The sequence below is a fragment of the Streptomyces montanus genome, from assembly GCF_005786655.1.
GTDB classification, from domain to species: Bacteria; Actinomycetota; Actinomycetes; order Streptomycetales; family Streptomycetaceae; genus Streptomyces; species Streptomyces sporangiiformans.
Genome location: NZ_VBZC01000010.1, coordinates 114,147 through 218,708 on the forward strand (window position 1 = coordinate 114,147; position 104,562 = coordinate 218,708).

Here is a 104,562-nt window from a genome sequence, read left to right on the forward strand (position 1 = left end):
GATGCGTATGGGTTAGACGCCGAACTCTGACGCGAACTGAGCGAAGGCGCCGAACTCGGCTCGGGTAAAGGTCAGCGCAGGGCCGTCAGCGTTCTTGGAGTCCCGAACGTGGACGGCGCTGCTCGTCTCGGCGACCTCTACGCACTGCCCTTGCTCCCCACCGCTGTAGGACGACTTTCGCCAGGTCAGGCCAGTCTTCTCATCGATGCGGGTGTAGCGGGTCATCAAAAGTTCTCCTCAAGGTGAGCATTGATGCGATCCCGCGACTCGTCCGCGGGAAGTGCGAGTTCGGCGATCTTCTCGAACACGACCACGAGGGCGCTCACTTCGGCTGGTTTGTCCAGGAAGTTGCCACCCAGGGAGCTGTCGATGGAGACGGCCGTGGGCCAGGGGTGGCGGAAGTCCAAGATGGTCATGGCTTGGTTCGCAGCCGCGTAGGCGGGGACATCTGACGGGACAATCTGGATGGTGATGTTGGATTGTCCGGCGTCGTCCGCCAGCTTGCGTAGCTGCTCCTTCATCACCCCCGGTGCGTTGGGGAATCGGTGCAGGAGGGCGGCTTCGGAGATCAGTGCGTGAAGTTGGACCGGGTTCCCGGGGCGGTGGAGCACTTCCTGGCGCGCCATCCGGATGGCGCTCAGCATGTCTGACAGCCCGCGGTTGTCCGGGTGGAGTGGGTTGTTGAAGATTTCCCTGACGTATCCAGGAGCCTGGAGCAGGCCGGGGATGATCGCAGGATGCTGAACCCGGATCTTCTTCGCCTTCGACTCAAGGGTGACGAAGTCGAGGAGCGCGTCGGAGACTTGGCCGATGTATGAGCCCCACCAGCCGGCCTTCGGCGACTCGTTGGAGGCTGCGGCCATCTCGCGAACGGCCTCCTCGTCCCCGTGGATGCCGTACGCCTCCAGCATCTTGCGGATGTCTTCTTCGGTGACTCGGTAGATGCCCCGCTCGATGCGACCTTGTCGCGTCGAGTCCCAACCGAGTTGCTTGGCGGCTGCGCCGGGGCCCAGGTCGGCCCGCTCGCGAAAATCGCGCAGCAAGCTACCTACGCGACGCCTCATGACAGGCGGAGGGAGCTTCGTCTGAGTCATGGGGAGCATTCTGTCAGTCGCGAGGAGCGTTGGCGATAAAACAAGTGTTCTGTCGATTCTGCATTTTCGTGCTCGATATTGCGCGTCGATACTCGATGGGAGCAAGCTAGTCCGCGGCGGACGTGACTGTCCATCAAGTCATGATCATTTGTGATGCACGGTCACGGCTGCCGTCGTACGGGCCGGGCGCTGGCCCGAACCCCTCCGACGAAGCCGAGGCCGCTGATGACGAGCCAGAGCACCACCCGCGCATCCAGCGCCTCCACCGACTGGATGGACCGCGAGAACGAATTCGACCGCCAGTTCCGTCCCGACATCGTTCGCGTTGCACCGGACCGGAACGTCCAGCTCATGAAGCTCCGCAGAGAGCAGATGGAGCGGCGGCTCGAAGCGCTGAGGGTCCGCGGTCGCGTTCCTCGGGTTGTCCTGTACGCCCGCACGGTGAACGGACAGAGCGCGGACCGATCCCTGGCCGCGGCCCGCGAGTTCGCGGAGCGGTTGGGGTGGCAGGTCGGCCGCGATCAGACCTTCACCGACTGCCTGAGCCTGACCGTCCCCGAGGACCGCTACGGCTGGTTGCAGATACGGCAGCACGTCAAGAGCGGATTCGCCGACGGAGTCGTGGCGCTGACCCGGGCCGCCCAGCCCACATTTCGACGAGTACGAGACCGAACTGAACTGGTTCGCCATGCACAGCGGTTTCATCGCCCTGGTGCACGCCGAGAACGTGGTGCCGCAGTGAGCCCGCCGACCAGCCGACGCGGGCCGGCTCCTTGGGAGGCATCACGATGATCGTCGGAACAGTCGAGGATCTGGGGCTTGCCTCCGAGGCCGTACGAGACGACCTGACCCTCAGCATCCTGCGTGACCCCAGGCCCGAGGGCCACCCCATCCCCGAGCACGAGGGCCGGTGGGTCGGCTACCTCCGCCGGATCGGCACGGCCAAACTGCGCCACTGGGGGATTCCCGGGCTGGTCGATGACGCCGGAGTCGCGATCAGTGAGCTCGTCACCAACGCGCTGTTACACGGGAGGGGTGACAAGGTCGCCTTCCGCTTCCTCCTCGCCGCCGACGTGCTCGCGCTCGAAGTGGACGACGGCTCCCCCGAACGAGCGCTCGTCAGCGAAGCGGACCCGTTCGACGAGAACGGTCGCGGCATGTTCATCGTCAGCGAGCTCTCCACTCTGTGCGGCGTGAGTCCTGACGGAACCAAGACCTGGTGCACCTTCGAGATTCCCACCGCCGCGCGGAGGAACCGATGACTGCTGTAATCGGCCTTGCGCGGCGGACGCCCTTGCGAGACGACGCTGTGGAAAAGGCCGCGCTGGTGGGCGACCGGGCCTTCATAGAGCGGTTTGTGGCCGGGTTGAGGGAATCCCTGGCCATCGACATGGTCGCCCTTTCCCATGTCCAGGACGACATCGATGCAACGCTTGGTGAACGCGCGCCGGCCGCCAACTCGCGGGTTCCGCAAGGGCCACCGTCCCGCTGACCAAGCAGCCTTCTAGCGCAGCAATCTTTTCAGGGCTGTTGTCCCCGATATGTTCTGCCTCCTCGCCGCGGCAACCGAGCCGGGGTGTCCTCGGGGGTCGCGATCGTCTCGGCGGCCAGGTGGAGTTCCGCCCGCACTGTCGTGGACGACAGGTCGAGGGACAGTGCCCTGCCGCACTTACTCAGCCAGTCGGTGAGCGTACTCCGGCTCAGGCCTAGCTCGGAGGCAGCTGGTGCCGTGCGGCCACGGTGTTGGAGCCAACATCGAAGGGCGATACGCAGCGGCCTGTCCAGAGGTCTGAGGAGGGTGGAGGCCCAGTGATGGGCGTCGCCGGGGTCGAGTAGATCGGTGGGCAGCGGCGGGTCGGGAACAAGACGTGCGGATGTGCTGACTCGTTGGGACGGAGCCGGGGCTCGCAAAGCCAGCAGGAGTTGGGCCTGCACGGTGGGGTTGCCCAGTTCGGCGGCCAGGACAGTGCCGACCCAGCTCAGGCGTGCACGAACCGTGCCTTCGGACACGTCGAGCACTGCTGCGGCGGCCTGAGCGGACCCCGACCGCAGGTATGCCTCCAGCGTCCGGTGCTGCTCGCGGTTGAGGGTCTTGAGGATTGCAGCGGACCAAAGGGCGAGTCGATCGGCGGGCACGACGCGGAGCAGCCCGTGCGAACCCAGGAAGGTCGCGGACGCCAGGCAGCCGGACGTTGCGCCGCGCCGTGCGTTCCCTGCCTCGGCCCACGCCGTGGCGACCATGTCCAGCGGCAACGGGTCTGAGACGCCGCCGGCCAGTTGATGTCGGTCTGCGATGCGCGCGACGAATGGGCGTGCCCTGTGGCGGTCATGGTCGAGGCCGTGGAGCGCGACGACCACCAACTCGTTTCCCTCCATACACACCAGCATGTGGCGGGCTTTGGGAGACACGCTGGGCTCCGCTGCTCGCCAATGAGCCTGATAGGCGGCAGGCACCAACTGACCGGCCAGCCGGAACACTGTGGCGTGTGTGGCGGCGGTGCCCAGCACGTCGGTCGCCAGGTGAGACTGGCCGCTCAGCAGGAGGTGCAAAACGGCGGTGTGCAGTCTCTGCTCAGCGTGACGGGTGTCCTCCTCCCGACGGACCCGCGCCCGCATTCTGAGCAGATCGACGCTGGTCCGCGCGATCAGGTCGATGCGGGATGCGGGCGGTGCCGTGCCGGGACCGACCACGAGGACGGCACCCGCCATCTTGCGGATCGTCAGGTGCGGGTAGAGCTGGGGGTGCGCGGCGGCACGCACCCCCTCAGGTCCGGCGGTGTCAGGGGTGCTGCAGACGACGCCGCCCATGAGGTCCGCCAGGACTGCCCAGCCCTCGGCCAGGGCTGCGGCTTCGGCAATCAGCTGGGCGTCCGAGTGGGCCGCTGCATGGGTGAGTCGTCGCACCACCTGGTACCGGGTCACCGGCACAGGAAGGGAGGGCGCGGGCCCCGCACTGCCCGTCGTCATAGGATCCGCGCCACCCCGCCCCAGCCCGCACGGTCGGTCAGACCACCGGTGTTCGCGTCGGGGCGCCAGCGCGGCCAGCTCGTAAACCCGGGTTCGACCAGTTCGGTGCCCTCGAAGAGCTCGACGGCCACCGACGGCTCACGGAAGATGTAAGGAATCGCACCGGAGCTGTTGTACTCGTCCTGCACCGCTTGGTGTTCCTTGTCCGCGGCTGTGGAATGGCTCAGTGACAGGTAGCTGCCCGAGGGAAGGTGCTCGACCAGCCGGCGCACAAGACCCCGGGCTTCGTCCCAGTCCACGATATGGCCCAGCACATCGTTGATGACCAGAGCGATCGGCTTGGTCATGTCCAGCGTCTTGGCCGCGCCCGCTAAGACGGCGTCCGTGTCCCGCATGTCCGCCTGCACATAGTCGGTGGCGCCCTCGGGGGTGCTGGTGAGCAGCGCATGGACGTGCAGCAGCACGATCGGGTCGTGGTCTATGTAGACCACTCGGCAGTCGGGCGAGACCCGCTGTGCGACTTCATGGGTGTTGTTGCTGGTCGGCAGCCCGGCACCCAGGTCGATGAACTGCCGGACCCCTGCCTTGGCGAGGAAGGCGGTGGTGCGCCGGAGAAAGTCTCGCGATTCCTTGGCGAACGGGACAATGTGGGGGTACTTGCTGCTGTAGGCGTCGCCGGCGGCTTGGTCGGCGGGGTAATGGTCTTTTCCGCCCAGCCAGTAGTTCCAGACGCGCGCACTGTGCGCGACGGACGTGTCGATCGGCTGATGCGGGCGGGTCGGTTCGGTCATGTCAGTGCTTCCTTCGATTCGTCGGGATGGAGTGCAATGACGCAGGTGTGGTCCATCAACAAGTGATACGCGGACACTGCGTGCAGGCTGTTCAAGACTTCAGCTGATCCGCGCAGATCTCCTTCACGGACTACGGTGTCGGGGATCTCCTCCACGTCGACCCGGTACAGGGTCACGGTCGGCATGCCGGTCATGGGGTGGCAACGACCGTCCAGAGGGTGAATCTGCAAGGTCACATCGGGGCGCTCGACGGCTGCCCTCAGTGCCTGCCGCTGCTCGGCCATCACATCCTCGTCGCCTACGGACGTACGCAGGGCCGCGGCGGACATAATGGCCCAGATGCTCGTGTTCTGGTGACGCAACCGCTTCTGGCGTTCCATGAGCAGCTCAGTCCGCCGGTCCTTGTCCTCAGGGGGCAGGTCAGGCCTGCGGACGTTGTCGACGGCGCGAGCATAGGACGGTGTACGCAGCAGGGCAGGAACAAGTGCCGGCTCCCACACGCGGATGATCCGGGCCGCGGATTCCACGCTCATGAGGTCCAGCTGCCATGAGTCCATGACAGACCGCCACGGATGCCACCACCCCGGCAGGTTGGCAGCCGCGAGCTGCCCGAGGAATGCTTCGATTTCGGCAGTGCCCGCACCGTACGCCGTGAGCAGGGCATGGACCTGACCCTCATCCAGGGATGTCTCGGCCTGCTCGATGCGGCGGACAGTTGCGGTGTGGGCCCCCAGTGCAGTGGCGGCCTCGCCTCGGGACATCCCTGCCGCCTCACGCAACGTTTTGAGCCGGGTGGCCAGAACCATGTGCGCGACAGTCCTGCCAGACCTCACGCGAGCCACAGAACCCCCTTCCGGCACTTTCTACATCCTGCTGGTAGTGCAAACTCTGTACCTTGCAATCTTCGCTCGCAACCCTTTGAGTATGTCTAACCCGCTTCAGCCAGCGCGCAGTTGCGGGTGACGGGAAGCCGCGAGATCGCGGCCGGCCGCCGAAGGGGGCTCCGTTCACGTACGCGCCGTCGCCATCGGGATCAGGAGGACGAATGGACAGGCGTGATCTGAGAAAAGACGCCGCCGGATCAGCTTCGGCGGCTATGCGCGCCACGCGGCTCAGCAGCCACAGCCCTGTCCGCATGCACGCCCGACGACGTAACACGCACAGAGGTGGCCGCTCCCAGAGGGAACGGCCACCTGGCGACTCATCTGAGTCAGGCACACCAGGCACGGACCCATCCATCACTGGGGTGCTCCGGTCGGCGTGTTCGCGGCACGCCGCCGGGCTCAGGATAGACCGGCTCGCGCACAGGTTCGAGACGTCCTGTGCCATCCGGCCGGATCCCGATTCTGAGCCCCGGAGTGCCCTGCCCTCACAGAAGGCATCTGACATGCACCCGGCATCCTTATGTGCTGCGGGCAATCCCCCGCACGCCGCTCCCGGCCCTGCACGCCGGACCCCGGCCCAGCTCTCCGGCCGCCGCAGCAGCCCCCCGAAGAGGCCGCCGACCGGCACCGACCGGTGGCTGCTGGGCGCTCATTGGTCTTTGATCCGTGAATCGCTCACAGACGCGCCGACGACCTCCGGCGACGCAGCGAATCGGCAAACGGGGAGACATATGCAGACCACCGGTCTTCACCACCCGCTGGCGCCAGCCGGCCAAAAGCGCGCCAACTGCACGTCCGGACGCGTCCGGTGCCGGACGGACCCGTCGGCGGGCTGGGCCGCGGAGGCGATCGGCTACACCGTGGTTGCTGGCAGCACAAGGCCGGGCAGCGGCAAGGAGACGCCATGCTGACGCTTGGCTCGCTGGCGGACGGCGAACACGGACTCGAGCTGGCCTTCGTACGATCGCAGGACGCGACGGCTCATCGCGAAACGACGGTGACAGGGCTGACCACTCTTACGCCTGCAGAGGTGCTGGGGGGCCATGCGGACCGTACGCGGTCCGGGCACATGGTGTTCCTCGCAGGCCTGCTCCCTTACGGGAACCGGGGCCGGACCGCCACCGCGGTGCAGGAGCTCCTGCACCAGATGCGGTCGGATGGATGCGCGGCGCTCGTGATTTCAGCCCGGCACGACGACCTGCCCCCGTACCCCCGGCACCTGTACGACCTCTCCCGCCAACTCGCCATCCCCTTGCTGGTGACCACCGCCGCGCAGGAGCACTGGATCCGCGTGAGCGAGACCATGCAGCAGGAACTCGTGACACGTGCCGAACGCCGGGCCTCGCAACTCAACATGCTGATACAGCAGTTGCCGGCACACCTGGCGGACGCTCAGGCAATGGGCCGCATCACAGACTGGCTGGCACGAACCCTGGACGCCCAGGTCCTCGTCAGCGAGCGGGAGCGCGTCCTGGCAGCCTCCCCGGCTTCCGCGGCAGAACGCGTCGCCCACGCCATCATCCACCAGTCCGCGGAGGCGGGCCACGCCGATGCCTCCGTCGCCCACACCCAGCTCATCTCCCTCGGCCCGGCCGCCGGGGCCGAAGCGGTCCTCGCCGTCGCCAGGCACAGCTCGTTCGACGCATCCGACCAGCGGTTGCTACGTCATGCAGCCAAGGTCATCGGGTTGATGGCCCAGGCCAGGCACGAGTTCCGCGCGAATCACGGAGCCTCGCACGCCGCCCGCACCGCAGCCGCCGAACTGCTGCTGACCGGCGAACTGGACAAGGCCCGCAGGGTGATGGCCATGCTCGCCCCAGGACTCCTCGCGCCCGACACCGCCCGCGTCTACGTCATCCAGACCACGGCCGAGCTCAGGGACTCTGTGGTGCACCAGTGCGAGGCCGCCATGGCGGACCGCGCACTGACCATCGCGGACCCACGCGACCCGAGCCGGGTCCTGATCATCAACCCGTTGCTCCCCGGTGGCGTCGGCGACACCAGCGTGGCCGGCGACCTCATGCGCGTCATGACCACGGGCGGCCGCGGCCGAGTGCTGTCCCTGGGCGGCAGCGGCGTCTACTCAATGACACTGATGGCGCAGGCATTGAACGAAGCGCTCACCGCCCAGCGATTTGCCACGGCTCAGCCCGACTCGGTCGTACTCTCCTCACAGGACGACGCCTTGATCAGTCTGCTGCCCCAGCACGACGCGCAGGCGTGGGCACGCGATCTACTGCGCCCGTTGACATCCTCACCCGCCGACTGGGAACAGTTTCGCCACACGCTGCCGACGGCGCTGGCCTACCCGAACACGGTTGCCGCGCAGCGGTTGCTACTGCATCGCAACACGGTGACACGGCGCGTCACCAAGGCAGCGGCGTTGCTGGCGATGGATCTGAACAAGGTCGCTCACCGCATCGCCGTTGGCCTGGCACTCGAGCTCGTGACCCAGCGCGACACGACAGATGACGAGGATGCGAGCCGCTCCGACCCGGACGTGCGGACGCTCGATGGGCTGCTGGCGACCCCTGGGCTGGAGACCTGGGCCGACACCCTCCTGCACCCGGCCCGCGAAGACCGGCGCCCACTGCTCACTACCGCGGCACACTGGCTTGCGCACGACCTACGCATCGAATCCACTGCGGCTGCGCTGGGACTCTCGGATGCGACGGTCCGTTCTCATCTCCGGGCCCTCGAAAGGCACCTGTCACGCGACCTGACGTCACTGTCAGGTCTGCGCGACCTGATGTTCGCACTCCACATCACCATGACGATCCCCGAAGCCACGGCGCCCAACGCAGTTCCGCACGCCGCCTGATCACACCGGACATCGGTGACACGCATCGCTATCCGCGTCCTCGGCACCATTCCATGGAGCGTGGCGAACCGGAGCACGCTCTCACGGACAGGGAGCGGCACGGGATTCGGCACGGTGCATTGACTACGTTCTGTTACGTCTGAAGTTTTGTCCCCGAAGGACTGACCAGCGAGCACGTCCCGGCCGTGTCCGGCCCGGCAGCACACCGCCGGGCCGGACACGGCTCCCCTTCGCCGTACCCATACCGCGCCACCGGAGGCCCTGGTGACAGACCCGCTCGAGATGCAGTGCACCCACTGGGACCACTGGGCACCCCACTACAACGCCGAGCACCACCAGCGCGACCCCGAACCGGCCGCTGCCTTCCTCGCCGACCTCGCCGGCGACGGTCCCGTCCTCGAATTCGCCGTCGGCTCCGGCCGCCACCGATACCAGCCCGAAACCGATCGGCACCGTGGTGGCCGAGTACACCAAACGCGGCATGCCCGCCTGAAACCGCACCAGGCCGAAGTCCGGCCCTTCTTCGGTGGTCTGCAGCTGGTCGAGCCGGGAGTGACGCTCGTGCACAAATGGCGGCCGACCCCCGGCACCGAGAAGGACGTCAAGGACTCAGACGTCGCCATGTACGGGGCCGTGGCGCTGAAGCCGTGAAGCGACGGGACGACGGCCGGCCCCGAGCTTACTGGTCAGGATTCTCCAGGTGCGGATGCGGCTTGCGTGGTTGTGCCAGGGGAAGCCGTCGGCGAGTGCGTCCAAGTCCCAGAGGGCGACATTGCGGCCGCTCACCACAGCTCCACGGTTGGGCTCGGAATCTCGCCGCGATCGGAGATGACGCAGAGGCTGTTGTGCGTGTGGTTCGGCTCGGTCAACGGCACCGAGGAGATCACCATCCACGGCCGCGACTCCCGTGCTACCTCGACAATCACAGCCAACTCTGCTTGCAGAACTGGCCACTGGTACCGATCTCAGGCCGCCAGGCTGACCGCGTCAGGACCGTCGACGGACATAACGGGCTTGTTGGGAAATCAGATCGCGAGTTCAGGGAAGGGCACGATCCTCGCGTCCCGAGCACTCGACTCGAGCGATCAGGATGACTCGGTGGCGCAGGAGCGGGACGCTGGCGCGTCCCTCCCATCGGCTCGGCGTGATCCGATCGCGCGGGGACATCGGAGCGAGCGCGGACGGTTACAAGACGACGGGCAAGGTCTGCAGACCGCGCTTGTGAAAGGAGGGCCACCAGCCCAGGTCATCAGCGGGTAGTGCCAGTCTGATGTTGGGGAAGCGGTCGATAAGGTTGGAAATGGCGATCTCGGCTTCGAGCCGGGCGAGCGGGGCCCCGAGGCAGTAGTGAATTCCGTGCCCGAATGCCAAGTGTGCCTGTGTGCGGACCGGGTCGAAGTCGTCGGGAGCGTCGAACTCCTGCTCGTCGCGGTTCGCGGAGATGAGGGAGACCCACACGCGGCCGCCAGCAGGTATGCCGACTCCACCAAGCGTGAGGTCCTGGAGGGCAAAGCGCCTCACGCCCAGAGGGAAGGGCGGATTCCAGCGCAGCGTCTCCTCGACGACGGCACGGATGGGGGTGCTGCCGTCGCGCACCGTGCTCATCTGTTCCGGGTGCAGCAGCAGTCCGAGGATTGCGTTGCCGATGAGATGTACGGCGTTGTCGTAGCCGGCGAAGAGGATGAGGAAGGCCATGGAGACGAGTTCGGACTCGGTGAGGCTGTCGTGCTCGTCGCGTGCCTCGATCATGGCGGAGAGTAGGTCGTCCGTTGGCCGGCTGCGCTTGTCCGCGATGACCTTGACGAGGAATCGATACATGCTCCGCATCGCCTGACGCGACTCCGTCGCGGCCCCGGCCGCGGGCGAGAGCAGGGTGTTGGTCCACGCGCGGAAGTCGTGCCGGGTGTCGGTGGGGATCCCGAGGAGTTCGCAGATGACGCCCATCGGCAGCGGGTTGGCCAGGGCCTCCATGAGGTCTACGTGTGGCCCGGACACGGCGTCGAGTAGGTCCTCCGTCATTGCCTCGATACGGTCGTGGAGGCTTGCTATGCGGCGGGCTGTGAAGGCTTTGGAGATGAGACGGCGCAGACGTGCATGGTCGGGCGGGTCCATGTTGAGCAGGTGCCCGTCGAGTTCGGGTGGCATGGACGACTGGTATGCGCCGCTGGTGCGAGCGTTGGCCTTGTTCAGTGACAGGCGGGGGTCGGCCAGGGCGGTACGGACGTCCGTGTAGCGGGTGACCAGCCACACCGGCTCACCGTCGGGGGTAGTGGTGCGGTGGACGGGCGCGGTCCGGCGGAGCCGGGCGTAGCCGATGTGGGGATTGGCGAGCAGATCACCGTCGAACAGAGAGGGGACATCAGCACCGCGAGGTTCGTTGCTGCTCATGTGTCGGTCGAAGCCGCTTCCAAGCGCTCCAGCACGGCTGGAATGACGGGAGATGTGCGGAAGGCGTCGGCGACTTGGGTCAACCAGATCCCTTCTTTGCGGAGGTCGCCTTCGGCGGGGTCGTGGAGCAGGGTGTTCTGGCTGGGCGGAACTTCCTGACCGGTAGCCCGGGCGTGCAGAACGGCGGCTATCTGCGCCGCCTCAGTCACCGCCTCGCGCATGTCTCCCGTGATGCCTCGTGCTGCCGCGAGATCGCGAGCGATGCGGGTGACCTCGGGGTCGTAGTGAGGGCGCAACTGCATCTCTCCGTCCCGGATCTCGATGAACTGCCGATAGTGGAGGAGCCGGAGATCCCTGGCCAACTGCTTTCGAGAGGCCGGTGGAGGATAGAGCACGAGTTCCGGGAACGCGTTCGTGATGGCCTCCCACAGCGGATAGCGGCGGTGGAAAGTACGGTATTGGGAGATCCACTCCGTGGTCCTGTCGAGCCCGACTCCCCAGGCGGGCATGGTGAAGCCGACGGCGAACAGGACCGCGGACAAGCTCGCGAACATGGGAGCGATAACGGAGTTGGCGAAATCGAGCGGTGATGTGCCGATCAGATCCCAGGTGAGGGAGACGATTTTGGGCAGGCAGTAGCCCATGCCGGCGACGGCACCGCCCGTAACGACGCGCAGCCCGCGCCGCAGCCATGGCCGGTCGACGACCGTGGAGTAGCGCCAGCACAGGCGGATCAACCCGACCATGCTGATGCCGTACAAAACCTGGTAGACGAGGAGAAACTGCGAGATGTAGGGGGCCCCGGCGTAGTAGACGTCGAAATTGACTGGGTGTTCACCATCGTTGACGGTGCCCAGGAAGAAGAATGTGGTCATCGCAATGATGGTGGCCACGGCGTATCCGACGAGCAGCCGGTGGTGCAGCCGCATCTTCGACTGGGCGGATGCCCAGCTGACGAGCAGGGCGAGAAACGAGGTGAGACAGATTGCCACAGAGGTATAGATGATCAGCGTGGCGACGTTGGGGATGCCGAGCAGGGCGTCGACCCGTACGTACACAGCAGGGGCGGCGAAGAAGAAAGGTATGGCGAAGGTACTGATCGCCAGGCACAGGAGTCGCAGTTCCTTGTTGCCCCAGTCCCGGGCGAGGTCCTTTACCTTGAAGAAGAAGGCTGTCCAGGTGATGACGGAGAGGATGCCGTAGACGACGTTGAACAGCACGCGACTTTATGTCCTTCGTGGGGTACCGCGCTCCAGCGAGCGCTCCAGGTGACTGATGAGGACTGCCATGTCGGGCGGTGGCTGGATCGAAGGCTGCTGCGGCATTGTGGAGGAGGTCTGGAGAGGGATCAGCGATGCGACAAGTTCAGCGGCCTTTTCCTCGGTCCGGTCGTACCCGGTTCGCCCCAGCACCATGCGCACGAGTGACGGGGCGAGGGTGGGCATCAGGAGTTGGGAGATCTCCTCCTGGTGAGCCGGGGTGGACTTGTGCCCGCAGAGCATGTGGCCCAGCTCATGCAGGGCGATGTGTCTCTGGTGCGCTTTGGTGGTGTTCTGCTGGTAGAGGACGTAGTCGACTTCGTCGGTGGCCACCCAGAGGCCGCAGGGGCCGCGTCCGGTAGGCAGCTCCATCGGTAACAGGGAGATCTCCCGCCCGCGCTGTTGCTCCAGCCGGTCAACCAGGACGTTGATGTCGAAGGGGTCGGGGATGTCGAGTTGCTGGATCACCTGGGTGCAGTAGCGGCGCAGGTCCTGGTCGTTCATCCACGCTCCCCCCGGGTGAGTGGCAGACCACTGCCAACGGGCAAAAACCATTCGTCCCACTCCCCCAGAAGCTTCCGGAAGGAGTGGCTCCGGTCGGGAGCGACTCCTTCCGAATAAGCAACAAAGCTCATATCAGCCGGCGTTACTGGCCCAGGGCAAGCCGCCGCCCCTTCGGCAGACGACGAGCTGCTCACATTCGCTGCCGCCTTTCTGTCCTCGCCAGGCGCTCCATCAACGGGACGACCGCCTCGAGCGCCTCAGGGTCGATTTCGTTCACGAGGCGCATGACGATCGTGCGCACACCGAAGGCCTTCAGGGCGCTGAGACGGTTGAGGCCCGCGGCGATCTTGATGGCAGCCTCGCCGTCCGTGAAGTAGGTCACCGGCACCCTGAAGAAGTCGGCGAGCGCCCCGAAGCCCTCGTAGTCCGACGGATCCCAGGTGCCTTCGCGCAGGGCCTTGATCTCCTCCGCAGTGACTTTGCCGCCACGTTCGGCGATCACCTCGGCAACCTCGTTGTTGGTGAAGGCGTCGCGCCCCTTGGGGTGCACCACCTCGAACAAGAGATTCAGCCTCTGGTCGAGCGTGGGGGCCACTGGCTGTGCCATCGTTGCCGGCTCGTCGGTCGGGGAGGCGGCCGGTTGGTCGTCGAGGAAGTAACTCACCTTGACGCCGAAGGCGTTGGCGAGAGCTCGAACGGCGTTGATGCCGGGATTGGTCGACTTCCCCGAGCGGATGTTGGCGACGGTCTGGTGGGTGATGGTGGGCACACCAGGGTGCTTAGCCTCGTACTCCTGGCTGAGCTGGGCGATCTTACGTTCGATATCGCGCTGGCCCGGGTACACCTCGCGGATCAGCCAGTCCAGGCGTTCGGCGATCGACCTCTGGCCTTCGGGCGTGCTCTCACCCATCTACCGAATCACTACTCCTCACCCTTGAATGGCCGCCGCCTACTCTCCTAGGCAACTCCATCATCTTCCCGTGGCATCCGTCTAACATCCTAGACAATATTCCGCCTAACATCCTTGACATCACTGGGATGGCGACGCCTAGGGTCGTTCACGTCACGCTCAGTGGGCGAGATGCTGCTCATCGCAGCAAGCCGCCCTGTCCCCTACCAGCCGGGGGTTAGTACCGAGATGCGGTGGATGCGGCGTCGTCCCCTAGACCAGACAGTGATCAGCCATCGTGCCGTACGGAAGGAAGCCCAGTGCATCGTCATGGGCATGCCCCTTCCCCAACATCGAGGAGGAACGCGGCCGACGCATCAAAATCGTCCCCATCCCTGACCGCCTCATCGGTGCCGGACTGCATGGGCTGCATCTCCGGCACGAGGCACTGCCACTGGACCTGATCCTCCACGTGACCAGCACCACCAACTTCCACCGAGAGAAGATCATCATCCAACAAGCTAGGCCATCTGTGGTGCGGCGACGCGGGCGACGGTTTGGGGGGGGCGAAAACTGGGTCCCGGATCCCCGGTGGCCCGACCATGATGGACTCGACGGTGGTGGATACGGCGTTGCTGATTGCCGGACTGCGGCTCGCGCCCGCCGTTGGGCGCTGCACCGGTAGGGGGAAGAGCTGAGCATGGAGCTGGCATCCAACAGCTCTGGACCGCCGCCGTCGACCCGTCAGGGCATCCTCCGGAGGAGGACTGCCGGATCGTCCTCGTCGTCGGCTGGTCCCCGGCCAGACGTGTGCGGCCCGGGCCCGTGGGGGCCGCCAGGCCGAGATCCTCGCGCGCACCGCGGCACCTCAGGCAGCACGCCGTTTCGAGGGGGCGGCAACTCCGCGCCCTCTCCTTCCCCTTGCCGGAGGACGGGTGTGCCTCCGGAGCTGGCGGCGCGATTCGACGGGAGTGGAGCCATGAGGTCGTGATCACTGCGTGCCCCGTGCCGGCATCAACGGGCACTTCACGGCCTCGTCCCCCACTACCGAGGAGCACACCATGCCAACCCTGGGCTCGCTGCCCTCCGAGAAGCCCCGACTCGAACTGACATTCGCAGCAAACGGTTCCCGTCATGCCCAGGCCGCAGAGATCACCGCCGTCGTGACGGTGACGCCGGAGCAGCTGCTGGAAGACGGAGTCCCGTCGGCACTGCCCGATGGTTCACTCGTCCTGATCACCGGCACATCCCCCTTCCGCCTGCGCGGCCGCATCACGACGGTGCTCGAGCTGCTTCTCCAGCGGATGAGCCGCGACGGCAGCACGGCGCTTGCCGTCAGCGCCGCTCCCGGGGCGCGCCAGCCGTTCCCCGCGGCAATCGCCGACCGGGCCGCCCGCCTGGGCATTGCCCTCCTGATCACGTCCGCGCCCACCGAGTCCTGGGAAGGCGTGCAGGAGGAGATCCAGCAGTCCCGCCTCATGTTCGCTGAGCGCTGTGCCGCCCAACTCAGCTCGCTCGTCCAGGAGTTGCCAGCCCAGCTGGCCGACGCCCAGGCCATGCAGCGCATCGCGGACTGGCTCGCCCGGGTCCTTGCCTGTCAGGTCCTGGTCAGCGAACCAGAGCGCGTCCTCGCCGCCTCACCGGCCACGGACGCCGAGCAGCTGGCCCAGGCCATCATCCGCCAGTCCGTCGACGGCATCCTCCCCGAAACGCTCTCCGGCCCCCACACCCAGCTCATCTCGCTGGCCCCGGCCTCGGCGGACACCGTTCTCGCGGTGGCCCGCAAAACCCCTTTCGACGAGGCGGATCTGCGGTTGCTCCGGCACGCGGCCAAGCTCCTCGGCCTCGTGGACCAGGCGCACCGCGAGTACCGGGCGGCCTCCTACGCTTCCCACGCCGCGCGCAGCGCAGCCTTCGAGCTGCTGCTGGACGGCGAGGTCGCAAAGGCACGGCGCGTCATGGCCAATCTGGCGCCCGGCCTCCTGGAACCCGAAACCGCCCGCGTCTTCGTTGTGGAGACCCAGCAGGCACGCCGGGACCTTGCTGCGCGCCGCTGCAGCACATCCGTCGGCCAGCAGGCCCTCGTCGTGCCGGACCCGAGGGACGAACGGCGGACACTGATCGTGCATCCGGTCCGCTCCGACGACGACACCGGCGCGGACGTCTCTGCCGAACTCACCCGCCTGGTGGGTGCCCTGGGACCCCCCTCCTTGCTGGGGGGCAGCGGCGTCTACTCCATGGCGCTGCTCGCCGACGCACTCAACGAGGCCATCACCGCGCAGAAGTTCGCCGCTCTCCAGCCGAGCTCCGTGGCCCTCTCCGTGCACGGCTCCGACCTCGTCAGTCTCCTGCCGCAGGCCGAAGCGCAGCACTGGGCCCGTCGGCTGCTGCACCCGCTGATGCACGACGAGACGCAGTGGGAATCCATGAGGGAGACGCTTCCGGCCGCCCTCGCCTACCCGTACACGGTGGCTGCCCGCCGGCTGCGCCTGCACCGCAACACCGTCATGCGCCGCGCCTCGCGCGCCGCCGAACTCATGCGCATGGACTTCGCCTCGATCAGCGACCGCATCGCCGTCGCTCTGGCCATGGAACTGGTCACGCAGCCAGAGGCGTCCGTTTCGCCGCGGCCGACCGGTTCAGAACCGCCCTCCCTGGCGCTGCTGTTGGCCGCGCCCCAGGTGAACGCCTGGGCACAGACCCTGCTCCGGCCGGTCCAGGCAGACCGACGCGACCTGCTGTCCACGGCACTCGCCTGGCTCACCTTCGATACCCATGTCGAGCCCGCGGCCCGCGCGCTCGACCTCTCCGAGGCCACGGTCCGTTCCCACCTGCGGGCACTGGAGGGGCACATGCAGCGCGACCTGGCCACCCTCGCCGGTGTACGCGATCTCCAATTCTCGCTGCACGTCGTCACGGGCCAGCCTGACCTTCGCTCAGATCGGCCAGGCCTGTCCGTCGTCGCCCGCTGACCGTCGCTGCAGGCACCCACCGCGGGCCCCAGCGTTCACCTCTCTTCCTGCGGCCTCCGGGCCTCGAACGGCGGCACATCCTCGAGGGCCAAGTCCGCTCGCACCCGTACGAACCGAACAGGGTGACGCAGTCGGCCTCGGGCATCCCGGGAGATGCCCGCGCTGACTTCCACGACCGTATCCGGAACGACCAGCGTCACCTTCAGCCTCTCCCGCGATCCCCGGCCGGCGGACAAAGGGATCAGAGGCGGTGTAGTGGGGCCGTGCTGTCGATCCAGTGCCAATTCACCGGCCGCCACTGCCTCTTAAGGGTGGTGCGCTCTTTGGCGTAGGAGCGCAGCGAGTCTTCCACCACCTGGCCTAGGCCGCCGAGGGAGGCAGGACGCGGGATGCGGAGTATCAGGTGCTGCTTGCGGTGAACGAGGATCAGCTCGCCCGCAGGGGTGCAGTCCAAGAGGGCGAAGTGCTTGAGCAGCTTATACCGCGTGTCTTCCAGGTCGAGGCGTTGGGCTCGAACTCCCGTGGCTGTCCAGGCGAACAATCCGTACCGGTTGAGATGGTAGATCCGCTCACGTACGGGGTCGGCGGCGATCTCGAAGCAGAAGCCGGTGAAGGGGCTGTCGCGGTGCAGGTGCATGCCGCCGAGCTGGCCGACGAATTCGCCCTCGTCGCTGACCAGGACGAAGGCGAACCGTTGGCCGCGGCTGCCGCCCCGGTAGATGTGTCCGTAGACAGGGATGACGAACAGGTCCTCACGTACCACCGTGGGCCGGCCGAGCCGGGCGTTGTGCCAGTCCCACTGCCGCGCCGTCTGTTCGAGTTCGGTGAGGTGCTCGGTCAGCGAGGGCCGCGGACGGTGGTCCATGCCGACGGGCCTGTCGTTGAACAGGACGTCCGGCCGCACGTCGGCCTCGGTGTGCTTGACGGGTTCTGCCTCCATGGACGCCAGGGCCCGCAGTGTCGGCTTCGAGGTGGGGGTGAGGGGCTGGTCGGTGATCGACACGATGTTGTCGAGCAGGTTGGCGTAGTTGTAGAGCCCGTACTCGCCGGTCGTGCACAGCAGGCGGCCGGCCGGGGTCGTGCTGATCCAGGTGGCGAACGGGTCGCGCGGGCCATTGTCGTAGTTTCTGCGGGGCATGCCGTGGTGCGCGGTCACCGCCGTGAGGTCTGCGGTGACCAGATGGGTGTGGTCACCGGGACCGGTTGCGGCGACTGTTCCTTCGGGCAGGATGCACAGTCCCTTTGCCCACCAGAGGTCCTTGCCCAGCCCTGTCGTGGGGCCGCCGAGAGTTGTGTCCTGACGCAGGTACTCGCTCTGCCCGGAGACCGCGGTGGCGAGCAGGGTGCCGTCGGGGGCGTACCTGGTCAACAGCGAGTAGCCGAAGTCCGCCTTCGCCGGGTCGGCTTCGTCGTCCGCCACGCCGTATGTATGGCGGTGGACGCGGTGGAGGGCGTAGATCTCGCCGGAGGGCGCGGTGGCGACGTCGTCGACCGTCACGCCCCAGCCGTCGGTGTATTTGCGTTCCAGATCGACCGCGTGGTGATGGACGAGCGCGGACGGCAGCGGCACGGGTATGGCGTGAGTCATCACGCCATTCTCGCCGGCCCCACTGACAACACTGCTTCTCGCCCTCACTCAATGCGCACCTCGTGGTTCACACCGGCCCAAGGAGGACACGACGGAAAAGGGCTTGCGTGGAGGGGCGAACTCACCCTCCTTCCCTTCACCGAGGCCCGCCGGAAAATGTCGGTTTATTGTCTAACTGGCCGGTCGGGACATGGTGTTGAGAATGAGGCGCGATATCTCTCAAGTGCTCGTTGAGCCATGCACGGATTTGTGAGGTGTGCACCCCCGACACGAACGTCATGTGGAAGGTGCACTTCCGAGCAGGCATTCCGCCGCCTGGTGCAAAGCCGACAGGTGTCAACGTCCAGGTTGTGCACTGGCGAAATGGCATCGCCTCGCGCATATGCCTAGCGTTGCCGATGCAAGCCCGGCCCAACTACCGGACGAGTGAGGCACAAGCCGAACCCGCCCGCAGGAGAGCCGAACAGACCAGCGGCGAGCTGGCCCGGTGAGCGGCGACGAACCCGCCGCCTACACCGGGAGGCGGGCACCAGAGGGTGGTTCCAGCCACCGTCCCGGCACCCGCTCTCGCCAGCGCACAACCAGGCCCCTGCCAGGGCCTGTGCAAAACGACTCTCAGCAGAGTCACCACCAGCAGATCTGAGAAACCCACTGGGGCCTTCCACCAGCGTGTTCGAGCACGTCGGCGGTGATCAGGATAGACCAGTGCGCCGCGCGAAGACAGCGAGGCCGCTGGACTTGCCTGAGACAAGGCCCCCCGAGCCAGACGGGGCGAACTGCATGACCTCCAAGCACGCGACGGACCAGCCGGCACCGCGCACCACAGTGTTGGCTCACCGCCGATGCTCCCGGGCGGAGCTGGAGCGTACGAAGGACCTCGGCGCAGCCGGGCTGAGCGGCTAGCACCCGGCCACGCCCGACGGCGCGTCCGAGCCGGTCGCGGATTTACCAGATCCTTGGCCGGCCTCCCGCCCGGGGAAGATCTGCTTCCCCCGAGCGAGCGGCGCGCGGCAGGAGCAAGGCGGCCTCCCCGCAGCTGCTCCTGCCGCGCTGCACATGGCGCTTCGTCACAGGGCCCTCTGCACAAGACCCTTGCGCCGATCACGCGCCTGCCGGACAACACCCGGCCCACCCGTGTACCCCACAATCCGCCCCCACATAGCGGTGCCCAGGCCGGGCTGCCCGGCCAGGTTTCCCTCCACTCCAAGGAGTCCCTTGTGATAACCCCGCACGTCAAGCGCACCCTCCTGGCCACCACCTTGGGCCTGGCCGTCGCCGTCGGTGGCGTTGCCACCGCCTCGACGGCGCAGGCGGCCGCCACCGGCGACACGAAGATGAGCTGCAGCACGGTCAAGATCACAGGGAAGAAGGTCGCCGTCCGGATGCCGGACCGAGGCGACACCGTAGCTGACTCGAACGACCGCGTCACGCGCTATGTCTACAGGGGCGACAAGCTCAAGACATGCGTCATCGCCCAGGGCTACGGCCGGACGTATAAGAAGTGCGGCAAGGTCGGATACGACTGGTACATCGTACGCGGCGGGCAGGTGCCGATCACCTGCGCCAAGTCGCTCTGAGCCCCGCGCGGGCCGTCGAGCCTGCGGTGAGAGTCCCGGCCGGCTGCCCAACCACCCTACGCCTGCCAGCTGGCCGGGGACACCGCCCTTCCCGCCGACGAGACGCCTCACCCGGTCGCCGACGCGGCGCCGGAGGCCTGCCGACATCACCGGCCGGGGGAGAGCACCCAGCAATTCGACTGCGCCCGGCAACCGGCCCGGGCGCCATTCCACAACAGGTCCTTTTCGAAAGGTCGGTCCTCGATGATCCACCGTCTCGCGCTCCGCTCGGTTGACCCCGCCGCTATGGCGATGGCGGCCGCCGCCACTCTGACCGTGACCAGCGCCCCGGCAGCGCACGCCGTCGGCGAGAGCTCCAAGTGCACCGTGAACTGGGCCGACTTCGGTGCCACGGTGGGCAAGAACGGCTGGAACCTGCGCACCGGGCCGTCCACTGCCTACGCCAGCCGCGGCTACCTGTACCGCGGTGACAAGCTGAAGGTGCTGTGCAGCAAGGGCGCATGGGACTACAGCCAGCTCACCCAGCGCTCCAAGTCCGGCATCCCCAAGAACACCCGGGGCTGGGTTCGCGAAGACGGTCTGGTGAGCCTGGCTGGCTGAATGACCAGCCCGGAACGTCGTGTGTAGGTTCTCAGATCCCGTGTCCTTTTCTCATCGGGGATGTCCACCGCGTGTCCAAAAGGACATGGAGGTGAGAATCCGCAGGTGAAGTGCCCCTGCCGAGCCAGGAGCGGCGCCGCGGCAGAGGAAGCGGACACCGAGCGGGGCGACCACGAAACCCGCTGGTCAGAGCGATTCCAGTGGACAGCCCAACGCGGGACCTGCACCCGCTCGCCACCCCCTATCAACGGCCCGGCCGCGAACGGCCCGCCAACCCCATTCGTTTTCCTGGAGGAGCCACCATGCCCGCGCTCAAGCGCACCGCCGTCACCCTGCTCGCCGCCGCCGCAGTCACCGGCACCACGCTCGCCACCGCCGGAACGGCATCCGCGGCCAGCTACTCCTGCAAGACCAGCAGCAGCAGCTCCTATGACGACCCGTCGTATAACGGACCCGACTCCGACAACTGGGAGTTCGACGTCAAGCTGTGCGCCAAGCGGTCCGGCGGCTACATCTACACCACAGCCACGGTCTACTGGGACGGCCCCTACTCGTCCGGCACGAACAACCACTTCACCTTCGACAAGGCGCGTTTCCACCTGCAGACCAAGAAGAGCGTGCGCGGCACGGACCCGGTTGTGAAGTCCGCCAGCTACACCGGACTGGAGCGCGCGCTCGAAAACAGCAGCGCCGCGGGCAACGGCTCGTACAAGACGGGGACGCTCAAGTTCAGGGCCGGATCGGGCCGTTACCTCGCGGACGGCTACATCCAGCTGGACTGGTCGGGTGACGGCAAGGGCTACCGGGGCCCGATCCTGTTCACCGCCTCCCCGACCGTGTAGACGCCGCCCAGCTCCCGGGCCAGACGGGCTTCTTCCCGTCGGCCCGGCACCAGGCGCAGCCCGACCCCTCGCCTTCATCCCCCTGGGGCGATCCCCCGTGTCCTTCCGGCGCGGGCGTGGGCCGGCTGCTCAATGGGGGCGTCGTCCGCCCACGACGGCGCCCCCACATCCACCGGCGCCCGAACCAGCTGACGCCGGCCGCCCCACCCGGAACGTCCCGCGTCCGCTTTTCCTGGAGCGTCTGTGTCAGCCACCACCCTGCCCGCCGCCGCCAAGGTTCCCGAACAACCCGCCCCACACCCACGGCCGCCCGTCATCTGGGCCCTGCTCGTCACCACGCTCGTGGCACGCAGCTGACCACACGGCATCGACACCCACAGGAGATCCGACCATGGCCCTCGCCGCACCCCTCCCCGCGGCGGCCGCGCCCGCGTACCGCACCGGCACCGCCGCCGTCATCGCTCCCGCTGACGCCGGCGACCGCTACGTGCCCGCGCTGGCCCGGCACGGCTGGAACTCCGTCGCGGTCACCGAACCCGCCCACCACCCGGCCGACCACCCCAGCTACCTCCGGCACATCACCCACCGCACGAGCCTGCGACGCACCGCCGCCCACCTCAACCGCCTCGGCGTCCAAGCCGTCCTCGCCGGCTCACCAGCCGGCACCGAACTCGCCGACCTGCTCGCCGCCCGACTCCACCTGCCAGGCAACGCCCTCGACACCGCGGACATCCGCCGCGACGCCGGTCTCACCAGCGCCGCGCTCCTCGACGCGGGAATCACCGCGCCCCGCACCATCCGCACCGCACGCCTGTCCAACGCCCTGGAATGGGCCACTTACACACAGACGGCCGAACTCGTCCTCCAACACCCCGACCCCACCCACCCCCACCCCTCCTCCGTCTGCCGCACCGAAGACGACATCCGCTCCGCCTGGCACCGCCTCCAGGACTCCAGCACCCGGCCGCTGGTCCTGCGCGAGCACCTTCCCGGCACCCACTACCGCATCCACACCCTCACCGGCCCCGGCCGCGACGGATCCACCGGCCACAGCATCAGCGCGATCTGGGCCGAGACCCGCACCGCCGGCCAACAGGTATGCCGCTCCGACCTCCTGAGCCGCCACGGGCTCCTGGCCCGCGCCCTCGCCCTGTACACGATGCGCACGCTCACGGCCCTCGGCGTCCGCTACGGCCCCGCCCACGCCACGGTCACCTTCATCCCCGACCGCGGACCCGCCCTGCTGTCCCTGCGTACCGACCCCTACGCCGACTTCGCCACCGACACGCTGCGTCAAGCCACCGGACACGACCCCGTCCGTGACACCGCGCTGCTGCTCACCACCGGCCGCCGCCCCGAGACCCGCCGCCACGTGCACGCCCACGTCACGAAGATCGCCCTGCGGTCGCGGCACGACGGCGCCCTGGACCAGGCGCTGCTGCACACCATCACCGCCCTCCCCACCGTCACCGCCACCACCGGGCTCACCGCCGACACCCCGGTGAGAGCCGGCCAGATCACGGGATGGCTCCTCCTCGTCGCGGACGACAGCCGCGCCATCAACCAAGACCACCAGATCATCCGCGCCGCCGAGAACCTCGGCCTGTACGGGAGGCCCGCATGACGCCAACGCCCCTGACGCACCCCCCGGCACCACACACCTCCCGGGTGCAGATCGCCTCCCACGGCCTGGGCCAGACATTCGCGCTGGTGGTCCTCAACCCCCTCCCTGTCTGGAGCCGCCCGCCGCACGGCCAGGACCTGCCCGAACGCACCGACGAGGGGCACAACCTCCTCGCTGTGCGCTGGCACGGCCTCCAGGACATCGACGACGAGGTCCTCACTGCCCTGAACGCAGCCGCCGAACGGGCACCCAACCCGCCCGTGCCCCAGGCCGAACTCGCCCAGTACCAGGACTCACTCCCCGACCACCTGCACCTGGTGGCCCTCCCGGCGACCACCGTCCTCGGCCCCTGGGCACCAAACCCCGACACCCGTGCCCTGCACGCCGCAACCGTCGCTCCGGCACAGCACACCGGAGGCCACCTGTGACCGACACCGCGACGACCAGAACGGCCCCGGACACCGTGCCGGAGAACCCGGAACTGCTCATCGAAGACGCTCCCGCCGACACGGCCGCGGACACCGCCCGGCTGCTGGACCTCACCAGCGCGCTGCGCAGCGAAGCCCCGCGCATCCTCGGCTTCCCCGGAAACCTCGCCTTCGACTTCAGCGACCTCGGCCCCGCGCTGGCCGTCCTGACTAACAACGTCGGCGATCCCACCAGCGGCGACGCAAGCGGCGTCCACACCAAGGCCTACGAACAAGCCGTGGTCCGCTTCCTGACGCAGACCGCCGGCGCCCGGCCCGATGACGTCTACGGCTACGTCACCACCGGCGGCACCGAGGGCATCCTCTTCGGCCTGGCCACCGCGCGCCGGTATCTTCCGCACGCCCATGTATACGCCTCCGACCAGGCGCACTACAGCGTCGCCAAGGCCGCCGGCCTCCTCGGGCTACGGCTCGTCACCCTGCCCAGCAACGACGACGGCACCCTGGACCCCGAGTCGTTGAAGCTCGCCTCCTTCTTCCACCGCCGCGTGAACCCGCACCGCGGCCGCGGCCCGGGCGCCATCGTCGTCGCCACGATCGGTACCACCATGCGCGGCGCCTACGACGACGTCACCGAGCTCCGCAAGTGGGCCACAGCCGCGGGCGACGTCTACGTCCACGCTGACGCCGCCTCCGGCGGACCGATCGCGGCCCACGCCCCCTCCGCCCCGCGCTGGAACTTCACGCATGGCGCCGACTCGATCTCCATCAGCGGCCACAAGATCATCGGCGCCCCGGTGCCCTGCGGCGTCGTCCTCGCCCGCAAGAACCTCATCGACGAGCCGGTCATCGCCAGCGAGTACACGAAGGCCTCCGCACGGACCCTGGGCTGCTCCCGCAGCGGACTGGCCGCGCTCCTGCTCTGGTCCGCGCTGCGCCGTCTGGGCCACTCCGGACTGCGCGCGCACATCCTGCGCTGCCTGGAAACCGCCCAGTACGCCGTCGACCAGCTCACCCGGGCCGGAGTCCGCCCCACCCGCACCACCGACTCCCTCACCGTCTGCTTCGACCGCCCCGCCGCCTGGGTCGTCCGCAAGTGGCACCTCGCGTGCGAGGGCTCCACCGCCCACCTGATCACCGTCGGCCACGTCACGCGCACCACCATCGACGACCTCTGCCGCGACCTGCGCACGCCCTGACCAGCTCACCCACGGCCGCCACAACGGGAGACACGCTCATGCTGCTGACCACACCGACCACCGCCCAGCACGCCTTGATCAACACCTGGTTCGACACCTACATCACGCGCGCGCACCCCTTGCTCGGCCGTGACGGCGCCGTCTGCCCGTACGTCACCGCAGCCCGCCACCAAGGCGTCGTCCACGTCCGATCGGCCACCGCACGCCCGGCCGGCGACCCGCTCTCCCGGGACCGTTTACTCACCACCACAGCCGCAGTCCGGACCTGGCTGCAATCCGTGCTCGGCTCCGCACTCGACGAGTTCGAGCACCACCCCTGGCCTCCCCGCGCCCGACAGCTGCACTCCCTCGTCGTACTGCTCGAGGCCCTCGCTCCAGAGCACTGGGGCGAACTCGACCGCGCCCACGAAGAGATCAAGACCGATGTGATGCGGCGCGGCCTGATGGCCGGCCAGTTCCACCCGAACTGCCCGGCCCCGGCGGCCCACAACCCGTCCTTCGCGGTCAACCGCGCCCCCGCGCCGCTCATCGTGATCCGCCGCATGGCCCGCCACGACCACCTCTTCGCCGAGGACCCGCACCACATCCAGGCCTACGAACGCCACTTCCGCTCGACAGAGAGGTCCTCGCAACCCCCGAGGCGGCCGCCGCCCAGGCACCCCGCCCACCCGTGACCGCAACCGAGTTCGCCCACTACCTGGCCCCTTCACGCCGCCCGGCTGGCGCCGGCCGGCACGGTCACCGAGGCCAGCGCCTTGCTTGTTGCGGCTCTCGACATCGGATGCGCCGTGGGCACCGGGGCCGCAGGACACTCCTTCGCCCGCGCGCTCCTGCCGGCCGGCGGGGCCGCGGCCCTTGTCGTGCTCTGCGCCGCCCGCGGGCTGAGACGCCCTCGGGTCCTTCCCACCACCGTCCCCGAACCCCAGCAGGTGACCACGTGAACACCGCCCCCTCCCACGCCACCTCTCTTGTCCAAAGGACTTCCCCGATGACCGCACCCGCTGTGCCCTCCGCGACCTCGCCGGCGCTTGATCACCTCGATGAACTGCGCGCAGACGTCGTGCAGGGGCTCACCAAGTCCCCGAAACAGCTCTCGCCGAAGTGGCTGTATGACGCGGACGGGAGCCGGCTGTTCGACGAGATCTCCCGGCTGCCGGAGTACTACCCGTTCAGGACGGAGCAGGCGATCATCGCCGACTCCTGCACCATCATCGCATGGCTCACCTGCGCCAAGACCCTGATCGAGCTGGGATCCGGTTCGTGCTCGGCCAAGACGCGTCTGCTGCTCGATGCCCTGGCTGGACCGCTCACCACGTACGTGCCGGTCGACGTGAGCTCCAGCGCCCTGGCCCAGGCCTGCGCCTCCATCGCGGCGGAGTACCCCGCCCTGGCGGTGAAACCCCTCCTGGCCGACTTCACCGCCGCAGTCGACCTTCCGCCCACTGACGGGCCACGCCTGTTCGCCTTCCTCGGCGGGACCTTCGGCAATCTGCTTCCCTCCGAACGGGCGGTATTCCTGGGCGCCCTCACCTCCGGCCTGGCTCCCGGCGACCGCCTGCTCCTCGGCGTGGACCTGGTCAAGGACCCAGCCGTCATCGTCCCCGCGTACAACGACGCGGCAGGCGTGACGGCCCGGTTCAATTTTGGTCTTCTGCGCCGCCTCAACCGGGAGTTGGACGCCGACTTCGACCTGGCCGCGTTCGAGCATGTGGCCGTCTGGGACGCGGACCGAGAGTGGATCGAGATGCGTCTGCGGTCCCGCCGGGACCAGACCGTCACCCTGCGCGGCCTGAACCTGGTCGTGCCCTTCACCGGCGGGGAGGAACTGCGCACCGAGGTCTCCGCGAAATTCCGCCCTAGCGGTCTTGCCGCCGAGCTCAACGCCGCCGGCCTGGAGCTGAGCCACTGGTGGACCGACCCCGCCCGCCTCTACGGGCTGGCCATGATCGCACGCGCCGACGACATCGCCCCGGCTGCCTGATGCCCGTCCCCGCAGATCCCTCGCCCGCCGCGCACGCGCTGCCCGAAGTCCTGCCGCCGGCCTCGGCCAGCCGGCCCGGACACCAACGTCCCTAGGGAGGTACTCGCTCATGGTTCAACCCGTGCCCGCCCTGCCCGCAGCTTTCCCCGCCCTTCACGCACCTCATGCGAGCATCCTGAAGGACGGCACCCGTGTCCTCAGTCGGCCCGCTGTCCGAGCCGACCTCGACGAGGTCAACGGGCTGTATCGCAGGTGCAGTGCGGAAAGCCGACGGGCTCGGCACCTCACGCACCGCAGCGAGATCCGACCGCACGAATGGGAACGGATGGTCGACGTCCGCAAGGCCATCACCCTGCTCACCGCGACGACGACCACACCCGATGAGGTCATCGCGATGACCAACCTGATCGAGACCGACCCACCCGGATGCGCCGAGTTGGCCGTCCTCGTCGCCGATGCATGGCAGCGGCGCCTGGGACTGGGCACCTGCTTGGTGCGCTACGCGGCCAGCCTCGCGGTGCTGCACGGCTACAGCACCCTGACCGCCGAGGTCGGCGCAACCAACACGCGGATGCTCGCGATCCTGCGCCGCCTCGATACCTCGGTACCCCAGAACACCTCGTCCACAGTCTCGATCACCGTGCCCCTGCCCGTTCGTCACGCACACCACGACGAGAAGCAAAGGAGGTAGACCGATGCCAGCGCTATCGAGGTCGAGACCGGCTCCCCGGCACCGTGTGGTGGTGACGGGTATGGGGGCGCTGACCCCCCTGGGCGCAACCGTGAAAGACACCTGGGCCGCCGTGATGAACGGGGAGTCCGGCATCACCAAACTCGACACGGACTGGGCCGCGGACCTGCCCGTCAAGATCGCCGGCATCCTGCCCACAGACCCGGCGGACGTCATCGGCAGAGTGGCCGCACGCCGGCTGGACCGCTCCCAGCAGATCGCAGTAGCCGCATCCCGTGCGGCGTGGGCCGACGCCGGCGCACCCCCGGTCGAGCCGGAGCGGCTGGCCGCGGTGATCGGCAGCGGTGTCGGCGGCGCCCAAACTCTCCTCGATCAGCACGACCTGCTGCACACCGACGGCCGCTCCAAGGTGTCGCCCTACACCGTGCCGCGGCTGATGCCCAACGGCGCGGCCGGTGCCGTGTCGATCCTGATGGGCGCGCGGGCGGGGGCCCACGCCCCCACCAGCGCCTGTGCGTCGGGGGCCGAGGCGCTGGTCTGGGGCAGTCTCCTGATCGCGCAGGGGATGGCGGACGTGGTGATCGCGGGCGGCACCGACGCATGTATCGCACCGATCTCGGTCACCGCATTCGACAGGATCCGCGCCCTGAGCCGCCTCAACGACGAACCTGAGCGTGCCTCGCGGCCCTTCGACCAGGACCGGGACGGGTTTGTCATGGCCGAGGGCGCCGGGGTGGTGGTGCTGGAGCGTGAAGATCACGCCCGGGCCCGCGGCGCACGCATCCACGCTGTGCTCGCCGGATCCGGGGTGACCGCGGACGCCACGTCGCCCACCAACCCGGACATCGACGGACAGGTCCGCGCCATCCACCAGGCCCTGGCGAACGCCGATTTGCGCCCACGGGACATCGAGCACGTCAACGCCCACGCGACCGGGACACCGCTGGGGGACTGCGTGGAGGCCCAGGCCCTGGCCCGGGCCATCGGCACGCACCCGGCCATCACGGCGACGAAAAGCTATACCGGTCACTTGCTGGGGGCCGCGGGAGCCGTCGAAGCGATCATGACGATCTTGGCGATGCAGCAAGGGATCGTCCCGCGGATCCGCAACCTCAACCACGTGGACGACCGGATCGACCTGGACCTGGTCCAGGAAGCGCACCGCGCCACCACCCCGCATGCAGCCCTGTCCTCGTCGTTCGGGTTCGGCGGCCACAACGTGATCCTCGCCCTCACCCGCGAGTGAGAAAAGACCACCGCCCACAACGCTGATCGGAGCTGACCGACGTGCCCACCAACATGCTGACAGAGCTGGAACCGTTCGTAGCAAAAGCCCTCAATGACCACCTGAACACCGTCACCGACTGGGACCCGGTGACGAGCTACGTCCCGTGGGGTGAGGGGATGGACTTCCAGGAAGTCCCCTGGGATCCCGCGCATTCCAAGCTCAGCCCCCCGGTACAGGCCGCTCTGGCCGTCAACCTGGCCACGGAAGACGAACTGCCGGGCTATTTCGCGGAATTGAATAGGAGGTTCGGGAACCACGAGGCCTGGGGCGCATGGCTGGGCCGCTGGAAGGCCGAGGAGGGGCGGCACGCGATCGCGCTGCGCAGCTTTCTGGCCGCCACACGCGGGCTGGACCCGCGCCAGATGGAGTCCGACCGGATGGCCACCATGCAGTCTGGCTACCAGGCGGGTGACAAGAGCCTGCTGGAATCCATCGTCTACGTCACGGCGCAGGAACTCGCCACCCGGGTCTCACATCTCAACACCGGCAAAGCCGCCCAACAGGCCGACCAGATCGCGTGGCTGCTGCTGAAACGCATCAGCCAGGACGAGAACCACCACTACCTGTTCTACCGCAGTCTGGTGACCGCGGCCCTCGACATCGCACCCTCGGAAACCGTCGAGGCAGTCTGCCGCGAGTTCATGCAATTTGCGATGCCGGGCGCCGACATCATTCCGGGTTTCCGGGAACGGGCGTTCATCATCGCCCAGGCCGGGATCTACAACCAATCCGTCCACTACGGAAGCGTCATCGCCCCCCTCCTGAGGCACTGGAAGATCTTCTCCCTGGAGGGACTCACCCCGAGGGCCGAGCAGAAGCGCGAGGAACTCGCCGCGCATCTGGAGAGCCTGCGCCTACGTGGGCGCCGCGAGCCGGAAACCCTCGCCCGGATCGCCGCACGACGCACCACATCGGCGCCAACCGGCAGCGACCGGGCGGGGGCTGCCGCGTGCTGACTCTCATCACGGCCGCCGCCGGAGTGGTCGTCGCACTGGCCGTGCCGCCCATGGCCCTGGCCGCGCAGGCGCGCAGTGCGTTCCGCCGCATCATTCTGATCAACCGTGGACATCCCTCGGGCCTGCTCTGCGCGAGCGGGTCCTACGGCGAGGACCACGACGGCGACGCGATCACGATCGGCATCCTGGGCGATTCGCTGGCGGCCGGTCTCGGAGCGGATGACGTGTCTGGGACGCCGAGTGCGCTGATTGGCACGGCAGTTGCCACCCGTGCACACCGACAAGTCCGCATCGTCAATGTGGCCCGTGCCGGCTCCGGCGCGTCGGACCTGGCCCGGCAGGCCGACAAGGTTCTGGCTCAGGGCCGACTGGACATTGCCGTCCTCATTGTCGGTGCGAACGACGCCGCATTCGCCACGTCCGGGTCCTGGCGGGAGCGGACGCTGAGTCGCTCGGCAGCAAGAATCGGGCAGGCGATCGTCGAGCTCAAACGGGACGCGACAGAGGTGATCTGCTGCACCTGCCCCGACCTCGGCGTGGTGCCGGGGATCCCGGTGCCGCTGCGCTGGTTTCTACGGCTGTCGGGACGGCGGCTCGCGCGGCTCCAGCGCGCCCACATCCTCCGTAGCGGAGGTATCCCCGTCGCGCTTGCCGAGCTGGCCAGCCCCGAATACGCCGCCAACCCGGGCCTGCTGTCGGACGACCGGTTCCACCCTTCCTCCGCCGGCTACGAGGTGAGCAGCGCACCCGTCATTCACGAGATCACCCGCCTGCTCAGTCCCACCCGCGAAGACGTCGCGCGGGGCCGTGGCTCGCAACCCGCCATCGAGCAGCCCTGGCCTGCGTCACCTCACTGAACCCACCGGCCGCCACCGCCGCGGTACCCCACCGCTTGCACGTATTCCAGGCGCCGCTCCCGGCGCACCTCCGATGGCGCTTACGCCTTGACTTCAGCCCACTGCACCGGAGACACGCTCATGTGCACGACAACGCGTCCACGCCCACCGGCTGCCCGATTGGGCATGGCTTTGGCGCGGGCCACTGCCGAGAACGGCCCGCGCCGCGCAGGCCTCAGGCCACGCCGATGCCGTGGTGGCTGGCTCCGCCGTGATCCGCTCCATGTACGCCCGGCCCGCCGCGCCAGCGGAGGCGGCCGCCGCCGGCGTGCTTGTGGGCCCTTGGGTCCTCCCGGTGCCACAGCCACGCTCGCCCCCGTCCTCTCAGTCCCGGTCTGCCAGCGCCTCGCGCTGCGCACAGCAGCCCGTTCCCCTCGCCCGTCGCCCGAGAGGCCGTCATGAGCAACTCCACACAGTCCCGGCCGCCCGCCACCCGCCTCGACCGTGCCCTTGCTGCCAGCCACGCCGAAGCCCGGGCCGCCACGACCAAGGGAGACTGCGGTGCCCCCTGACCAGGACCAGTCACTCACCACCGACATTCACGAGACGATCATCATCCTCCCAGGCGGCGGCATCCACGCCCAGGGCCTCCTGCGCACAGGCCCCGAGCCGCCCGAGACCCTCATCGAGGGCGTGTGCACCCCGCTGCGCGCCGCGGCCGCCCGCCAGGGCCGGTCGATCTGCCTCAGCATCGGCCACCCCGACGGACGCGTCGAGCAGTACCAGATCGCCGCCGACGGCACGCTCCATCCCCACCGGGCGCCGACCGCTGGCACCGCGGCCACCGATCCGATCTGGAGCCAGGGCATCCCGGAGGACACCGGCCTCCTGGACCCGGTGCGCGCGGCACAGCGCGCAGGACACTGGCGCGCCGCGCAGCGGGCCACCCACCGCGCCACCCAACACCTCGTCGCTCAGCACGGCCGCGACCACCCCTACGCGGCGATGGGCATCGAACTGCAGGCCTACTTCGCCCTGATGGCCCAGGACCGCACGACCGGCGCCGCCCTGTCCACTGAGGCCGCCGTCGCGATCCACCGACTGGGCGGCCCTCCGGCACAGTGCCGTCACAACATCGCGAACGCCGTCGCCGCCTGGCTCCACTCCGACCGCGACACCCGCCCCGGCGGTCCTGGCTTCGCCGTAGCCCACGCCCTGGTCCGGATCACCCCCAACGACCAGGCCGCCCTCGCCACCCTGCTGCGCCGACTCACCAAGGACCACCGATGACCACATCGCCCATGCGGCGGCGCCCCGTCGGGCCGCCGCGCTACCGCAACACCACCGGCCGCACCCGCGCTCGCCTCATGCGGATGCGGCGACAGACCTCGCCGCCGCCAGGCACGCTGATGCCGCGCTTCTCCCACGCCCCACCGCCACCTTCCCAGGGGGCCCATCACGCCTCCCGACCCAGCGCGACGCCGTTCACCGACCGCTGTGGCGAGCAGACCCCCGCACCCGTCGCGCCCCGGCTGCCCCACAGGCGCCAATGCCTGGCTCAGCAGTCCGTTCCACCAGCACCCACGAGAACGCGATGGCCCTCTCAGCGAGTTCAAGTGATGTTCGGTTGTGAATCTCGCGCCGTGTGGGCGGACCTGCGACGGCGGCTCGGCCTATCCGCCCAACCGAGCCAAACCTCCGTTGGCGGCAGATGCCGGGGCGACCCGGACGTCGTACTGCCGCACACCCAGTCAAGGGACGACCCCCGGACCCCCGCTGCAGCGGGAAACCCATCGCGAACCCCCGGCCAGCTCACACACAGAGGACGGCCCGGACGACAAGCGCACAGTCCCAACAGAGCCCCAAAGGAAAGGCATCATGACCACACCACCTCACCCCCAGCATGGAACCGGTGCTGCCCAGCACGCGCCGACCCAGCAACCCTACGGACAGGGCTACACACACCAGACGCCCATTGGGACGCCGACCGGCCTTGCCGCCATCGGATCCCGGCTGGGAGCGCGCGTACTGGATCTGATCACCTGGTACGTCGCGTATCTCGTGCCAGTATTCCCGGTGGTGATCTGGATCGACCACGGCGGAGGGGCCCTCGCCAGGACGCTGCTCTTCGTCTGGCTCCTGGCATCGTTCGTGCTCTACTTCCCGTTCGCTATCTGGAAGTTTGGCTCCACCCTGGGCAAACGCATCTTCGAGGTGCGGATCGTGCGCTGTGAAACCGCGCGACGCGTGGGATTCTGGCGCGCCTTCGGCCGCGAGATGTTCTGGATGGGGGCCTTCTTCATCCCGGTCCTCAGCCCGCTCAACGCACTGTGGTGCTGCTGGGACAAGCCTTGGCGGCAATGCCTCCACGACAAGGTCGCCGACACCATGGCCGTCGGACGCAAGGCTAGTGATCCCGCCTATGCGGCCTGACCCGTGGAGAGACGGCGTGCGGCGCGTGAGGTCCCCGGCATCCGGTTTCGAACGCGAAACGGACGACGCGGTCATGCACTGCATCGGGCGCCAGGGCCGTGAGGTCCTGCAGGCCCTCGTGAATGGGATCACTGCCGGGCGAGGACCCACAGCTGCTTCAGGACACGTACCGCTGGCGACCTCGATCGAGTGGCTGCCCTTGGTTCCGACAGTGCGCGAACGCCTTCCCGGCTTCCTCTTACTGGGGAGATCTCTCGAATACACGGCACTGGAGCGCATGTTTCTACTGTGAAGGATCAGTCATGATGGAAAATCCCCTACAAGTGAGTTCGGAAGGGCAGATTCCTCCCGGTGGCAGGGTGGTGGAGCACCCGGACTGGCCCGTGCTCAAGGATGCCGTGGAGCGGATCCGACCATGGCAGTCCAAGGACGGCTCGATCGACTTCGACGCCGAGGACGCTCCTGATCCCGCCGACGCCGATGCCGCCGTACGCCGTGTCGTGGACGCCGTCGAGGCACTCGCCCCACTGCTGCCGCACGACGCCGCGTATCTCGAGGCGGTCGTCTCGGACCTGCGCCGCTGGGCGGACGAGGGCTTCAAGGTGCCCGACTTCCTCGACTCACTGCTGGCCTTCCAGCCCGCCGCGCACCGCGAGGACGGCCTCCAGCACCTGGTCGTCTTCCCGATGTACACGCAGAACGGCAACCCGAACCGCAACTTCGAAGCGGTCGTCCTGCGCATGGTGTGGCCGGACTGGCTCGCCGAGCTGGAGCGCACCCGCTACGACAACCCACTGTTCTGCGGCATCACCTTCGAGGACTTCACCGCCGGCTATGACACCAACTCGGCCGTCCTCTTCCCGGAGACCATCGCCGTCCGTCAAGCCCCCGAGCGGTTCAGCTGGGGCGGCATCTTCTGCGACCGCGAGGCAGCCCGCTTCCGCCGGGTCACCGAGGCCGCCGTCGACATCCTCGGCCTCGAACTGCCCGACGACGTCCGTGACATGGTCGGCGACCAGGACCGCTGCCAGCAGGCGTTCGTGCTCTGGGACATGGTCCACGACCGCACCCACAGCCATGGCGACCTGCCCTTCGACCCGTTCATGATCAAACAGCGCCAGCCCTTCTGGATGTACGGACTGGAGGAGCTGCGCTGCGACCTCACCGCCTTCAAGGAGGCCGTGAAGCTGGCGGACAACAGCGTCGCGCAGGGCCGTGACGTGCAGTACGCGGTGCTGTTCGACCGGATGTTCCGCTTCCCGGTCACCGGTGAGCGGGTCCGCAACTACGACGGTCTCGGCGGCCAGCTGCTCTTCGCGTACCTGCACAAGCACGACGTCGTCCGCTGGAGGGACAACAAGCTGTCCATCGACTGGCAGCGCGTCCCGCGGGTCACCAACCAGCTGTGCGCCGAGATCGAGAAGCTGTACCGCGACGGCATCGACCGTCCGAAGCTGGTCCACTGGCTCGCCGGCTACGAGCTGGTCTCCACCTACCTCGCCCCGCACCCGGGCTCCAAGTGGGCCAAGGGCCCGGACGCCCTGGATCTGAGTCTGCCGCCACGCAAACTCGTCGACGACGTGCTTCCGGACGAGTTTCCGCTGAGCATGTTCTATGAGGCGCTCTCCAAGAAGCTGAAGAACGTGATCGCCTCTACCAAGGGCATCACGGCGGACAGCGCCGAGCGGGTGGCCGCGTGAGCGACCGCACCGACACGACTGCTCAGGAGGCGAGGATCATGGGGAACGGGGCGCTCAACGGCGCGGTGATCGCGGTGGCCGGCGCGGGCGGTCCCGCCGGCCGGGCCACGTTGCTGCGGCTCGCCGAGGCGGGTGCGGTCGTCGTCGGCTCGGACAACGACCCGGAGCGGCTGGCCGAGGCCGTGGACACGGCGCGCTACGCGTACGGCGGCGCCACCGTCGTCGGGGACACGGTCGACCTGCTCGACCGGGAGTCGACCCTGGACTGGGCCACGCGCGTCGAGAAGGACTTCGGGCGCGTCGACGGACTGGTCCATCTCGTCGGAGGCTGGCGCGGCAGCGAGACCTTCGCCAAGACGAATCTCGACGACTGGGACCTGCTGGAGCTGCTGCTCATCCGTACCGTGCAGCACACCTCCCTCGCCTTTCACGAGGCGTTGCAGCGCAGCGACCGCGGCCGGTACGTCCTGATCAGCGCAGCGGGCGCCAGCAAGCCCACCGCGGGCAACGCCGCCTACGCCGCCGCCAAGGCCGCCGCCGAGGCGTGGACGCTGGCCATGGCCGACTACTTCCGCAAGGCCGGGGGAGCGGAGGGCCCGACGTCCGCGGCTGCCATCCTGATTGTGAAGGCGTTGGTGCACGACGCGATGCGCGCCGAGCGTCCCAACGCGAAGTTCGCGGGCTTCACGGACGTCAAGGAGCTGGCCGAGGCCATCGCCGGCGTCTGGGAACGGCCCGCCGCCGAAGTGAATGGGAAGCGCCTGTGGCTGACCGAGAAGCCGTGAACCCTCCGAAGGCCCCCGATACGGCGGCTCGTCGACATCACGATCCGGAAGACCGCGGTTTCGCCAGTGACAACTACGCGGGAGCCCACCCCGAGGTGCTCGCCGCCCTGGCCCTGGCCAACGGCGGCCACCAGACCTCGTACGGCGAGGACGCGTACACCGATCACCTCCAGCAGGTGATCCGCAGCCACTTCGGGGCGACGGCCGAGGCGTTCCCCGTCTTCAACGGGACGGGCGCCAACGTCGTGGCGCTCCAGGCGCTCACCGACCGCTGGGGCGCGGTGATCTGCGCGGAGAGCGCGCACATCAACGTCGACGAGGGCGGCGCCCCCGAGCGCATGGGCGGCCTCAAGCTGCTCACGGTCCCCACGCCCGACGGCAAACTCACGCCCGAACTCATCGACCGGCAGGCGTGGGGCTGGGAGGACGAGCACCGTGCCATGCCGCAGGTCGTCTCGGTCACCCAGAGCACCGAACGCGGCACCGTCTACACGCCCGACGAGATCCGCGCGATCTGCGAGCACGCCCACGCGCACGGTATGAAGGTCCACCTCGACGGTGCCCGGATAGCCAACGCGGCCGCCTCGCTGATGGTTCCTATGCACACGTTCACCAACGCGGCCGGCGTGGACGTCCTGTCCTTCGGCGGCACCAAGAACGGCGCGCTGTTCGGCGAGGCCGTCGTCGTCCTCAACCAGTACGCCGTCAGCCACATGAAGCACCTGCGGAAGCTGTCGATGCAGCTCGCCTCCAAGGTGCGCTTCGTTTCGGTGCAGTTGGAGGCGCTGCTCGCCAAGGACCTCTGGCTGCGCAACGCCCGCCATGCCAACGAGATGGCCCAGCGCCTCGCCGAGGGCGTGCGCGCGGTCCACGGCGTCGAGATCCTGTACCCCGTCCAGGCCAACGCGGTCTTCGCCCGGCTGCCGCACGACGTCAGCGAGCCCCTGCAGAAGCGCCACCGCTTCTACTTCTGGGACGAGGCCGCGGGCGACGTCCGCTGGATGTGCTCCTTCGACACCACCGAGGACGACGTGGACGCCTTCGTGTCGGCACTCAAGGAGGAGATGGCCCGTTAGTACGCCGTCCTCGGAAGGGTGAGTCTGCATAGATGTGCGGCTACTCAGGTTGAACTCGTGGTGTCGCATACGGCTGACCCGGGCCTGCTCTGTGCGGTATCACCGTTGGATGCGGTATCCACAAGGGGGCGGGCTGACCGCCGAGCGCCGGGAGTTTCGGGAACGGTTACGGTTGGAAGCGGCCGAGCGGTTCGAACGTGGTGAGACGAACGCGGTGGTCGCCAAGGAGTTGCGGGTCAGCGTCCGGTCGGTGCAGCGGTGGCGCCGGGCCTGGGCCGAGGGCGGTTGGCGGGCCCTGAACTCCAGTGGCCAGGCGTCGCTGCCGCGGCTGAGTGACGAGCAGTTCGCTCATCTGGAACGGGAGCTTGCCAAGGGCCCGGCCGCGCACGGCTGGGAGGACCAGCGCTGGACCCTGGGCCGGATCAAGACGGTGATCGGCCGGCGCTTCCACATGACCTACACGGTCCAGGGTGTGCGCAAGCTCCTGGTGCGCAACGGCTGGTCGTGTCAGGTCGCCGTCCGCCGGGCCCTGGAGCGGGACGACGAGGCTGTCACCGGCTGGGTGAAGGAGGTGTGGCCGTGCGCGGAAGGCTCGCGGCGGCCCGTGGAGCATGGCTCGTCTTCGAGGACGAAGCTGGCTTCTCCATGACGCCGCCGCACGCCCGAACCTGGTCGCAGCGAGGACGCACCCCGGTGGTGCGGGTTCGCGGCCGCTCCCGCAGACGCATCTCCATCGCCGCTTTGACCTGCTACAAACCCGGCCGCAGGTCACGGCTGATATACCGGCCACGCCGCGACGACGGCAACCGTGACGGACACAAGAGTTTCTCCTGGCGCGACTACCGCGACCTGCTGATCGTCGCCCACACCCAGCTCGGCGGACCGATCGTCCTCGTCTGGGACTGTGAGAATGACGGTGTCCCGTTCGGATCACGGCCTGGCTCGGTCTGGGACTGACCTTGGTGTCCAGAGAATTGATCTGTCGGCCGTGGTGCGAGCGGGACGTGCCGGCACTCGGCGAACGGACGTGTCCCCATAGGGGCTTTCGCTTCAGCATCCTCACAGTCTTGACCGCCCGTCTCCGTCGCAGCCGGTCAGCAGCGAAACCGGTTCGGAGGAGGCACTCATGACTACCGCTACGACAGACCAGCCTTCCTTAAAGGCGCCTCGCACGACCGCCGTTGACGTGGTCCTCGGCGTTGATACCCATAAGGACGTGCACGTCGCCGCTGTGCTCACCGTGCTGGGCGCCCTGTTGGCCACAAGGTCTTTCCCCGCAACTCTGGCCGGGTATCGCGATCTGCTGGCCTGGACTCGCACCTTCGGCGTCGTTCATCGAGCCGGAGTGGAGGGCACAGGATCATACGGAATATCGCTGTGCCGATACCTCCTTGCGGAAGGCGTGCAGGTCATCGAGGTCAACCGGCCAGACCGTGCCGCCCGGCGACAGCGTGGAAAGACCGATGTCATCGACGCAGAAGCGGCAGCCCGGGCGGTGCTGGCAGGCCGGGCCCGCACCTGCCCGAAGTACACCGAAGGCACCGTGGAGGGCCTCTGGGTGGCCAAGATGGTCAAGGACTCCGCGGTCACTGCCCGCACGCAGGCCATCAACCAGCTCAAAGCCATCCTGGTCTGCGCTGATCCAGGCCTGCGTGAATCGCTGGAACCGCTGCGCAATCCGGCGCTGTTCGCCGCCTGCGCCCAGCTCAACCCCGAGCACAGCGCCGTGCACCAAGCCCTGCAGCTCCTGGCCGTGCGCATCCGCCACCTGTCGGAGCAGATCACCACCCTGAAAAAGCAGATCACCCTCATGATCCGTGCCCTCAACCCGAATCTGCTCAAGGTCTTCGGCGTGGGGCCCGACAGCGCGGCAGCCCTGCTCATCGCCGCCGGCGAAAACCATGACCGGCTCACCAGCGAGGCCTCCTTCGCTGCCCTCTGCGGCGTGAGCCCGGTCGAGCACTCTTCCGGAAAGAGCCGACATCGCCGCCTCAATCGCGGCGGCAACCGCCAGGGGAACGCAGCGCTCTACCGCATCGTGCTCACACGCCTACGACGAGAAGAGCGAACCCGGCACTACCTCGAACGACGCACCATGGAAGGCAAGACCAAACGAGAGGTCATCCGGTGCCTCAAACGCTACGTGGCGCGGGAGATCTACCACTGCATCCTTGCCACACCACTACCCCAACCGAGGACCAGGACCGGTTGACACACCATAGGGGCATCAATCTCAACGTCCACAAGGCCGCAGAACTACGGGAGTTCGCCGCCACCCGGGACTGGCTGACCATCTACTACCTGCCGGCCTACGCCCCCGACCTCAACCCAGTCGAGGGCATCTGGTCCCTGTTGCGACGCGGCTGGCTCTCCAACGTCGCCTTCACCACGCCGGAACACCTCATGCAGCGCATCCGAAGCGGGCTGCGGCACATCCAGTACCGCAGCAGCCTCATAGACGGCTGCCTCGCCGAAACGGGACTGACGATCAACCCCTGACCAGCGAAGGCAACATCACGAGTTGAACCTCAGATGGCAGGTACTGTTCCAGCACGGCCACCTCCAGGCGGGGCAGAGCGTCCTAGTGCACGGTGCGGCCGGCTCAGTCGGGTCGACGGTGACTCAGCTCACCCGTGAGTTCGATGCCTACGTCATCGGCACCGGACGCGCTGCCGACCGTCACAAGGCACTCGACTTCGGCGCGACGGAGTTCGTCGACCTCGACAACGACACCCTGGAAGACATCGGCGGCGTCGACCTGGTTTTCGACGTCATCGGCGGAGACATCCAGAAGCGATCCGCAGGACTGATCCGGGCCGGAAGAACACTGGTGACCGTCGTTGGGCCGCCCGAGGCGCAGCCTGCCCACGGCCAGGCGATCGACTTCGTCGTCCTGCCCGATCGCGCCCAACTGGGTGAGATCGTCCAGCGGACGCGAGACGGACGGCTGCGCACGAACATCGGCAACGTCGCGACCCTCGACGATGCTGTCACGGCCTTCAATCCGACCGAGCGGATCAGCGGGCAGACGATCATCCGCGTTCATCCGTGAGCGACACGTAACCATCCCTGCAAACCACCAAAGAGACACATGACCAAGGAGACAATTCCCATGAAGGCGATCGTGGTGACGGACCAGGCAGCAGGAACGGCCGGAATGACGCTGACGGAGCGGCCCAAGCCGGAGCCAGCGATCAACGATGTCGTCGTTCAGGTTCATGCGTCGGGATTCGTCCCGACTGAGCTGGCGTGGCCCTCTACCTGGACCGATCGCCTCGACCGTGACCGAACACCGACGACCCCCGGACATGAGCTGGCCGGAGTGGTCACCGCCCTCGGCTACGGCACGACCGGGCTGTCGGTGGGACAGCGGGTGTTCGGCCTCACCGACTGGCATCGCGACGGTACCCTGGCCGAGTACGCGGCCGTCGAGGCACGCAACCTCGCGCCGCTGCCGGGCGACGTCGACTTCGCCGTGGGCGCGAGCCTTCCGATCTCAGGCCTCACCGCATGGCAGGGACTGTTCCAGCACGGCCACCTCCAGGCGGGGCGGAGCGTCCTCGCGCACGGCGCCGCCGGCGCGGTCGGGACGATGGTGACCCAGCTCGCACGAGAGGCCGGCGCCTACGTCATCGGCACCGGACATGCCGCTGACCGTCAGAAGGCGCTCGACTTCGGTGCAATGGAGTTCGTCGACCTCGACAACGACACCCTCGACGACGTCGGCGAAGTCGACCTGGTTTTCGACGTCATCGGCGGAGACATCCAGAAGCGATCCGCGCGCTTGATCCGGCCCGGAGGAACACTGGTGACCGTCGTTGGGCCGCCCGAGGCGCGGCCTGCCCACGGCCAGGCGATCGACTTCGTCGTCGAGTCCGACCGTGCCCAACTGGGTGAGGTCGTCCAGCGGGTGCGAGACGGACGGCTGCGCACGAACATCGGCAACGTGGCGGCGCTCGACGATGCCGTCGCCGCCTTCAACCCGACCGCGCGGGTCAAGGGGAAGACGATCATCCGCGTTCGTCCGTAAGAACTCAGGGACAGCGACCGGGCCTCGTGGGTCAGCGTCAGCTGCGTGGCCCGGTCGGTCACGCCGTAACGGCGGCTCCCAACATGCGTCGATCTCACAGTCAGCGGTGTACGTTCATTGTTTGAGGCGCGGCGGTGTAGCCGCGCTCTCATGCCAGCTCGATCTGCGTGGTATGACGCCGAGCTTTGGCGGCGCTAATAGCTTGTGGACCGACGTGCCGTGCAGGCATTACGCGGCCTGCTCGCCCGCCGCCGTGTCACCTTCCAGCGCACCAAGACATGGAAGGACTCCCCCGACCCCGACCGTGAGGCGAAGCTGGACCGGATCGAGGAGGTCATTGACCGCTTCCCGGACCGGGTGTTCGCCTTCGACGAGTTCGGCCCGCTCGGGATCCGGCCCACCGCGGGCTCGGGCTGGGCCGAACTGAAGCATCCCGACCGGGTGCCCGCCAGCTACCACCGCACTCACGGGGTGCGCTACTTCCACGGCTGCTACTCGCTCGGCGATGACCGCCTGTGGGGCATCAACCGCCGCAAGAAAGGGGCTGCGAACACGCTGGCCGCGCTGAAGTCGATCCGCGCCGTCAGGCCCGACGGCGCACCGATCTACGTGATCATGGACAACCTGTCCGCCCACAAGGGCGCCGCCCTCCGCCGCTGGGCGAATAAGCACAAGGTCGGGCTGTGCTTCACCCCGACCCACGCCTCGTGGGCGAACCCGACCGAGGCCCACTTTGGACCGCTGCGGCAGTTCACCATCGCCAACTCGAACCACCCCAACCACACCGTGCAGACCCGGGCCCTGCACGCCTACCTGCGCTGGCGCAATGCCAACACCCGCCACCGCGACGTCCTGGCCGCTGAACGACGTGAACGCGCCCGCATTCCCAGCGAGAAAGGCATCCGCTGGGGCGGACGCCCCCTCGCCGCTGTGGCCTGAACAACCTGGCGGACTTATGCGGTCAGAGCCCTAGTTGACACCGTATCCGCCTTATCACCAACGGTGATCGCTGACGCCCTCGACTATGAGGGAGATGCCGATGCCCAGCAGCCAGACATCCTTGGCCAGCGCGGTTCCAGGCTCAGTGGGTCGCAGGCTGCCCTCCTTGCGCATGCCCGGCGCGCGCAGGTATAGCCCGAGCGTGCCGGCAGAGAACGCGGTCAGCGCGGCTCCGGCAACAGCGGCAGGGACCACCGGCAGGAGCAGCGCGGCGGCAACGGCGGTCTCCCTGGCAGAGAGCAACCGGACGAACTGCTGGGCATCGAGCTTGCCCAAGAAGGGGTAGGCGGTGGTGGCGAGCTGCTGCAGTCCCTCAGCGGTGGCCTGGTCCGCGCCGCGTTTCGACAGCGCGGAGTTGAGGAAGAACGTGCCGACGGGGAGCCTGAGCGGCAACTGTCGCGCTGCGGATCGCCAGATGGAATCGGATGCCATGCCGAGCCTCCCAAAGTGGGCAGTTGGCCCCTGGAGAACGACCGAGGGCTACGAAGCACCGGCCGAGTCACGGAACGTCACAGATCAAGGCGGAGCGACACCACTTCTCAGCGCGTCGCGCAGCACGGAGACGGCCTGGGCAACGGCCGCACGGGTGGCATGGGTGTCGCTGAGAGGGTTGAGCATCATGAAGTCGTGGGTGATGCCGTCGTAACGGACGGTGGTGATGTCGACGCCCGCGGCGCGGAGCTTGGCCGCGTACGCCTCGCCCTCGTCGCGTAGGACATCTGCCTCGTCGACGAGGAGGAAGGCCGGTGGCAGACCGGCGAGCTGATCGAGGTTGGCCTTCAGGGGAGAGGCGGTGATCTCGCTGCGCTGCGCGCGGTCGGGAATGTAGGCGTTCCAGAACCACTCCATGGCCTGGGCGGTGAGGAAGTAGCCGGTGGCGAGATCGGCGTAGGACTTGGTGTTCATTTCGGCGTCGGTGACCGGGTAGTACATGGACTGATGCACGAAGCGGACGTCGCCGCGCTCCTTGGCCATCAGGGCGAGAGCAGCCGTCATGTTTCCGCCGACCGAGTCGCCCGCCACCGCCATGCGGTCCGGATCGAGGCCATGGGCAGCGCCTTCTCGGACGATCCACTGAGCGGTGGCGTAGCCCTGCTCGATCGCTATTGGGTAGTGCGCCTCGGGAGAGCGGGTGTACTCGACGAACACGACCGCAGCCTGCGCCCCGTCCGCGAGCTCGCGCACCAGTCGATCATGGGTGTCGGCGTTGCCCAGAATCCAGCCACCGCCATGCATATAGAGAACCACGGGGAGGGGCGGCGCGGCGCCACGCGGCCGGACAATGCGGACACGTACATCGCCGACATCGGCAGGCACGGTGATCCACTCTGAGTCGACATCGAGTTTCTCGATCGGTTCCGCTTGAAGGTCGTCCAGCACCCTGCGGGCCTTCTCGGGCCCCAGTTCGTACAAGAATGGCGGCTGGGACGTGGCATCTGCGAACTGCTGGGCTGCGGGCTCCAGAACGATGGAGCCAGAGGGAGCGGTCATGACGAACTCCGTGAGGTCTGGGCTGAGAGATGCTGAGGACTCCTGCACGGCCTGACCGCGGAGCGTCAATGCGCCCCGCCACTGGGCAGGCAGCGCAGCATTGCCACAAGCAACAGCCTCGTCCCTCCGAGGCATGATCGCATCCGTGCAGTCGCACACCCCGGCCCGTACCACCACTGCGCTGTTGCTGCCCGAGCCGAGGCCGAAGCAGGTGGAGGGCTGGCTGCGAGCGGCCAGGCGCCTCGGTCGCGATCTCGGGCAGATCATCGGATGCGAGTCTTCCGGCCACCATTTGCCAGGCGGCCCCTTCCATCAGATCTGCCTCCGTCACGGGCTCAGCCTGGGTACGCCCCGCTGTCGAAGCGACTGTCTGGGACACCGGTTCAGGTCCACGTCGTGCGGCCCAGGATCGGTTCAGTTTCGCCCTCATCTGCCGGGGACCGAGCAGCACGCACCGTAATGCGACCTTCGCGACACTGGGCGTCCGGTCGTGCCGATGTGCGGACAGCCAGGAAGTCACGGAAGCGATCGCCCACCGGAGGGGCGGCGGTGCAGAGCGTGCGCCGGTGGGCCGCCACTTCATCGCTGCGTTTGTACGACCGCTGTTCGAGGTCGACGATTGTTACAGCCCTGCAATCGGAAGGAGGGCCATGAGCGAGCCAACGACCAATGCCCCGCCGATCGTGCTGATCCACGGGCTTTGGATGACCGCCAGAAGCTGGGATCGCTGGGCGCAGCACTACCGGGCGAATGGCTACGAGGTGGTCGTGCCGACGTACCCAGGGTTCGAGATCGAGGTGGAGGCGCTGCGCGAAAAGCCCGAGATCATCGCCACGGCATCCGTCCCCGACACCCTCGACCATCTCAGCGACGTGGTCGAGAACCTGGACCGTCCGCCGATCATCATGGGCCACTCCTTCGGCGGGACCTTCACCCAGCTCCTGGTCAACCGAGGGTTGGGCGCCGCCGCCGTGACGATCGACTCGGCGCCACCCGAGGGAGTGCGGGTGAACCCACCGTCCCAGATCAAGTCCCTATTCCCTATCCTCGCCAACCCAGCCAACCGGCACCGCGCAGTGGGCTTCACCAAGGAGCAGTTCCACTACGCGTTCGCCAACACGTGCAGCCGGGAGGAGTCCGACGCGGCCTACGACCACCTCCACATCCCGGCGCCCGGCAGCTGGGTGTGGGCCTACGGCCTGATAGCCAACTGGAAGCCGGGCCACCAGGAGACCTGGGTCGACTACGACCTGGACGACCGGGCGCCGCTGCTGTTCATCATGGGCGGCAAGGACCACCTGATGCCGCCCTCGGTGATCCGCTCCAACGCGAAGAAGTACCGCAACTCCGAGGCGCTGACCGAGACCTACGAATTCCCGGACCGCTCACACTTCACCGGTGTCGAGCCCGGCTGGGAACAGGTGGCCGATTACGCGCTCGAATGGGCGACCAGCCACGCCCGAACCCCGACGAGCTGACAAACCGCCAACAACGGCAACCCACGGCGCCTTATCGCCGTCCGGCGACCTGGCGCGAAGCGATCTGACGGGATGGCTGCGCCACCCGCAGTTGATCTCCCATACCTCACTCCCTCCACCGACGACGTGAAGAAGTTCGCCGAGGCCGTCACCCCCACAGGGTTGCCCGGTCTCAGCGGCGGCCGGATACCCGGCGAACGGGAAGGTTTGCCATGAAGATCGTCGTCATCGGCGGCACCGGCAACATCGGTTCGAAACTCGTGCCGCAACTCGCCCAGCACGGCCACGACACGGTGGCGGCAGCACCAACGACAGGGGTCAACACCCTCACCGGCGAAGGACTCACCGACGTGCTGGCCGGCGCATCCGTGGTGATCGATGTATCAAACTCGCCGTCCTTCGAAGACAGCGCGGTGATGAGGTTCTTCGAGACCTCCATGCGCAATCTGCTCGCCGCCGAAGCCGCAGCCGACGTCGCCCACCACGTCGCACTGTCGGTGGTGGGGACCGAGCGATTGCCCGAGAGCGGCTACTTCCAGGCGAAAGTCGCTCAGGAGCAGCTGATCGAGAAATCCTCGATCCCGTACTCGATCGTGCACGCGACACAGTTCTTCGAGTTCGTCGCGAGCATCGCCGACGACGCCACCGCCGGCGGCACGGCCTGGCTGGCCCCGGTGCTCTTCCAACCCATCGCGGGCGACGACGTCGCCCAGGCGGTGGGCCGAATCTCGACCGGGTCGCCGCTGAACGGCAGGGTCGACGTCGCCGGGCCCGAGCGGTTCCGGATGGACGAGTTCTTCCGGCAGGCCCTAGCCGCCCGTAACGACCCGCGTGAGGTCGTCACGGACCCCCACGCCCGCTACTTCGGAGCCGAACTGAGCGAGGGAACTCTGGTGCCGGGTAGCGATGCGATCCTCGGCGAGACCCGCTACAGCGACTGGCCGGGCCGGACAGCGGCCTGACGGTCCCCGACCTACGCCTCCTGGGCCCCGTATCGACGAGGCGGAAGCGGAGCGCGTCGCGGCTATCGAAGCCCGCAACCGCGACCGCGTGGGACGGTTGCGTTCGTCCGCAGACAACGCGCAGGCGCACTGGCCGCCAGCACGCCGACGCCGGGGACCTCGTCACCACCCATCCAACCGCCAACCCGGTGAACCTATGCGGTCACAGCACTAGATACGGGGAGGTGTCCAAATGAAGGCGATTGTGGTGACGGATCAGGCCGCGGGGACGGCCAGGATGAAGCTGGTGGAGCGGCCCGAGCCGGATGCGGAGAGGCTCGCCAGCCTCTCGGGCGCGAACTACGGCGATGTCGTCGTTGAAGTTCATGCGTCGGGATTCACCGGGAATGAGCTGGAGTGGCCCTCGACCTGGACCGATCGCCTCGGCCGCGACCGCACGCCGTCGATCCCCGGCCACGAGCTGGCCGGAGTGGTCACCGCCCTCAGCTATGGCACAACCGGCCTGTCGGTTAGGACAGCGGGTGTTCGGCCTCACGGACTGGACGCGCGACGGCACCCTCGCGGAGTATGTCGTCGTCGAGGCACGCAACCTTGCGCCGCTGCCGGGCCACAGGCACGGTCCCATCAGCGGACGAATCCACCATGCACGCGCGAAGGCCTGCACGCATCCCGTCGCCACGCACATTCGGCGCGGGCGACGGCATCGACGCCGTCGAATGCCTCGTGGCCGGGACTGCCAGTGGCTCACGGCCTTGTGCCCGGGGTGTGCCGGGGCCTGGTCTTTTGCCGTGCTCACGGCGCCTACCTGCCGTTTCCCGCTGATGTGCCCTGCGGCAGACGAAGCGCTCTCGGGCTGCGGGTAGCGCTCTGCCCTGGCGGGCCGGGCCGGTGCCTGCCTGGCCCGCGTCTTTGGGGCGGCCGTGAGCCGGAGCACGGTCCCGCGCCTGGTCGACGTTCTTCCGGAACCGGGGTGCCCGCGCCGCGCGTGGGCGGTCGCGACGAATCAATCCGCCTCCTTCCCGGGACCCGATCTTGCGGATCCCCGTGAACGGTTCAGCAATGGCAAGGCCGTCAGAGGAAACACGACCACTGACAGCAGGCCTGCCGCCACCAGCGCGGCGGCGTTAGCCGGTCGGATCGCCTCCAACTTCAAGCCGATCGTCGTCGCAGCCACGATGACCGGGAGCGAGGTGGCCTGCAAGAGTCCGCTGGCCATGACCTCGGCGCGCGAGAGGCCGGCGCTGCGGTAGACCAATGCGGGCACTCCACGAACGAGGAGGAGCGCGGCAAGGAACATCGGTACCCGCAGCGCCGTTCCGGCGTCCGCGAACAGGGCTCCAAGGTCGAACTGGATGCCGCTCGTCACGAAGAAGACCGGGATGAGAAAGCCATAGCCGAGGCCCTCCAGTTTGACGTGGAACTGCGGGTGCGTCTGTTCGGAGTCGGGGTCGACCAGCCGTAGCACGGCCCCTGCGATGAAGGCACCCAGAACGGCCTCGAATCCGAGATGCAGGGCGACCGCGGATAGACCAACGATCAGAACCATTGTCAAGCGGACCCGGACTTGAGCGCTCGTGTCCGCCAGGTTCATTACCGTCTGGGACAGCCACATGGAGCGTCCTGCGCGTATTGAGGCCACCACGATGAGCACCATCAGGCAAGCAAGGCCGAGCAGGAGAAGCAGCCTGGAAGCCGGGGCCGATGCATGCTCGGAGAAGAACAGCGACAGCAACACCACAGCGCTGATCTCACCTGCCGAGCCTCCACCGATGGTCAGCTGGCCAACTGGCCGGTCGACCGCGCCGGCGTCCTCGAGGATCGGGACCAGAAGTCCCAGAGACGTGGCCACCAGCGCGGTGCCGAGGAGCAGCGGGCTCTCGAACAACCCGGCGATGTGCAGCATCCAGCCGACGGCTGCGGCCAGCGCAAGTGTGCCGGCCAGACCAATACCGATGAGCCTCGCCCGCGGCCCGCGTAGTTGCTTGAAGTCGATCTCGAGCCCGGCAAGGAACAACAGGAAGCTCAGTCCAATGATCGACAAGGCCTGAACGGTGGCGTCCGGCTGCACCACATTCAGCACCGCCGGGCCAAGAACGACGCCAGCCACGATCTCGAGGACCGGGCCCGGGAGAGGGACGCGGGGCACCAGGGCGAGGAGGAAGGGGACGCCGGCGGCTACCGCGAGAACGATGACCAGGTTGTCGTACGACATCGTGACTCCGGCGGCCGGTCGGCGGGGCAAGGTTCTGACCCAGATTGCCCCATCCGCGATGGTGTTATGGCCGGTCGAAGAACGAGTTGGCCGATTCCACCGTGCACGCCACGGTCGGCGGCTTCAGGGCCGCTGATGGTGACGGAGGCGAGAATGCTCACGGTTGGTTACGCTGTCGATACGATGGGTGGTGAGCGACACATGGTCACGCGCGGATTCACGGGACGTCCTCGACGCACGGAAGGCGCGGTCCCGCCGGGGCAGTTCGTCACCAGTGACTTCCCGGTCCTCACGGCGGGCCCGACCCAGCACGTACCGACCCGCGCGTGGGAGCTGGTGGTCACCGACGGGACCACGGAGAGGACCTACTCGTGGGCATCGCTGCGCGATCTGGGCATGGTGGACCTGACCACCGACATTCACTGCGTCACGCACTGGTCCAAGCTGGGGACGACCTGGCAGGGCGTTCCGGTGGCGACCGTGCTGGAGGACGCCGGGGTGGCCGACGAGCCCTACGCGCTGGTGTCCTCGTACGGCGGCTACACCACGAACGTCCCGGTGGAGGACCTGGTGGACCGCGACGCGATGGTCGCGGTGGGCTACGAGGGCGGTCCGATCCCGGCCGAGCACGGCGGGCCGGTCCGGCTGCTGGTGCCGCACCTGTATCTGTGGAAGTCCGCCAAGTGGTTGCGCGGGATCCGGGTGATGCCCGAGGACGAGCTTGGGTTCTGGGAAAACGCCGGCTACCACCACCGCGGTGACCCGTCCCTCGAACAGCGCTACTACGGTGACTGACCGTTCAGCCATGCCACCGCGCGTGCGCCCCGTTCACGGCTGGCGAGCCTCCACTGTGGCCGGTACGGCGCGTGAGAGCGCCTCCGCGCGCAGCATCCGGCTCGCCGTCGCCGGCTGGCCGGGGCATGTCGCCGGCCAGCACATCGACGTCCGGCTCACCGCCGAGGACGGGTACCAGGCCACCCGCAGCTTCTCGCTGTCCTCCGCGCCCGGGGAGGCGCCGCAGATCACCGTGGAACGCGTGGACGACGGCGAGGTGTCTCCGTACCTGGTCGACGTCGCCACCGACGGTGATGCCATGGAGATCATGGGACCGGTGGGAGGCTATTTCGTGTGGCAGCCCGGCGACGACGTACCGCTGCTCCTGGTCGCCGGCGGCTCCGGCATCGCGCCGATGCGCGCCATCTGGCGGGCCGCCCGCGCTCACGGCACTCCGGTGCGACTGGTGTACTCCGCGCGCACCGCGGACCGAGTCATCTTCGCCGACGAGCTGCGCAGTCCCAACGGGCCGGAGAGCACCGTCCACCTGACCCGGGAACGCGCGGCGGGGTTCGAGCACGGCCGGCTGAGAGCCGAGCAGCTGAGCGCGCTGCTTCGTCCCGGTGGTGTTCGCGAGCCGCGGCTGCGGGCTTACGTATGCGGCCCGACCGCCTTCGTCGAGGAAGCCGCCCGCGGACTGATCGGCGCCGGCTTGGACGCCGACTCGTTGAGGACCGAGAGGTTCGGATAGGAGGCCCGCAGTGAACGTAGAGGAAGACCTCCTCTCCGTGCCCCCGGAGGACGGCTATGTGGACGGCAACGCCGTCGCCGGGGCGATGTCCCTGGCTCTGGGCCGGGACGCAACCACGATCGTCCTGGAGTGTGCCGAGTGCGGGGATCGGCACCGCGTCGCCGAGACCAGGGTCTATCTGCGCTGCCCAGGCATGGTGGTGCGCTGTCCGGCGTGCTCGGCGTGCGAGGTGCTGCTCGTCGACCGACCACGCCGGCTCCAGCTCACCCTGATGTCGATCCGTACCTTGGGGCTGCCGTGACCCCCGCCCCGCCGGGCGAAGACCGAGAGGCGGTGGCCGAGCGGCGTGCTCGGGCGGCCCGGTCGCTGGCATGCGCGGACATCGTCGACGCCCTCGGACGAATCCATCGGCACCACGCACACATTCACGACCTCGTCACTCCGACACCAGGCCGGGTCCTGTTCGGGCCGGCGGTCACGATCTCCTTCTTCCCCTCCTGTTCGGTGATGGTGGACCCCGAGACCCACACCTTCGGCGCTCTGTTCCAGCAGGCGGTGGGGGTCAAATCCGACGATGCCCGGGGCAAGGTGCTGGTACTGGCGAGCAACGGCCACCGCGACGTCTCCATCGGCGGCGGCACCAAGCTTTCCCTGCTGGCGCGCTACGGCCTGGCCGGTGTGCTCACCGACGCACGGCTGCGAGACTTCGCCCAGCTGCAGTCCTACCCCTTCGCGGCCTACTGTTCCGCGGAGGCCGTGCGATGGGGCGGCGATGTGATCACGCCGTACCAGGCGAACGTGCCGATCGTGGTCGCGGGGGTGGGCGTGCACCCGGGGCAGTACGTCTTCGCCGACGACTCCGGCGCGGTGGTGATCCCCGAACCCGACATCGACGCCGTGCTCGACGGAGCCGTGACGGTGGGCAAGAAGGAGGCCGCGTTCCGTGCCCAGGTCGAGCAGGAGCACACGACCGGCGGAGCCGGCACCGAAGGACAGCGGGAACGCTGACACACCAGGGCAACGAGGGACGTCACTCCGGCCGAAGCGGGCTCTGCGAGTCAAGCTCGCTCGGGGTGCCATGACCTCACGTCGCCGACATGGTCGGATCGCGCGGTTCCCGGTGTTCCGGCCCGACCCGGCCGGCAGCAATGGGAATGTGGCAGCCGGCCGTCCGATGTGGCTGCAGCGGGCCCCGGCGAATACCGGGGCCCGCTGTTGCGCTGGTCAGGATGGGGGATGTCAGCAGCCGTTGAGGACCGAGGACAGGGCGCTCTTCTCGGTGGATTCGACCGACATGCCGTAGTAGTACTTCACCTGGACCCAGGCGCGGGCGTAGGTGCAGCGGTAGGCGGTGCGGGAGGGCCACCAGGTGCCAGGGTCTTGGTCGCCCTTGGACTGGTTGACGTTATCGGTGACGGCGAGGAACTGGGGAGCGGGTGAGGTCGTTGGCGAAGGACTGCCGCTTGGAGGTGGTCCAGTTGTAGGCCCCAGAGCCTCGACGACACGTGCGGCCTGCTGTGGGAGGCCCTCGCCCACGAGGCCGTCACCGGCCCGCTCGAGCACTCCCAGGCCCTCGCCGTAACCCTCGCGCACGCCGCCCAGGCCGTCACCCGCCCAGTGTTTGACCCCACCGGCGTCGACGACCTCACGGCAGACTGGACGACAGCCCAGCGCACCACCGGTGATACCGCACAGAGCAGGCCCCGGTCAGCCGTATGCGACATCGCGAGTTCAACCTCAGTAACGGAAAAGGAATTGCCTCTCGCCCGGCCGTGTTCACGGGTTCTGCGGGTAAGCGAACGGCGTCCTCGCGGCCCAAGCCTCGGACCTGCACGAGGTGTTGAACCGCTGTCACGCGGAGGCGATGCATCACGTGATCCTGGACGGCATACTCATCGAGAGCAACCGCGTCACCGGCGTCCGGGACAACGGCAACGACCTGTGGTTCAGCCAGAAACACAAGAGCTTCGGCGGCAACGTCCAGTTCCTGTCCGCGCCGGACGGCACCCCGCTGTGGATCCCTGATGTTGCGCCGGGCTCCACTCCAGGCTCCGATCCGCGGTCCGTGTGGATGATGCAGCCGTTCTCCAGGAGGCCCAGGCGGGCGGCCCTGCCGAGGGCGTCGACGACCAGGCCGGCGCGGTGGTGATCGGCCATCGAGTAACCGATCACCTCGCGGGTCGCCAGATCGAGCCAGGTGGCCAGGTACAACCAGCCCTCGATGGTGGGGATATAGGTGATGTCGCCGACCACCCGCAGGCCCGGAGCGGTAGCGGTGAAATCGCGCCCGATCGGGTCCGGGGCCGGGGCGGCCTTGCGGTCGGCACGGGTCAGGCTGCGACGCTGGGTGCGGCGGCTGTGCCCGGCGATGCCGTGTTCGCGCATGAGGCGCTCGACGCGCTTGCGGTTCACCAGACGGCCCTGGCGGCGCAGTTCGGCATGGATGCGCGGAACGCCGTACGTTCTCCTCGACGCGACGTGAATGACGGTGATCTCGTGGACCCGGGCGAGATCCTCGCACCCGCGCACCGAACGGGCCTGCTCTGCGGCCTCCCAGGCGTAGTGCGAGGAGCGGGCCACGCCGAGGACGGCGCACAGCAGCACGACGGTGAAGTGGGCCTTCTCCGCGCGGATGAACCGGTATATCTCGCTCACCGGTCGCTCTCCTGCGCGAAGAAGGCCGTCGCTTCTTTCAGGATCTCGATCGTCTTGGCCTGGTCGGCGGCGAGCTTGCGCAGCCGCTTGAGTTCCTCCCGCTCGGCCGCGTCCAGCCCGCTACCGGCGGCCACAGACGTCCCCGCGCCGGTCTGCCCGGTGCCGTTCGTCTTCTTCACCCAGCCCCACAGGCTCTCCGAGCTGATGCCCAGTTCCCGGGCGACCTCGGTCAACGTCGGGTCGTCGGGGTGCTCGAAGTGGGCATAGTGGAAGTGGCGCATCGTCATGGTGTACTCAGGAGTGACGACGGCGACGCGGGACAGGCTCAGCAGCCGGGCGAGGATCATGAGGAACTCGGTCACCCCTCGGCCGGCGATCATGTGCCGCTCGTCCACGCCCAGCCAGTGTGCGACCGCCTGAACGTAACGGCGCTCGGCTTGGTACGGCGGAGGCATCAGGCGGTCGGCGCCGCTGGCAAGGAAGTTCTGCAGGGCCTCTACCGCAGCGGGCGGCGGGCCGAGACGGTTGGTGCACAGGCTCAAGTTGAGAGTGATCAGACCGTCCGGGAGATGGGTGAGGTCGCCGCCCTGCACCGCGCTGGGATCGACTGTCGGCCGGCGCGGGGCGCTGGTGTGCTGGGCCCCATGGGTGCGCCCTCGTTTCATTCCTTGCGTGGGTTGGTGTTGACCGGGATCAGGGAGCGAAGCTGCGGTGGCCGGCGTAGAAGCCGATCGCGTGGCCGGGTGTCTCGAACTTGACCGTGGTCCCCTTAGGGAAGAACAGCACGTCTCCCTGGGCGGCGTGGACAACCTGGCCGGTCGCCATGTCGGTGAGGACGAACTCGCCCTCGACGACGAACTTGGTCTCGTCGTAGGTGTATTCGTAGATGAGTGGCTCGGAGCGAAAGAGCTCGAAGAAGCCCGAGCAGATCTCCGCCCCGCCGGGATTGACGAACGTGTCTCCGACGAAGGCCTTGGAGCCCGCCACGCTCATGCTGGGGAGATCCTTCGAACCGTTCCCAACCTTAAGGATCGCGCCCTCGGTCATGGCCATCTCGCGCCTCCGATGTCTCCTGAGATGAGACGTAGTGTCGTGCAGGAAAACTTCTCTGGGTTCGACGCTGTGAACGCGTCGGTAATGAACTCGTCAGAACGGTCGACGGCTCGGCTACCTCCGCTTGCTTTGCCGCGCTCCGAGCCGAGGAAGATGACCAGGGAGTCGTTGTGGGTTTCCCTTGTCAGGCTCCTGGCTACGCGAGAAGCCGACGTGTCTCTACGGAGGTCGGGTGGTCCATGCCCAGTACCCGCTCGCACACGGCTAGGTTGTGCTGAGCCAGGGTGCGGGCCTCGGCTTCGGCGCCCGCCCTCGAAAGAGTCGATGCCAGTCCCGTGCGATTGACGAGCACGTACGGATGCTCCGCTCCGAGTACCGACTCCTGGCTCTCCACGACGCGACGCGCGAGGCCGGTGGCTTCCGCCAGCAATCCAAGGTCAAGGAGGATCCAACTCAGAAGGACCGCGGCTGAAAAGAAAAGAGGATGACCGGGGCCATGCAGGTGCTCTCGGTCTTCCATTGCCCTTCGAGCAGCGGGTTGAGCTTCTTCCAGCCGGCCTAAGCGGAACAGCCCATAGGCATAGTTGTGGCGAGCTGTTACGGTGCTCAACTCATCAGCGCCAAGGGTCTCTTCGCATGCCGCAACGGTCGGGAGTGCGATTCTGTCGAACTCTTCCACGTCATCCGTTGCAGCCAGATGCTCAATCAAAAGCGCTCGTGTGTGTAGCGTTTCCGGATGCAGCGCACCGAGCACGCGTGTACGCGTTTCCTCCGTGGTCCGCAGCGCTTGCACGGCTTCACGAGGACGATTCAATTGGGCAAGCGGTTCGTGAATGTCCTGTTGGCTCTCCAGAGTTTCGGGGTGTTCAGGACCTAGGGTCTTGTGCCTCCTGGTGAGTACGCGCCGGTGGAAATCTTCGGACTCTTTGAAGCGTCCGACCCGGAAGAGCGCCAGGGCGGCTCGGTGCTGTGCTCGGAGCGTGACAGGAGCGTCTGGCCCTAGCCAGTGTTCGGCCTGCTCGATTGCCGCTTCAGCCAGGGAGAGAGACTCGTGATAGTCACCGTCCTTGAACAGGTGCTCGGCCACACGTGTCGCCACGTCGACGACGGGTTGCGCTGTGTCGATACTGTAGATCCGCCGAAGGAGAGCTGTGGCGTGAGGAACCAGCAGCCATACCAGACCAGATGGCTTCTCCTGGCCCACCTGCGGAGGCACCTTGCGACCCAGCAGTTCAGCGGCCGACATCACCAGCTGGGCCCGCTGCTGATCCGGCACGGCGGCCGCCACGCCGTCCAGGACAACTTCGTGCGTTACGAGAGACCGCAGCGACCCATGGCTGTCTTCGATGTCCCTCAGCGACACCAGCGAGCGCTCCAGAAGCCCCCGCAAAGCCGCCTCGACATGTTGTCCATCCAAAGGGGGATCCAAGGCGTCCATATTGCTCGCCTGCACCGCCGGCGGATCCAACAGCGAAATCGGGACAGGGGCCGGGCTCCAGCATGACAACAACCGCAAGAGAGTCGTGCATTCCTGCAGCCCACTCTCCGTCAGAGCGCGCAGAGGAACATGCCATCTGCTGCTGGCAACGGCCTGCCGCGCGTACGCTGTCGCGTCTCGCCTGACCGGATCGATGGATTCTAAGGACCCGTGCCGATGATCGTCGTTCACGGATTAACTCCTTGGGTTGTACCGGAAATGGGGCAGGCTGAGTCCCACCGCACACCGGCTCCGTCCTCGGCATCCCCCCTCAGCACACAACGGCATTGAGCTGACACAGTCTCAAGCTCTGCACGTCAGCCCGTACGAGGTCTTCCTCGGCCTGCCCATCGGAACAAGAAGCGTCGACCGGCTCGGCAGACGGAAGCAGGTCCGACTCGCGGATCTTCAGTGTCGATGGAGCCGACATCGGAGACCTCTCGTTCATCGCTGAGATGTCTCGTGCGTCCGCGCCCTGCGCGGCGAGCTCCGATCGAGTCCGTCCCTCGTCCCGTGACCCTTGCGGGTCTAACGGTCTGGCATCTGCCTGGATCGGCAGCACCATCGGGTGCTGCCTTGATCCCCAGACTACTTGATTGCCCTGCGATTGCAACAGGTGGCAATGCGGTTGCTGCGATTTTCGCACCGATTCTGACTCGCTGTGCGCCGTGCGGTCAACGTGGACGGCGCACCGGCCAGTCGAGGGCCCCAGTTCCCCCGGGCCTGGCGGACCACCTCCTGGTCGAGGTCGAGGCCACCGACCTGGAGACGATCCCGGCCGTGCACCTCGGCAAGGCACGGTAAGACATCGCCTGCGGGGCGGGGCCGCGCAGGCGCACTGCCTCGCCCAGGATGCACGGTGATCTTCTTCCCGCGATGGCCCGTGACGAGTACCAAGTCAAGAAGCTCCACAAGGAGCGCAGAACCCCGGAACCTAGCGAAGGTTACGCCCCCGAGCTAGACATTCTTTTATGCCGGAACTCAGTCGAGTTCCGGCACGGAGGAACCTCTGGCTCCGGGAAGAAGTGACCGACGAGCATTGGGATCTGACCGCTCATGTCCGGGGTGCTCTCGCTGAGGCGCTCGTGGCGGAAGCGATCTACCGGAGGCATGCAGATGTGGTGCTGCACGCGCCGAGGCACCCGGGCTATGACGTGTCGAGCGAAGCGGGTGGCTTGCGAGTGGACGCCAAGGTCTCCGTGCTCGTTGAGGCGGACCTCGACGGTAACGGCACGGAACCCGCGGCCGAGTGGGACGCTGGGACTCGCCCCGATGTACTGCATGAGTCGGCCACGCACCTCGGGTTGGTTGTCCTCGACGACTCGTTGACGGCGCTCAGACTGTTCGAGGGCGGCGAGGCCGTGCTCAGTGGTGAAGTCGTCGCCCACGGGCGAGTGTTTCTTGTACCCGGCGATGTGGCGCGGGCGGAGGCGCAGCCGGTCTGGAGTACACGCTACAGACGTCCGAGCGCGGGACGTTTCCGCTACCTCGGGCTGAGCGTGATCGAGCCGTTCAAGGTGGACTTTCAATCTGGTTCGAGCCCTGCAGGGATGAAGTAGCCCCTGTCGTTGCCTGGCTCGAAGGCCTCCGCGATCCCAGTGATCGCGGGGGTTCTGCTTTTCCAGCGCGGTTGAAGCGGCGTGCTGGGCGCGCTCCGCTGTCCCTGTAAAGGCCTGCTCGCATGGCGGGTCAACCCCACCCTTCATGACCCTCACCTCGTGCGAGGAGTCAACGGCGCGATCTCGCGTCCCGGTACGGGAGGAAGAAGTACCTGTCCTCTGCATCTCGGACGAGCTGATCTGCCTGGTTCTCCATCCCTGCGCGACGCAGGGGTACGGCGACGGTGGATGATCTGAGGCGGATCGCTTCCACCGGGATGGGGCGGACGGCGACACGGATCGAGGGACGCAGCTCGGATTCCGTACGAGCAGTACTCCGCGGCCACGCGACAGCACCGCTCTTCGAGCGCCGTTGCTGAGGCCATAGCCAAGTCTCAGCAACGGCACGCGGACGGCTCACATGTCCCGCAGGTACCAGAACACCAGCTCCATCACCAGCCGCAGATACGCCAGAACAGGTGCCGCGCGGTCTCGCGCACCTCCGCCGGCGCGCGCAGCTCGATCGCGTAGAGCGCCGCGTGCAGCTCATCCACTAGCACAGGGATGCCGTCTTCGAGCGCAGAAGCGTCCTCTCCACGCTTGCTGGGATCGCACCGATCACGGCGCAGGCCGTAGAAGCAGAGGCACAGGCTCAAGAAACGGTCGTACACCACGGCCCGGTCTTCTCTGCGGCCGTGCCGCACTGCGACGAGCGGGTAGCCAGTCATCGTCAGTCTTCGCTGCGACCGACGCCGGCGGTTGGATCACCCCCGGCAACGCAGCGGTCAGAGGGAGGCCAGCAGAAGACCCGATAGAGACCCGGACGAGCCCTGCGGGATGCAGGCCCATCCGAGCATGGCTCAGCTGGGGCTGTTGTCCGTCCCGGTCGAGCCCCCGCTGAGACCTTGACGAGCCCCGTGAAAGACCGGGTCATCCCGGGGCCTTTCCTGGGCTGTGTCGGGGCCGATGCTGGTCCGCGGAGAGCCCTTCCCGGCCCCGATGGAGACCTCGATGAGGCCAACGCGAAAGCGGGCCTCGTCGAGGCCCTTTCAAGACCCGGCCGAGACCCGCAAGAGACCCGCAAGAGACCTGGAAAAGGCTTCTACCAGCCCTCGGGGCCTTCGTCCTCCCAGATCGGGATGTCCTTCTCGTTCACGGCGAACTCCTCCTCGAAGATGCCGGCGTGAAGCCGCCCAGGGCCTCGGGACAGGCAGGTGATGCAGCCGGGGCGGCCGAACTCGACGCTCTTGAGCAGGGTGGCGCGGTCGTGGCTGCCGCAGGGCCAAGGCGCGCGCATGGGGAGGCGCGCAAGCTACGAGCTTTGCCCCACATGCCAGCACGCCCGAGGTGATCATGCTCATCTGGAGGCTGAGCGCTTCAACGGCCTTGGGGACCAGTGGAGCAGCCGGTATCGGCTGCTCCACTGGTCCCGGTCACCCCGCCCGGGTCCGGGGCGCCCTCTGCCGATGCGGTCGCCGGGTGCGGCCGCTACCGTGGGCCGGGGCCTGAGCGCGAGAGGGAGGGGTGTCGTGGTTCACCGTCCGACGATGGACGAGGTGCGGCCGGTAGCCGATGCCTTCCTCACTGCGTCCGCCGACGAGGCGTCGCCCGAGGACGCAGTGGCGCTCGCGCTGCGCCTCGGGGGCGGTACCCGCGAGGGGCAGGCGCACGTCAACCTCATGCTCGTCCACCTCTTCGCCGACATCCTCGAACGGGAATGCCCCACTCAGTGGCGCACCCTGTGGGGCGTGCCGGACGTGGCGAAGATCAACGCGCTTGCCGAGGAACCCGACCCCGTCGAGCGGTACGCCCGGCAGAAGGCGAACGCTGGGAGGCCCGTGTCGACAGCCGACGTGAAGGCACGGGTGACGAACGCCGTGAATGCGGACGTTCTGGCGCGGAAGTTCCTCCAGGTTCGCCGGCAGCAGCCCGAACGGCTCGGCGAGTTCAGCGCGGCCGCCGAGGGAGCAACAGGGATCATGGTCGACCTCGTGTGGGGCGCGCTCTGGATAGCGTGCGGCAAGGTCCGGGAACGCGCCGGAAAGCCGACCACGGACTGACCGGCCCGACGGCCCCGCCACAGTGTGGCAGCAACCCGCCCTCCCCGACCCACTCACCGGGCAGCGCGCTCTGCTCACGCTCCCGCATCACGACCGCGTGGGTCAGGACAGCGGCGCTTAGGCGCTGCATGTCCGCCTGGCGCAGCAATACGAGGGGGCGAGGGAGTCGGCGGCCGCAGCAGCGCGGCCGCTTCCGCAGCACCCCCCTTGGTCATCGCGGGCTTCCCTCGTCACGCCGCGCGGCTCGGATGCTCGCCTCCAAGGCCGCCATCAGGTCCTGGGGAGGCTCGCGCGGCGCGGCTGCGGCTTCCAGTTCCCTGCCTGAGCTCACCGCAGCGACCAGCTGGGCCAGAGCTTCGGCGTACTCGTCGCGCACGGCCGTCGGGTCGACGCCCTTCAGGTGGGTAAGCAGCAGCTCGGCGAGCTCCATCTCCCGGTCGGTGACCGGCCGTGTGGGCGCGGGCCCCGGCTCACGGATTTCGTCCGGCCAAAACACCAGGTGAACGGTCAGCACCCCATGCCGGGGCCGGAGCACGGCCAGCCGCTCGCGTGAGGTGATGGCGGCCTTGGCGATCCCCACCAGACCGGCACGCGCCAACGCCGCGACGAGGACCTCGTAGGGCCGCTCGGCCGCGGCGCTGGCGGGACGGGCGTAGTAGGCACGCTGGTAGGAGATGGGATCGATGGTGTCGGCCGGGACGAATCCCAGCACCTCGATCACGTGTTTTGTCGACAGCGGTAGCCCCTCCAGGGCGGCGTCGTCGAGTACGACCGTCGTGCCGTCCGGCCGCTCCACCCCGCGCGCCACGTCCTGGGAGGGGATCTCCTGGCCGTCCAGCTCGCAGACCCGGCGGTGACGAAGACGCCCTCCGCAATCGCCGCGGTGAACTTCGTGCAGCCGGACGGTGTGGTCTTCCGTCGCGGGGCTGACCAGGACTGGCACGGAGACCAGGCCGAAGGATACGGACATCGCGGTCGCCATGTCTCCATGGGACCCCCGGTCTGGCGCTGCCGCACGTCAGCGTCGGCGGCGTGTGCCATCATGCAATCGCGCAGTCAGCGTCTTTCGCAGCACGCAACTTCTTCCAACAGGGTTTGTGCTTGAGCGGGGACAGCCGAGGCTGGGCAGCCTGCCGGAGCGGAGACTGTGGAGGCGCCCCTCCTCTCCGGCGGCAGGCTCAGATGGCTCGCGCCATTCGATCCGCGTGGGTCCGATGCCAGGCATCCAGCCACCGCTTGCGCGCCTCGGGCTTCACCCTGCATGCATCCAGGAACGCCGTGAACGCGCCGATATCGGGTGGCATGTGCCCGGTCAGAATACGCCGGGCCGTTCTCGGGTCCAGCCTGCTCCCCGTGCGCATCTTCATCTCCAGCGAAGGCGGTGAGCCGACCGACTCGTACAGCCTGATCAGGTAGTTCGGTATCTGGCCGGCGGCGAAGATCCAGTTGGGCGACCAGGAGCGCGGGTCCGGCAGCGCGGTCGGGCCGCTGTCGTGTACCCGGTTCCAGGCTTGCACCCAGAGGCCCCGCTGAGCGGGCTTTCGTACCTCGACCGCGTCGAGGTACGCCTCGAACTGGGCCAGGGTGGCCGGCACGGTCTCGCCGTTGGCGATGCGGTGCGCCGTGGAGGGCGGGAGCTTGCCATGACGTCCCCCCGCGCGTTTATGCATCTCCGCCATGGTGGGCGCGCCATCCGACTCGTACAGCTCGACCAGCGCAGCTCTCATGCCGAACTTGTCGTGCACCAGATCGGCCGGGGGCCCTGGTTTGTGTGGCGTATCCACCAAGCGTTGGTGGTACCGGGCCTGCTTCCACAGGTGGATGGCGCGCTCGGTCGGCCCACCGCACGCGGTGATCGCTGCGAGCAGCACCTTCCGGGGAGGTACGCACGTGCCCGAGGCGGCTCTGCGCAGCGTGGTTGGCGACTCGCCGGTGGCCTTGGCGAGTTGGTCATACGACAGCCCTGCCTTGTGTCTCCACTCTCGCTGGAAGTCGGCCAGCGTGCCAACCTCCGCGATGTCCCGCACGACCGGGTTCTCTCTCCGTCCCACGATTTTGCTCACTCGTCCTCGACCAGCTTGCTGACCTTCTTGGCCAGGCTGCGCGCGGTAACCCTTCCGTTGCCCACCGCCACCACGAATGAGGCGATCAGCCCCGTGACGGCCAGCAGTACGAGCTCCTCTTCCAGGGGCATGCCGACCAGGCGCAGAAGTACGGCCGCGGCGAAAACGACCGTGACGATGGCCACGGGCCCCTGGCCGGACACCTTCGGGGCGGACGAAGGCGACGTGGCCCAGGCCGGGGATACGGTGTGGGGTGGCTGCGTGTCGCGCGGGTACGGCAGGGCAGTCTCGCAGTGCTGACTCATAGTCACCTCGATGAGTGCGCGGCCGGCCAGCAAGATGCCGACCGGCCGGTGTTCTGGCTCCAACCAGTTCCGAGCACGGCGCTTGGCGTCGCCCTGGTGTGTCCGGAAGCTGTCGGCATCTTGTCAGCCATCTAGCCCATCGCCCCAGTCGGCGGACACCGCTGACGCCGATTCCGCCATCAGTGTCCAAGGTTCCAGGTTGACAACTTACGCTTGGGCCCGGAGCTGTTGGCCACCTCGGCTGTTGGCCACCTCGGACCGTCACGCCACGAGAGATGACCATGCCGCCCACTCAGTGGCCGTCCCCGATCAGGGAACTGATTCCGCCATGCTTCACCCAGTTTCGCGCGGCCACCCCGGCCTGCCTTGCTACGAACCCGTGCGGGCGGCAATCCTGGGCAAGCATGCGATGAGACGCCTCCACGGTGTCCCTCGGCGTCACTCTGACTGCTGGCTCCAACCACAGGACTGGGACGCACCGCGCAGGCCCGTGTTGGCGCACGGCCTGCGGGACAAGCCGGTGCCGTACTCCGCGGTCACCGGCTTTCCGCATCTCAGTGCCCCCTTCGTCCAACGGGGCGACTGTGAGCGGCAGGACGTCCGTCGGCGAGCCGCTGCGGGCTTACCACGTGGGCCCGGAATGCGGGCGGGTAAACGGACGGGGCAGGAGGCCGTTGGACACCCCACTAGGGTGGCTGGGTGACATCTCTGAGTCGCTCCGCGCTGATCGAGGCGCTGACCGCCGGCCGTCCCGATGACCTCCTCGGCGTGGCTGAGACTTTGTGGTTGGACTTCAAGGGGTCTCCGTACAACCTGGCGTCCGAGAAGGGCAAGTTCGAGCTCTGCAAGGACGTGGCCGCCTTCGCCAACGCGCACGGTGGGCTGCTGGTACTGGGTGTGAAGGCGGAGAAGAAGGGCAATCAGGCGCTGGAGGTCGCCACCGGCTTTCATCCCTTCCCACAGGACCGGGCGGACGTCGTCCAGTACGTCGACACCCTGAACGAGTACCTACGCCCTCGCGTAGAGATCAGCCACCACTGGTACCGCGACCCAGGCCGGAGCGCCGCGGGAACCGATCTGTACTACCTGGTGCTCGAAGTGGAACCGCTCCCGGAGCTCTCGCGGTGCGTTCTGGTCCGAAAGCTGATCAACGACAAGGGCAATCTCACCGAGGGGCTCGCGGTCTCCGTGCGCCACGGCGACCGGACGGTGTACATGCCCTCGGAAGACGTGTATCAGCTCATCAACGAGGGCCTCCGGGCGCGGGATACTGCCCCCACCGGTGCGCTGGTGCCCGCGCACGAACAGTGGCACGAAGAGCCCGACGAGGTCCTGGACGAGCTGGAGCAGCGGCAGGACTGGGAGGAGACGCCGGTGCTGTTCTGGCAAAGCGTCCCGGCCCAGCCACCGTCGCAGATCCTGCCCGGACTCCACAGCCACGACGGAATCAAGGGCGCTCTGCGTAACCAGGACGTCCTGCGGGACTCGGGATTCAACTTCGCCGACAACACCGGACGCCTACAGACCCTCAGCGGCGGCCTATTCATAGGCCGCCCGCGCAGCGCGGTGTGGGTGCGGCCCGACGGCCTGATGACCGCCGGCGCGGTGGCCAACCCCGACATGCTCTGCTGGGGCGCGCAGCAGTCGGCCCCGGTTGTGATGCGCATCAACGCCCACGTCGTGACGGAGATGACGCTGGAGTACTTCCGCCTCGCCGACAGGCTGCTCGTCCCGCGAGTGCCGGGGCCGTGGCGGCACCGCATCGTCGTGCGCCGCTTCGCAGGCGAGAAGCCACGCGTCCTGGCGCCGGGGGGAGGCATGATGCAGAGTTTCCTCAGCGACGCAGTCCCGGCCAGCGACGACACCTGGGACCGGTCCTGGGTGGCAAATGGTGATCCGGAACGGGACGCGTACGAGGCGCTTGAGCGCTTCTACACGCTGTTCGGCGTGGATGTGGCCACCAATCCCGACGTCGAAGGTGACCGGGTGGTCGAGGCGCGGCTGCGGGCGAAGTGATTGCTACCTCGACGGCGTCCTGGGCGACTGACGCGTTCCTGAAGTGTGGCTGCTGCTGGTGCGTCGGTTACAGGCGCTTCGCTGTGCGGTCGCGCAGCAGCAGCCACTGACTCGCGTCGGCGCCGCCTGAGCGCGCAGCCGGTCCATGCAGCAGTACGGCGTAAGCCGTCCTCTCCGCCGTGCCCGGGGCGCCATACTGGCCTGGCGCCTCCGGGGTCGGGAATGACCTCGCAAATCAGCGTGACCTGGGGTGACGTGCCATGGATTCTTGGGTATAAGCGCGGGCATCCCGGCGAGCTGGTGCAGCCCGTCCACGTTTTGCGTGATGACCCGCACCGGTACGCCGGACCTCTCCAGCTCGGCCACGGCGAGATGCCCGGCGTTCGGCTCGGCCTTCAGCGTCCGGTTCTTGCGCCGCATCTGCCACGACCGCCGCCGGATCTCCGGGTTGCCCATGTAGTACTCGTAGGTGACGAGCTTCTCGGCCTCGGGGTCCTTCCGCCACAGGCCGTTGGGGCCGCGGTAGTCGGGGATGCCGGAGTCGGTCGAGATGCCGGCGCCGCTCAGGATGGCGACGAGGGGCTTGGCCATGGTGCCGAGGGTAGGTCGCGGGGGTGGCGCGCGGCGAACGCTTATCGGTCCACGCGATGGCCGTTCTCCAGCTCCGCCGGGCCCGAGCCCTCGGCGAGGACGTCCAGTGCGACCAGGACGCGGGAGCCGAGCGTGCCGAGCAGGTGGTCGGTGAGTTCCGCGCGCTCCACCATGCGCCAGGACAGGAGCTCCTCCTCCTGCAGCCGGATCGCCTTGAGGTCGTCCTCGGCTAGGACGCCGCCGTCGTACAGGTACGCCACCAGCGGTGGCCAGCCCGGCCGGTACACCCAGTCCACGGCGAGCAGCTGTCCCAGCTCGCGGTCGAGCCCGATCTCCTCGAGTGTCTCGCGGCGGGCGCCCTGGCGTGGGGTCTCGCCGTCGTCGGACTCGATCGTGCCGCCGGGAAGGGCCCAGCCCTCACGGTAGTTGGGCTCGACGAGCAGCACCCGGCCCTCCGCGTCACGGAAGAGGGCGGCGGCACCGGAGAGGACGCGGGGGAGCCCCGCGATGTACGCGGCGAATTCTTCAGAGCTGGTCACCCAGGAAGGGTGACCAGCTTCTGTGACCGCGCCGTGAAGCCGCCGGTCACCTCTCCGCCTCCGCCAGCCGCAGTGTCCGCTCCGCCAGTTCGCTGATCCGGGCCCTGTCGAAGCCGAAGACCGCGCTGCGGACCGTGTCGTCGAGAGGGTCCTTCCACTGGGGCGGGATCGCGTCCGCTCCGGTGAGTACGCCGGCCACCGAGCCCGCCGTCGCGCCGTTGGAGTCCGTGTCCAGGCCGCCGCGGACGGTGAGGGTGATGGTGCGGGTGAAGTCGCCGTCGCCGTAGAGGAGGCCGGCTGTGAGGACCGCCGCGTTCGGGATCGTGTGGATCCAGCCGAGGCCCGTGGTCTCCTCGGCCACTGTGGTGAGCGTGTCCTCCCAGGTCATCCGGGTGTCGTGGAGCGAGACGACCCGGCGGACGGTGCGTGCCAGGCGGCTGCTCGCCGGGATGACGGCGAGCGCGGCGTCCACCGCGTGCCGCACCGTCGGCGCCGTGAACGCCGCCGCGATCAGCGCCGCCGCAAACATCGCGCCGTACACGCCGTTGCATGTATGTGACAGCACCGCGTCCCGACGGGCCAGGGAGGCGGCGCGGCGTGGCACGCCCGGGCAGGTCCAGCCGTAGATGTCGGCGCGGATGAGGGCGCCGATCCACTCCTGGTACGGGTTGTCGTAGGTGGCCGTCAGCGGCGGCTTCAGCCCGTTGGCGAGATTGCGGTATGTGGCCCGCTCCGCCGTGAACGTCTGGAGGTACGGCAGCCGCAGCAGCCACAGGTCGCCGACCTGCTCGGTGCTGAAGTCGAAGCCGTGGGTCTCGAGGAGGTCGAGGCCGAGGATCGCGTAGTCGACGTCGTCGTCGCGGCAGCTGCCGTGGATACGGCCGCGCACGCACTGGCGCCACTCGGGGCGCAGTTCGAAGCCCTCGCTCTCGTCGGCCGGCTCGGGAAGATAGTCGGTGAGGGGCAGGGCGGCGGCCTGCCGCAGATAGCGGTCGATGCGGTCCCGCGTCCACAGGTCGCCCTGCTCGACCGGCTTGCCGAGCATGTTGCCCGAGATCCGGCCCAGCCAGCCCCCGAGGATGCGGTCCGCGAGCTCTGGCTCAGTGCCCACAGGGGTCATAGCAGAAGGTTTACCCAATTTGGGCGCGGGCTGCGCGGGTTTCGACAACGGGCGCACAGCAAGCCTGAGCAGGTCGGGCGAAGTCCGCTGCGGTTCGGCAGCGCCCTGAAGGGGCGCGGGGAACGGCGCGACCAGCCGCGACGGGCCTGAACACGGACGACGGCCGATCGCGGCACATTCCGCGGCGCGCGGAGCGTCCAGGCTGAGGTCACGGAATGACGGCGGGGGCCTCCCGGTTACGGTCGCAGCGGCGCGACTGGCCTTGACGTGCGCGAGGGCCGGAGAGCAAGGGGAAACAGGTGACACAGCGCGTGCTCATCGCTGCGGACAAGTTCAAGGGGTCGCTGACCGCCGTGCAGGTCGCCGAGCGGGTGACGGCCGGGCTGCGCCGGGTCGTATCGGAGCTCCAGGTGGAGTCGCTGCCCGTGGCCGACGGCGGCGACGGGACCGTGGACGCGGCGGTCGCGGCCGGGTTCGAGCGGCGCGAGGTGCGCGTCGCGGGGCCGCTGGGCGACGAGGTGACGGCGGCTTTCGCACTGCGCGCGGGCACGGCGGTCGTGGAGATGGCCGAGGCGCCCTGGCCGCAGCTCGCCCTGCCGCCCGGCCTTCGGCCGCCTCGGGCGAGGCGCAGCGGCTCATGGCCGAGTCCGGCGGCTCCAGTCGGCGGAGCGCGCCCCCGAGCGGGCCGATGAGCCGACCGTGGCGCCGCTGGACGGCCTGACCGAGGCGGACCGAGCCGCCGTCGCCTCGTGGCCGCCGGACCTGCGGGCCCGGCTCAGCCGGTCGGCGTGAGGAGGGTGATCGACCGCAGCACGCTGGACGATCCGGACGGCTGGGGCACCAGGAGCGACCAGCGGCACAGCCGCTGAACTGGGCCTTCGACCACTTCCGTCGATCCGAAGGTACTCGGGCCGTGATCATGCCCGATTAGCGAAGGTAAATCGGCGTGACCTGGGGTGACGTGCCATGGATTCTTGGGTGCAAGAGCGGGGTTTCTACACGCCGTTGCCGGTGTGCGACAGGACGGCGTCCCGGCGCGCCAGGGACGCCGCGCGACGGGGCAGGTCAGGGCAGGTCCAGCCATAGATGTCGGCGCGGATGAGGGCGCCGATCCACTCCTGGTAAGGGTTGTCGTACGTCGCGGTCAGTGGCGGCTTCAGCCCGTTGGCGAGGTTGCGGTACGCCGCGCGCTCCGCCGTGAACGTCTGCAGATACGGCAGTCGCAGCAGCCACAGTTCGCCGACCTGCTCCGTGGTGAAGCCGAAGCCGTGTGTCTCCAGCAGATGCAGGCCGAGGATCGCGTAGTCCACGTCGTCGTCCCGGCAGCTGCCGTGGATGTGGCCGCGTACGCACTGGCGCCACTCGGGACGCAGCTCGGACTCCTCGGCGGGGGCGGCGGGCTCGGGGAGGTAGTCGGTGAGCGGCAGGGCGGCGGCCTGCCGCAGGTAGCGGTCGATGCGGTCCCGCGTCCAGTGGTCGCCCTGCTCGACCGGTTTGCCGAGCATGTTGCCCGCGATCCGGCCCAGCCAGCCCCCGAGGACGCGGTCCGCGACGTCAACACCGACAGCAGTCATACGTCCGGTGTACCGAATTCCGGCCGCTCCTGCCTGGTTTATGCGCATACCGGCCCATGTCGCATGAGAGGGTCGCTGTCCGGGTGGGCCGGTCGGGTGGCCGGTTCGGACGATGTCCCTGGTCGGTCCGGGGCGCGGGATCCGCACTGGGCAGCGGCCTCTTCCTCCGGTTAAGGTCGCAGCGGCGCGACTGCCTTGACGAGTGCAAGGCCCGGAGAGCAAGGGGAATGCAAAGGTGGCGGACGCTGCAGTGAATCGGACCCAACGGGTGCTCATCGCCGCGGACAAGTTCAAGGGCTCGCTCACGGCCGTGCAGGTCGCACAGCGGGTGACGGCCGGGCTCCACCGGGTGGCGCCGCGGACCGAGGTCGAGGCGCTGCCGGTGGCCGACGGCGGTGACGGCACGGTCGACGCGGCGGTGGCGGCGGGGTTCGAACGCCGTGAGGTGCGGGTCGCCGGGCCGCTCGGGAGTGAGGTCACCGCCGCGTTCGCGCTGCGCGGCGACATGGCGGTCGTGGAGATGGCCGAGGCCAGTGGGCTGCAGCGGCTGCCCGCCGGTGTCTTCGCGCCGCTCACGTCGTCCACGTACGGATCCGGAGAACTGCTGCGGGCCGCCCTGGACGCCGGGGCGCGCACGATCGTGTTCGGGGTGGGCGGCAGCGCCACGACGGACGGGGGTGCCGGGATGCTGGCCGCGCTCGGGGCGCGTTTCCTCGACGCGGACGGGGAGCCGGTGGCTCCCGGTGGCGAGTCGCTGCGGGACCTCGCCACGGCCGACCTTTCCGGGCTCGACCCCCGGCTGGACTCGGTCGATGTCGTCCTCGCGAGTGATGTGGACAATCCGCTGACCGGGCCGAAGGGGGCGCCGGCGGTGTACGGGCCGCAGAAGGGCGCGTCTCCTGATGACGTGGCCGTCCTCGACGCGGCTCTCGCGCATTTCGTCACGGTGCTGGAGAAGTCGATCGGGGCCAAGGCCGCGGAGTACGCGGTCGCGCCGGGGGCGGGGGCGGCCGGTGGTATCGGTTTCGGGGCACTGGTGGGGCTCGGTGCGAGCTTCCGGCCCGGGATCGAGGTCATGCTCGACGTGCTGGGCTTCGCCTCCGCGCTGGAGCGGGCCACCCTTGTCATCACCGGTGAGGGGTCTCTCGACGAGCAGACCCTCCATGGCAAGGCTCCCGCCGGGGTCGCCGCCGCGGCGCGTGCCGCGGGCAAGGAGGTCATCGCGGTGTGTGGCCGTCTTGCGCTTCCGCCGGAGGCCCTGGGCAGGGCGGGTATCCGTCGGGCGTACTCGCTGACGGGGGTGGAGCCCGATGTGGCGCGGTGCATCGCTGAAGCCGGGCCGATTCTGGAGGACGTGGCGGAGCGGATCGGGCGGGATTTCCTGACCTGAGGGTTTTTCGCCCCGGCCGCCCCTACCCGTCCCATCCCTTACCTGGGGGCTCCGCCCCCAGACCCCCGTATCGGCCTGAACGGCCTCGTCCTCAAGCGCCGGACGGGCTGATTGGGGCCGGTCTCGGCTGAAAAGCGCAGCTCAGGCCGCGAGCAGCATGGGCCGTCGTAGACATAAGCCGTAAACATGAGCAGGCCCCGAACCGTGTGGTTCGGGGCCTGTGACGTCCTGCGACCGCTACGGCAGCTGTGCCGCGCGGGCCTCGCGTCGGTTGTCGCGGAAGTTGTTCACCCTGCGAGCCGTGGCGAAGAGGGGGATCACCGCGCCGAGGACCAGCTGGAGCGCGCAGCCCGTCTGGAGGAGGAGCTGACCGCCGGGGGCGTCGAAGGCCCACGCCGCCAGCAGACCCATCGCGGCGACGATCCAGGAGAGCATCGCCACCGCGAGCGGACCCCGCGGCTTCGGGTACTCGACCCGGCTCACCATGAGCCAGGCGGTGCCGAGGATCGCCATGAGCGTGGCGGCGAACGGCAGCTCCAGGAGCACGATCGAGACGACCGTCAGCGCGCCGAACGGCGAGGGCATGCCCTGGAAGGTCCCGTCCTTCACCGTCACGCACGAGAACCTGGCGAGCCGCAGCACGACCGCCAGCAGGACCACGATGGCTCCCACCGCCGCCACCCGCTGGTGCGCGTCGTCCGCGACCATGCCGTAGACGAGCACGAAGTACGCGGGCGCCAGACCGAAGCTGATCAGGTCGGAGAGGTTGTCCAGCTCCGCGCCCATGGGGGAGGAGCGCAGCTTGCGGGCCACCAGGCCGTCGAAGAGGTCGAAGACCGCCGCGCACAGCATCAGGATCACGGCCGTGGCCGCGCTGTGCCGGGCCATGCCCGTCTCCTGGCTGCCCGTGAGGTGCGGGATCAGGATGCCGGTGGTGGTGAAGTACACCGCCATGAAGCCACACGTGGCGTTACCGAGGGTGAGCGTGTCCGCTATTGAGAGGCGGAGTGAGAGCGGCATCTCCTCCGCCTCGTCCACCTCGTCGGCATCCGGCACCCAGCCGGCCTGAGTATCCGGATCAATCACGGTCAATGCGAGTCACCCCAGCCACCGTCTTCTGACCGACCTCCACCGCGACATCGACGCCTTCGGGGAGGTAGATGTCGACGCGCGAGCCGAAGCGGATCAGGCCGATCCGGTCCCCCTGCTCGACCTTGGTGCCCTGCGGGACGTACGGCACGATGCGTCGCGCGACCGCACCGGCGATCTGGATCATCTCGATGTCGCCGAGCTCGGTGTCGAAGTGCCAGACGACGCGCTCGTTGTTCTCGCTCTCCTTGTTGAACGCCGGAACGAACCCACCGGGGATGTGCTCGACCGACGTCACCGTGCCGGCGAGCGGGGCGCGGTTGACGTGGACGTTCAACGGGCTCATGAAGATCGCGACGCGGGTGCGTCCGTCCCGCCACGGCATGATGCTCTGCACCACACCGTCGGCGGGCGAGATGACCCGGCCCGGGGCGATCTCACGCTCGGGGTCGCGGAAGAACCACAGCATGCCCGCCGCGAGCGCGGTGGCGGGTACGGCCACGGCCTTGGCGGCGCCGGAGCGGCGCGCGCGGGCCAGGCTGAGTGCTGCGGTGGCAACGGTCGGGAGGAGCCACGGCGATGCTCCGCGCGCGATGCGTCCACCGAGGACGCTGACGCGTGGTGCAGAGGTTTGGCTGTGGGGCATGGATGACCTTCGTAGCGGATGATGCCGCGCTGGAACGGGGGACGGCGGCTTTCCCGGGATGGTACCGGTCGCGGGCCACAACTGGGCAAGCCAGGAAGCCGAGTCGGCGTCCGAAGAGTGCTGACGGGGTGTGACGTTCTTCTCCAAGAAAACACCCCGTACTCGGACATCTAGCCCTGGAACCGATACTCTTCGAGCAGCCTGCGCCCGATGATCATTTTCTGGATCTCGGCGGTACCTTCACCGATCAGCAGCATCGGTGCCTCACGGTAGAGGCGCTCGATCTCGTACTCCTTCGAGAAGCCGTAGCCGCCATGGATCCGGAACGCGTCTTCCACGACTTCCTTGCAGTATTCGGAGGCGAGGTACTTCGCCATCCCTGCTTCGAGGTCGTTTCGCTCACCGGAGTCCTTTTTGCGAGCTGCGCTGACCATCATCGCATGAGCGGCCTCCACCTTGGTACCCATCTCCGCCAGCTTGAACTGGATCGCCTGGTGCTGGGCGATCGGTTTGCCGAAAGTGTGGCGCTGCTGGGCATATGAGACACCAAGTTCAAATGCACGCTGCGCGACACCGCAGCCACGGGCCGCCACATTCACCCGGCCGACCTCGACGCCGTCCATCATTTGGTAAAACCCTCGGCCCGTAACGCCACCAAGTACGCGATTGGCTGGAATTCGCAGGTCGTCCATGATGAGCTCGGTGGTGTCTACACCCTTGTAGCCCATCTTATCGATCTTCCCGGGGATCGTCAGGCCGGGGCGTACCTCACCGAAGCCGGGCTCCTTCTCGACCAGGAAGGTCGTCATCGACTTGTGGGGTGCCGTGCCCTCGGCGTGTCCTTCGTCACTCCGGACCAGAACGGCCACCAGCGTCGACGTGCCGCCGTTGGTCAGCCACATTTTCTGGCCGTTCAGGACGTACTCGTCGCCGTCCTTGACCGCCTTCGACGTGATGGCCGACACATCCGAGCCGAGTGCCGGCTCCGACATGGAGAACGCGCCGCGCACCTCGCCCGCCGCCATACGCGGCAGGAAGTGGTCCTTCTGCTCCTGCGTGCCGTGCTGCTTGAGCATGTACGCCACGATGAAGTGGGTGTTGATGATGCCGGAGACCGACATCCAGCCGCGTGCGATCTCCTCCACACACAGTGCGTAGGTGAGGAGCGACTCACCCAGGCCCCCGTACTCCTCGGGGATCATCAGCCCGAAGAGGCCCAGGTCCTTGAGGCCGTCGACGATCTGCTGCGGGTACTCGTCACGGTGCTCCAGCTCTGTCGCGACCGGGATGATCTCCTTGTCCACGAAGTCCCGGACGGTGGACAGGATCTCCTGCTGGATGTCGGTCAGACCTGCGGTCTGGGCGAGTCGCGCCATGGCTACTTCTCCTGTGCCTTGAGTTCCGGGCGGCCCGGCTGCTCGCCGCCGCGCTCCTTGATGTACGTCTCGGTGGGGACCATCACCTTGCGGCGGAACACACAGACCAGCGTGCCGTCCTGCTTGTAGCCCTTGGTCTCGACATGGACGATGCCGCGGTCGCTCTTCGACCTGGAGGGCGTCTTGTCGAGGACCGTCGTCTCGCCGTAGATGGTGTCGCCGTGGAAGGTCGGCGCGACATGACGGAGGGACTCGATCTCGAGGTTCGCGATCGCCTTCCCGGACACGTCCGGTACGGACATGCCGAGCAGCAGTGAGTAGATGTAGTTCCCGACGACGACGTTCTTCCCGAAGTCCGTCGTCTTCTCCGCATAGTTCGTGTCCATGTGGAGCGGGTGGTGATTCATGGTCAGGAGACAGAAGAGGTGGTCGTCGTACTCGGTGACCGTCTTTCCGGGCCAGTGCTTGTAGACCGCGCCGACCTCGAACTCTTCGTAGGTGCGTCCGAACTGCATGGTGCTCAGGCCTCCGGAGCTTCGAACTTGGACGTGCGCTGCATACCGGCGGCCCGGCCCTTGCCCGAGACGACGAGCGCCATCTTGCGGCTGGCCTCGTCGATCATCTCGTCGCCGAGCATCGCGGAACCCTTCTTGCCGCCCGCCTCGGACGTGTAGTACTCATACGCGTCCAGGATCAGCTCGGCGTGGTCGTAGTCCTCCTGGGAGGGTGAGAACACCTCGTTGGCGGCGTCCACCTGACCCGGGTGGAGCACCCACTTGCCGTCGAAGCCGAGCGCGGCGGCGCGGCCCGCGACCTCGCGGAAGCCGTCCACGTTCTTGATCTGGAGGTAGGGGCCGTCGATCGCCTGGAGGTTGTTGGCGCGGGCGGCCATCAGGATCTTCATCAGGATGTAGTGGTAGGCGTCCGCCGGGTAACCGGGCGGCTGCTCGCCGACGACCAGCGACTTCATGTTGATCGACGCCATGAAGTCGGCCGGGCCGAAGATGATCGTCTCGATGCGCGGGGAGGCCTGGGCGATCTCGTTGACGTTGTTCAGGCCCTGGGCGTTCTCGATCTGCGCCTCGATGCCGATCCGGCCGACTTCGAAGCCCATCGTCTTCTCGATCTGGGTGAGGAGGAGGTCCAGCGCCACGACCTGCTGGGCGTCCTGCACCTTCGGCAGCATGATGCAGTCCAGGTTCGGCCCCGCGCCCTCGACCACCGTGACGACATCGCGGTACGTCCACTCCGTCGTCCAGTCGTTGACGCGCACGACCCGAGTCTTGCCCGTCCAGTCGCCCTCGTTGAGGAACTTGACGATGGTGTGCCGCGCCTCGGGCTTGGCGAGCGGCGCGCAGGCGTCCTCCAGGTCCAGGAAGACCTGGTCCGCGGGCAGGCCCTGGGCCTTCTCCAGAAAGCGCGGGTTGCTCCCGGGCACCGCGAGGCACGAGCGCCGCGGACGAAGGCGGTTGGCCTGGGGAACGGGGCTGGTCATGCGGGGACCTCCAGAGGGTCGAGCTTGTTCGCTTTCCGGATCTCGTCGACGATACGGCCGATGATTCCGGTGATGTCGAAGTCCTTCGGGGTGAAGACCGCGGCCACTCCGGCGGCCCGCAGCTGATCGGCGTCGCCGTTCGGGATGATCCCGCCGGCGATCACCGGGATGTCGGCCGCGCCGGCCTCGCGCAGCCGCTCCAGCACATCCGGCACCAGCTGCGCGTGCGAGCCGGACAGGATGGACAGGCCGACCGCGTGCACGTCCTCGGCGAGGGCCGCGTCCACGATCTGCTCGGGGGTGAGCCGGATGCCCTGGTAGACGACCTCGAACCCGGCGTCGCGGGCCCGCACGGCGATCTGCTCGGCGCCGTTGGAGTGGCCGTCCAGGCCCGGCTTGCCCACCAGGAAGCGGAGCTTGCCGACGCCCAGGTCGCGGGCGGTCGCGTCGACCCTGCGGCGCACCTCGGCGAGCGCGGTGCCCTCCTGGCCGGCGATCGCGACGGGCGCGGAGGAGACGCCGGTGGGCGCCCGGTACTCGCCGAACACCTCGCGCAGGGCGCCCGCCCACTCGCCGGTGGTGACCCCCGCACGGGCACACTCCAGCGTGGCCTCCATCAGGTTGCCCGCGCCGGCCGCCGTCTCCTTCAGCCGCTCCAGTGCCTTGCGCGCACCCGGCTCCTGGCGCGCGTCACGCCACTCACGCAAGGCCCGTACGACGCGGTCCTCGACCGTCGGGTCGGCCGTGTGGATCGCGGTGTCCAGGTCGGCCGTCAGGGGGTTCGGTTCGGTCGTCTCGTAGATGTTGACGCCGACGATCTTCTCTCGACCGGACTCGATACGGGCCCGGCGCTCGGCGTGCGAGGTGACGAGTTGTGACTTCAGATAGCCCGACTCGACGGCCGCCATCGCGCCGCCCATCTCCTGGATGCGGTCGATCTCGGCGAGCGACTCCTCGACCAGGGCCGCCACCTTGGCCTCGATGACGTGCGAGCCGTCGAAGATGTCCTCGTACTCCAAGAGGTCGCTCTCGTGGGCGAGCACCTGCTGGATGCGCAGGGACCACTGCTGGTCCCACGGGCGGGGCAGGCCCAACGCCTCGTTCCAGGCGGGCAGTTGCACGGCACGCGCGCGTGCGTCCTTCGAGAGGGTCACGGCCAGCATCTCGAGCACGATGCGCTGGACGTTGTTCTCCGGCTGGGCCTCGGTCAGACCGAGGGAGTTGACCTGGACGCCGTAGCGGAAGCGCCGGTGCTTCGGGTTCTCGATCCCGTACCGCTCACGCGTGATCTTGTCCCAGATGCGGCCGAACGCCCGCATCTTGCACATCTCCTCTATGAACCGGACGCCCGCGTTCACGAAGAAGGAGATGCGGGCGACGACATCGCCCATCCGCTCCTGCGGCACCTGGCCGGAGTCGCGCACGGCGTCGAGGACGGCGATCGCCGTCGACATCGCGTACGCGATCTCCTGGACCGGAGTGGCTCCGGCCTCCTGGAGGTGGTAGCTGCAGATGTTGATCGGGTTCCACTTGGGGATGTGACTGACCGTGTAGGCGATCATGTCGGTCGTCAGACGGAGCGAAGGCCCGGGCGGGAACACATGGGTGCCCCGTGACAGGTACTCCTTCACGATGTCGTTCTGCGTGGTCCCCTGGAGCTTGGTGATGTCCGCGCCCTGCTCCTCCGCGACGACCTGGTAGAGCGCCAGCAGCCACATGGCGGTGGCGTTGATGGTCATCGAGGTGTTCATCTGGTCCAGGGGTATGTCCTGGAACAGACGGCGCATGTCGCCCAGGTGCGAGACCGGGACCCCGACCCGGCCGACCTCGCCGCGGGCGAGGATGTGGTCGGGGTCGTAGCCGGTCTGTGTCGGCAGGTCGAACGCGACCGACAGTCCGGTCTGGCCCTTGGCGAGGTTGCGCCGGTACAGCTCGTTGGACGCCTCGGCCGTGGAGTGACCGGCGTACGTCCGCATGAGCCAGGGACGGTCCTTCACGGGTGCTTCTTGTGCCTGCCGCTCAGTCATCGTGGTGCTCCCTGCTCCCTCAGATGTTCCGGAAGCGGTTGATGGCGTCGATGTGCAGGGCGCGCTTCTCCTCGTCACGCACGCCGAGCCCCTCGCGCGGGGCCAGCGCGAGCACGCCGACCTTGCCCTGGTGGAGGTTGCGGTGCACGTCGTACGCGGCCTGCCCGGTCTCCTCCAGCCTGTACACCTTGGAGAGCGTCGGATGGATCTTGCCCTTCGCGATGAGCCGGTTGGCCTCCCAGGCCTCGCGGTAGTTGGCGAAGTGCGAGCCGATGATGCGCTTCAGGGACATCCACAAGTAGCGGTTGTCGTACTCGTGGTTGTAGCCCGAGGTGGACGCACAGGTGACGATGGTGCCGCCCTTGCGCGTGACGTAGACGGATGCGCCGAAGGTCTCGCGGCCGGGATGCTCGAAGACGATGTCGACGTCTTCACCACCCGTCAGCTCACGGATGCGCTTGCCGAAGCGCTTCCACTCGCGGGGGTCCTGATGGTGCTCGTCCTGCCAGAACTTGTAGTCCTCGGCGGTGCGGTCGATGATCGCCTCGGCGCCCATCGAGCGGCAGATCTCCGCCTTCTGGGGCGAGGACACGACGCAGATGGGGTTGGCGCCGCCCGCGAGCGCGAACTGTGTGGCGTACGAGCCGAGTCCACCGCTCGCGCCCCAGATCAGCACGTTGTCGCCCTGCTTCATGTCGGCGCCGTTGCGGGACACCAGCTGCCGGTAGGCGGTCGAGTTCACGAGCCCCGGAGCGGCAGCCTCCTCCCAGCTCAGGTGATCCGGCTTCGGCATCAGCTGGTTGGACTTGACGAGTGCGATCTCCGCCAGGCCGCCGAAGTTGGTCTCGAAGCCCCAGATGCGCTGCTCGGGGTCGAGCATGGTGTCGTTGTGGCCGTCGGAGGACTCCAGCTCGACGGACAGGCAGTGCGCGACGACCTCGTCACCGGGCTGCCAGGCGTTGACGCCCGGGCCGGTGCGCAGGACGACGCCCGCGAGGTCGGAGCCGATGATGTGGTACGGCAGGTCATGGCGCTTGGTGAGCTCGCTGAGCTTTCCGTAGCGCTCCAGGAAGCCGAAGGTCGCCATCGGCTCGAAGATCGAGGTCCACACCGAGTTGTAGTTGACCGAGGAGGCCATGACGGCCACCAGGGCCTCGCCGGGGCCGAGCTCCGGCACCGGCACGTCGTCCAGGTGCAGTGACTTGCGGGGGTCCTTGTCGCGGGTGGTGAGGTCCGCGAACATCTCCGTCTCGTCCTTGTGCACGGTGACCGCGCGGTACGAGTCGGGCAGCTGCAGTGCGGCGAAGTCGGCGGAGGTGGACTCCGGCGACTGAATCGCGTCCAGGATTTCCTTCACGGTGTTGCCTCCGGCGAAGCGAGCGCTCCGAGGGGAACGCTTGAGGGGTACGTCGGGGTGGGTTGCTGCTGGTGTGAGGCGTGCCGTCGGTTCGGCGAAGGTGGAGCTGGCAGCGCTTTGTGGCGCGGAAGGTTGCCTGTGACGCAGGCGTCCGGGCGCGCTCGCCTGGGGAGGCTTGCGGGGACAGCCGACGTACGAAGGTGCTCTGCACGCCGGCCGCCCGGACTACTCCAACGTATGGCACGCCGTGTCACCCCGCAAGGCACCGAGTGCCAAAAGTTTCTCTCATCTGTCATTTGGCGTTAACAAATGAGCGATGATCGATCGGTTACGGGCGGGGCCCCGCCGGTCCGCCGGTCCGCCGGTCCCAGGAGGCGCAGAGAACGCGCACGCCGTCCCGGAGGAGCCGGGACGGCGTGCGCGTTCTCGGAGAGGGGGCCAGGCGTAGTGGGGCGGGTCAGCGGTTCTTCAGGGCGTGCTCGATCGTCTTCATCACCTCGTCGAGCGGCGCGTCGGTCCTGGCCACGGTCACCAGCACCTCACCCTGCGACGCGACGGAGGCCGGTGCCGGGCGGGGCGCGGGCGCGGAGTCGCGCCCCGCTCCGATCCCCGTCCCGAAGGTCTGCCGGACGATGGCGAAGGCGTGATCGAGCTGAGCCTCGACATCCCCCTGCCCGTCGGCCCGCAGCCACCGCCGCAGCACGTGGTTGTGGGCCGTGACCACCGCGGACGCGGCGACCTCCGCGAGCAGCGGATCGTCGTTGCCGTCGTGATGGGCGTGCTCGTCGAAATGTCCCAGCAGATAGCGCGTGAAGAGCCGCTCGTACCGCGCCACGGACGCGATCTCCGCCTCCCGCAGGGTGGGCACCTCGCGCGTGAGCTTGTAGCGCGACACCGAGATCTCCGGGCGGGCCGCGTACATCTTCATGACTTCCTTGATGCCGCGGCACACGGTGTCGAGCGGATGCTCGTGCGCCGGCGCGGCATTCAGCACCGCCTCGGCCCGGATCAACGTGTCGTCGTGATCGGGGAAGATCGCCTCTTCCTTGGAGCGGAAGTGCCGGAAGAAGGTGCGCCGGGCGACTCCTGCCGCGGCGGCGATCTCGTCGACGGTCGTCGCCTCGTAGCCCTTGGTCGAGAACAGTTCCATCGCCGCGGCCGCCAGCTCTCGGCGCATCTTGAGGCGTTGGGCGGCGGCGCGGCTGCCCGCGGCACTTTCGGGAGCGTCGGACGTAGCTGGTGTACGGGAGGACTTGGCGGGCTGGGACATGCCCCGAACGTACTGCATCTGCGCAGGGGAATGCTCATGACTGCCGGGTCTCCCCCCGCCCGGGGCGGGGGGAGGGGCATCGGGCGGATCGAGCAGTCCGCCCCAGTCCGCGCGGTCCGTGGACCGGTCGCCGGGCCGCTCAGTGCCGCGCATATTCGCGGAAGCCGCGGCCGGTCTTGCGGCCGAGGCAGCCCGCGGCCACCAGGTGCTCGAGCAGTGGCGCCGGGGCCAGGCCAGGGTCGCGGAACTCGCGGTGCAGAACCTTCTCGATGGCCAGCGAGACGTCGAGCCCGACCACGTCCAGGAGCTCGAACGGGCCCATCGGATAGCCGCCGCCGAGCTTCATCGCGGCGTCTATGTCGTCGAGCGAGGCGTAGTGCTCCTGGACCATCTTGACCGCGTTGTTCAGGTACGGAAACAGCAGCGCGTTGACGATGAAGCCCGCCCGGTCGCCGCAGTCCACCGGATGCTTCTTGATCTTCGCGCAGACCTCGCGGGCCGTGGCGTGCACGTCGTCCGCCGTCAGGACGGTCCGGACGACCTCGACCAGCTTCATCGCCGGGGCGGGGTTGAAGAAGTGCATGCCGATCACGTCCTGGGGCCGCGAGGTGGCGCGGGCACAGGCGACGACGGGGAGCGAGGAGGTGGTCGTGGCAAGGATCGCGCCGGGCTTGCAGACCTTGTCGAACACCGCGAACAGCTGCTGCTTGATCTCCAGGTCCTCGGCGACGGCCTCCAGTGCCAGATCGACGTCGGCGAAGGCGTCGTACGAACCCGACGGTGTGATCCGCTCCAGGGTCTGGGCGGCGGCCTCGGCGCTGAGCCTGCCCTTGTCGACAGAGCGCGAAAGCGACTTGCCGATACGGGCCTTCGCGGCCTGTGCCTTCTCCTCGCTGCGCGCGGCGAGCACGACCTCGTACCCGGCCTTCGCGAAGACCTCGGCGATTCCGGACGCCATGGTGCCGGAGCCCGCCACGCCGACCGAGCGGACGGTGCGGCCGGGGGTGAGCGCGGCGCCCTCCAGCGGCGTCAGCGCGTCCCGCACGACGGTCGCACTGCCCGGGGCGTCGTACGTGTAGAAGCCGCGCCCCGACTTGCGGCCGGTCAGGCCCGCCTCGCTGAGCTGCTTGAGGAGGGGCGCGGGCGCGTGCAGCCGGTCGTGCGAGGCGGCGTACATGGCCTCCAGGACCGTGCGCGCCGTGTCGATGCCGACGAGGTCGAGCAGCTCGAGCGGGCCCATGGGCAGGCCGCAGCCCAGCTTCATGGCGGCGTCGATGTCCTCGCGGCTGGCGTACTTCGCCTCGTACATCGCCGCCGCCTGGTTGAGGTAGCTGAAGAGCAGCCCGTCGGCGACGAAGCCGGGGCGGTCGCCGACGGCGACGGGCTCCTTGCCGAGTTCCAGGGCGAGCTCGGTGACGGCGGCGACGGCGCCCGGCGCGGTCAGCACGGACGAGACGACCTCGACCAGCCTCATCGCGGGGGCCGGGTTGAAGAAGTGCAGGCCGAGGACGCGCTCGGGGCGGGCCGAGTCGGCGGCGAGCCGCGTCACGGACAGGGCGTTGGTGCCGGTCGCCAGGATCGTCTCCGGGCGCACGATGTCGTCGAGTGCGCGGAAGATCTGCTGCTTGATCTCGTACGACTCCGGGGCCACCTCGATCACCAGGTCGGCGTCGGCGGCGGCCCGCAGATCGGTGGAGGTGCGGAGGCGCGCCAGGACCTCGTCGCGCTCCCGCTCGGTGAGACGCTCGCGCCGCACGGCACGGGCTGTCGCGGCTTCGAGCGTGGTGACGGCCTGGGCGGCGGCGGCCTCGCTGATGTCGATGCCGATGACCTCGCGGCCGGCCCGGGTCAGGATTTCGGCGATGCCGGTGCCCATCGTGCCGAGGCCGACCACGGCGACGGTCTTGAGCGGGGACAGAGGGGTGTCGGACAGGGGAGTGGCCATCGCGGGACTCCTGGAATGAGTGACGACTGAGGGACGCATCCGACGCGACTGACACGTCCGGATACGCCGACAGGCGTACACAGAACGGGAGTTGCGAGGATGCGGGATCTGCGGGTGTTCCGGGCTACTGGTCCGGGCTACGAAGCGCACACGCCCGGCGCGCCGTTCGTGGGCGAACGTGCGGGCCCACGAGGCGATGAAGAAGACCGACCGGCCCTGTCCCGGAGCCGTGTCGTCACGCGGTACACGAAGTACCGAACCGACTGACACTCACGGTGGCTGCGTCACCAGGCCACCGCAAGCAGATGCACGAGTGGGTAACTCGCTCGATTGAGCTTAACTCGCGGGTAACGAGCGCGCCAGTCCGCGTGCAAGGGGGAGTTCTGTGACGTACGTCGCCGATAGGCTCGGGTCATGGACGAAGAGTTGCGATCGCTCACCCACCGCTTACGGAACGAGGCGGGCGCGGCTGCGTCTTCCTCGTACGAACGACTTGTCGCGACCGGCGACCTCGATGAGCTGGCCGCCGTGCTCACCGCACCCGGACAGCCGCTGTGGGCGCGGGAACTGGTCGCCTTCCGGCTCGGACTCGCCGGGGACCGGCGGGCCTTCGAGGCGCTCGTCCTGCTGCTCAACCACCGCGATCCGCAGCGCTGTGCGTCGGCCGCGTACGCGCTGGCCCGGCTCGGCGATCCGCGTACCGCCCGCGCGGCGGCCGCGCTCGCCACCAATGAACTCCGGGTCGCCTACGCCCTTCATCCGGTACGGCTCCTTGTGGAGCTGCGTGCTCCCGAGGCCGTGCCCGCGCTGATCACCACGCTGGCGCGCCGCTTCCGGCCGCACGATCCGTATCGCAGGGTGGCGATCGCCTGTGTCGAGGGGCTTGGCGCCCTGGGTGACGAACGCGCGCGTCCCGTTCTGAACGAGGCTCTCGCACACCCGTCGCTCGCCCAGGTGGCGGCCGGGGCGTTGAAGCGGCTGCCTGCGCCTCGCTCGCCGCGGTAGCGCTGCGCGTTGCTGTTGGTGGGTTCCTTTCCCCAAACCCGCCCCTTCCCGAAACCGGGGGCTGCGCCCCCAGGCCCCCCGACTCAGGTTGCAGTACGGCTGCGGGTCCGTTGTGGCTGGTCGCGCAGTTCCCCGCGCCCCTGAAGGGGCGCCCCCCACTCACCCGCGAAAACCTCCCAAAGCACGGACGTAACGCACCTCGGGTATCGCCACGCCCTCCACGTCGAAGGGTTCCTCCGTGCCGTCCGGGGTGAAGTCGGCGTGTTCGTAGAAGCGGCGGGCGCTTTTGTTCTCCTTCAGGACCCAGAGCAGCATCCGGGGGTGACCGGCGGCGGCGCAGCGGAGTGTGGACTCTCGCAGCAGGGCGCCGCCCACGCCGTGGGCGATCCGGTCGGGGTGCACGTAGATCGCGTACAACTCGGCGTCCTCGGTGCGGACTTCACCGTCCCGGTACGGTCCGTGACACGCCCAGCCCACGACCTCGCCGTTCCATTCCGCCACCAGGTCGACGACGCCCTTCGCGGCCTGCTCGAAGCGAGTCCGGTGGCGTGGGGCCTCGTCCGCCGCGTCGAGCCCGTCGAGGTACGACTGCGGGATCATCCCCGCATAGGCGCTCTGCCAGCCGCGCACCCGGATCTCGGCCACGCGGTCGCAGTCGGCCAGGCTCATCTCACGGATGTGGAAGGGGGAGTCCATGGCGGAACCCTAGGACAGCACCGCGTACGCCTCGATCTCCATCAGGAACTCCGGGCGGACCAGGGCGGCGACCTGTACGGCCGAGGCGGCCGGTAGGCGGTCGGCGGATATGTGCGCGTCGCGGGCCGCGCGGACGGCCGGCATGTACGCCATGTCCGTGACGAAGAACGTCAGTTTGACCACGTCGTCGAACGTGGCCCCGGCCGCGATCAGGCACCGGCGCAGGTTCTCGAAGATCTGGCGGGCCTGGGCCGCGGGGTCGTCCTCACCGACGAGCTTGCCGTCCTCGTCCAGCGCGAGCTGCCCCGAGATCGCCACGAAACGGCCCGTGCCCATGACGACGTGCGTGTACGCGGCAGCGGGGGCGACCCCTTCCGGGGCGGAGATGCGAGTCAGTTCGGTCATGGCTCCATCGTGGACCATGGCACTGACAACGCCGCCCCGGCCGACGGCGAACGGTGGCCGCCCGGCTTCCGAGGTCCGGCCTCGGGAGCCGAGCGGCCGATTCAGGTGTTCAGCGGCGGACCGGGTCAGCCGCGGTAACCGAGCAGCCCGTGCAGCGTCGCGCCGCGCGAGGCCGAGGGCTTCGCGCTCTGTGGCTCCGGGTCGGGCAGCGCCTCGCACACCGCGTCTGCCTCGCCGCCGCCGCGCGGGACCTTGCCGGTGGCCAGATACGTCGCCAGGTGCTTGTCCAGGCAGGTGTTCCCGCCCAGCGTGATGCCGTGGTTCCCACCGCCCTGCTCGACCACCAGGCTGGAGCCGCGCAGCAGGTGATGGACCGTGACACCGCCCTCGTACGGAGTGGCCGCGTCGTCGGTCGCCTGGAACAGCAGCGCCGGCGGCACCGAGTGGTTGGAGACGTCCACGGGTTCGAGCGTGTCCACCGGCCAGAACGCGCAGGGCGCGTTGTACCAGGCGTTGTTCCAGGTCATGAACGGCGCCTTCGCGTGCACCGCCCAGTTGTCGACGCGCCACTGGTTCCAGCTGCGCGGCCACGCCGCGTCACGGCACTGCACCGAGGTGTAGACGCTGTAGCCGTTGTCGCCCGCGGCGTCGACCGCGGCGAAGTTCTCGTACGCCTGGACCAGCGGGTCGTCGTTCTTGTCGTTCACGTAGGCCGCGAACGCCTCGGCGAGATACGGCCAGTAGCCGTTGTAGTAGCCGCCGGGGAGGAAGGTGTCCTCCAGTTCGGAGGCGCCCACCGTCTTGTCCGCGGGGTTCTTGGCCAGTGCCGCCCGCATCGCGTACCACTTGGCCTCGATCTTGTCCGGATCGGTGCCGAGCTTGTAGGTCGCGTCGTGCTTGGCGACCCATGCCATGAAGGCCTGGTGGCGGGAGTTGAAGGCGTAGTCCTGCGCGAGGTTGTCGTCGTACCAGACACCGGTGGGGTCGACGATGGAGTCGAGCACCAGACGCCGCACGCGCTCCGGGTAGAGCTTGGCGTACACGGCGCCGAGGTAGGTGCCGTACGAGTACCCGAAGTAGTTGAGCTTCTTCGCGCCGAGCGCCAGCCGGATCGAGTCCATGTCCTGGACCGCGCTCACCGTGTCGATGTACGGCAGCAGGTCCGCGTACTTCGTGCCGCAGGCCCGGGCGAAGCCCCGCGCCCGGTTGAGGTTGGCCTGCTCGATTGACCAGGTGGTCGGTACGGAGTCGGGGCGGACCGGCGAGAAGTGCCCCGGCTTGCAGTCGAGGGCGGGTTCGCTCGCGCCGACGCCGCGTGGGTCGAAGCCGATGACGTCGTACTGCGCCGCCACCTCCTTCGGCAGCGAGGAGGCGACGAACCCGGCGAGCGTGAGACCGCTGCCGCCGGGACCGCCCGGGTTCACCAGCAGCGGTCCCTGATACGTCTTCGAGGTGTGGGGAACGCGCGACAGCGCGAGCGTGATGCTCTTGCCCCGCGGATTCGAGTGGTCGAGCGGCACTTTCAGGGACGCGCACTGGAGCGTCGGATAGTCCTCGGTGCCGCACTTCTTCCAGGTGAGCCTCGCCGAGTCGGCGGACTGGGTGGTGCGCTGTGCGGTGGCGGAGCCCGCGTTCGCTTCGGCGGGCACCGCGGTGATCATCCCGGCCACCACGGCGGCGACACCGCACAGAGCGGCTGCTCTCTTCTTCATCAGGCCTCCCAGGACGGAGGAGTTCGAGCCGTGCACACCACGGCCTCGCCGCATCGTCCCGGAAAGGGGGCCCCGAAGGGGCTGGTTCTGACAAGAGTTGACCGGATCGGGCAGCGCGATGCCCCCAGATGCGGGCAAACGACCTGGTCGGAGCAGGGAGAAGGAGGCGGGGAGAAGGAGGCAGGGAGGAAAGGTTGGTGAGGAAGGGTCAGGGAGTGAACGTCAGCGAGTGAACGTCAGGACGTCAGGGAGTGAGGGCCAGAGGGAAGGGCCAGGGGTGACGGGGCCACGCACGACGGGGCCCGGGAGGCGCGGGTTCGCTCACAGCAGCGTGAGTTGGGTCGGGCCCGGGACCGCCGGCTCGGGAGCGGGGATCCTGCGCGGCATCCCCGCGCGCGTGGGACCGATGCCGAACTCCTCGGCCAGCTCGTGCACCTGGCGGGTGATCCGGCGCTGGTACCACTTCGGGGCGTACGCGCCCTCCGCGTACAGCCGTTCGTAACGGCGCACCAGATGCGGGTGATGGTGTCCCAGCCAGCTCATGAACCACTCACGCGCGCCCGGTCGCAGATGCAGCACGAGCGGGGTCACCGAGGTCGCGCCTGAGGCCGCGATCGCCCTTACGGTGGCGCGCAGTTGGGGCGCCTGGTCGCTCAGGAAGGGAATCACCGGAGCCATCAGGACCCCGCAGCCGATGCCGTGCTCGCTCAGGGTGCGCACGACGTCCAGGCGGCGCTCGGGGGCGGGCGTGCCCGGTTCGACGGTCCGCCACAGCTCCTGGTCCGTGAAGCCCACGGAGACGGATATCCCGATCTCGGTGACGGCCGCGGCCTGCTTCAGGAGGTCGAGGTCGCGCAGGATCAGGGTGCCCTTCGTCAGGATCGAGAAGGGGTTCGCATGGTCGCGCAGGGCCGCGATGATGCCGGGCATGAGCTGGTACCGGCCTTCCGCCCGCTGGTAACAGTCGACATTGGTGCCCATCGCGATGTGCTCGCCGTGCCAGCGCCGTGAGCCCAGCTGGCGGCGCAGCAGCTCCGGCGCGTTCACCTTCACCACGATCTGGCTGTCGAAGCCGAGGCCCGTGTCGAGGTCCAGATAGCTGTGGGTCTTGCGGGCGAAACAGTAGACACACGCGTGCGTGCAGCCCCGATAGGGGTTGACCGTCCACTCGAAGGGCATGCGCGAGGCGCCCGGCACCCGGTTCACGATCGACCGGGCCCGGATCTCGTGGAAGGTGATCCCGCGGAACTCCGGGGTGTCGAAGGTTCGGGTGGTGACCGCGTCCGCGCCGAACAGCGCGGCGTTCTCCGGCGGATTTTCGCCGGCCACCACTGTGAGGTTCTCCCAGCGCATGACGCCTCCTCGATAGCACTGGCCACAGAATAGAACACATGTTCCCTTGATCGTGCCTGGAGGGAGTCAAACTTTCCGGGAGGGGGTTGAGCTGAGGGGGCGTCACGTCCGCACACGGGTGAGGAGCCCACAAACCAATGGCGCAGTCGAGCGGTTCTTCGGCACGCTGAAGTGCGAACATCTCCACCGCGCCACCATCGTGGGAGGTCCTGACATGGCCAGTAAGTTCACCGAGCTTGCGATCGACTGTGCCGATCCCAACGGTCTCGCCCAGTTCTGGTGCTCGGTCCTTGACTACGAGGTGCAGGACGAAGACGACGGAATTGTCATCATTGGCTCCCCTGTGGTGCCTGAAGGCAAGAACCGCCTTGGCCCAGTGCCACCGACGTTGACATTCGCTCGCGTGCCCGAGGGCAAGACCGTCAAGAACAGGCTCCACATCGACGTCAACCCGACCGACAGGGAGCAAGGCGAAGAGGTCCGTCGCCTGCTCGACCTGGGTGCTCGACACGCCGACGTCGGCCAAACCGGAGATGAGAGCTGGGTCACACTTGCCGACCCGGAGGGGAACGAGTTCTGCGTCCTTGCGGGCCGCCGTCCCTGACCGTCACCTTCGGCCCTCGGAGGGGACCCCGATTTGGGCGGCTCGGCCGCGTGGTGGTTGGCTGACCGTGAACCCCCGAGAGTCCAAGTGCTGGAGGAACGCAATGGCGCAGGTCGAGGCCACCACGGAGCGAGTCGTAGCCGCTCAGCCGGACGACGTTTTCGATGCTCTGGCCGACTACAGCGGCACGCGCGCGAAGCTTCTGCCCGAGCACTTCAGCGAGTACGAGGTGCGCGAGGGCGGCGATGGCGAGGGCACCCTCGTCCACTGGAAGCTCCAGGCCACCAGCAAGCGCGTCCGTGACTGCCTGCTCGAGGTGACCGAGCCCACCGACGGCGAGCTCGTCGAGAAGGACCGCAACTCCTCGATGGTCACCACCTGGCGGGTCACCCCGGCCGGCGAGGGCAAGGCCCGCGTCGTCGTCACCACCGTGTGGAACGGCGCCGGCGGCATCGGCGGCTTCTTCGAGAAGACCTTCGCCCCCAAGGGGCTCGCCCGGATCTACGACGCGGTGCTCGCGAAGCTCGCCACCGAGGTGGAGAAGTAGCCCTCCTCGCAGACCGACAGGCCGACCCTCCGACAGGCCGACAGGCCGACAGGCCGGCAGGCCGGCAGGTCGGCAGATCGCTCGCCGGGTCCGCGCGCAGGTGGCCCGGCGAGTGATTCCCCAGCTCACCGTTTCGAGTGGTTTTCGCTACGGCTCAGCCGTACGGCGCCATACGGCGTAAGGCTCCCACCGGTCACGGCCCCGCGCCCCGGAAGGGGCGTGCGCCGGAGGCAATTCCCGCATTGGCACACACGGCGACCCTACGCACCCGTACCGTGGTGGTGGCGCAGATCTTGCGGACCTGTGGGGAGAGAGGGCCTCGGCCATGGACCATGGCACCGAGCTGGGCGCGGCTGGTCGCATCCCGCTGGCCGTGATCGTCGTCGATCGTGACGGCCTGGTCTCGCACTGGAGCCAGGGCGCCCGGCGGCTGTTCGGGGCAGCGAAGGAGGAGGCCGTCGGTCGCGTGGCCGTCGATCTGCTTCCGGTGTCCGGCGCCCTGCCCGAGGAGGACGAGACCCAGTCGTACGCGGCGTACGCCGCCTACGACGGACTCGGCCCCGACCTCGAGTCGTCCCTCGACGGACGGCTCTCCTACCCGGCGGCCGGCCGCGCGCGGCTGTCGGCGCCGCACCGCGACCGGCTCGATGTCCTGTGGTGGGCGTATCCGCTGGTGGGCCCCGGACGGGAGCGGCTCCTGGTGCTGGCCGCCGACGCGGGCGGACTGCGCCGCGCCGACGCCGACGGGAGCGGTGCCGCCGAGCGCGTCGCACCCGGCTTCGCGCTGCACACCGACTTCCCCGGCGCCGAGGAACTCGCCCGCAGACTGCCCGAGATCATGCCCGGCATGAGCGTCGACGACAGCGCCCGCATCGTCGCGCAGGTCCTCGAACTGGGCTACCCCGTACTCGAGTTCAGCCAGAACGACCGGGTGCCGGTCACGCCCGACTGGGGTGTGCCCCGACGGGCCGAGCGCAAGGCGCGCAGGGAGCGCGCGGCCAGGGCCGCGGCGTCCGGTGAGCCCCTGCCCGAGGGCTTCGAGGACTTCGAGGGCTTCGAGGACTTCAAGGACGACGGCGAGGACCTCGAGTACGCCGCGGTACGCGAGCGGCTGGAGTTCCTCAACGAGGTCAGCGGGCGCATCGGCAGCTCGCTCGACCTGTCCCGCACCATCATCGAGGTCAGCAAGGCCGTGGTGCCGCGCTTCACCGATGTCGCCGGGACCTATCTGCGCGAACAGGTCGTCGCCGGAGAGGGCTTCCCCGACGGTGTGCCCGACACGACCACCATGTGGCACCGCGTCGCCGTGGAGCACACGGACGAGCCGGGCCGCTGGGACGACGTCGTGCCCGTCGGCGAGGCCATGCCGTTCCCGGCGCACACACCGTTCTTCCAGTGCATGACCACCGGCGAACCGGTCCTCGTGCCGCGCATCGGCGAGCAGATGGGACACGCCATCGCCGCGCAGTTCGAGAAGCGCGACATCCGGCCCCTCATCACCCACCGCTCCATGCTCGTCGTGCCCCTGAAGGCCCGCAACGTGGTGCTCGGCTTCATGATCCTGCTGCGCCACCCCGAGCGCGTCGAGTTCAACGACATGGACCGCGTCACGGGCGCCGAACTCGCCGCCCGCGCCGGGCTCGTGCTCGACAACGCGCGCATGTACACCTACCAGGAGAGCGTCGCCGAAACTCTCCAGGACAGCATGCTCCCGCACATCGCGCCTCGCATGCCGGGCGGCGACATCGCGACCCGCTATCTGCCGGGTACGTTGCTGGGGCGGGTCGGCGGCGACTGGTTCGACTCCGTGAAACTGCCCGGCTCGCGCACGGCGCTGGTCGTCGGCGACGTGATGGGCCACGGCCTCAACTCGGCCGCGATGATGGGCCAGTTACGCACCGCCGTACAGACCATGGCGGCCCTGGACCTGCCGCCCGCCCAACTCCTTCGCAACCTCGACGACTTGGCGCAACGCCTCGGCGAGCACTACCTCGCGACCTGCCTGTACGCGGTGTACGACCCCATCGCGAGCGAGCTGCACATCGCCAACGCGGGCCACATACCACCGGTGCTGGTCCGCGCCGAGGACGGGCGCAGTGATCTGCTCGACCTGCCGACGGGCGCGCCCATCGGGGTCGGCGGGGTCCCCTTCGAGTCCGTACTGGTGCGGGTTTCGCCCGGCGACCGGCTGGTGATGTGCACCGACGGCCTGGTCGAGGTACGCGGCGAGGACATCGGCGTCGGGCTCGCCACGCTCTGCGAATCCGCCGCCCACCCGGCCGCCTCCATGGACGACGCCTGCGACACCATCATCCGCGCCCTCAACACACGCGGCGGCCGCAAGGACGACGTGGCGCTCCTGATGGCCCGGCTCAGCGGCATCGCACCCGAGGACGTCGCCACCTGGCGGATCGCGCTCGAACCCATCGAGGCCGGCAGGGCCCGCGCCGTGGTCCGCGAGCAGCTCCACGAGTGGGGCCTCGACTCCCTGGCCGACCCGGCCGAGTCGATGGTCAGCGAGCTCGTCACCAATGCCGTGCGCCACTCCCGCAGCCGGCAGATCGAGCTACGCCTGGTCCGCGGGGACACGCTGCTGTGCGAGGTGGACGACGACGACCACACCCTGCCGACGCTCCTCAGCGCGGGCCCGGCCGACGAGTTCGGGCGCGGCCTGCGCGTGGTCAGCCGGCTGGCCCGCGAGTGGGGGACCAGCCGCACCGCCTCGGGCAAGACCGTGTGGTTCGAGTTGACCTTGCCATAGCGCTCCGCCGGCTGGGCGGTTCCAAGCTGCCGGTTGGTTGTGGCTGGTCGCGCCCACGCGGCGGAGCCGCATATGTCAATGCCCCGCGCCCCTTACGGGGCGCCGGTTACGCCCACGTGGCAGGGGCGCATATGTCACAGCCGCGCGCCCCATACGGGACACGGTGCCGCACCGGACTTCGGCAACTCTGCTTGTCGCCCGACTCGGAGCGCGGTAGACCGAACGGGGCCGCCGCTTTCGGCGGGCGCCGTCGCACCCTGGGGAGCTGGCATGAGCGTGACGACTCGGTACAGAGAGGCCTGGGAGGGGTTCTGGCGGGAGGCTTCCGACGAGCCGGGGGCGGTCATCTGGGACGCCGAGCCCGCCCTCACCGTCGGCGTCCATCTCGGGCTGCTGGAACCGTACTTGAGGGCTCCGGGCCTGCCCTTCGTGGACCTCGGCTGCGGCAACGGCACCCAGACCCGCTTCCTCGCCGACCGCTACCCGCAGGTCGTCGGCGCCGACCTGTCGGCCGCCGCCCTCGACCACGCCCGGCTCGCCGACCGGGCGGGTCAGGCCGCCTACCGCCTCATCGACGCGGCCGAGAAGAACGAGGCCGAGACGCTGCACGCCGAACTGGGTGACACGAACGTCTATGTGCGGGGCGTACTCCACCAGTGCGAGCCCGACGACCGGCAGCCGCTCGTCGACGGCGTCGCCGCCCTGGTGGGCGAGCGCGGTCGCGCCTTCCTCGTCGAACTCGCCGAGGCCGCCGGGCCCGTGCTGCGCGGCCTCGCGCAGCGTCCCGAGGGCCCGCCCGCCAAACTCGCGCCCGTGTTCCGGCACGGCCTCGCGCCCGCCGCGGTGGCCGACGAGGCGGTGCCGGAGTATGTGCGCGCCGCCGGCCTCACCGTCCTCGCGAGCGGCGAACTGCCCCTCGTCACCACGGAGTACCGGGCCGACGGTACCCGGATCGAGCTGCCGTCGAAGTGGCTGGTGGTGGGGCGGACCTGAGGCCACTCGGGCCGGGCGCACCGGGCGCACCGGGCGCACCGGGTGCACCGGGTGCATCGGGTGCGCCCGGTACACCGAGCGCACCGGGTGGACCCGCGTCCCGCTGACCGCCCTGCCGGGTGCGGAAGCCCTTGGCACCTACAGAAATATGTGACATGGTACTGATGTGACCAAGCGACTGACCTGCGATGTCGTGGTCGTCGGAGCCGGAATGGTGGGGGCGGCCAGTGCCCTGTACGCGGCCCGGGCGGGCCTGGAAGTCGTTCTCGTGGACCGTGGCCCGGTGGCCGGCGGTACGACCGGTGCCGGTGAGGGCAATGTGCTGGTGTCCGACAAGGAGCCGGGGCCCGAACTCGAACTCGCCCTGCTGTCCGGGCGGTTGTGGGCCGATGTCGCCGCCGAGCCCGGGGTGGCGGAGGCGATCGAGTACGACGTCAAGGGCGGTGTTGTCGTCGCCTCAGGGGCGGCGGGACTCTCGGCTCTGGAGGGACTCGCCGGCCGGCAGCGCGCGGCCGGAGTGGAGACCGTGCCACTCGGGCCCGACGAACTCCACGATGTGGAGCCGCACTTGGTGAAGGGACTCGCGGGCGGTGTGCTCTACCCGCAGGACGCCCAGGTGATGCCGACCCTGGCCGCAGCCCATCTCGTACGTCTCGCGCGTGGGGCGGGCGCCTCGCTGCGGACGGGCCGGCCGGTCACGGAGGTGCTGCGCACGACGGACGGGGCGGTGCGCGGAGTGCGTACGCCGCAGGGCGACATCCACGCCCCGGCGGTCGTGAACGCGGCCGGCACCTGGGGCGGAGAGCTGGCCGCACTCGCCGGGACGTCCCTGCCGGTGCTTCCCCGGCGCGGCTTCGTCCTCGTCACCGAACCGCTGCCGCCGCGCACGGTGCGCCACAAGGTGTACGCCGCGGACTATGTGGCCGACGTGGCCAGCGACTCGGCGGCGCTGCAGACCTCGCCGGTGGTGGAGGGGACGTCCGCCGGGCCGGTGCTGATCGGGTCCAGCCGGGAGCGGGTCGGCTTCGACCGCTCCTTCTCGCTGCCGGTCGCGCGGGCGCTGGCGGCGGGGGCGACCCGCTTGTTCCCCTTCCTGTCGAGGGTCCGGGCGATGCGCGGTTACCTCGGCTTCCGCCCCTACATGCCCGACCATCTGCCCGCGATCGGGCCCGACGCGCGGGTGCCCGGTCTCTTCCACGCGTGCGGGCACGAGGGAGCCGGGATCGGACTCGCCACGGGCACCGGGCACCTGATCGCCCAGGCGCTGACGGAGAAGAGCCCTGATCTCGACCTCACCCTGTTCCGTCCCGACCGCTTCTCCGAGGAGGGTGTGTGACATCCCGACGGTCGCCCCTGTCCCCGCTGTCCCGGCAGTCGCCGCAGTCGCCGCAGTCGCCACTGGAACTGGTCCGGGCCCGGCCGGACCCCGCCTTCACCCTCACCTTCGACGACCGCGAGATCACCGCCCTCCCCGGTCAGACGATCGCCGCCGCGCTCTGGTCCGCGGGCATCACCTCCTGGCGTACGACCCGGGAGAGCGGCGAGCCGCGCGGTGTCTTCTGCGGCATCGGCGTCTGCTTCGACTGCCTGGTGACCGTCAACGGACGGGTGAACCAACGGGCTTGTCTGGTACGGGCGGAGGCCGGCGACGTGATCCGCACGCAGGAAGGGACAGGTCACCATGACTGAGCGACCGCACCTCGCGGTGGTCGGCGCGGGCCCTGCCGGGCTCGCGGCCGCGCTCGCCGCCGCCGGGCGCGGTGTGCGCGTGACCCTGATCGACTCCGCGGCGGAGGCGGGCGGTCAGTTCTACCGCCAGACCGCCGCGGCGCTCGGTGCCCGCCGCCCGCAAGCCCTGCACCACCAGTGGCGTACCTGGGAACGGCTCCGGGACAACCTCGCGGCACACATCGAGGCAGGGCGCATCACTCATCTGACGGATCACCATGTCTGGTTCGTGGAACGCCATGACGCGCCCCAGGGCGCGGACGGTGCCGACAGCCCGGGACGGGCCGCGGACGGTGCCGGCGGATTCACCGTGCACGCTCTTCTCGGTCCGGAGCAGGAACAGCCCGTGGCCGTCCGTGCCGATGCGGTGCTCCTGGCCACCGGCGGGTACGAGAAGGTCCTGCCGTTCCCGGGCTGGACCCTCCCCGGAGTGGTCACCGCGGGCGGGGCGCAGGCCATGCTGAAAGGCGGGCTCGTGCTGCCGGGGCGTACCGCCGTGGTGGCCGGGACCGGGCCGCTGCTGATGCCGGTGGCCGCCGGGCTCGCGGCGGCCGGGGCGAAGGTCGCCGCGCTGGTCGAGTCCGCCGACCCAAGAGCCTTCGTACGGCACGCCAGGACACTCGCCGCCCAGCCCGCCACGAGCGCCGCCAAGCTCGCCGAAGGCGCCCAGTACGCGGCCGAGTTGGCACGGCACCGGGTGCGTACTCTCGTCCGCCACACCGTCGTCGCCGCGCACGGAGGCGGCCGGCTCGAAGCCGTGACCGTCGCCGCTCTCGACGGCGACGGGCGGGTCCGGCCCGGCACCGAGCGGCGCATCCCCTGCGACAGCCTCGCCGTCGGCCACGGCATGCTGCCGCACACCGACCTCGCTCAGGCCCTCGGCTGCCGTCTCGACGGACTGAACGTCGCCGTCGACGACGAGCAGCGCACCGATGTGCCGCGCGTCTGGGCGGCCGGGGAGACCACCGGGATCGGAGGCGCCGTGCTGTCGCTGGCCGAGGGCAGGATCGCGGGCCTCTCGATCGCGGCCCGACTCAACTCCCGTACGCCCGATGTACGTTCGTACGAAGCGGCCGCCAAGGCCCGTACGGGACTGCGGACGTTCTTCGCTGCCCTCGAAGCCGTCTACGCCCCGCCCGCCCACTGGACCGAGCAGATCACCGACGACACCGTCGTGTGCCGCTGCGAGGAAGTCCCGGCCTCCGAGATCCGGGAGGCCGTCGACGAGCTCGGCGCGGGTGACGTACGCACCGTGAAGCTGCTGACCCGGGCCGGGATGGGCTGGTGCCAGGGCCGGATGTGCGGTCCGGCGGTGGCCGGGCTCGCCGGGTGCGTGCCGGAGCCGTCGCGACGGCCGTTCGCCCGACCCGTGCCGCTCGGTGTGCTGGCACGGGCCGGAGAGACCGACGACCAGGGAAATGTCACCGCCTACTGATCGGATGGGACCGCTCATGACCGTCACCGAGAACCGCCCCTGGCGCGGTGTCCTCGTCGCCACCGCCCTGCCCCTCGACGACGATCTCTCCGTCGACTACGACGGGTTCGCCGAGCACTGCGCCTGGCTCGTCGAGAACGGCTGCGACGGCGTCGTACCGAACGGCTCGCTCGGCGAGTACCAGGTGCTCACCCCCGAGGAGCGGGCCAAGGTCGTCGAGACCGCGGTCGCCACGATCGGCGGGCAGCGCGTCATGCCCGGCGTCGCCGCGTACGGCTCCGCCGAGGCCCGCCGCTGGGCCGAGCAGGCACGTGACGCGGGCTGCGCGTCCGTGATGCTGCTGCCGCCGAACGCCTACCGCGCCGACGAGCGCTCGGTCCTCGCTCACTACGCGGAGGTCGCGAAGGCGGCCGTACCGGTCGTGGCGTACAACAACCCGATCGACACGAAGGTCGACCTGGTGCCGGAGCTGCTCGCGAAGCTGCACGGCGAGGGGTACATCCACGCGGTCAAGGAGTTCTCCGGCGATGTGCGCCGTGCCTATCGCATCGCCGAACTCGCCCCGGAACTCGACCTGTTGATCGGCGCCGACGATGTGCTGCTCGAACTCGCCCTCGCGGGCGCCAAGGGCTGGGTCGCTGGTTACCCGAACGCGCTGCCCGCCGCGACCGTCGAGCTGTACCACGCGGCCGCACGAGGCGACCTCGCCACCGCCCAGCAGCTCTACCGGCAGCTGCACCCGCTGCTGCGCTGGGACTCCCAGGTCGAGTTCGTGCAGGCCATCAAACTGTCCATGGACATCGTCGGCCGCCACGGCGGGCGATGCCGCCCGCCGCGGGTCCCTCTGCTGCCCGAGCAGGAGGCCGTGATCCGCGCCGCCACCGAGAAGGCCCTCGCGGCGGGGCTCGCATAAGGAGGCTGGTCATGCGCAGCAAACTCGTCCTGCACGCCGTCGACTCGCACACCGAGGGCATGCCGACCCGGGTGATCACCGGCGGGATCGGCACCAGCCCGGGCGCCACCATGAACGAGCGCCGCCTCCACTTCCGTGAACACCGCGACGACATCAAGCAGTTGCTGATGAACGAGCCGCGTGGTCACGCGTCGATGAGCGGTGCGATCCTGCAACCGCCCACCCGCCCCGACTGCGACTACGGGGTCATCTACATCGAGGTCAGCGGCTATCTGCCCATGTGCGGGCACGGCACGATCGGCGTGGCCACCGTGCTCGTCGAGGCGGGCATGGTGGAGGTCGTCGAGCCGGTCACCACGATCCGCCTCGACACCCCGGCCGGTCTCGTCGTCGCCGAGGTCGCGGTGGAGGGCGGGGCCGCCAAGGCCGTCACCCTCCAGAACGTCCCGTCCTTCTCCGTCGGTCTCGATCGCAAGATCACGCTGGCCGATGGGCGGACGGTGACCTACGACATGGCGTACGGCGGGAACTTCTACGCGATCCTGCCGCTCGACCAGTTCGGGCTGCCCTTCGACCGGGCGCGCAAGGACGAGATCCTCGCCGCCGGGCTTTCGTTGATGGAAGCCATCAACGCGGAGCAGGAGCCCGTCCATCCCGAGGACCCCTCGATCCACGGCTGCCACCACGTGCACCTGGTCGCACCCGGCGCGACGGCCCGGCACTCGCGGCACGCGATGGTGATCCACCCCGGCTGGTTCGACCGCTCACCCTGCGGTACAGGGACCAGTGCCCGTATGGCGCAGCTGCACGCGCGCGGCGAACTGCCCCTGCACACCGAGTTCGTGAACGAGTCCTTCATCGGGACGCGGTTCACCGGGCGGCTCCTGGGAACCACCGAAGTCGCCGGGAACCCCGCCGTGCTGCCCAGTTTCACCGGCCGAGCCTGGGTGACCGGCACCGCCCAGTACCTGCTGGACCCGTCCGACCCGTTCCCGGCCGGGTTCATCCTCTGAGCCCTGTCGTCACAAGGAGCCCCGATGTCCGCCCCGCGCACCAGCACCTCCGCCGCCGCACCCGTCCTGCCCACGCTGGGCGGCAAGAAGCCCAACTACCGCGAGCGGGTCGCCGACGCCCTGCGGGCCGCGCTGATCGCGGGCGAACTGCGTCCGGGCGAGGTCCACTCCGCGCCGGCCCTCGCCGCACGCTTCGGCGTCTCGGCGACGCCGGTGCGCGAGGCGATGCTCGACCTCGTCAAGGAAGGCCTGGTCGACACCGTGCCGAACAAGGGGTTCCGGGTCACCACCGTCTCCGAGAAGCAACTCGACGAGTACACCCACATCCGCTCGCTCATCGAGATCCCCACGACCGCGGAGCTGGCCGCCACCGCCGACCCCGCCGCCCTGGAGGCGCTGCGTCCCGCCGCCGAGCAGACCGTCACGGCCGCCGCGGCGGGCGACCTCATCGCGCATGTCGAGGCGGACATCCGCTTCCACCTCGGCCTGCTCGCCCTCGCGGGCAACGAGCACCTGGTCGAGGTCGTCGGCGGCCTCCGCAAGCGCTCGCGTCTCTACGGTCTGCACGCGCTGGCGAAGGCGGGTCTTCTGGAGGAATCCGCCAGGGAGCATCTGGAGATCCTCGACGCGCTCATCACCCGCGACGAGGAGGCGGTACGCGCCGTCATGACCCGGCACCTCGGGCATGTACGGGGCCTGTGGGCCGCACGATGACACCGCGGCCGGCGGGGCCGGCAGAGGTTACGGCGGGGCCTTCCGGCTGACCGCGCGCACTGTGGGCGTCCTCCCGTCTGCGATACAACTGGTGCATGGTAAAGATCCTCATCAGCGCCGACATGGAGGGCGCCACCGGCGTGACCTGGCCGGCCGACGTGCTGCCCGGAACACCTCAGTGGGAGCGCTGCCGGTCGATGTTCACCTCGGACGTGAACGCCGCCGTGCTCGGGTTCTTCGACGGCGGCGCCGACGAGGTCCTCATCAACGAGGCCCACTGGACCATGCGCAATCTGCTTCTGGAGCGGCTGGACGAGCGGGCGCAGATGCTCACCGGGCGGCACAAGACGCTGTCCATGGTGGAGGGCGTGCAGCACGGGGACGTCGACGGCATCGCGTTCGTCGGGTATCACGCGGGCGCCGGCATGGAGGGCGTACTCGCGCACACGTATCTCGCCAACTCGATCACGGGCGTGTGGATCAACGATGTACGCGCCAGTGAGGGCCTGCTCAACGCGCATGTCGTCGCCGAGTACGGGGTACCCGTCGTCCTTGTCACCGGCGACGACGTGGCCTGCGAGGACGCGCTCGGCTATGCGCCCGAGGCACTGAAGGTCGCCGTCAAGGACCATGTCTCGCGGTATGCGGCGGTGTGCCGCACCCCCGCGCGGACGGCGTCCGACATCCGCGCGGCGGCGAAGGAGGCGACCCGACTGGCCGTACGGCACGAGCCCGTGGAAGGCGGCCCGTTCACCGTGGCTGTCGAGTTCGACGCCGAGCACCTGGCCATGGCGGCCACCGTCGTGCCGGGTGTGGAACGGATCGGGGAGCGGAAGGTCGCGTACACCGGCGCGACCATGTACGAGGGCATCCGCACCTTCAAGGCGGTCACCACGATCGCCTCGGCCGCCGTGGAGGAGCAGTATGGCTGACCGGAGCAACGCTGACCGGAGCAACGCTGACCGAGAGGTGGCTCACCGCGACGTGGCTCATCGAGACGTGGCCGACCCGGACCTGGCTCACCGAGACCTGGCGGAGGCCTGCGACGAGGTCGTCGAGTTCACCTCCGACCTGATCCGTATCGACACGACCAACCGCGGGGGCGGGGACTGCCAGGAGCGGCCCGCCGCCGAGTACGCCGCCGCCCGGCTCGCCGAGGCGGGCCTGGAGCCGACGCTTCTGGAGCGCACGAAGGGGCGTACGAACGTCGTCGCGCGCCTGGAGGGCTCCGACCCGTCCGCGGACGCGCTGCTCGTCCACGGTCACCTGGACGTCGTACCCGCGCAGGCCGAGGACTGGAGCGTGCACCCGTTCTCCGGGGAGATCCGCGACGGGGTCGTCTGGGGGCGGGGCGCGGTCGACATGAAGAACATGGACGCGATGATCCTCGCGGTCGTACGCCAATGGGCACGCGACGGCGTACGCCCCCGACGTGACCTCGTCATCGCCTTCACCGCGGACGAGGAGGCGAGCGCCGAGGACGGCTCGGGCTTCCTCGCCGACCACCATCCGGAGCTCTTCGAGGGCTGCACCGAAGGCGTCAGCGAGTCCGGGGCGTACACCTTCCACGACGGCGCCGGCCGGCAGCTGTATCCCATCGCGGCCGGTGAGCGCGGCACCGGCTGGCTGAAGCTCACCGCCCGCGGCCGGGCCGGACACGGCTCCAAGGTGAACCGGGACAACGCGGTGACGCGCCTCGCCGCCGCGATCGCGCGGATCGGCGCCCACGAGTGGCCCGTGCGGCTCACCCCGACGGTCCGCGCGGCGCTCACCGAACTCGCCGCGCTGTACGGCGTCGAGCCCGACCTCGATGACGTGGACGGACTCCTCGGAAAGCTCGGCCCGGCCGCCGCCTTCGTCGAGCCCACCGTGCGCAACAGTGCCAACCCCACCATGCTGAACGCCGGTTACAAGATCAATGTGATTCCGGGAGAGGCCGTCGCCCACGTCGACGGCCGGTATCTGCCCGGCACCGAGGACGAGTTCCGCACGACACTCGACCGGCTCACGGGACCCGACGTGGAGTGGGAGTTCCACCACCGGGAGGTGGCGCTCCAGGCGCCGGTGGACTCGCCGACGTACGCGAAGATGCGCGCCGCCGTCGAGGAGTTCGCGCCCGAGGGACATGTCGTGCCGTTCTGCATGTCGGGCGGCACGGACGCCAAGCAGTTCTCGCGCCTCGGCATCACCGGATACGGATTCTCGCCGCTGAAGCTCCCCGAGGGCTTCGACTACCAGGCCATGTTCCACGGTGTTGACGAGCGTGTGCCGGTCGAGGCGCTGCACTTCGGTGTCCGCGTCCTCGACCGCTTTCTGCGCACGGCCTAGGAAATGGGGGACGAATTGGGGGACATCGTGCAGACCCTGGCCTACGGCTCCTGGCCTTCGCCCATCGACGCGTCGCTCGCCGCCGCGCACGACGGGCACCCCGAGTACGTCGGCTTCGTCGGTGACGAGGCCTGGTGGACCGAGCCGCGGCCCACGGAGGGGGGCCGCCGCACCCTGGTACGCCGACGCGTCGACGGCACCGAGGAGCCCGTACTGCCGGCCCCGTGGAACGTACGGAGTCGCGTCATCGAGTACGGCGGACAGCCCTGGGCCGGCGCGATGCTCGACACCGGCCCCCTGGTGGTCTTCGTCAACTTCGCCGACCAGCGGCTGTACGCGTACGAACCGGGCGCCCCGGACGCCGAGCCGCGTCCGCTGACGCCCGTGTCGCTCGTGGGCGGCGGACTGCGCTGGGTGGACCCGCAGCTGCACCTGGAGCGGGGTGAGGTCTGGTGCGTCCTGGAGGAGTTCACCGGTGACGGCCCCACCGATGTACGCAGGGCCGTGGCCGCCGTCCCGCTGGACGGCTCGGCGGAGCAGAACCGCGACGCGGTACGCGAACTCACCGACGGGCCGCACCGGTTCGTCACCGGCCCCCGCGTCTCCCCGGACGGGCGGCGCGCCGCCTGGCTCGCCTGGGACCACCCGCGGATGCCGTGGGACGGCACGGAGCTGATGCTGGCCGACGTGGCCCCCGACGGGACGCTGGGGCACGCCCGGCCGGCCGCCGGCGGCCCCGACGAGTCCATCGCCCAGGCCGACTGGGCTCCGGACGGCTCCCTCCTCTACGTCAGCGACCGCACCGGCTGGTGGAACCTGTACCGGGCCTCCGGCAGCGGGCCGTCCGTGCCGCTGTGCGCCCGTGAGGAGGAGTTCGGCGGACCGCTGTGGAAGATCGGCCAGCGCTGGTTCGCGCCCCTGGAGGACGGACTGATCGCCGTCGTCCACGGGCGGGGCGCCACCGCGCTCGGCGTCCTCGACCCGGAGACCGGCGAGGTCATCGACACGGCCGGGCCCTGGACCGAGTTCGCGTCGGCCCTCGCGACGGACGGCAGCCGCGTCATCGGCATCGCGGCCAGCCCGCGCAGCGCGTACGAGGTCGTGGAGCTCGACGCCCACACCGGCCGCGCCCGCGTGATCGGCGCCGCCCACGACGACCCCGTGGACCCGGCGTACTACCCGGAACCGCAGATGCGCACCTTCACCGGTCCCGCCGGACGCGAGATCCACGCGCACATCTACCCGCCGCACCACCCCGGCCACGTCGCACCGGGAGACGCAGTCCCGCCCTACGTCGTCTGGGCCCACGGCGGCCCCACCAGTCGTGCCCCGCTCGTACTCGACCTGCAGATCGCCTACTTCACCTCCCGCGGCATCGGTGTCGCCGAGGTCAACTACGGCGGGTCCACCGGCCACGGCCGCGCCTACCGCAACCGGCTGCGTGAGCAGTGGGGAGTCGTCGACGTCGAGGACTGCGCCGCCGTCGCGCTCGCACTCGCCGACGAGGGCACCGCGGACCGCGACCGGCTCGCCATCCGGGGCGGCAGCGCCGGCGGCTGGACCGCGGCCGCGTCCCTGGCGAGCACCGACGTCTACGCCTGCGGAACCATCCTGTACCCCATCCTCGACCTCGCGGCCTGGGGCGAGGGCGAGACCCACGACTTCGAGTCCCAGTACCTGGAAACACTCGTCGGACCCCTCGCCGAGGTGCCGGGCCGGTACGCGGAGCGCTCACCCACCGAACACGCCGACCGTGTCACCGCGCCGTTCCTGCTCCTCCAGGGCCTCGACGACGTCATCTGCCCGCCCGCCCAGTGCGAACGGTTCCTGGCCCGCATGGAGGGGCAGGGGCGGCGCGTGCCGCACGCCTACATCGCCTTCGAGGGCGAGGGCCACGGATTCCGGCGCGCGGACACGATGGTGCGGGTCCTGGAGTCCGAACTGTCCCTGTACGCCCAGGTCTTCGGCCTGAACCCGCCCGGTATCCCGACCCTGGAGCTCGCCAAGTGAAGGAACTCCTCAGACCCCGCCGACTGGGCCCCGGCGCCCGTGTCGCCGTCGTGGCGCCGAGCGGACCGGTGCCCGAGGAGCGGCTCCAGGCGGGGCTCGACATCCTGCGCGGCTGGGACCTGGAGCCGGTCGTGGCCCCCCATGTCCTCGACCGGCACCGGACTTTCGGCTATCTGGCGGGCGCCGACGCCGACCGCGCCGCCGACTTCCAGGCCGCCTGGTGCGATCCGGCCGTGGACGCCGTGTTGTGCGCCCGCGGCGGCTATGGGGCACAGCGCATGGTCGACCTCCTCGACTGGGACGCGCTACGGACCGCCGGACCCAAGGTGTTCCTCGGCTTCAGCGACATCACCGCGCTGCACGAGGCGTTCGCGACCCGTATGGGGCTGGTGACGCTGCACGGACCGATGGCCGCGGGCGTCGACTTCCTGAAGAACGCGCGGGCGCAGGAGCATCTGCGGGCGACCCTCTTCGAGCCGGAGTCGGTGCGGACGATTGCCTCGGACGGCCGGGCCCTGGTTCCCGGGCGGGCGCGAGGTGTCCTCCTGGGTGGCTGCCTGGCCCTGCTCGCCGCCGAGCTCGGCACACCGCACGCCCGCCCGACGGCGCGCGGCGGCCTGCTCTGTCTGGAGGACACCGGCGAGGAGACGTACCGCCTGGACCGCTACCTCACCCAACTCCTGCGCGCGGGCCGGCTCGACGGGGTCGCCGGGATCCTGCTCGGATCCTGGGCCGGGTGCGATCCGTACGAGGAGGTGCGGGCTCTCGTCCTCGACCGGCTGGGCGGGCTCGGGGTCCCGATCGTGGAGGAGTTCGGATTCGGGCACGGCGAAGGGGCGTTGACGATTCCCTTCGGAGTGCGGGGCGAACTGGACGCGGAGGCAGGGACGTTGACGCTGGACGGTCCGGCACTGGTGTAGCGCCTGTGACGCGTGCTTGGGAAGATGGGGCACGGGCTCATTGAGCTGATCGTCGGGGGAACGGGATGCGGTTGCGGGGGCGGGGTGAGCCGCGTTCGGTCACCAACAGGTTCGAGGGCGGGACCGCCGGGCATGTGGTGATGACCGGGTCGGTGCAGGGTGGGATCCATGTCCATCTGCACCCGGGGGAGTGGTCGGCCTGGTCGAAGGCGGGCACAGGTGTGTCCGTGGCGGCCCTCACCGCGTTCGGGGCGGGGCTGCTCCTGCTGGGTGGTGCCGCACCTTGGCGGGTGGGCGGCGCCGTCCTGCTGCTCCTCGCAGCCTGGCAGGCGATCGGGGCGTGGCGGGCGGCCAGGGACACCGACCTGTTTCTGCCGGACGAGCGCCTGGACGCGGCGGCCACGGTGCTGGCCTCCCGGCTGCGATCCGTCTACGACCGTGAGGAGCGGCTGTCCCGGATCCATGACCCGGTCCCTCTCCGGGTCCGCTGGGCCGAGGGGGACCCTCTCCTGGCCGACCACTGGATCAACATCCGGGACGGCGAGGACGGCCCGCTGGACCTGACGGGCGAACTGGCCGATGTGGCAGCGGAGTTCACCCGGCTGCCGCTGCGCCGCCTGGTGATCCTGGGAGCCGCCGGGGCAGGGAAGTCGGTGCTCGCCCTGCGCTTGGCCCGCGCCCTGTTCGACGCCGACGAGGTGGAACGGGGCGTCCCCGTGGTGCTGTCGCTCGCCTCCTGGAATGTCGCTCAGCAGGGGCCGTGGGCGTGGGCGGCACGTCAACTCGCCGACCACTACCCGGAGATCGGACGGAGCGACACCGAACGAGACGCCGTCGCACGGGCCCTGCTCGGCAGCGGGCGCGTGCTGGTCGTACTCGACGGTTTCGACGAAATGCCCGAGGGCGGGCGCGGTGAGGCCCTGCGCCAGCTCAACGCGGGACTCGGACCGGGGCGCGGGCTCGTCCTGACCAGCCGCCCGACGGCGTACGCCGACGCGGTGGCCGACGCCGATGTCCTGACCGGAGCGGCCGTGGTGCAGCTTCAGCCGCTGGGTGTCGCTCAGCTGGCCGAGTTCCTGCCGCGCACCACCCGCCGGACGGGACGCCATGAACAGACCGCCACCAAATGGGACCCCGTCCTGGAGCGGCTGGCCGCCGAGGAGCGCGACCGGCCCGCCGCCCGGTTGCGCGCCGCTCTGGCCACGCCCCTGATGGTCGGGCTCGCGCGGGCCGCGTACAGCGACACCGATGCCGACCCGATGGAACTGCTGGACTCCCGCCGCTTCCCGGACCGGCAGGCGATCGAGCGGCATCTACTGGACGCGTATGTCCCCGCCGTCTACCGGATTCCGCTGGACGACCGTGGCGCACGGGGCCCATGGCAGGCCGAGGACGCCGGGCGGTGGCTGGCCTTTCTGGCGAGGCATCTGCGGGCGACCGGCACACAGGAACTCTCCTGGTGGCGGCTGGAGTTGGCGCATCCCGCAGTCGTCGGTGCGATCCCTGCCGTGCTGGGGTTGCTCCTGCTGACGGGCGCGCTGTACGGGACGGGGGCCGGGCGCGCTGTGGCCGACGGATCGCTGCCCGGTCCGCTGTGGCTCCTCTTCGGCCTACTGGCGCTGCCCGCGGCGCTCCTGTGCTGGGCGAGCCAGCCGAGGGAGCCACTGCCGGGGCCGAGGCGGCTGACCTTCCCGTGGGGCTGGCGGCCCTGGCGGCCGATCGAGTCGCTGACCGCCCCGGCGGACATCGGGGCCGCCACGGGACCCCGGGCGGTCCTCCGGGACGATCGGGTCGCCTCGCTGACCACCGGCGTGTTCCGGGTCGCGGAGGGTGACCATTCGTCATGGACGTTGCCCGTCATCCTCCTTGTCTCGTTCACCGCGTTCTGGATCAGCTGGCGGACGCACGGCCTGGACTGGGGGTACGAACCCAATCCCACGGACTCGGCCGTGCTGATCGTCTGCGGGTGTGTGGCGTTCGTGCTGTGCGGTGCGACGCGGACCGCATGGGCGCGCTATGCGCTGGCCCGCTGCTGGCTGGCGGCGACGGGGCGGCTGCCGTGGCGCTGCCACGCGTTTCTCGAGGACGCCCATCGGCGTGGGGTGCTGCGGCAGAGCGGCGGCGTGTACCAGTTCAGGCACTTGGAGCTGCGCGACCGGCTCGCCGGGGAGGGGGAGCCGGAAGGCGGTGCCAAGGATCCGCACGTGCTCTTCGACATCGGGGGTTGGGTCGGTCAAATGCTCCTGGTCGCAGGGCTGTTCGCCTGGGGCGGCTATGCCCCGGGCACCGTCCCCGCGGCGGCAGGTCCGCACTCCGCGCCACCTCCCGCCTGCACACTGCTGTCAGACGGCGAGCTTCGGCCGGTCATGTCGCGCCCCGAGAAGATGTCCCGTGCCCAGCTGGACACCGACGACAAAAGGGCCTGCGGCTGGTGGGAGACGGGGCCGGGGCGCGACGCGTTGTTGCGGCTGACGGTCCTGAGGCAGGCTCCGCGAGGCGGGGTCAGTGCGGTGCGGATGGCGGAGAACCAGGTGCAGGACGGCAAGGCCCGCCCGTTGCCCGGTGTGGCCGACAGCGCGTCCTGGGAGGCGGAGAAAACACCCGAGTTCGGCGAAGGCGGTTACCAGGCCACCGTCCGAGCCCGTTCCGGCAACGTGTGGCTTACGCTGACGTACCGGGAGGAACTGGCCGACCGTGAGCGGGTGTTGAGCATCGGCGCGATCCTGGCCCAGCAGGTCCTGCACAACGCGGAGATCGCCGACCCGCCACGGCGCCGGCTCGCCGCGATCCCTCTCCCCAAGCCGCCCGCCGACTCCCGCTTCGCGCGCTACCGGGCCGTGGACACGCGTCCTGTCGTCGGCGACGAGGTCTGGAAGGGCAACGAACGCTCGCAACTGTACGGAGCCCGCGAACTGCCCTTCGCCTTCCGCGGCCCGAGGCTGGACTGCTCGCAGGAATTCGGGACTCCTGTGCGGTGGTCGTGCGGGCCCGGCACCCGGACGCAGGACGAGCCGGTCTACGCCGGACAGGAAATCGCCATCGAGGACTGCGGCCCCACCATCTGCTCAAAGGCCAAGGTCAACCGCTTCGCCAAGGCCTTCCGCTGGTACGCCGACAAGCACGCCTCGGACTGGAAGTACCTCGACGAGTCCACCCAGTACAACCACGCGACCTTCCCGGTGAAGCCCGACAAGGACTGGCCGGGCCTCAAGAAGGTGTACGGCGTACAGCTCCTGCGGCATATGAAAGTGGGCGGCACGCACTACCTCCTCGCCTTCCGCGCCTATGCCGACGCCGCCCACGCCGACCTGCCCCGCAAGACGCTCGGCGATGTGTGCGCGCAGACCACACCGTCGGTCTGAGAAGCCGGTCCGGGCGGCCGTCGCGTGTACTTCACGAAGCGGCGCCGACAGGGGGCCGCGTACCGTGGCGGGGTGCACGACAACACCGACAGATACCTCGCCGAAGGCCCCCGCGTGGGCATACGGCGCTACCGCAACGAGGACGGCGCCGAGTTCATCGCCCGCGTACGCGAGAGCAAGGACCTGCACCACCCCTGGCTGTTCCCGCCCACCGGGCGCGACGCCTACGCCGCGTACGCGCGACGGCTCAACGAGGATCCGACGAAGGCCGGGTTCCTCGTCTGCGAGAAGGACGGCGGCGGTATCGCCGGGTTCATCAACATCAACAACATCGTCGAGGGCGCCTTCCAGTGCGGGGCAGTGGGCTACGGCGCCTTCGCGCACGCCGCGGGGCGCGGGCTGATGAGCGAGGGGCTGGGGCTGGTCGTGCGCTTCGCGTTCGGCAGGCTCGGGCTGCACCGACTGGAGATCAACATCCAGCCGCACAACGCCGCGTCGATCGCGCTCGCCCGCCGCTGCGGCTTCCGGCTGGAGGGCTTCTCGCCGGACTTCCTGTTCATCGACGGAGCCTGGCGGGACCACGAACGCTGGGCCATCACCGCGGAGATGGTGCGCCCTCGTGGGTGAGTCCTGGGGGCGGAGCCCCCAGGGAACAAAGCGGCGGGGCTACTCCGTCGCGTTCCGGTCCGCGTACTCGTACACGGTCCCGTCCGGGTGCAACGCGATCAGATTGCGGCCCGCCGGTGTGGCCACCGGGCCGGCGAGGACCTGCGCGCCCGAGTCGGTGAGCACCTGGTGGGCTTCGTCGACGTCCTTCACGGCGATCGTCGCCGAGACCTTCCGGAGCACCTCGAGCTCCGCCGCCGGTCCGCTCATCAGCAGGAAGCAGCCGACCGCGGCGACCGACACGCCGCCGCGCTCGAAGCGGTGCGCTCTGCCACCCGCCAGCTTCTCGTAGAAGGGGACCGTAGCCTCCAGGTCGTCGACGCAGATGCGCAGCGTGGCTCCCAGAATTTCCATGCGTCAGAGCCTAGTTGGCCGCGGGCCGAGAGCGAGATCGTTTCGGCCGGAAACCTGCGCTGTCCCGAGGGGCGGACGGTCCCGTGTGCCCGAGGTGGTGGCGTTATGCGCGCAGGGGCGCGGGTACCCGGCCGCCATGGATCGCATCGATCACGTGGATCATCTGGAACATCTGGACAAGAATCTGGTCGACGAACTGGCGCAGGTGGCCCGGGACGCCGTACGCGACGAACTGCGCGAGCAGACGCGCAAGCAGCGCCGCGCCGCCGCCCTGTACGCCGCGTCCGGCGCCGTCGCTCTCTACGCGGGCGGTGCCCTGGCCGTCACTCTCGGTCTGCTGCTCGCGCTCGGGCTGCCCGACTGGGCGGCCGCGCTGATCACCGCCGCCGTGCTCGCCGTGGCGGCGTACGTGCTGCGCAACGCGGCCCGGCCCGCGACGTCCCGGCCCACGCCGGAACGGGTCGCCGCGGGCCAGGGCGACCGTCTCGCCGCCGGTACGCCGCCCGGGCCGGGCTCGTCCGCGTATC

The 104,562-nt window shown here is 69.0% G+C and carries 93 protein-coding genes and 7 pseudogenes; 59 read left to right on the plus strand and 41 right to left on the minus strand.

Features of this window, described 5'->3' with window-relative positions; all coding sequences use genetic code 11:
* Positions 1-12: 12 nt before the first annotated feature.
* A complete protein-coding gene (locus tag FE633_RS11200) occupies positions 13-225 on the minus strand; it encodes a DUF397 domain-containing protein (protein WP_138044978.1) in 213 nt (70 codons plus the stop codon).
* A complete protein-coding gene (locus FE633_RS11205; RefSeq protein WP_171059903.1) occupies positions 225-1,094 on the minus strand; it encodes a helix-turn-helix domain-containing protein in 870 nt (289 codons plus the stop codon). The genes FE633_RS11200 and FE633_RS11205 overlap by 1 nt, the downstream gene beginning before the upstream one ends.
* Positions 1,095-1,367: 273 nt before the next feature.
* On the opposite strand from FE633_RS11205, the gene FE633_RS11210 reads away from it, so the two are divergent.
* The 3 genes from FE633_RS11210 to FE633_RS11220 are packed head-to-tail and all read left to right on the plus strand — an operon-like array spanning position 1,368 to position 2,586.
* Complete coding sequence (locus tag FE633_RS11210) at positions 1,368-1,886, plus strand: hypothetical protein (RefSeq protein ID WP_138044980.1); 519 nt, start codon at positions 1,368-1,370, stop codon at positions 1,884-1,886.
* A complete protein-coding gene (locus FE633_RS11215) occupies positions 1,883-2,356 on the plus strand; it encodes an ATP-binding protein (RefSeq protein ID WP_138044981.1) in 474 nt (157 codons plus the stop codon). The genes FE633_RS11210 and FE633_RS11215 overlap by 4 nt, the downstream gene beginning before the upstream one ends.
* A complete protein-coding gene (locus tag FE633_RS11220) occupies positions 2,353-2,586 on the plus strand; it encodes a hypothetical protein (protein ID WP_138044982.1) in 234 nt (77 codons plus the stop codon). The genes FE633_RS11215 and FE633_RS11220 overlap by 4 nt, the downstream gene beginning before the upstream one ends.
* A 29-nt stretch (positions 2,587-2,615) precedes the next feature.
* On the opposite strand, the gene FE633_RS11225 is transcribed toward FE633_RS11220, so the two are convergent.
* From FE633_RS11225 to FE633_RS11235, 3 genes are read right to left on the minus strand one after another with little or no spacing between them, the layout of a single operon-like run.
* A complete protein-coding gene (locus FE633_RS11225; protein ID WP_246113557.1) occupies positions 2,616-4,016 on the minus strand; it encodes a helix-turn-helix domain-containing protein in 1,401 nt (466 codons plus the stop codon).
* Between the two features lie 41 nt (positions 4,017-4,057).
* Complete coding sequence (locus tag FE633_RS11230) at positions 4,058-4,852, minus strand: SAM-dependent methyltransferase (protein ID WP_138044984.1); 795 nt, start codon at positions 4,850-4,852, stop codon at positions 4,058-4,060.
* Complete coding sequence (locus FE633_RS11235; RefSeq protein WP_138044985.1) at positions 4,849-5,694, minus strand: helix-turn-helix domain-containing protein; 846 nt, start codon at positions 5,692-5,694, stop codon at positions 4,849-4,851. Before FE633_RS11235 ends, FE633_RS11230 begins: the two co-directional genes overlap by 4 nt.
* Before the next feature lie 946 nt (positions 5,695-6,640).
* Between FE633_RS11235 and FE633_RS11240 the strand changes: the two genes are divergently transcribed.
* Together FE633_RS11240 and FE633_RS11245 are read left to right on the plus strand one after the other, a co-directional pair.
* Positions 6,641-8,557: a helix-turn-helix domain-containing protein gene (locus FE633_RS11240; protein WP_138044986.1), complete on the plus strand. Its 1,917-nt coding sequence runs from the start codon at positions 6,641-6,643 to the stop codon at positions 8,555-8,557.
* 264 nt (positions 8,558-8,821) lie between these two features.
* The gene (locus FE633_RS11245; protein WP_138044987.1) at positions 8,822-9,208 is read left to right on the plus strand and encodes an SAM-dependent methyltransferase; all 387 of its coding nucleotides are present in this window, start codon (positions 8,822-8,824) and stop codon (positions 9,206-9,208) included.
* Positions 9,209-9,742: 534 nt separating this feature from the next.
* On the opposite strand, the gene FE633_RS11250 is transcribed toward FE633_RS11245, so the two are convergent.
* From FE633_RS11250 to FE633_RS11265, 4 genes are all read right to left on the minus strand, one after another.
* A complete protein-coding gene (locus FE633_RS11250) occupies positions 9,743-10,945 on the minus strand; it encodes a cytochrome P450 family protein (protein WP_138044988.1) in 1,203 nt (400 codons plus the stop codon).
* The gene (locus FE633_RS11255) at positions 10,942-12,165 is read right to left on the minus strand and encodes an MAB_1171c family putative transporter (RefSeq protein ID WP_138044989.1); all 1,224 of its coding nucleotides are present in this window, start codon (positions 12,163-12,165) and stop codon (positions 10,942-10,944) included. The genes FE633_RS11250 and FE633_RS11255 overlap by 4 nt, the downstream gene beginning before the upstream one ends.
* 6 nt (positions 12,166-12,171) lie before the next feature.
* Complete coding sequence (locus FE633_RS11260; protein WP_138044990.1) at positions 12,172-12,708, minus strand: hypothetical protein; 537 nt, start codon at positions 12,706-12,708, stop codon at positions 12,172-12,174.
* Positions 12,709-12,898: 190 nt separating this feature from the next.
* Complete coding sequence (locus FE633_RS11265) at positions 12,899-13,618, minus strand: helix-turn-helix domain-containing protein (RefSeq protein WP_138044991.1); 720 nt, start codon at positions 13,616-13,618, stop codon at positions 12,899-12,901.
* 1,040 nt (positions 13,619-14,658) lie between these two features.
* Between FE633_RS11265 and FE633_RS11270 the strand changes: the two genes are divergently transcribed.
* Positions 14,659-16,569: a helix-turn-helix domain-containing protein gene (locus FE633_RS11270; protein WP_138044992.1), complete on the plus strand. Its 1,911-nt coding sequence runs from the start codon at positions 14,659-14,661 to the stop codon at positions 16,567-16,569.
* A gap of 241 nt (positions 16,570-16,810) precedes the next feature.
* Here the strand turns inward: FE633_RS11270 and FE633_RS11280 are convergent, their stop codons facing one another.
* Positions 16,811-18,157 carry a hypothetical protein gene (locus FE633_RS11280; protein WP_138044993.1) on the minus strand — a complete coding sequence of 449 codons (1,347 nt, stop codon included), beginning with the start codon at positions 18,155-18,157 and terminating at the stop codon, positions 16,811-16,813.
* 1,217 nt (positions 18,158-19,374) lie between these two features.
* Here FE633_RS11280 and FE633_RS11285 point away from each other — a divergent pair.
* The 23 genes and pseudogenes from FE633_RS11285 to FE633_RS11400 all read left to right on the plus strand — a co-directional run.
* Positions 19,375-19,734, plus strand: a complete 360-nt coding sequence (locus FE633_RS11285; protein ID WP_138044994.1) for a hypothetical protein — start codon at positions 19,375-19,377, stop codon at positions 19,732-19,734.
* A 243-nt stretch (positions 19,735-19,977) separates the two neighbouring features.
* The gene (locus FE633_RS11290; RefSeq protein ID WP_138044995.1) at positions 19,978-20,334 is read left to right on the plus strand and encodes an SH3 domain-containing protein; all 357 of its coding nucleotides are present in this window, start codon (positions 19,978-19,980) and stop codon (positions 20,332-20,334) included.
* A gap of 302 nt (positions 20,335-20,636) precedes the next feature.
* On the plus strand, positions 20,637-21,176 hold the full coding sequence (locus FE633_RS11295) for a hypothetical protein (protein WP_138044996.1): 540 nt from the start codon (positions 20,637-20,639) through the stop codon (positions 21,174-21,176).
* A gap of 391 nt (positions 21,177-21,567) precedes the next feature.
* The gene (locus FE633_RS11300; RefSeq protein ID WP_138044997.1) at positions 21,568-22,800 is read left to right on the plus strand and encodes a glutathione synthetase; all 1,233 of its coding nucleotides are present in this window, start codon (positions 21,568-21,570) and stop codon (positions 22,798-22,800) included.
* On the plus strand, positions 22,797-23,228 hold the full coding sequence (locus FE633_RS47120) for a hypothetical protein (RefSeq protein WP_171059904.1): 432 nt from the start codon (positions 22,797-22,799) through the stop codon (positions 23,226-23,228). The genes FE633_RS11300 and FE633_RS47120 overlap by 4 nt, the downstream gene beginning before the upstream one ends.
* On the plus strand, positions 23,225-24,427 hold the full coding sequence (locus FE633_RS11305) for a histidine decarboxylase (RefSeq protein WP_171059905.1): 1,203 nt from the start codon (positions 23,225-23,227) through the stop codon (positions 24,425-24,427). Before FE633_RS47120 ends, FE633_RS11305 begins: the two co-directional genes overlap by 4 nt.
* A 38-nt stretch (positions 24,428-24,465) precedes the next feature.
* Positions 24,466-25,101, plus strand: coding sequence for a DUF6875 domain-containing protein (locus FE633_RS47740; protein ID WP_212747201.1), 636 nt, complete (start codon positions 24,466-24,468; stop codon positions 25,099-25,101).
* Positions 25,102-25,415: 314 nt separating this feature from the next.
* A complete protein-coding gene (egtD, locus tag FE633_RS11320) occupies positions 25,416-26,408 on the plus strand; it encodes an L-histidine N(alpha)-methyltransferase (RefSeq protein ID WP_138044999.1) in 993 nt (330 codons plus the stop codon).
* Positions 26,409-26,517: 109 nt separating this feature from the next.
* Positions 26,518-27,099 carry a GNAT family N-acetyltransferase gene (locus FE633_RS11325; RefSeq protein WP_138045000.1) on the plus strand — a complete coding sequence of 194 codons (582 nt, stop codon included), beginning with the start codon at positions 26,518-26,520 and terminating at the stop codon, positions 27,097-27,099.
* Between the two features lie 4 nt (positions 27,100-27,103).
* On the plus strand, positions 27,104-28,345 hold the full coding sequence (locus tag FE633_RS11330) for a beta-ketoacyl-[acyl-carrier-protein] synthase family protein (RefSeq protein ID WP_138045001.1): 1,242 nt from the start codon (positions 27,104-27,106) through the stop codon (positions 28,343-28,345).
* A gap of 41 nt (positions 28,346-28,386) precedes the next feature.
* Positions 28,387-29,343: an acyl-ACP desaturase gene (locus FE633_RS11335; protein ID WP_138045002.1), complete on the plus strand. Its 957-nt coding sequence runs from the start codon at positions 28,387-28,389 to the stop codon at positions 29,341-29,343.
* On the plus strand, positions 29,337-30,200 hold the full coding sequence (locus FE633_RS11340; protein WP_138045003.1) for an SGNH/GDSL hydrolase family protein: 864 nt from the start codon (positions 29,337-29,339) through the stop codon (positions 30,198-30,200). Before FE633_RS11335 ends, FE633_RS11340 begins: the two co-directional genes overlap by 7 nt.
* A gap of 540 nt (positions 30,201-30,740) precedes the next feature.
* Positions 30,741-31,469, plus strand: coding sequence for a hypothetical protein (locus FE633_RS11345; RefSeq protein ID WP_138045004.1), 729 nt, complete (start codon positions 30,741-30,743; stop codon positions 31,467-31,469).
* Between the two features lie 588 nt (positions 31,470-32,057).
* Positions 32,058-32,612 (plus strand): RDD family protein, encoded by a 555-nt coding sequence (locus tag FE633_RS11350; protein WP_138045005.1) that lies wholly within the window; start codon positions 32,058-32,060, stop codon positions 32,610-32,612.
* A gap of 302 nt (positions 32,613-32,914) precedes the next feature.
* A complete protein-coding gene (locus tag FE633_RS11355; protein WP_138045006.1) occupies positions 32,915-34,312 on the plus strand; it encodes a DUF6421 family protein in 1,398 nt (465 codons plus the stop codon).
* Positions 34,313-34,350: 38 nt separating this feature from the next.
* Positions 34,351-35,097: an SDR family NAD(P)-dependent oxidoreductase gene (locus FE633_RS11360; protein WP_138045070.1), complete on the plus strand. Its 747-nt coding sequence runs from the start codon at positions 34,351-34,353 to the stop codon at positions 35,095-35,097.
* Positions 35,094-36,173, plus strand: coding sequence for a threonine aldolase family protein (locus FE633_RS11365; RefSeq protein ID WP_138045007.1), 1,080 nt, complete (start codon positions 35,094-35,096; stop codon positions 36,171-36,173). The genes FE633_RS11360 and FE633_RS11365 overlap by 4 nt, the downstream gene beginning before the upstream one ends.
* A 109-nt stretch (positions 36,174-36,282) precedes the next feature.
* Positions 36,283-37,085: pseudogene (locus FE633_RS11370) on the plus strand (winged helix-turn-helix domain-containing protein); the annotation flags it as partial.
* Positions 37,086-37,299: 214 nt separating this feature from the next.
* Positions 37,300-38,385: an IS110 family RNA-guided transposase gene (locus FE633_RS11380; protein ID WP_138045010.1), complete on the plus strand. Its 1,086-nt coding sequence runs from the start codon at positions 37,300-37,302 to the stop codon at positions 38,383-38,385.
* A gap of 17 nt (positions 38,386-38,402) precedes the next feature.
* Positions 38,403-38,672 (plus strand): annotated as a pseudogene (locus tag FE633_RS11385) (transposase); the annotation flags it as partial.
* A 22-nt stretch (positions 38,673-38,694) separates the two neighbouring features.
* Positions 38,695-39,225 (plus strand): zinc-binding dehydrogenase, encoded by a 531-nt coding sequence (locus tag FE633_RS11390; protein WP_138045011.1) that lies wholly within the window; start codon positions 38,695-38,697, stop codon positions 39,223-39,225.
* 60 nt (positions 39,226-39,285) lie between these two features.
* Positions 39,286-40,203 (plus strand): NADP-dependent oxidoreductase, encoded by a 918-nt coding sequence (locus FE633_RS11395; RefSeq protein ID WP_138045071.1) that lies wholly within the window; start codon positions 39,286-39,288, stop codon positions 40,201-40,203.
* 222 nt (positions 40,204-40,425) lie between these two features.
* A pseudogene (locus FE633_RS11400) lies at positions 40,426-41,142 on the plus strand (transposase); the annotation flags it as partial.
* A 54-nt stretch (positions 41,143-41,196) separates the two neighbouring features.
* Here FE633_RS11400 and FE633_RS11405 read toward each other — a convergent pair.
* Both FE633_RS11405 and FE633_RS11410 read right to left on the minus strand, forming a co-directional pair.
* A complete protein-coding gene (locus tag FE633_RS11405) occupies positions 41,197-41,634 on the minus strand; it encodes a hypothetical protein (RefSeq protein WP_138045012.1) in 438 nt (145 codons plus the stop codon).
* A gap of 84 nt (positions 41,635-41,718) precedes the next feature.
* Positions 41,719-42,693, minus strand: coding sequence for an alpha/beta hydrolase (locus FE633_RS11410; RefSeq protein WP_138045013.1), 975 nt, complete (start codon positions 42,691-42,693; stop codon positions 41,719-41,721).
* Positions 42,694-43,343: 650 nt separating this feature from the next.
* Between FE633_RS11410 and FE633_RS11415 the strand changes: the two genes are divergently transcribed.
* From FE633_RS11415 to FE633_RS11425, 3 genes and pseudogenes are all read left to right on the plus strand, one after another.
* Positions 43,344-44,171 carry an alpha/beta hydrolase gene (locus tag FE633_RS11415; RefSeq protein ID WP_138045014.1) on the plus strand — a complete coding sequence of 276 codons (828 nt, stop codon included), beginning with the start codon at positions 43,344-43,346 and terminating at the stop codon, positions 44,169-44,171.
* Between the two features lie 212 nt (positions 44,172-44,383).
* Positions 44,384-45,133 carry an SDR family oxidoreductase gene (locus FE633_RS11420; RefSeq protein WP_138045015.1) on the plus strand — a complete coding sequence of 250 codons (750 nt, stop codon included), beginning with the start codon at positions 44,384-44,386 and terminating at the stop codon, positions 45,131-45,133.
* 232 nt (positions 45,134-45,365) lie between these two features.
* A pseudogene (locus tag FE633_RS11425) lies at positions 45,366-45,738 on the plus strand (alcohol dehydrogenase catalytic domain-containing protein); the annotation flags it as partial.
* Between the two features lie 398 nt (positions 45,739-46,136).
* On the opposite strand, the gene FE633_RS11430 reads toward FE633_RS11425, so the two are convergent.
* On the minus strand, positions 46,137-47,345 hold the full coding sequence (locus FE633_RS11430; protein ID WP_138045016.1) for a cation:proton antiporter: 1,209 nt from the start codon (positions 47,343-47,345) through the stop codon (positions 46,137-46,139).
* Between the two features lie 201 nt (positions 47,346-47,546).
* Between FE633_RS11430 and FE633_RS11435 the strand changes: the two genes are divergently transcribed.
* Genes FE633_RS11435 through FE633_RS11450 form a run of 4 tightly spaced genes read left to right on the plus strand, consistent with a single transcriptional unit; the run spans position 47,547 to position 49,878 of the window.
* Positions 47,547-48,140 (plus strand): molybdopterin-dependent oxidoreductase, encoded by a 594-nt coding sequence (locus tag FE633_RS11435; protein WP_138045017.1) that lies wholly within the window; start codon positions 47,547-47,549, stop codon positions 48,138-48,140.
* 10 nt (positions 48,141-48,150) lie between these two features.
* On the plus strand, positions 48,151-48,870 hold the full coding sequence (locus FE633_RS11440) for an FAD-binding oxidoreductase (RefSeq protein ID WP_138045018.1): 720 nt from the start codon (positions 48,151-48,153) through the stop codon (positions 48,868-48,870).
* Between the two features lie 10 nt (positions 48,871-48,880).
* Complete coding sequence (locus tag FE633_RS11445) at positions 48,881-49,171, plus strand: DUF6510 family protein (protein ID WP_138045019.1); 291 nt, start codon at positions 48,881-48,883, stop codon at positions 49,169-49,171.
* Positions 49,168-49,878 carry an RraA family protein gene (locus tag FE633_RS11450; RefSeq protein ID WP_246113558.1) on the plus strand — a complete coding sequence of 237 codons (711 nt, stop codon included), beginning with the start codon at positions 49,168-49,170 and terminating at the stop codon, positions 49,876-49,878. The genes FE633_RS11445 and FE633_RS11450 overlap by 4 nt, the downstream gene beginning before the upstream one ends.
* A gap of 231 nt (positions 49,879-50,109) precedes the next feature.
* Here FE633_RS11450 and FE633_RS11455 read toward each other — a convergent pair.
* The 5 genes and pseudogenes from FE633_RS11455 to FE633_RS11475 all read right to left on the minus strand — a co-directional run.
* A pseudogene (locus FE633_RS11455) lies at positions 50,110-50,362 on the minus strand (hypothetical protein); the annotation flags it as partial.
* A 377-nt stretch (positions 50,363-50,739) separates the two neighbouring features.
* Complete coding sequence (locus FE633_RS11460) at positions 50,740-51,525, minus strand: IS3 family transposase (protein ID WP_138045020.1); 786 nt, start codon at positions 51,523-51,525, stop codon at positions 50,740-50,742.
* Positions 51,522-52,190, minus strand: a complete 669-nt coding sequence (locus FE633_RS11465) for a hypothetical protein (RefSeq protein ID WP_138045021.1) — start codon at positions 52,188-52,190, stop codon at positions 51,522-51,524. Before FE633_RS11465 ends, FE633_RS11460 begins: the two co-directional genes overlap by 4 nt.
* Before the next feature lie 28 nt (positions 52,191-52,218).
* A complete protein-coding gene (locus FE633_RS11470) occupies positions 52,219-52,518 on the minus strand; it encodes a cupin domain-containing protein (protein ID WP_212747203.1) in 300 nt (99 codons plus the stop codon).
* Between the two features lie 256 nt (positions 52,519-52,774).
* A complete protein-coding gene (locus tag FE633_RS11475; protein ID WP_138045023.1) occupies positions 52,775-54,247 on the minus strand; it encodes a tetratricopeptide repeat protein in 1,473 nt (490 codons plus the stop codon).
* A gap of 833 nt (positions 54,248-55,080) precedes the next feature.
* Between FE633_RS11475 and FE633_RS11480 the strand changes: the two genes are divergently transcribed.
* The gene (locus FE633_RS11480) at positions 55,081-55,614 is read left to right on the plus strand and encodes a hypothetical protein (protein ID WP_138045024.1); all 534 of its coding nucleotides are present in this window, start codon (positions 55,081-55,083) and stop codon (positions 55,612-55,614) included.
* Positions 55,615-56,105: 491 nt separating this feature from the next.
* Here FE633_RS11480 and FE633_RS11485 read toward each other — a convergent pair whose 3' ends face one another.
* Together FE633_RS11485 and FE633_RS11490 are read right to left on the minus strand one after the other, a co-directional pair.
* Positions 56,106-56,381, minus strand: a complete 276-nt coding sequence (locus FE633_RS11485) for a hypothetical protein (RefSeq protein ID WP_138045025.1) — start codon at positions 56,379-56,381, stop codon at positions 56,106-56,108.
* Between the two features lie 374 nt (positions 56,382-56,755).
* Complete coding sequence (locus tag FE633_RS11490) at positions 56,756-56,950, minus strand: hypothetical protein (RefSeq protein ID WP_138045026.1); 195 nt, start codon at positions 56,948-56,950, stop codon at positions 56,756-56,758.
* Positions 56,951-57,182: 232 nt separating this feature from the next.
* Between FE633_RS11490 and FE633_RS11495 the strand changes: the two genes are divergently transcribed.
* Positions 57,183-57,713: a hypothetical protein gene (locus tag FE633_RS11495; RefSeq protein ID WP_138045027.1), complete on the plus strand. Its 531-nt coding sequence runs from the start codon at positions 57,183-57,185 to the stop codon at positions 57,711-57,713.
* Between the two features lie 211 nt (positions 57,714-57,924).
* On the opposite strand, the gene ku is transcribed toward FE633_RS11495, so the two are convergent.
* From ku to FE633_RS47130, 3 genes are all read right to left on the minus strand, one after another.
* Complete coding sequence (gene ku, locus FE633_RS11500) at positions 57,925-58,695, minus strand: non-homologous end joining protein Ku (protein ID WP_138045028.1); 771 nt, start codon at positions 58,693-58,695, stop codon at positions 57,925-57,927.
* Positions 58,696-58,891: 196 nt separating this feature from the next.
* Positions 58,892-59,776 carry a helix-turn-helix domain-containing protein gene (locus FE633_RS47125; protein ID WP_281291168.1) on the minus strand — a complete coding sequence of 295 codons (885 nt, stop codon included), beginning with the start codon at positions 59,774-59,776 and terminating at the stop codon, positions 58,892-58,894.
* Positions 59,773-60,081 carry a hypothetical protein gene (locus FE633_RS47130; RefSeq protein WP_171059907.1) on the minus strand — a complete coding sequence of 103 codons (309 nt, stop codon included), beginning with the start codon at positions 60,079-60,081 and terminating at the stop codon, positions 59,773-59,775. Before FE633_RS47130 ends, FE633_RS47125 begins: the two co-directional genes overlap by 4 nt.
* Before the next feature lie 699 nt (positions 60,082-60,780).
* On the opposite strand from FE633_RS47130, the gene FE633_RS11510 reads away from it, so the two are divergent.
* Positions 60,781-62,097, plus strand: coding sequence for an AlbA family DNA-binding domain-containing protein (locus FE633_RS11510; protein ID WP_138045030.1), 1,317 nt, complete (start codon positions 60,781-60,783; stop codon positions 62,095-62,097).
* Positions 62,098-62,100: 3 nt separating this feature from the next.
* On the opposite strand, the gene FE633_RS48285 is transcribed toward FE633_RS11510, so the two are convergent.
* Genes FE633_RS48285 through FE633_RS11525 form a run of 3 tightly spaced genes read right to left on the minus strand, consistent with a single transcriptional unit; the run spans position 62,101 to position 64,347 of the window.
* A complete protein-coding gene (locus FE633_RS48285) occupies positions 62,101-62,688 on the minus strand; it encodes a Sir2 family NAD-dependent protein deacetylase (protein WP_246113560.1) in 588 nt (195 codons plus the stop codon).
* A gap of 41 nt (positions 62,689-62,729) precedes the next feature.
* Entirely contained in the window at positions 62,730-63,227 is a 498-nt protein-coding gene (locus FE633_RS11520; RefSeq protein ID WP_138045031.1) for an NUDIX domain-containing protein, read from the minus strand.
* Positions 63,228-63,273: 46 nt separating this feature from the next.
* Positions 63,274-64,347: an ADP-ribosylglycohydrolase family protein gene (locus FE633_RS11525; protein WP_138045032.1), complete on the minus strand. Its 1,074-nt coding sequence runs from the start codon at positions 64,345-64,347 to the stop codon at positions 63,274-63,276.
* Between the two features lie 311 nt (positions 64,348-64,658).
* Between FE633_RS11525 and FE633_RS11530 the strand changes: the two are divergent.
* A pseudogene (locus tag FE633_RS11530) lies at positions 64,659-64,964 on the plus strand (glycerate kinase); the annotation flags it as partial.
* A gap of 381 nt (positions 64,965-65,345) precedes the next feature.
* Here FE633_RS11530 and FE633_RS11535 read toward each other — a convergent pair.
* A pseudogene (locus tag FE633_RS11535) lies at positions 65,346-65,921 on the minus strand (ADP-ribosylglycohydrolase family protein); the annotation flags it as partial.
* A 268-nt stretch (positions 65,922-66,189) separates the two neighbouring features.
* Between FE633_RS11535 and FE633_RS11540 the strand changes: the two are divergent.
* Positions 66,190-67,311: a glycerate kinase gene (locus FE633_RS11540; protein WP_138045073.1), complete on the plus strand. Its 1,122-nt coding sequence runs from the start codon at positions 66,190-66,192 to the stop codon at positions 67,309-67,311.
* 237 nt (positions 67,312-67,548) lie between these two features.
* Here the strand turns inward: FE633_RS11540 and pssA are convergent, their stop codons facing one another.
* The 9 genes from pssA to FE633_RS11585 form a co-directional block, all read right to left on the minus strand.
* A complete protein-coding gene (gene pssA, locus FE633_RS11545) occupies positions 67,549-68,367 on the minus strand; it encodes a CDP-diacylglycerol--serine O-phosphatidyltransferase (protein ID WP_138045074.1) in 819 nt (272 codons plus the stop codon).
* Positions 68,368-68,389: 22 nt separating this feature from the next.
* A complete protein-coding gene (locus FE633_RS11550) occupies positions 68,390-69,046 on the minus strand; it encodes a phosphatidylserine decarboxylase (protein WP_138045033.1) in 657 nt (218 codons plus the stop codon).
* A 170-nt stretch (positions 69,047-69,216) separates the two neighbouring features.
* Entirely contained in the window at positions 69,217-70,422 is a 1,206-nt protein-coding gene (locus tag FE633_RS11555) for an acyl-CoA dehydrogenase family protein (protein WP_138045034.1), read from the minus strand.
* 2 nt (positions 70,423-70,424) lie between these two features.
* Positions 70,425-70,937, minus strand: coding sequence for a MaoC family dehydratase (locus FE633_RS11560; protein WP_119104388.1), 513 nt, complete (start codon positions 70,935-70,937; stop codon positions 70,425-70,427).
* Positions 70,938-70,942: 5 nt separating this feature from the next.
* Positions 70,943-71,917 carry an HpcH/HpaI aldolase/citrate lyase family protein gene (locus tag FE633_RS11565; RefSeq protein ID WP_138045035.1) on the minus strand — a complete coding sequence of 325 codons (975 nt, stop codon included), beginning with the start codon at positions 71,915-71,917 and terminating at the stop codon, positions 70,943-70,945.
* Positions 71,914-73,944 carry a protein meaA gene (locus FE633_RS11570; RefSeq protein ID WP_138045036.1) on the minus strand — a complete coding sequence of 677 codons (2,031 nt, stop codon included), beginning with the start codon at positions 73,942-73,944 and terminating at the stop codon, positions 71,914-71,916. Before FE633_RS11570 ends, FE633_RS11565 begins: the two co-directional genes overlap by 4 nt.
* 19 nt (positions 73,945-73,963) lie before the next feature.
* Complete coding sequence (gene ccrA, locus FE633_RS11575) at positions 73,964-75,301, minus strand: crotonyl-CoA carboxylase/reductase (protein ID WP_138045037.1); 1,338 nt, start codon at positions 75,299-75,301, stop codon at positions 73,964-73,966.
* A gap of 457 nt (positions 75,302-75,758) precedes the next feature.
* Positions 75,759-76,571 (minus strand): TetR family transcriptional regulator, encoded by an 813-nt coding sequence (locus FE633_RS11580; RefSeq protein WP_246113561.1) that lies wholly within the window; start codon positions 76,569-76,571, stop codon positions 75,759-75,761.
* A gap of 139 nt (positions 76,572-76,710) precedes the next feature.
* Positions 76,711-78,516 (minus strand): 3-hydroxyacyl-CoA dehydrogenase family protein, encoded by a 1,806-nt coding sequence (locus tag FE633_RS11585; RefSeq protein WP_138045039.1) that lies wholly within the window; start codon positions 78,514-78,516, stop codon positions 76,711-76,713.
* A 414-nt stretch (positions 78,517-78,930) separates the two neighbouring features.
* Between FE633_RS11585 and FE633_RS11590 the strand changes: the two genes are divergently transcribed.
* The gene (locus FE633_RS11590; RefSeq protein ID WP_138045040.1) at positions 78,931-79,521 is read left to right on the plus strand and encodes an adenylosuccinate lyase; all 591 of its coding nucleotides are present in this window, start codon (positions 78,931-78,933) and stop codon (positions 79,519-79,521) included.
* A 159-nt stretch (positions 79,522-79,680) separates the two neighbouring features.
* On the opposite strand, the gene FE633_RS11595 is transcribed toward FE633_RS11590, so the two are convergent.
* From FE633_RS11595 to FE633_RS11610, 4 genes are all read right to left on the minus strand, one after another.
* Complete coding sequence (locus tag FE633_RS11595) at positions 79,681-80,217, minus strand: GNAT family N-acetyltransferase (RefSeq protein ID WP_138045041.1); 537 nt, start codon at positions 80,215-80,217, stop codon at positions 79,681-79,683.
* Positions 80,218-80,226: 9 nt separating this feature from the next.
* Positions 80,227-80,622 (minus strand): RidA family protein, encoded by a 396-nt coding sequence (locus FE633_RS11600; protein WP_138045042.1) that lies wholly within the window; start codon positions 80,620-80,622, stop codon positions 80,227-80,229.
* 125 nt (positions 80,623-80,747) lie between these two features.
* On the minus strand, positions 80,748-82,334 hold the full coding sequence (locus FE633_RS11605) for an alpha/beta hydrolase (RefSeq protein WP_138045043.1): 1,587 nt from the start codon (positions 82,332-82,334) through the stop codon (positions 80,748-80,750).
* Positions 82,335-82,655: 321 nt separating this feature from the next.
* Positions 82,656-83,687, minus strand: a complete 1,032-nt coding sequence (locus tag FE633_RS11610) for an Rv2578c family radical SAM protein (protein ID WP_138045044.1) — start codon at positions 83,685-83,687, stop codon at positions 82,656-82,658.
* A gap of 214 nt (positions 83,688-83,901) precedes the next feature.
* Here FE633_RS11610 and FE633_RS11615 point away from each other — a divergent pair, with 214 nt between their 5' ends.
* From FE633_RS11615 to FE633_RS11695, 16 genes are all read left to right on the plus strand, one after another.
* Positions 83,902-84,291, plus strand: coding sequence for a VOC family protein (locus FE633_RS11615; RefSeq protein WP_138045045.1), 390 nt, complete (start codon positions 83,902-83,904; stop codon positions 84,289-84,291).
* Between the two features lie 103 nt (positions 84,292-84,394).
* Positions 84,395-84,838: an SRPBCC family protein gene (locus FE633_RS11620; protein WP_138045046.1), complete on the plus strand. Its 444-nt coding sequence runs from the start codon at positions 84,395-84,397 to the stop codon at positions 84,836-84,838.
* Between the two features lie 325 nt (positions 84,839-85,163).
* Positions 85,164-87,599, plus strand: coding sequence for an ATP-binding SpoIIE family protein phosphatase (locus FE633_RS11625; RefSeq protein WP_138045047.1), 2,436 nt, complete (start codon positions 85,164-85,166; stop codon positions 87,597-87,599).
* 270 nt (positions 87,600-87,869) lie between these two features.
* A complete protein-coding gene (locus tag FE633_RS11630) occupies positions 87,870-88,592 on the plus strand; it encodes a class I SAM-dependent methyltransferase (RefSeq protein ID WP_138045048.1) in 723 nt (240 codons plus the stop codon).
* A 166-nt stretch (positions 88,593-88,758) separates the two neighbouring features.
* Positions 88,759-89,928, plus strand: a complete 1,170-nt coding sequence (locus FE633_RS11640; RefSeq protein WP_138045050.1) for an NAD(P)/FAD-dependent oxidoreductase — start codon at positions 88,759-88,761, stop codon at positions 89,926-89,928.
* Positions 89,925-90,281: a (2Fe-2S)-binding protein gene (locus FE633_RS11645; protein ID WP_246113562.1), complete on the plus strand. Its 357-nt coding sequence runs from the start codon at positions 89,925-89,927 to the stop codon at positions 90,279-90,281. The genes FE633_RS11640 and FE633_RS11645 overlap by 4 nt, the downstream gene beginning before the upstream one ends.
* Entirely contained in the window at positions 90,274-91,755 is a 1,482-nt protein-coding gene (locus FE633_RS11650; RefSeq protein WP_138045051.1) for an FAD/NAD(P)-dependent oxidoreductase, read from the plus strand. Before FE633_RS11645 ends, FE633_RS11650 begins: the two co-directional genes overlap by 8 nt.
* A 16-nt stretch (positions 91,756-91,771) precedes the next feature.
* Positions 91,772-92,668, plus strand: a complete 897-nt coding sequence (locus tag FE633_RS11655; RefSeq protein ID WP_138045052.1) for a dihydrodipicolinate synthase family protein — start codon at positions 91,772-91,774, stop codon at positions 92,666-92,668.
* Positions 92,669-92,679: 11 nt separating this feature from the next.
* A complete protein-coding gene (locus FE633_RS11660) occupies positions 92,680-93,681 on the plus strand; it encodes a proline racemase family protein (RefSeq protein ID WP_138045053.1) in 1,002 nt (333 codons plus the stop codon).
* 24 nt (positions 93,682-93,705) lie between these two features.
* Entirely contained in the window at positions 93,706-94,395 is a 690-nt protein-coding gene (locus tag FE633_RS11665) for a GntR family transcriptional regulator (protein ID WP_138045054.1), read from the plus strand.
* A 95-nt stretch (positions 94,396-94,490) separates the two neighbouring features.
* On the plus strand, positions 94,491-95,327 hold the full coding sequence (locus FE633_RS11670) for a M55 family metallopeptidase (protein ID WP_138045055.1): 837 nt from the start codon (positions 94,491-94,493) through the stop codon (positions 95,325-95,327).
* 52 nt (positions 95,328-95,379) lie between these two features.
* The gene (locus FE633_RS11675; protein ID WP_425473171.1) at positions 95,380-96,723 is read left to right on the plus strand and encodes a M20/M25/M40 family metallo-hydrolase; all 1,344 of its coding nucleotides are present in this window, start codon (positions 95,380-95,382) and stop codon (positions 96,721-96,723) included.
* 3 nt (positions 96,724-96,726) lie between these two features.
* Positions 96,727-98,733, plus strand: a complete 2,007-nt coding sequence (locus FE633_RS11680) for a S9 family peptidase (protein WP_138045056.1) — start codon at positions 96,727-96,729, stop codon at positions 98,731-98,733.
* Positions 98,730-99,653: a S66 peptidase family protein gene (locus tag FE633_RS11685; RefSeq protein WP_138045057.1), complete on the plus strand. Its 924-nt coding sequence runs from the start codon at positions 98,730-98,732 to the stop codon at positions 99,651-99,653. Before FE633_RS11680 ends, FE633_RS11685 begins: the two co-directional genes overlap by 4 nt.
* Positions 99,654-99,793: 140 nt before the next feature.
* Positions 99,794-103,015: an NACHT domain-containing protein gene (locus tag FE633_RS11690; RefSeq protein WP_171059908.1), complete on the plus strand. Its 3,222-nt coding sequence runs from the start codon at positions 99,794-99,796 to the stop codon at positions 103,013-103,015.
* 72 nt (positions 103,016-103,087) lie between these two features.
* Positions 103,088-103,642 carry a GNAT family N-acetyltransferase gene (locus tag FE633_RS11695; protein WP_138045059.1) on the plus strand — a complete coding sequence of 185 codons (555 nt, stop codon included), beginning with the start codon at positions 103,088-103,090 and terminating at the stop codon, positions 103,640-103,642.
* A gap of 39 nt (positions 103,643-103,681) precedes the next feature.
* Here the strand turns inward: FE633_RS11695 and FE633_RS11700 are convergent, their stop codons facing one another.
* Positions 103,682-104,035, minus strand: a complete 354-nt coding sequence (locus tag FE633_RS11700) for a VOC family protein (protein ID WP_138045060.1) — start codon at positions 104,033-104,035, stop codon at positions 103,682-103,684.
* 145 nt (positions 104,036-104,180) lie between these two features.
* Between FE633_RS11700 and FE633_RS11705 the strand changes: the two genes are divergently transcribed.
* On the plus strand, positions 104,181-104,562 hold a 382-nt coding region (locus tag FE633_RS11705; RefSeq protein WP_138045077.1), incomplete at its 3' end, for a phage holin family protein.

Coding starts and splice junctions, on each gene's coding strand:
- FE633_RS11560 (WP_119104388.1), bottom strand. CDS start 70,937: ATGCAGTTCGGACGCACCTACGAAGAGTTCGAGGTCGGCGCGGTCTAC.
- FE633_RS11290 (WP_138044995.1), top strand. CDS start 19,978: ATGATCCACCGTCTCGCGCTCCGCTCGGTTGACCCCGCCGCTATGGCG.
- FE633_RS11660 (WP_138045053.1), top strand. CDS start 92,680: ATGCGCAGCAAACTCGTCCTGCACGCCGTCGACTCGCACACCGAGGGC.
- FE633_RS11230 (WP_138044984.1), bottom strand. CDS start 4,852: ATGACCGAACCGACCCGCCCGCATCAGCCGATCGACACGTCCGTCGCG.
- FE633_RS11270 (WP_138044992.1), top strand. CDS start 14,659: ATGCCAACCCTGGGCTCGCTGCCCTCCGAGAAGCCCCGACTCGAACTG.
- FE633_RS11210 (WP_138044980.1), top strand. CDS start 1,368: ATGGACCGCGAGAACGAATTCGACCGCCAGTTCCGTCCCGACATCGTT.
- FE633_RS11420 (WP_138045015.1), top strand. CDS start 44,384: ATGAAGATCGTCGTCATCGGCGGCACCGGCAACATCGGTTCGAAACTC.
- FE633_RS47740 (WP_212747201.1), top strand. CDS start 24,466: ATGCTGCTGACCACACCGACCACCGCCCAGCACGCCTTGATCAACACC.
- FE633_RS11565 (WP_138045035.1), bottom strand. CDS start 71,917: ATGACCAGCCCCGTTCCCCAGGCCAACCGCCTTCGTCCGCGGCGCTCG.
- FE633_RS47120 (WP_171059904.1), top strand. CDS start 22,797: ATGACGCCAACGCCCCTGACGCACCCCCCGGCACCACACACCTCCCGG.
- FE633_RS11670 (WP_138045055.1), top strand. CDS start 94,491: ATGGTAAAGATCCTCATCAGCGCCGACATGGAGGGCGCCACCGGCGTG.
- FE633_RS11360 (WP_138045070.1), top strand. CDS start 34,351: ATGGGGAACGGGGCGCTCAACGGCGCGGTGATCGCGGTGGCCGGCGCG.
- FE633_RS11260 (WP_138044990.1), bottom strand. CDS start 12,708: ATGAACGACCAGGACCTGCGCCGCTACTGCACCCAGGTGATCCAGCAA.
- FE633_RS11430 (WP_138045016.1), bottom strand. CDS start 47,345: ATGTCGTACGACAACCTGGTCATCGTTCTCGCGGTAGCCGCCGGCGTC.
- FE633_RS11630 (WP_138045048.1), top strand. CDS start 87,870: ATGAGCGTGACGACTCGGTACAGAGAGGCCTGGGAGGGGTTCTGGCGG.
- FE633_RS11680 (WP_138045056.1), top strand. CDS start 96,727: ATGGGGGACGAATTGGGGGACATCGTGCAGACCCTGGCCTACGGCTCC.
- FE633_RS11410 (WP_138045013.1), bottom strand. CDS start 42,693: ATGACCGCTCCCTCTGGCTCCATCGTTCTGGAGCCCGCAGCCCAGCAG.
- FE633_RS11470 (WP_212747203.1), bottom strand. CDS start 52,518: ATGAGCGTGGCGGGCTCCAAGGCCTTCGTCGGAGACACGTTCGTCAAT.
- FE633_RS11220 (WP_138044982.1), top strand. CDS start 2,353: ATGACTGCTGTAATCGGCCTTGCGCGGCGGACGCCCTTGCGAGACGAC.
- FE633_RS47130 (WP_171059907.1), bottom strand. CDS start 60,081: ATGAGTCAGCACTGCGAGACTGCCCTGCCGTACCCGCGCGACACGCAG.
- FE633_RS11595 (WP_138045041.1), bottom strand. CDS start 80,217: ATGGACTCCCCCTTCCACATCCGTGAGATGAGCCTGGCCGACTGCGAC.
- FE633_RS11415 (WP_138045014.1), top strand. CDS start 43,344: ATGAGCGAGCCAACGACCAATGCCCCGCCGATCGTGCTGATCCACGGG.
- FE633_RS11655 (WP_138045052.1), top strand. CDS start 91,772: ATGACCGTCACCGAGAACCGCCCCTGGCGCGGTGTCCTCGTCGCCACC.
- FE633_RS11405 (WP_138045012.1), bottom strand. CDS start 41,634: ATGGCATCCGATTCCATCTGGCGATCCGCAGCGCGACAGTTGCCGCTC.
- FE633_RS48285 (WP_246113560.1), bottom strand. CDS start 62,688: ATGGCCAAGCCCCTCGTCGCCATCCTGAGCGGCGCCGGCATCTCGACC.
- FE633_RS11580 (WP_246113561.1), bottom strand. CDS start 76,571: ATGTCCCAGCCCGCCAAGTCCTCCCGTACACCAGCTACGTCCGACGCT.
- FE633_RS11465 (WP_138045021.1), bottom strand. CDS start 52,190: ATGAAACGAGGGCGCACCCATGGGGCCCAGCACACCAGCGCCCCGCGC.
- FE633_RS11240 (WP_138044986.1), top strand. CDS start 6,641: ATGCTGACGCTTGGCTCGCTGGCGGACGGCGAACACGGACTCGAGCTG.
- FE633_RS11205 (WP_171059903.1), bottom strand. CDS start 1,094: ATGACTCAGACGAAGCTCCCTCCGCCTGTCATGAGGCGTCGCGTAGGT.
- FE633_RS11350 (WP_138045005.1), top strand. CDS start 32,058: ATGACCACACCACCTCACCCCCAGCATGGAACCGGTGCTGCCCAGCAC.
- FE633_RS11700 (WP_138045060.1), bottom strand. CDS start 104,035: ATGGAAATTCTGGGAGCCACGCTGCGCATCTGCGTCGACGACCTGGAG.
- FE633_RS11625 (WP_138045047.1), top strand. CDS start 85,164: ATGGACCATGGCACCGAGCTGGGCGCGGCTGGTCGCATCCCGCTGGCC.
- FE633_RS11200 (WP_138044978.1), bottom strand. CDS start 225: ATGACCCGCTACACCCGCATCGATGAGAAGACTGGCCTGACCTGGCGA.
- FE633_RS11585 (WP_138045039.1), bottom strand. CDS start 78,516: ATGGCCACTCCCCTGTCCGACACCCCTCTGTCCCCGCTCAAGACCGTC.
- ku (WP_138045028.1), bottom strand. CDS start 58,695: ATGGCGACCGCGATGTCCGTATCCTTCGGCCTGGTCTCCGTGCCAGTC.
- FE633_RS11250 (WP_138044988.1), bottom strand. CDS start 10,945: ATGAGCAGCAACGAACCTCGCGGTGCTGATGTCCCCTCTCTGTTCGAC.
- FE633_RS11555 (WP_138045034.1), bottom strand. CDS start 70,422: ATGGCGCGACTCGCCCAGACCGCAGGTCTGACCGACATCCAGCAGGAG.
- FE633_RS11605 (WP_138045043.1), bottom strand. CDS start 82,334: ATGAAGAAGAGAGCAGCCGCTCTGTGCGGTGTCGCCGCCGTGGTGGCC.
- FE633_RS11615 (WP_138045045.1), top strand. CDS start 83,902: ATGGCCAGTAAGTTCACCGAGCTTGCGATCGACTGTGCCGATCCCAAC.
- FE633_RS11280 (WP_138044993.1), bottom strand. CDS start 18,157: ATGACTCACGCCATACCCGTGCCGCTGCCGTCCGCGCTCGTCCATCAC.
- FE633_RS11330 (WP_138045001.1), top strand. CDS start 27,104: ATGCCAGCGCTATCGAGGTCGAGACCGGCTCCCCGGCACCGTGTGGTG.
- FE633_RS11440 (WP_138045018.1), top strand. CDS start 48,151: ATGCCACCGCGCGTGCGCCCCGTTCACGGCTGGCGAGCCTCCACTGTG.
- FE633_RS11295 (WP_138044996.1), top strand. CDS start 20,637: ATGCCCGCGCTCAAGCGCACCGCCGTCACCCTGCTCGCCGCCGCCGCA.
- FE633_RS11570 (WP_138045036.1), bottom strand. CDS start 73,944: ATGACTGAGCGGCAGGCACAAGAAGCACCCGTGAAGGACCGTCCCTGG.
- egtD (WP_138044999.1), top strand. CDS start 25,416: ATGACCGCACCCGCTGTGCCCTCCGCGACCTCGCCGGCGCTTGATCAC.
- FE633_RS11620 (WP_138045046.1), top strand. CDS start 84,395: ATGGCGCAGGTCGAGGCCACCACGGAGCGAGTCGTAGCCGCTCAGCCG.
- FE633_RS11590 (WP_138045040.1), top strand. CDS start 78,931: ATGGACGAAGAGTTGCGATCGCTCACCCACCGCTTACGGAACGAGGCG.
- FE633_RS11380 (WP_138045010.1), top strand. CDS start 37,300: ATGACTACCGCTACGACAGACCAGCCTTCCTTAAAGGCGCCTCGCACG.
- FE633_RS11650 (WP_138045051.1), top strand. CDS start 90,274: ATGACTGAGCGACCGCACCTCGCGGTGGTCGGCGCGGGCCCTGCCGGG.
- FE633_RS11690 (WP_171059908.1), top strand. CDS start 99,794: ATGACCGGGTCGGTGCAGGGTGGGATCCATGTCCATCTGCACCCGGGG.
- FE633_RS11600 (WP_138045042.1), bottom strand. CDS start 80,622: ATGACCGAACTGACTCGCATCTCCGCCCCGGAAGGGGTCGCCCCCGCT.
- FE633_RS11325 (WP_138045000.1), top strand. CDS start 26,518: ATGGTTCAACCCGTGCCCGCCCTGCCCGCAGCTTTCCCCGCCCTTCAC.
- FE633_RS11490 (WP_138045026.1), bottom strand. CDS start 56,950: ATGCGCGCGCCTTGGCCCTGCGGCAGCCACGACCGCGCCACCCTGCTC.
- FE633_RS11265 (WP_138044991.1), bottom strand. CDS start 13,618: ATGGGTGAGAGCACGCCCGAAGGCCAGAGGTCGATCGCCGAACGCCTG.
- FE633_RS11215 (WP_138044981.1), top strand. CDS start 1,883: ATGATCGTCGGAACAGTCGAGGATCTGGGGCTTGCCTCCGAGGCCGTA.
- FE633_RS11435 (WP_138045017.1), top strand. CDS start 47,547: ATGGTCACGCGCGGATTCACGGGACGTCCTCGACGCACGGAAGGCGCG.
- FE633_RS11525 (WP_138045032.1), bottom strand. CDS start 64,347: ATGACCCCTGTGGGCACTGAGCCAGAGCTCGCGGACCGCATCCTCGGG.
- FE633_RS11610 (WP_138045044.1), bottom strand. CDS start 83,687: ATGCGCTGGGAGAACCTCACAGTGGTGGCCGGCGAAAATCCGCCGGAG.
- FE633_RS11355 (WP_138045006.1), top strand. CDS start 32,915: ATGATGGAAAATCCCCTACAAGTGAGTTCGGAAGGGCAGATTCCTCCC.
- FE633_RS11485 (WP_138045025.1), bottom strand. CDS start 56,381: ATGACTGGCTACCCGCTCGTCGCAGTGCGGCACGGCCGCAGAGAAGAC.
- FE633_RS11300 (WP_138044997.1), top strand. CDS start 21,568: ATGGCCCTCGCCGCACCCCTCCCCGCGGCGGCCGCGCCCGCGTACCGC.
- FE633_RS11550 (WP_138045033.1), bottom strand. CDS start 69,046: ATGCCCCACAGCCAAACCTCTGCACCACGCGTCAGCGTCCTCGGTGGA.
- FE633_RS11395 (WP_138045071.1), top strand. CDS start 39,286: ATGAAGGCGATCGTGGTGACGGACCAGGCAGCAGGAACGGCCGGAATG.
- FE633_RS11665 (WP_138045054.1), top strand. CDS start 93,706: ATGTCCGCCCCGCGCACCAGCACCTCCGCCGCCGCACCCGTCCTGCCC.